Genomic DNA, 115,343 nt, shown 5'->3' with positions numbered 1-115,343 from the left:
TGACGTACAACACCAACCATTCATCGCCCTCCAAGTGCCCTTCTCCGTGAATGGCAAAAAAGCGTTTGGCAAATTCAGCGTTGGTACAATTTATCGCTTCAATTTGAAGATTGAATGAGGAGTCGATACTCATGGTGCTCATGCCATCCGATTCATCAGATGCATCACAAACAGCCTTAACTCTGGCACGATATACGAAATTTCTCGTTGAAAACAGCATAGTATTATTCATCATTACTCATAATGGGCGATAAATAAGTCAGTTGCAAATCCGACCTATATGCATCTCGCGATGCGCTAAAACTCGAACTGGAAATAAATAGTATTGTAGTTGCTCCCACCTTTAATTCGCCCAAACTGGGAAGCGCTTTCAAAAATCGCCGAGCGGTGATGCAATGAATAGCCCACCCACATATTGTTCCAGCTCTTTTGGTTGAAGAGATCGCCTACATTGACATCAAACGAGAAATCTAGGTAGTTGAGCAACTTGCTTGGTGTATAACCCTTGTCTTCCATTTCTGTGCCTTCAATATAGGTAATGCTATCAATGTATGACATACCTTCCGCTACACCAAATCGCCAAGTCGTAGGCCAATTAACCGTATAATAAGCCTTAATCGCCATGACGTATTCTGTGCTCGCAGACTGAACACTGGACGACCAGTGATGAACCAACCCTGGCGTTAAATAAATATCAAGAGGAAAACCAAACAGCTCATCCGTTAATGGATGCCCATAAAACAATGAAGTAAGTTGATTGTCGTATGGGTCTCTTTCTCTCTCAAAGCTAAATATTTCACCGATGTTCGAAGGCGTCGCCCAACCATGCGCAATACGTAGATATGCTTTATTGCTCAGTGTTGGTTTCGGAGCTTTGCTTTTATCGTTGAAAAAGCCAAAACCAACAAACACTTCTCCCTGATACCGATCTTCTACAAGCTGACTGTTGTAGGCGTTATCATCTAAGCGAGTAACACTCGTCTCACCCAATAAATACAAATTTGAAGTTACATGGTAACGCGCTTTAATACCAAGATTGGTGTCAAGTCCAGATCCAATTCTCTCGCCAGTAATATCCTTAAAGGAATAATATTCACTGTTGAAATCAGCGTCTTTGTATCGAATCGTAATCGATGGCTCTAATTCCCAATCCCCAAATACATAATTGGCAGCAAGGCGGTAATTAGAGTGAAACTGGAGTTCGTCGTCCGTCATCAACTCTACTTCTGCGCGCCAATTGTCGTTAATGCTATAACGCACTTGCCCACCGAAATCGACTCTGTCCCCTTCATTAGCATTTTGTAGCGACATGGGAATATCGACAAATCTCAATCGCATGAGTGCGCTCGCACGCCAGTCGGAATCACTCTCGTTATACAAAAAAGCGCCACCTTCAATGCCATTGATATACACATGTTCGTTTTCAAAGAACATCATTGGTACAAATGTACTCACCGTAGAGTCATTATCGGCGGTATAAAACGGAATCGATGCTGTGCGATACATCGCAGCAATCCCCCACGTTTGTTCTTCTGCACCATGCGCAGAAGAAACTGCCGCAGCTAAAGGTAAAGCGAGTGTTGTTAGAATTAATCTCTTCATGAGTTCGAAAAATGTTGGTTGAGAAGCAGGCAAACATCAATGATTTGCCATTAAAAGCTTATGTTCTGCTGATGATAGCCGTTACAATGGCAAATGTTGTCATCCTCGTGACAGTTTGAGTCCCAAGATCATATTAATATTGCACGACTAGGTGAGCTTGTTTGCGAATATTTTACCATTACAACAAGCGCTTAAACTCTAGCTTAGTTCTAAATCAAACATAATGAAGTAAAAAGTGAAAGCATCAGAACTCATCTCTACCTTGAATCATTTACCCGCAGACACAGACATTGTGATGGGAGAAGCATGGCTGCCAGAGAGGTTGATAGGGACTCAACTCGATGGTGACATGTTGTTTTTGCACTTTGATAATGCACCAGAAGATGGTCAAGGTGACGAAGAAGGGCGTGGCTTCGTCGAACACGAAATCGACCTAATTAGAACTCGGCTTCAGCAAATTTTGGATGAAGACAGTGATAACGCGTCAAAAGCCGATGCGATGCTTGGTTTGTTCCTTATGGGACATGAACTTAGTAGCTCGCAAGTTATCGAAATATTAGAAGAAGAAGCTGACACATAAGGAGCCGTTTTGCCAGCATTGATGAACACGACTGAAATTTCTTCACTTCCTCTTGTCGTTGCAGGTCCGATCCTACGTAAAGTGACCGCAACTGAAATCAATATTTGGCTAGTCACCACCCAACGCTTGGAGGGTATGGTGCAAATTACGGATGAAAATGCCTCCATCCTTTATCAAGCCCCTTTAAGTGAACAAAAAGAACAGCTTCAAATCGGCCTCAATGCGTGGTGTTGCTTACTTAAATTAGAAGGCGAGTTTCCAACCCATCAAGCGTTACGCTATCAAATAAAAACGCAATATGGCTTAGTGACGGAACTGCTCCCTCACCTGACTTATGAGCGAGATAATACGCCAAACTTGGGTATTGAGTTCCTCGTTAGTGAAAAAGCGGATTATCTCTTACATGGCTCTTGCCGTAATCCCCATCACTTCAGTGATGATACATTGGTCGCTGCGGATCATAAAATCGCGTCTCAATCCATTGAAGAGAGACCAGATATGCTCATCATGAGTGGTGATCAAATCTATGCAGACCATGTTGCAGGCCCCACTCTCGATGCCATTGAGCAAGTCATAGCTTTATTGGGTTTGCCAGGCGAAGAATTCGATCAAGCTCCGATAAAAAATACCAATGACCTCTACCAACACCCTGCTTGCTATTATGGTCGAGATAAATTGTTGCCTCATTATGTGAGTGATGACAGTTTACTAAGTAAGTTTTTTCCACACCGAGGGACACCAATATTCAGCGCCAAAGAGTGTGAGAATCACCTAATAAGCTTTGCTGAGTGCTTTGCAATGTACTTATTGGTTTGGTCTCCGACCTTGTGGAAGTTTGTTCGAACGGATCGTTTATTAGAAAACGAATTTACTGTCGGCGGAGAAGTTCTTGAACCGAAATGGCAGCAGCAATGGCGCGAAGAAAAAAAACAAATTGATAAATTCGTCGCAGGTCTGGACAAGGTTCAACGCTTACTCGCTCACATTCCAACCTATATGATCTTTGATGATCACGATGTCACCGACGATTGGAATCTCACCATAGGCTGGGAACAAGCCGCATACAGCAACACGTTTGCAAAACGCATTATCGGTAATAGCTTGATTGCTTACTGGCTTTGCCAAGGTTGGGGAAATGCGCCAGAAAAATTCAATGATGAATTTATGAGCCTCGCTCAACGCTTTATCGATGAGCGAACCTCGCAAACCCAAGATGCATTTATTCAATATTTGTATCGCTTTGAGAATTGGCACTACACCATTCCTACGACACCAAAAGTTGTCGTGCTAGATACACGAACCAGACGCTGGCGTTCTGAGTCTAAAATGAACAAACCTTCTGGCTTAATGGACTGGGAAGCGATGATTGAGTTCCATCAGGAGCTCGTGCATCAAGACAAGGTTGTTATTGTTTCTGCCGCGCCAATGTTTGGTGTGAAATTTATCGAAGCACTACAACGTGTGGTGACCATACTTGGTAAACCATTGATGGTTGATGCTGAAAACTGGATGGCTCACCCCGGAAGTGCGAATACTCTTATTAGTATTTTCACACACACAAAGACACCAACTAACTTTGTTATTCTCTCTGGCGACGTGCACTACTCTTTTGCATACGATATTAAGCTCCGCTATCGAAAAAACAGTCCGAATATCTATCAAATCACCTGTAGTGGAATTAAAAATCAGTTCCCTACACAACTGCTCAATATTTGTGATGGCCTAGATAGACTGCTATACAGCCCTCGCTCACCTTTAAACTGGTTCACAAAACGTAAACGACTCAAGATTTACAAACGCGCACCAAGTACGCACAACTTTTATCGCTTGGTTAACCATAGTGCCATTGGTGAGCTACGCCTTGATGATGAAGGCAAACCAAGTCAAATTAGTATTCTGACGAGTGATGGTGACGAAGTTCATTTTCCACCGACACGTGCTGAAAGCTGAGTATCAATCCCAAAATGACTTGCCCTTTGTAAGAGGCAAGTCACCTTGAACTAACTCAGGAGTTTAGTTTTTTTGGGGAGAAAGTGGCCGTTCTTAAATGTCAACGGCGTGCTAAATTTGGTATCGCACCTTGAGATCTTCCGTATTTATTACCATGTTAACCAAATAAACAATAGCTCGGTGTTCATTATGTTTAATTCTCTCACATCATTATTTAAACAACTCATTGATGGCTCTGATTTAAGCCAAACCAACACACTTTCCCCTAACATGGCTATCGCGTGTTTGCTTTGTGAAGTTTCTGGCGCAGACCATAGTGTCGATGATAGAGAACAAGAAACAAAGCGCTCTTTATTGATGAAACTGCTTTCGTTAAATGAAGAAGAATCAAATACTTTGTTAGAGCAAGCGCAACAGAAAATAAAAGATTCCGCTTCGCTGTACGACTTTACCTCTCAACTAAGAGAACTGACTCAAGAAACTCGTTACAACTTAATCAAAAGCATGTGGGAAGTCGCTTACGCAGACGGCGAAATTGACCCGCTAGAAGACGCGGTGATCCGTAAAACAGCAGAGCTACTCTATGTTGATCACAGCGAGTTCATTCGAGCGAAGTTACAGTCTCAGTAAAGTGACGAGATGAGTATATAAGTCGCTGGCTAACTCTAAGCTACCCCTAGAATGACAACAGATATCGCTTCTGTAGCCATAAAAAAACGCGCACTCTGCGCGTTTTTCAATAAGCCAACGACATTGTTATTAAAATACTGGTCAAGGTATGTGTTTAGCTCTTTCCACACTAAACAGACTGCATGACAAAACAACAATGGTTGGATGATTATTTAATTACAAGCTAGCTAGGTTCGAATAACTAAAACATGGTCAAAGCAAGCTTAGCTAAGTTGTATGCATCTACATAGCCAGAGTGTTGACGCCCTTCCCAGTCTATTCCTTTTGCTTCTTGAGCGGCTCGATGGCCTATACGTTTATCTTTTAGACGATTTTGAATACGGTAGAGCGTTGCTAAGTTGATGAACTCTGTGAACGGTGCTTCAATACCTTTTTGCTTACACTCTTCTAGCAGAATGAGGTCATCTCGCCCCCAAGATGCAAAGATTTTGTTGCGACCACCGAAGTTCTTAACCATGGATTTAAGCACTTCTTCTAGTGGGCGTCCTTGTTTTTCAATCTTACGTGGTGTGATGCCCGTTAACTCAGCGCAAAACAGAGACACTTCATCGTGTTCTGGTTTCACGTAGTATTGAGCACGCTTGACTATCTCACCTTTAGACAAATCTATTTCAGCTAACCCTACTTCGATAATTTCACCCGTGCTGCCGACGCCATTTTCGTTCCAGCAACACATTTCTAAATCGAAGCATACAATACGGTTATGGTTCATAGTTTGCCTTGGTTCCTAACATAAAAATTTAAAGCGTGCGATTCTATCGTAACACGGCGTAAAACTCGAATTTGTGCGCCCATTTAATCGCCGATCGACACATTATTACGGCCGTTTTTTTTACTCAAATAGAGTTGACTGTCCATTTTGTGATACAAGCTCTCAGGATCTTCTTCTTTATGGATAACCGCACCGATACTCAACGTACAGATGATTGACGCATCACCATAATCAAAAGCCGTACTTGCCACAACACTCCGTAACTTTTCTAGGTAAGCTTCTAGCACCGCTCTATCAATGACTTTAGAAATAATACAAAACTCGTCACCACCAGCGCGGTAAAACTTATCTCCCGGTTTTAAATTAGCACTGACCAGCTTAGTGACATGTTGCAACGCTTCATCTCCACCTAAATGGCCGTGTTTGTCATTAATCACTTTGAAGTGGTCGATATCAAAACCAACCAAGGCGAAGTTAACACCTTTGTTTATCTGATTGAGCAAATGATCGTTGAATGCTCGGCGATTAAGTAGTTGAGTTAGAGGGTCTCGCTCTGCCATTCTTTTTAATTCAACGGTTTTGAGCTCCAACATGACCGCTAAGCGCTCTTTTTCTCGAGACTGTAAATTCACAATCCAACTGATCAAAAAGGCGATTACCAATCCGGCTAGCGTCGTGCCCGCTAAAATAGAACGCTCCCAAGCTGAGACTGCGTCAGAAAGCTTAAAGTCAATACGCCATTCACGGTTAGGCAGTTGAATGGTTCGGCTTATAACGGTTCCTCGAATGTTATCCCAGCTAGCACTTTGAAAGAGAACAGGGTCATCTGCTGCGTCGAATCCCAAGTCTTCTACGCGCACCGACATATCGAGCTCCGTCGCGGTTTTCGTAATCAAATCCTCAAAGTAAACCGTACTTCGGATAACGCCGGTCACTACTCCTAATAAATATTTGTTCTCGAAGTCGAACACTGGATGGAACACCAGCAACCCAGTCTTAGGTATGGACTTGTCATAACCATCTTGCAGTAAGCGAACTTTATCCGAGACATTCGCTCGCCCATTTTCGGAAATATCATCCAAGATTAAATCGAAGCGTTTGCGCGAAAAATAGAAACCCAATAGAGAAAGGTTTTCCGGTGTTCTTGGGTAGATATCCGACGCGATGAAAATTGGCTCATTGTGTTCAAAAATGTACCCGTAGGTTTTTGGACCATCTTTAGGAACGGTAAACGGTTGGAAGTTTGGAAATTTTTGACGGGTCTTTAAAATATGTTCATCAAGATCTTCGAATTCGACCTTTTGCATCCATTGAAGTCCAATGAGACTTCGCGAGCTGTTAATCACTTGTTCCGCATACATCGGAAACGATGGCCAATAGCTTCGCTCAATCGAATGGAAAAAGTTTGCGCCCGCACCAATGAACTTTAGATCATTCTCGACGTTTGCTTTAAGTGATTCTGCTTGTCGGTCGGCTAAAGTATCAAACGTAGTCTGTGTATACCGTTGCTGCATTGTATAAGCAGCACCAACTACACCAGCAGTGACACATAAAGTCGCCAAAAAAGCTAAAATAGAGTCTGAATGTCGTTTTATAAAGCTCTTATGAGCGGTGCTTTGTGTCATATCGTAATTTTTGATACTTCCGTAAGTTAAACTTCGGGATCTATTGAAATACTGCGTTAGCAATGCACAAACATCAAGCAACAACCTATATTGGGGAGTCTGATCGTCGATTTTTCACGCTGTTCGTACGGTATAGTCACGAATTATTACAGCCTTAAGCCTTGAATATGCTACCATCCGTCATCATTTTAATGTCTAAACTTGGTGCAAGATCGCAAAGACGATCGTTTTAGTGAACAAATATGAGCCAATACTGAGCACCAATAAATCAATAGAAAGAGAAAAAACGTCATGAACATTGATTTGAACCTAATTCCTCAAACGTTCGATATGCTTCACGCTGGCCTAACCGCATCGAGCGTTTTGCTTCTTCTAGTTGCAGTGTCGCGCAAATCAAAAGTGGTCGAGAAAGTGGTAGAAAAACCAGTCGAGAAAATCGTCGAGGTTGAGAAACCAGTTGAGAAGATCGTTGAAGTAGAAAAAGTAGTGGAAGTAGAGAAAGTCGTTGAAAAAGTGGTGGAAGTTGAATCAAAACTTGCAACCGCGTCAACGGACTCTGCAATGCAGCTGCTTTCTATCATGCAACAAGAAGCTCGCCTGATTGACTTCCTAAAAGAAGACCTAACGTCATTCTCTGATGAAGAAGTAGGCGCAGCCGCTCGCGTAATCCACACTGGCGGTCAGAAAGTACTGAACGACTACGTGACGCTAGTGCATGTTCGTAACGAAGACGAAGAAACTCGCATTACGGTTGAAGAAGGCTTCAACCCACAAGAAATCCGCCTAACTGGCAACGTAACAGGCAGCGCGCCATTTAACGGCACGCTAGTTCACAAAGGTTGGAAGGCAACATCAATGACGTTGCCTAAACTGGCTGAGAACTACGACGCATCTGTGATCGCTCCAGCTGAGGTTGAGCTGTAATGGAACACATGAACCAAGAAAACCATTCTCAAGAAGCGTCTGTTGAAACTCAACAGACGCCTAAATTCAGTGTTGGTATCGACTTAGGTACAACACACTGTGTGATGTCTTTTGTTGATACTCACGACGAAGACGCGCGCGTTGAAGTGATGCCAATCCCGCAGTTGACTGCGCCGGGTACGGTAGAGACTCGTAGCCAATTAGGCTCTTTCCTTTACCAGCCGCACGAGCACGAAATGAACCCGCAATCACGCGTTCTTCCGTGGTCGAGCGAGCCAAAAGCTCTGGTTGGTGCAATTGCACGTAACCTAGGTTCGAAAACGCCAATTCGTCTTGTTGCAAGTGCGAAATCTTGGCTTTGCCACGCTGGTGTAAACCGTCGTGATGCTTTCCTGCCAGCAGGTAGCCCAGAAGAAGTGGAAAAAGTCTCCCCTCTTCGTGCGACAGAGCTTTACCTAGAGCATCTAAAAGACGCTTGGAATCACGCGAACCCAAATCACAACCTTGCCGATCAAGACGTGACTATTACGGTTCCTGCTTCTTTTGATCCTGCTGCTCGCGATCTAACTGCAGAAGCAGCACGTAACGTTGGCTTTGTGCACCTAACGCTTCTAGAAGAGCCACAAGCTGCGCTTTACAACTGGATCGATAACAGCAACGACAAATGGCGCGACGAAGTTGAAGTTGGCGACATCGTGCTTGTGGTCGATATCGGTGGTGGTACAACCGACCTTTCTTTGGTTGAAGTAACTGAAGACGGCGGCAACCTAACTCTGAACCGTATCGCGGTAGGTGAACACATCCTACTTGGCGGTGACAACATGGATCTTGCACTTGCGTACCGCTTGAAGATGAAGCTAGCGCAAGAAGGCAAAGAGCTACAGCCATGGCAAGTTCAGGCAATGACACACGCATGTCGTGACGCGAAAGAAGCGTTATTGAACGACAGCGAACTTCAGTCAGTGCCAATCGTAGTACCAAGCCGTGGTTCTAAACTGCTTGGCGCAACGCTGAAAACAGAACTGACTCAAGAAGAAGTACAACAAACACTGGTTGATGGCTTCTTCCCTCAAGTTGCAATTACTGACCACCCTGTTCAACGTAACCGTGGTGCACTAACGCAAATGGGTCTGCCTTACGCACAAGATGCAGGCATTACTCGTCACATTGCAGCGTTCTTGTCTAAGCAAGCCAATGCTCTTTCTGCTTCAGGAAATGGCGCAGAAGCAGCAGCTCAAGATTTCAACCCATTCGCTAACATGCCTGGTATGCCAGGTTCGGATGCAGCGCAATCGGCTGACTTCATCAAGCCAACGGCAATCCTATTCAACGGTGGTGTTCTGAAATCGAAACTTCTAGCAACTCGTCTAGAAGACACGATCAACGAATGGTTAATTGAAGCAGATGCAGAAATGGCGAAGCGCCTAACAGGTGTGGATCTAGACCTTGCGGTTGCTAGCGGTGCGGCTTACTACGGCTCTGTACGTCGTGGTCAAGGCGTTCGTATCCGTGGTGGTATTGCTTCGGCGTACTACGTGGGTATCGAAAGTGCGATGCCAGCTATTCCGGGCATGGCGCCGCCAATGGAAGCACTTTGTGTTGCACCATTTGGTATGGAAGAAGGCTCAAGCGTTGACGTACCAAGCCAAGAGTTTGGTTTGATCATCGGCCAGCCAGTTAACTTCCAATTCTTCGGCTCAACGGTTCGTCGTGATGACCTAGCAGGTACTCACCTAGACTACTGGGCACCAGAAGAGCTTGAAGAGCTTCCAGAAATCCAAGTAACGCTGCCTGTATCTGAAGGTCGTCGTGAAGGTGAAGTGGTTCCGGTAACCCTAGCCTCTCGCGTCACAGAGCTTGGTACGCTTTACTTAGAAGCCATTGCCGCTGATAACGGTCAAAAATGGCATGTTGAGTTCGATGTGCGCGAAGACGCGAAAAGCAACTCAAACGAAGAAGAATAAATAGAAATCAAACGGCATCCAATCGGGTGCCGTTTTTAAATACACGAAGGTTTGTATGGCATCTCCTCGTTTTCTTGTTGGTATTGACCTTGGCACCACAAACACTGTGGTGGCGTACTGTGAAATCACCGACAACCTTGAACAATCCGAAGTATCCCTATTCGACATCGACCAATTGATTGGTCCGGGTGAAGTGGTTCGTAAACCATTGCTGCCCTCTTTCCGCTATCACCCTGCGGTTGGTCAAATCTCTCCCTCTGACCTAACACTCCCTTGGGAAAACGAACCTGTCTCTGGCGACATTAGTAATGTGATCGTGGGTGAATGGGCTCGTGAATTAGGCGCTAAGGTGGAAGGACGTCAGGTATCCAGCGCTAAAAGCTGGCTATCGCACCAAGCAGTGGATCGTAGTTCAGACATTCTTCCTTGGGCTGGTGCGCAAGACGTAGATAAAGTCTCACCCGTTATTGCCAGCGCAAGCTACCTCAACCACATTCGTCAAGCATGGAACTACCGTCACCCTAGCAATAAGCTAGAAGACCAAGATGTGGTTGTGACCGTTCCAGCGTCGTTCGATGAAACCGCTCGTAAGCTCACGCTTGAAGCGGCTGAGCTGGCAGGCTTAAAGAAAATCGTCCTGCTCGAAGAGCCACAAGCAGTATGTTACGACTGGTACGCACGCCACCAGCAAACCGCAGCTGATGAGCTCAAAGAGTTACCGCTGATTCTGGTGTGCGATGTGGGCGGTGGTACCACCGACTTAAGCTTGATTGAAGCCAGTTTCTCTTCTCAAGATGAGCTAGCCCTTGATCGTATTGGCGTTGGCGAACACTTGATGCTGGGTGGTGATAACCTCGACTTAGCATTAGCACACCTTGCAGAGAGCCGCTTCAATCAAAGTAAGAAACTCACTGCAGCAAGCCTGACTAAGCTGATTCAGCAAACGCGTAAAGCGAAAGAGAACCTGCTTTCAGCGAGCGCACCTGACGAAGTGAAGATCACCATGTTAGGTAGCGGCTCTAAGCTACTTGGGGGCACAAAGAGTATTGCTCTAAGCAAACAAGAAGTGCACCAAATCGCATTAGATGGCTTCTTCCCGCTTTCTGATTTCAGTGACGTACCAGACAAACGTCGTAGCGCGGTTGTCGAGTTTGGCCTTCCATACGTTGCTGACCCAGCGGTGAGCAAGCACGTTGCCGAGTTCTTAACTCAGCATCAGCAAGTCGCTCGTGCCGCTCTTGGCCTTGAAGACGACAAACAAAATGCCATTCCAATCGGTTTGCTACTTAACGGTGGTGTGTTCAATAGTGAACTTGTGACTGAGCGAGTCACTACCCTACTGTCCGATTGGCGTGGTGCTCCGGTTACGGTATTAGATAACCCACATCCAGATTGGTCTGTTGCATTAGGTGCTGTAGCATTTGGTAAAGCGCGTCGTGGCGCACAACTGAAAATTGGTGGTGGTGCAGCGCGTTCTTACTTCTTGCATCTTCAAGAAAAAAACAAAATGGGTAAAGCCCTCTGTTTACTTGCAAAAGGAACAGAAGAAGGCCATGAGATCCGTTTAAGCGGTCGTCGTTTCTCGCTCACTCTTGGAGAGCCAGTCCGCTTTAACCTGCTGACTTCTACCCACGATACCTTAACCAATAACACCGCCATTCAAAATGGCGTGATGGTTGATGTTGACCCCGACTTGTTTGCTCCGCTACCGCCTTACATCACGACACTTGAAGGTGAAGGCGCAGAGTTACAAGCTAACCAGAAAGAACGTGTCGAAGTGCAATTGGCTTGTCAACTAACAGAAGTTGGCACTCTTAAGATGGAGTGTGTCAGTGCAGAAGACGACAACAAACGTTGGGAGCTGGAATTCGAAGTTCGTAACAAGCAAACCGACGACAGTGAACAAGTTAAACTTCACCCTAAGTTGAACGAATGTAAGGAGCTGATCGCTCGCCTTTACAGCGGTAACAAGAAAAGCGCAGAAAGCAAAGAGATCAAAACCTTGGCCAAAGATCTTGAGAAGAAACTTGGCAAACGGGACGAGTGGGATTTCACTACCCTACGTCAACTGTTTGATACCTTTGTACAAGGTCGTAAGCGTCGCCGCCGCTCTGAACAGCACGAGAAAAACTGGCTTCGTTTGGCAGGTTTTGCACTGCGTCCGGGCTTTGGCGATCCAACCGACTCATGGCGCATTGAGCAAGTTTGGGGTCTCTACCAGCAAAACATTCAGTTTAAGAACCATCAAGGTTGGACTGACTGGTGGGTATTCTGGCGTCGCATTGCCGGTGGTTTAAGCCAAGAGCAGCAAGAAACTATCTTGGCGGACATCGCGAAATACCTACACCCTGGCGCGATGAAAAACCCACAATCCGCCAAAGCAGCGCAAGACATGGGTTACGAGTCGATGGTTCGCTTGTCGGCCTCTCTAGAGCATCTAGAAGTCGAAGACAAAGTTCTATTGGCTACGTGGTTCTTGAGCAAAGCCATCAACCATAACCAGTTCGAACAAGCGCACTGGTGGGCAATGGGTCGCTTGGCATCACGTACGCCTTTGTATGGCAGTCAGCATAACGTCGTTCCTCGTGAACAAGCGGAACAGTGGTTGCCTAAACTGTTAGAGCAGAACTGGCAGAAAGAACCAATGATCGCTTTCGCAGCCGTAATGATTTGTCGTAAGACGGGCGACCGCCTATTTGATATCTCAGACGACTACCGTGAACAAGTTCTCACCAAGCTGAAGCAAAGCAAGGTGCCTGAATCTTGGGTATCACTGGTTGAAGAAGTCAAAGAGCTATCTGAGAGCGAATCGAAGCGTATCTTTGGTGATGCACTCCCAAGCGGTCTGACGCTGGTAAACAACTAAGCTCCCACGCTTATAAACGCAACTAAGCCCTTCTCGTGAAGGGCTTTGTTTTATCTGATTCTACTTGCTGACCAAAGACGACTCGTTAGTTCATTTCCGTATTGATCACCACGTCACGCGTTTCATTATCCATATCACTGATGCCAACAACTGAGATTTCACGGTCAGATAAATTCTCAATCATGCTGTCTTCTAACCCACCGTCCGTCATCCACGCATAGAATTTTTCCGCAATACGATCCGAACCTTCCCCGACAAACGTTAATGTGACCTTCTTCATTTGTGACACTCCATCAATTTACGATTCAGCCACTTAAGCGTAGTATGTTTCGCAAATATCGACATAAACTAGGACTAACTTCTTTTATGAGTATCGAAAAATTTAACGCGATTTATCAGCGCGCTGCCGAGCGTAAAGGTGGTGAAGATCAACTTGAAGCACTTTTGTCTCATCCACTAAGCAAAGAGGAACTGGCTGCGATTCCAGATGACCGTTGGCTGGCCGCTTTTTCGATGAAGGTATTCCAAAGTGGGATTTCGTGGAGCGTGGTTCGCAATAAGTGGCCGAACTTCGAAGAAGTGTTCTTTGGGTTTAAGATTGAGCCGCTATTGATGCTGTCAGATGAGCAATGGGAAACCAAAGCAACAGATAAACGCATTATTCGCCACCTCACTAAAGTCATGTCGATCCCTGCCAACGCACGTATGATCCACGAAGCAAAAATCGAATACGGCTCGTTTGGCAAAATGGTTGCCGATTGGCCGCAAGAGAAAATCACCGACCTATGGGCGTATTTGAAGAAACGCGGTAATCGCCTAGGTGGCAATACCGGTCCTTACACACTTCGCCAAATGGGCGTTGATACCTTCATCTTGTCTAGCGACGTCGAGGCTTACCTGCGCAATTGCAAGATCATTGAAGGTGGCAAAGATACGAAGAAATCGCTCGATGCCACCAACAAAGCGTTTGTTCAATGGCAGCAAGAAAGTGGTAGAAGCCTGTCTGAGATCAGCCAAATCATTGCGTTCAGCACTGGCGATAATCGCATTTAATCCAGACTGAACCCAAAATACAAACGGCGCACTGATCATTGGTTTTAGTGCGCCGTTTTTATGTTCATTGGTTCAAGTACAGACTTACTTTGAAGCCAGTGATTCCCACTCAGTCAGTAGCTGCATAATACGGTGAGAGTCTTCCCATGTTGCACAAGGGTTTTCTAACGAGGTACGCCCTTGTTCAACCGCTTGGCGAATATTACGCACTTGATAGAAGAAAGCGTCCCCGGCTGCCGGCACACACACTTCACGCTTCGACGTCTCGTAAATTTCCACACTAAACTGGTTTTCTTGCGTTGGTAGCCATGGGTTTGAATCTAACATAATACAGCCTTTACTACCCAGAATGGTGAATTGGTGTTTCAATCCGTGATCTTCGGCAGTGTGTACGCTCACCGTTTGTTGCTCACCGAATTGCATCATCAAACTCGATTCACAGATATTCCCATCGTTACCTCGTCGACCAATCGCTGTCATAGAGCGGTTTCCAAAGGTTTGTTCACCCAACATGGTTTTCACCACCAAATGCACCAATGACATTGGGTAACAACCTAAGTTATACAAAGCACCTTTACTCTCTGGATTCACAAACTGCGCAATCGATGCAATATAAGACGTGTGGATGGAGCGAAGTTCACCAATCTCTCCCGATTTAAGCACCGAAACCAACTCGCTGATCAACGGGTGATGCAAGTACATTAAGCCTTCAGCAAAGAATACCTTGTGCGTTTCGACTGCTTTTAGTGCCAACTCGGTTCTTTTCATATCTACCGACAGTGACTTTTCACACAGGATCGCTTTGCCCTGCTCTGCCGCTTTAACGATAAAGTCATGATGAAGGTGATTTGGCAATGCGATGTAAATAATGTCGACTTGCTCATCGGCAATCAACGCATCGTAATCGGTGAACGTATTCTCGATGCCATATTGCTCAGCGAATGTCTTTAAGTTCTGCACCGAACGCCCAGCAACCGCGTACAGTTCACTCTTGTCATCGCCTTGGATTGCCTCAGCCATGACACCTGAGATAAAGCTTGTGCCTAAAATACCCCATTTCATGTTCGCCTCTCCTATTAAGCTTGGGTTTCGAATGCTTGGACTAACTCTGCCACTTCAGCAGCAATAAACGCTCGTGTATGCGGCATAGCAAAATGCGCTTCAATCGCGGCGCGGTTTTCATATCGCTCCCAAAGAATCACACGTTGTGGGTCTTTCGAATCGTAGGTCGCATTCGCTTGCAAGCACCCCGCTTCGCTTTGCATATCAAGGCAAAATTGTTCAATGGCTTCAACCACTTGTTGTCTTGGCTTATCGGCATTCATTTTCAGTTCGGCGGTAACAAAAATCGTCTCGCTCATGATGGCTCTCTTTCTCCATTCTTAATCATACGCCCACTGTAATTAACCTCATTTGATTGATAAACTCTGCTTTAGTTATTTCTTTATCAACTCTGGGTGTGTAATGGATAAATTAACAAGCATGAAAGTTTTCGCTTACGTGGTCGAACACGGCAGCTTTCGTAATGCAGCACACCACTTTGATATTTCACCGACCATGGTTGGCAAGCACGTGAGCTTTCTTGAGCAAAGCTTAGGTACACAGCTAATTCATCGCACCACGCGCAAACAGTCCTTAACCGAAGCCGGTAAACTCTACTATCAAGAGTGCCACCGCATTATTGAAGACATCACCAACGCAGAGAACCTGATCCAGACGCTGATCAACCGTCCAACCGGAACTGTAAAAGTTAACTGCCCTGTCACGTATGGCAAAAAGGTCATTGCTCCTATCGTGGCTGACTTCTTAGCTGAATTTCCCGATTTGAACGTTGAGCTAATGTTGGACAACAATTTGATTGACCCATATCGAAGCGAAGCTGACGTGATTATTCGAATCGGTGAGTTGGTCGATTCGTCGTTAGTCGCGAGAAAATTGGGTGAATACCACATGACTTACTGCGCCTCACCCTCTTACCTTGAGCAACATGCCCCTATCCAATCACTTGATGACTTAGCACACCATCATTGTTTGGGGTTTCAGTATCACCAAGGAGAAAGCCAACAAGTGGTGAACATGCCATCTAATACCTTTGGAAACAGCAACACCCGATTAACGTCTAACAATGGCGATGTACTTAAGTTCGCCGCGTTAAAAAGCTCTGGTGTTCTTATGCAACCAAAGATCTTAGTTGAGCAGGAAATCCAATCTGGTGCCTTGGTAGAAATTCTCCAGCAACATGCTCCCAAGCCAAAACCGATCCACCTGCTTTACCGTTCAAAACAGCTTTCCCTTAAAAACCGTACCTTGGTCGATTTTATTCTTTCTCATGTGAATCCATAACGTCACCCCATAAAGCGGCGACAATTTAACCATTTAATTAACTTTTATTGTCGATATGACAAATATTATTGCTTGTTAATTGTCTTTATTTTTCATGTTGTTAGTCAGAGACACCCATTAACTAGGCATAATTTATTGATTCACACCAATTGCATTGCTCTGACAAAGTGACTAGGATTGCCGCCTTTCCTGAGTGAACTATCAAAAAAATATCGAGAAATTTAATCTAACTTCTCTTCCTGTTCGTGTGCAATCACAACATTTACACTCATTTCAAATTGCATAAGCACATTCCTTTGCTTATGAAAACGACATTGATTTCTCAACGCTTTTAGTCACGTATGTGACTTTTTGGCTTGAGAGAGATTTTTATTCAAGGTAGGTCACAAGGACGCTACCCCTTGACTGCATTTACTGGAGGATAAGATGCCTAAAGGTCTAATGCTGACTGACTTAGCCATCGCTGGCTTACTATTGATTTTGGCAAAAGTCATTCGCGTTCACGCGCCATTACTACAGCGTATGTACATTCCATCGGCGGTTCTCGCAGGATTATTCGGTCTAATTTTTGGACCAGCCCTGTTAGACGTACTGCCTTGGACCGATACGTTTACCGCTAACGCAAGCCTATTAACAGCTGCACTTTTTTCTGCGTTAGGTCTGGCAACGGATGTTCCATCACCTAAAACCGTCGCACAGCGTGCTGGCTCATTGTGGGCGTTTAACCAAATCGCTTCTGTTTCTCAGTGGTTGTTTGCGGCAATGTTTGGTCTAGTTCTCACAACCTTCTTCTGGCCAGAGATTAATCCCGGCTTTGGTGTGACAATGTCTGCGGGCTTTATGGGCGGACATGGCTCTGCATCTGTTGTTGGTGAAATCTTCACGGGGCTTGGTTGGGAAGATGGCTTCACACTTGGCTTAACGTTCGCAACCGTGGGTATTTTCATTTCAATTTCTGTCGGCATGCTCATGCTGCAATTCGCATTGAAGATGGGTTGGATTCGTAGCTTTACGACCTTCGACAGCATGGATGAACACGAACGCAAAGGCCTTGTTAAGCCTGTTGATCAAGAACCGGTAATGAAAGACACCATGTCTTCCCTGTCAGTCGATTCTTTCGCGATTCACGCGGCGTTGGTTGTAGTGGTAACGGCTTTCTCGTATGTAGCGGCTAACTACTTATCTTCTTTCCACGATAAGGTACAAATTCCTACGTTCGTAACTGGCTTCCTTGGCGGCATGCTCGTGCGAATCGTCGCGAAACAAACGAAAGCTTCACGCTATCTTTGTGACGGTGCATTCAAACATGCTGCGGGCATCAGTACCGATTATTTGATTATCTTTGGTATCTCAGCCATCAAGATTACCGTCTTAGCCCAGTATTTAATGCCGATGGTAGTGCTTGCAATCGGCGGTATCGCCTTCACACTATGGCTAATCTTCTGGGTTGCCCCACGTATCATGGGAGAAGATTGGTTCGAGAAAGGCATTTTCTCTTGGGGTTGGTTAACCGGTACAGTTGCCATGGGTATTGCGTTGCTTCGCATTGTTGATCCAAAAATGCGTAGCAAGGTGCTTGATGATTACGCCATCGCTTATGTCCCTGGCTCAATCACTGACATCTTCATCATCTCTTTGATGCCAATCGCGATGTATAACGGCATGCACTGGCAAGCGCTTGGTGTAGGATTAGGTTACATCGCAATTGTCTTATTTATTTGGCGATTCATTTTTAAACGTAACAGCAGTGCTCTGACACACGAATCTTAGTCGCTTTACTCGGGAGGATTTTATCCTCTCGAGTTCATTCCTTGGTTTTTATCAAAATCACTCCTCATCTCGAAAATAAGCAACTTGTTTTATATTTGAGATTTGCAATCCCGATCTCTTACTATCATCCTTTTTTAATACTTGACCTGAAAGTTTCTATATCAGAATAGCCGCCTATTCGTTTCTAAAACATGGAGAAAGGCTGTGCGTCGCTCTCAAGGATTTACTCTTATTGAACTCATTGTGTGCATCATCATTCTTGGTATTGTAAGCGTCGTTGCATTTCCTAAATTTCTTGGCTTACAAAAAGATGCCAGAGTGGCGGTTCTATATGGAGCCAGAGAAGCACTCATGACCGCCAACAACTTTGTCTACACCAAAGCAGTGATTCAATCTCAAGAGACAGTAGATGGCGGCATACAATATAACATTGATCTAGATAATGACGGCCATAACGACCTAATTGGTTACTTTGGATTTATCAAAAATGTTATTCCAGCAAAAGAGCTAGCAGGCTTTGATCCGCAACTCACTATCAACACTTGGTATGGGGTAGATAGCCCAGACGAGCCCTACTTCCTTATTGGTTTTGCAAACAAGCCTGTTGGTCCAGAACATATGTGTTATGTCGAAGTTTACTACCCAGAAACTCCTGGTGGCCAAGTGAAATACAAAATACAAACTGACGATTGCTAATTCCCATAGAGAGTGGCAGTAACACTTTTACTTTTGGTGTCTTCATCGTTATTGCAAGGTCATGGCTCCAAAACCAACATTAACAACTATTTCACATAATGTCGTCGCACAGTTAGCTCATAGAGATAAAACCAGTAATTTGCGCCGACACATGGTTATAATTGAAACAATCTATCGTTTTTAAACCCGCCTATAACTTGTGCTTGTAAACTCATCATTTCGCTCAATAATAGTTCTATAACAAATTCAATAATTTAAAGCGGGAGGCGTAATGAGAATATTCTGGCAGCTACGTTGGTATTTCCAACAAAAGTGGAGGCACTATGTCGGATCCATTCTGCTTTTCGCTGTGATATCAGCACTACAGCTTGTTCCGCCCAAAGCAGTTGGCATCATAGTTGATGGCGTCGTAGACAACACTTTAGATACAAATACGCTGATTCTATGGCTCTCAGGGTTAACTGTACTGATCTTTACTATTTATGGGTGTCGCATCTTATGGCGAATTTGGCTTTTCGGCGCAAGCTGGGAGCTCGGGACCATTCTACGTAACCGTCTATATAGGCATTTATCGACACAGCCACCTCGTTTTTTTGAACGTTACAAGACGGGGGATCTGATGGCTCGTGGCACTAATGATGTGCGTAATATCGTTATGACAGCCGGCGAAGGGGTTTTAACCGCCGCAGACTCTTTGATCACTGGTATTGCGGTTTTAATCATTATGGTAACGCAAGTAAGCTGGAAGCTCACCGTAATGGCGCTTCTTCCAATGCCATTTCTTGCCATCATCATCTTCTTTATTGTGCGTATCCTACATCAACGCTTTCGTGTCGCTCAGGAAGCCTTTTCTACCATGTCAGACATGACACAAGAGTCACTTAATGGCGTGCGAATGCTGCGTGCTTTCGGATTAGAAAACCAAGAGCAGCAACGTTTTGAAGAGGTTGTGGATGATACTGGCGAAAAGAACATCGCTGTCGCAAGAGTCGATGCTAGATTTGACCCGGCAATTCAGTTAACCATCGGTCTTTCTTTTCTTCTTAGTGTCGCTGCTGGTGCTTACCTTGTTGATAAAGGTGAGATCACGCTTGGTGATCTGACCGCATTTACGATGTATTTAGGGTTGATGATATGGCCGATGCTGGCATTCGCATTCCTATTTAACATTTTAGAAAGAGGCTCTGCTGCGTGGAACCGATTACAAGAGATCTTTGATGAAAAGCCAGAAATTATCAGTGGCAATAAGCCAATAGAAAATAAACCACTTCCGTTAAAAATTGATATCGACGATTTCCATTGGTCTAGTGATTTACCGCCCGCTTTGACGGAAGTAAACATCGAACTGGAACCCGGAAAAATGTTGGGAGTTGCAGGGCCGGTAGGAAGCGGAAAATCGACCCTGTTAACACTACTTTTGCGTCAACATGATTTAGAAAACGGCTCAATTAAATTCGGGGATGTCGAGATCAAGGATGCCCTACTACCGCAGTGGCGCAACCGTTTTGCTGTCGTTAACCAAAGTCCGTTTCTATTCTCCAAATCTATCTTCGAAAATATTGCCTTAGGCAACCCTAATGCAGAGAAAGAAGAAGTCTATAGAGCAGCAAAGTTAGCCTGTATACATGACGATATTGAAAAGTTTCCTGAAGGCTACCAAACAGAAGTTGGTGAAAAAGGCATTACACTCTCCGGCGGGCAAAAACAACGTATTGCGATAGCACGCGCTATGCTGCTGAATGCCCAAGTGTTGGTTTTGGACGATGCACTTTCCGCTGTTGATGGACGGACCGAACATCAAATCCTTAAGAATTTGGAAACACACTACCGTGATCAAGCCCTAATCGTTATTGCGCACCGCCTCACCGCTTTGGAAGCAGCAGACGAGATCATTGTATTGAATCACGGACACATTACTGAACGTGGGCAACATAGCGCTTTATTAGCGCATCAAGGCTGGTACGCCGAGATGTTCGAGTATCAGAAACTAGAGCAGGCGATGGAGGAATAATGAATGAACCAGACCAGCACGTTTAAACGGTTAATGTCTTACCCATTATCTCAACCAAAGCCAATGATTAAAGGACTCGCCTTACTGTTTATTGCAGCGTTAGCCAGCGCCGGCGGCCCTTGGTTGATTCAATATTTCATTGATGAGCACATCGCTAAAGGTGACTATTCACAAAATGTTCTGATTTCGCTAGCAGTAGGTTATATCGCTCTTCAGATCGTATCGGCAACATTCCAGTATTTTCAGTCATTGCAATTTAGCATTGTCGCGGCTAACACGATCAAAGCGATTCGTAAGCAAGTATTTTCTGGCGTGATTAAGCAGCCGTTATCTGCGTTTGATTACACTCCTGCTGGAAAATTGGTGTCGCGAATCACCAACGATACGGAATCTTTACAGCAATTTTATGAGCTTTTGATCGCGACCGTGGTGAAAAACGTGGTCATGATTGTCGTAATGCTTGGCGTTATGTTTTTCATGAGCTGGAAGCTCACACTCGTTGTGCTTGTATTGCTGCCGATCGTCATCGGCTTTATGTACTTGTTTAAGCAGCTAAGTACAGAAAGCTACCGAAAGATGCGTGACCTATTGACCGATATAAATGCGAATCTGAGTGAATCCATTCAAGGGATGAGTGTCATTCAATTAATGCAACAAGAAGAGCGTTTTAATAAACAGTTCAACGAGCTAACCGCAGAGCATCTGGTGGCATCTAAACGAGTGATTCGGCTAAACGGCTATCTGCTAAGACCATTAATGGACTTACTCGCTGGTCTTGCGTTGCTTTGCTTGGTTGCGATCTTTGGTTTTAATGGTATTGAGTTGATTGGTGTGGGGGTACTGTATGCATTTATCAGTTATCTTGCGCGAGTTACTGAACCACTAATTGAGATGACTCAGCAACTTGCTCTACTTCAGCAGGCGTTAGTATCAAGCGAACGTGTTTTTGAATTGATTGATGCGAAAGAACAAACTTACGGGGGCGATCATCAACCATTAAGGTCAGGTGCTATCGAACTTAAAGACCTCACATTTAGCTACGATGGTAAACAGGACGTCCTAAAAGACATTTCGTTGAAGGCCACCCACCAAGACTTTATCGCGCTTGTCGGGCATACAGGAAGCGGTAAAAGCACCTTAGCGTCACTGTTAATGGGCTTTTATCCAACTCAATGTGGTGAACTGCTCATAGATGGTCGTCCACTTAAAACATTAGGGAAAGACGTACTTCGCAAAGATGTGGCAATGGTTCAACAAGATCCACATATTCTCCCTGCTTCAGTCAGAGAAAACATCTCTCTCAGTCGGGCGGTTGATGACAATCAAATATGGGATGCGTTAGACAAGGTAGGTTTGGCAGAACAAATTCATCGTTACCCTAACGGGCTAGACACGCAGTTAGGTCAAGGCGAAACTAATTTATCTGCAGGTCAGAAACAGCTTTTGGCGTTAGCACGTGTGCTTGTGGTAAAACCTAAGATATTGATATTAGATGAAGCAACCGCAAATATTGACTCAGGAACAGAGGCTTTAATCCAAAAGAGCTTGGCGGTCCTCAGACAAGACATGACGCTCGTTGTTATTGCTCATCGGCTTTCAACTATCTTAGATGCAGACCAAATCATTGTTCTTCATCATGGGGAGTTAGTCGAGAAAGGCACACACAAAGCACTCTTAACGCAAAATGGTCGTTATGCTCAAATGTATCAGTTACAGCAAGCAAACCGACACCTACAACAGATTGAAGAAGACACCAAGCAACTCGAAGAAGCGGTGTGATTTTATGCCCGTGCCTTCTTTTATTTAGTCGGCATGGGCATAATTGGTGTAACTTCAAAATTTAGCCTTGTAAGCTTCCAATTTCTTCATAATGTGAACTAATTTTCTATTTCTTACCTATTATTGACATAACCCCTCGCTATATCACGCAAGGTCGTTGTAAAATCGTACGGTACTTAAGTCTACTGCCTGTGGCATTGGGCTGAATTCCGCTTTCTAATTATGCACATTAATCTCATGACACAAGTCCATGGACAAAGATAAGTTTACTAACATCTATCGCTTGCCTGGTTCGATTCAAATTCGTATCGGTAAATGGCAAAAGACGTTCCGCGGCACCTCTGATTTAGTTTTACATCAGGCGCTAATGGAGCGTAATAAGCAATTTAAGAAGCCAGACTTTTTACCTAAAGGCTGGTGTGTCACTCCTGTTGATGAAAACGACATTACCATTACGCATCACGGTAAATATATCCAAACCGTTATGCGCACAATGCTGGACAGAAAGGTCTCATACAAGCGACTGTTCCTATCTCGAATGAGTCTCGAAGATGGTGAAAAAGTGCTCCACAATTACAAGCTGGAGTGGGTAAGAAAACATAACCAGATCGCCAAAAAGTACAATCAAATTAAAAAGAAACAATATATGAACTTTGCAAGAGAAGAAGAGGAAACCCTCTACCCTTCGATTCCAAAGGGTGAGTTTGACAAAACATTATGGAACAAACTTGTCGTATCATCGTTTGGCCCGCAGAAAAAGTACAAAAACCCGCACTTTGTCCGTAAAGCCGATTTCTAAATAAACCCCCCTAAAGTGAGGGGTGTTTATTTATACGTTAACTCACCAGTCGTAAGTTAAACTTGCAATAACATTTTGTCGGTCGCCATACCAACAAAAGCCATCACATGTCGCTATGTACTTTTTATCCGCGATGTTTTTAGCTGCGACTTGTAGCTTGTAATCGCCGATTCGATAACTGACCGTCGCATCCATTAAGAAATAACTTGGTACTTTTAGTCTCTCTTCATTGTCTCCGTATGACTCACCTGTATAGCGCGCGCCTAAGCCAACAGCAAAGCCATCAAGAGGTCCATCAAAGAAACGATAATGTGCCCAAGCTGATGATACGGTATTCGCCACTTGGGAAGGTGTTTTGCCAACCCATGCCTTATTGATGTCTTCTTTTATCTCTGCATCAACGTACGCAATGTTCCCGATCAATGTTAAGGATGGTGTCACATTAGCTACAGCTTCAAACTCAACGCCGTTATTTTCTATTTTTCCTATTTGCGTTAATTCACTCAAGTAGATACGAGCCAAGTTTTCTTTTGTTGCCCGATACGTTGCAATATTGAAATAACCATCAAATGAATCCGGTTGGTATTTCATACCGATTTCAAATTGATCACCGCTTTCAGGCTTCGCTGGCTTACCATTGCTGTCTTCTTGAATAATTGGATCAAAGTACTGAGAGTAACTAAAGTATGGCGTGAAGCCAGAATCAGAAATATAAGCCGTTCCCACGCTAAACGTCCACTCTCCATTATCGACTTTCGTGCGAGCACCCGTGGTAACATTATGTACTTCATTACTTGTATCGTCGTAACGTGCGCCCAATAACATCGCCCATTTATCGTTGATCAGCATATGATCTTGAAAGTAGACGCCGAGCTGCTGATTATCGATTTTCGTTCTTTGCTTATCGGTTTCGCTCAATGGTTGTAGCGTATTCGGATCGAGTAACATTATGTTATCCGAATAAGTAGGATTAAATACATTAAACCTAGGGTCAGGCAAAGCTCCCATTGGTGTGTTTAAGAGCGCATTACCATCAGCAACGATAGGATCATTCGCAAAATCTTTACCATCGATACTGATCATTTGAAAATCTATGCCCAACATCAAGTTATGCTCAACACTTCCCCAATTTACTTGGTGCATCAAACGATTATCGATATTAAAAGCATCAGATGACCCATCTTCTGTTGAAGCACCCCGAAGTATGGTTTTGCGTTCATTTGATGGGTCCAAAGCCGGCCCCAACGCAGGCACGTCAGCCGAGTAAACGTACGAATACATTTGTCTTAGCTTAACATCCATTTCGCTGTAACGAGCTGCTTGAACAAATGAAGTGGTATCATTAAATGCATGAGAAAACTCATAGCCTAAAGACATCTGCTCACGCTCAAACGTCTCCCAGTTAGGATTGCCTATCGCTAAACTATCACTGATCTTTCCATTTTTGTTTGGCGTTAACGTTCCTTCAACTGGCAAAAATTGCAGATAAGGATCTGAGTCGTCTTTTTGATAGCTCGTTAGAAAGGTAATTTCAGACGTCTCATTAAATTTGTACGTCATCGATGGAGAGAGAAGAATGCGCTCTGCTTCTACCCTACTAATTCTCGTCCCATTTTTTCTCGCTAACCCTTGAAAGCGGAAAGCTAGCTGCTCACTCACCTCAGAGTTTACGTCAAGAGAAAGTTGTTTACGGTCTTCAGAACCGTACTCCAAAGATACAAGTCCTGACCCCCCATCAAATTGAGGTCGCTTACTGACAACATTGATAACCCCACCTGGAGGGTTTTGCCCATAAAGAACAGACGCTGCACCACGTAAAACTTCAACCCTCTCTAACGCAAACGGATCTATTTGCCAACTATAGAAGCCAGAAGAATATAAACGGGTACCATCTTGATACAACCCACTGTTCGCCTGTTTAAAACCACGAATAATAAACCAATCTTGCTTGTTATCTTCGCCGAAATAATTAGTTTGAATGCTTGGTGTGTACTGTAGTGCGTCAGAAATGCTAATAGAGGCACGATCATCCATTTGCTCTCGCGTAACAACAGACACCGCTCTTGGAGTCTCATTGATAGCAATATCAGTTTTCGTCGCTGCCCGACTCTTCGCTCCGAGATAACTAAAATCTGGACCAACTGCACTGTCTTGCTGCTGTCCAATCACAACTATATTTTCATCTTCCTGAGCCAAGACATTTGGCGTTGATACAGCTAATACAACCGCCATCGACGTTGGTGTCAGCATAAACTGCCGAGTCATATTCTCTCCTTTTTGTCGGCAGCCAAACCAACCCTTCATGACTTCAGCGACCGCTGAAAGAAAAGCGAGTTACGGCATCGCCAGTTGTTTCCGTAAAAGACAAACCAGAGGTTTTGCATAAAGCACTCGCATAGGTTACGAATGCCACTACGAGTGCTTATTTGTATAAGTACTTTCTTGGTTGAGGCTTAGCTCATTTCTATAAGCGGCGTAAACCCCACATTAAATACAAACCGCCAATGAGAGACGCCATAAGCCCTGTTGGTATTTCTTGCGGGTAAAGGACCTGTCGTCCCAACCAATCAGCCAACAACATCACCCCTGCCCCCAGTATCGCGGCGCATAACATGTGTTGTGACGCTTTGTTAAAACCAAATAAGCGAGCTAAATGCGGAGCCAACAACCCAACAAAGCTAATCGGACCAACAACCAATGTCGCACTGACCGTGAGACAAGCAACTAAAAGAAGCAGTGTTGCGCGTGAACGATCAACTCGAATTCCAAGCGCTTTAGAGGAAGCGGCACCGACAGGAAGAATATCTAGCCATCTTACGCAGAGAAAACTCAACCCTATAAAGACAAGCGCAGATAAAGACAACGGGAGTAACGTTTCAACCGAGACATAGTAGGTAGACCCTGACAACCAAGCCAATGCTTGATAACTTCTTGGGTCACCAGTGGCTAGAATAAAGCTCTGTATTGCATTCATCAGTGCGGTTATCGCAATACCAGTCAACAAAATACGCTCCGGCTGAAAGCCTGATTTACGGTTTAGCAGCACAATGACTAATACCGTCGCTAATGCACCTACGAACCCGCCTAGAGAAAGAGTGAAAATTGACGAACCAAACCCAGTAAACATCGCGATGATCAATCCCATCGCTGTCCCTGAACTGATACCGATCACTTCAGGACTTGCCATTGGGTTTCCACTTAGGCGTTGAATCATGGTTCCAGCAATCGCTAACATTGCCCCCGCAATTGCTGCTGCAAATAATCTAGGTGCGCGCCACTCCAAAAAAATCCAATTTTGGCTAGCAAATAAGTTTGTCCACCCTTCATTTTGCACAGCAACCGTGGCAAAAAGAACAACAGAAATTAACGTGCCGATCAACGCCAATGAGATCGCTTTAGGGTTTAGCTTGTAAACATGTTGACGGTGTCGAGTTAACACTGTTTGAGTATGGCTCTGCGTCTTTTGTGATAAACGAGGTAACAGCCATAACAGTAACGGAGCGCCCAGTGCAGCGGTTGCTGCTCCCGTTGGTATAAAACTCGCCATTAGCCCTGGCAGTTGCTGAATAACCAAATCGGTTAAAGTCAATAACATGGCACCAATCAGCATTGATACCCAAAGCTTATGCTGGATTTTATTGATACCTATCAATCGAGTAATCGCTGGCGCCGCTAACCCGATGAAACCGATGATTCCTACGGCAGAAACCACCCAAGAAGTGATTAACACCGCAAGCCCAAGACAGACAAAACGCAACTTAGCCAGCGAGACACCTAAACTCTTGGCACCTTGCTCGGAGAGTTCCAACAGACTTAACGGCTTTGCAATCACAAATGCAATGATCGTAGCAAGTGCGATTCGAGGGGCAAGATACGAGAAATCTCCCCATCCACTCTGAACAAGCGAACCGGCTCCCCATATCATTAAGCCATTCAGCTTTTCGGTATTCATCATCAGAATAACCGTACTTAATGATGCAAAGTACAGGTTTATCACTAACCCAGAAACAACGACAACCGTTGGAGATAACGCTCGTCGCCATGACAACAGCATCACCAACCCCATCGATATCACACCGCCGATGAGAGCAACCAAATTAGGCGCGATATCCAACATCCAAGGTGCGAATAGCGTAGCTAACATCAAAGCAAAACTTGAACCGCTCGCCACACCAAGTGTCGTGGGTGAAGCGAGAGGGTTACGCAGCACTTGCTGCATCAATACCCCAGCAACCGCCAATCCAGCACCAGATATAATCGTGGTGAAGACTCGAGGCCACCAGCTAAAGTGAAGTAAAACCGAATCTATAAATTGAAAGTTAGGCTCCCATAAACTGCTTAGAGCTAACGAAAATGAGCTTACTTGGTACAATTGGAAAGCACCAATAGAAAAGGTAAATGCCGAAAGTAACACCACAAAGCTTAAAGGCATCGTTTTCATTGTGTTAACTCCTCGACCTTACTCGCCGTAACTAACTCTGCGAAACGGAGGGCTGAAGGCATAGAACCAAAACTCCAAACGGGCGCGACTTGCATGACCTTTTCACCAGATTGTTGAACAACATATTGCCAAAATGGGTCTTGAGAGAGCTGCTCCGCTCCACCGTAAGGTAATGGCTCTACGATAACAATTTGAGCTTTTATGCCAGCTAACTTGTCGATGCCAACTAGGCTAAAGCCCCAGCTATTCGTCTTTTCATTCCATGCATTACTCAGCCCAATCTTTTCGATAGCCTGAGAGTAAAGACTATTTTGACCAAAAACACGTACGTGCTTTGTATCCATAAACTGAATCATTAGTAGTGGCGGCTGGCCTTTATTTATACGCTGTTTTAATAAAGTAAAACGTTTTTCATATTGTTGGATAAGCGCCTCTGCTTCCGCCTCTCTTCCCAGCTCTTCACCAAACCTCCGAGTGAAACTGGTAAGTACCGACCAATCTGTAATCCCGCTTTCATATAAGTCAATGGTGGTAACCGGGGCGATATCAACTAAGTGATGCTTCATTGAGGAGAAGTACGGGGCAATAAAAATACGATCAGGTCTGAGCTCGTAAATGCGCTCTATATTGGGTTGAGTCCTTAACCCTACATCCTTTGTTTGAGGCGGTAACGGTGGTGACTTTACCCAAGCATCGTAATCTTGCCCTTGAGCAACGCCTACAGGTACGACCCCTAAAGCCAACATCGTTTCAGTTTGTGTCCAATCAACCGACATCACCCGAGGTGATGCGTCAGCTAGTGCTTGAAAAGAACTGACCAAAAGCGCACTAAGTGAGAGAGCGAAAGAGAAATGTTTAAGTCGAGTGTTTGTACTGCTCATTATTCCAACCTTTAGCTTGGCATCGCCACCGGATAACCCGCAGGGTGGTCAGAGATCATCATCTCTATCCCATATATGTCCCTCAACTTAGGTTCAGTAAACACCTGTTCAACATTGCCTTGTGCAATCAAATCACCTTGATGTAATGCAACGATGTAGTCGCAAAATCGTGCAGCCAAGTTGATGTCGTGCAATACGATAATAACGCCCAAACCCAGTTCTTGACTGAGTTTAGAGATAAGCTTCAACATATCGACTTGATGGCTGATATCTAGCGCAGACAAAGGCTCATCAAGAAGCAAATACTCGGTTTTTTGGGCTAACAGCATAGCTAGCCACACACGTTGACGCTCTCCTCCAGATAACGTGTCCACTAAGCGATCTGCGTATTTTAGTGTGCCTGTCATCGCCATTGCTTCTTCAACAATGTCGTGATCTTTCTTACTTAAACGTCCAAGTAAACCATGCCATGGATAACGACCAAAACCGACTAAATCTCGACCTAAAATACTGTCGGTCACCGGAAGATGCTGAGGCAAGTAGGCAATATGTTGGGCGAATTTTTTCGCTGAGAGATCGTTAATGCTCGTTCCATGCAGAACCACGTCACCAGCTGTGTATTGCTGTTGCTGTGCCAGCAACTTTAACAATGTGGATTTTCCTGAACCATTGTGTCCAACAAGGGCGTATGTTTTTCCGGGTTCAAATGTCACATCAAACGCTTTTAGCAATGACTTGCCTTCAATCTCAAACTGGAGTGCTTTAGCTTCCAACATCCCTACTTCACCTAATAGCCATTTACGAATAACAGTTATTCAAAGCTCTCATTCGTTGATCACGTTTGCCGTTCTTATTCAACAGAACGATTAATAAGGGAGGTTTTATATAACAACAAAGATACAAATGCAAACCGTTGTCATTATCATTACATCAACAAGATCATTGAGAGAATTGCTAAGTGTTGGTGATAATTTGCTCTGCTGAACTTCATTAGTAAATTATAGGCAGGTCAACGAGAGCAGCGGTCTCCCACTGCTCTCGCATAAATTTGAACGAATACTGCAGCGTATGAAGAAATGAAAAATGCCGCAGTGAATACATTAATGACGAGCGTCAGCGCCAAACTCTACTTCTTTATAGATATCGGCCAGCGACTTTTTACCTTGTTTGTCTTTGGCTGAACGCTTTTTCTTAGTTTGATAATGGTATTCTTGCTCCTGAAGTGCTTGTTCGTGCTCTTTTGCTGACTCAACAAACTCAGGATTTGCAAGTGCTTGTTGGCGTAAGCGGTTTACTCTTTCAAGGGTTTCCCACAACATACTTCACCTCCAAACTTATTACTGTATATAAAAACAGTATTGTTTAAATGTTCCTCCTCGTCAACATTTCAACTCCGTTACTGATCTTTACATTAATCCCAAGCCTGTATAGTGCTCGGGATATTTGTGGATGATTTGCTTTATATAACCTTGATGCTCTCGCAGAGCATTAACACATTCTCGAGATAACCATCCCTGATACACCCATTTTTCAAGTTCTAACAATGCGTATGGTATGGACCACGCTTGTCTATACGGATGGTGCGTTGTCATAAAATCAAAGGCATTTGCGGCAGCCGTAATTTGGGCGGCTATTGGTATATCATCACTGGTTAAACCATACGGATAACCAGTGCCATTTAAATTTTCGTACTGATAAATAATCATCTGCAAAAACAAAGTCACACTCGGGTGAACCGGATTTCCGATACGGGCAACTATGTCATCCGCTGAATCGATACAACGCTCAATATGTTGAATCAATATCGCCTCTTGTTCTTGAGAGTAAGTTGTTCGGCGGCTAGCAATTTCAACTGGCAGCTGACTATCACCGAGCGCATGGAACTGAGCAAAAATACCAATATCTTCGACCATTTCGTCATTCAGGTGATAACGATCCGCTAACTGCGTTGCGATAATTTGACTGTAGTACTTCATGCGTTTGGTATGCGCGTAATACTCAGGTGAATAGCCTGGCATCATACATTGCATTCGGTTCGCTAGCGTTTCTATCGCATTGACTACTTGAGTTTCTGATTCAACCGCAAATCGAATCATTTCGAAATAAGGTTTAAGACCATTCAGCGCTTCTAAACTAAACGCATCACGTTGAGTGGAGTTCAAAAATACAAAACCAGTAAAAGCTTTATTGTCATAACAAGGAATAGCAGCCGACGACTGATATCCGTGTTTGAGTAAAATTTGAACCCGAGGACAGTGCTTAATATCATGAAGGTCTTCGACGATACGAGGAACCGCGTTTTTAGAGGCAATATTGAGGTGGTGGAGTTTACGGAATGCTGATTCGTGATGGGCTAAACACCAAGTGTCGAACTCACTTTCTGCAAATGATTTGAGCACATCTTGGTCTGGGTGATATTTTGCAAATGACACCCTATCAATACATGGCAAGTGCGCCTGCATCCTGCCTTTTAGCGTTTGCAGTTGCTCGTTAAGCGGTTTTGCAAACGGGTAAAAACTCCGGTGCGCCATGCTTCACCTCCACACCAAAGCAGAGAAACAAGAAAAGCTCATTGTGTTGCAAATTCAATGGTATTTTGAGCGGTTTTCTCCACTTAAATTATCGATATACCACAACTTAAGTGTACGAAATAAAAGCACATTTCTACCAATTTTTTCACCGGATATCTTACGGTAATTTGATCCAGATTAAAAAAGCCAACGAGCGAAACTCGTTGGCCTAACAATACTGATTGATTACGATGGATTCAGTAACTAGAAGTTATTCAAAGAACGTTCTAAACAACTAGCCTAGAGCAGGAAGCACACCCAGCGTAATTAACACCTGAGCGAATACGATGCCAGTGCCAGCGATGCCCGTTATCACTAGCGCACCTTGACCACCTGCGACGCGGTACTCCCCAGTAAAATCATCCGATTTACGAACCTTGATCACCATAACCAAAGGCAAAAAGATGGCTAAAATCGCTAAGGCAATCGCTGCATAGCCCAAAGCCATAATAAAGCCTTGAGGATAGAAAAGTGCGAAGCCTAGCGGTGGAGTAAACGTCACTAGTGCCGCAATCAAACGATTAGGCTTATCGTTACTTCCTTTGATGGTATCACCCAAAAATTCGAATAGACCCAAACTCACGCCAAGGAACGATGTCAACAATGCCAAGTCAGCAAACACACCAACAATGCTACCCAAATTTGATTGGTGTACTGTCTGAGATAGTTGACCAATCAGTGCGCTCAACCCTCCGTTCTCAACAAGCGTACTTTGGCTAACCACACCCAACGTCACGATTTGCCAAAAGATATAAATAACGAGTGGAATCGTCGAACCAATAATAACGGCTTTGCGTAAAGAAGAAGTGTCACCGTCTAAGTAATTCACAATTGCAGGTATACTTCCGTGGAAACCAAACGAAGTAAAGATCACCGGAATCGCCGCTACAACAAGGCCTTGTTCGATTGGCATACTTAACAAGTAAGATTCCGTAACGTTTGGAGCAAGAAAAGAAAGCACCGCAACCATCGCAATGAGCTTCATCGCGAACAGAACTCGGTTTACTTTATCGACCGTACCGGTACCCACTGTCACAACTAAAGTCACAATCAAGGTAAAGATTATCGTTGATGTAGGCCCTGAAATATCGAGGTCAAACCATTGTGCAAGGCGGTCTCCGAACTGAGCACCACCGCCAGCGATATACGCTGCACATAATGAGTAGAAAAGAAACAACATCGCAAAACTTGCCACCCACTTGCCTTTTTGACCTAGGATCTGTTTCGCCAAAGTATGAAGTGTAGCACTACTCTCCGCATGTTGATGAAGCTCAAGCATTAGCAAGGCAGTGAAAGCCATCAGAGCCCATAAGCCTAGCATGATGATAATAGAAGTTGAAAAACCAATGCCGGCAGAGGCAAGTGGAAGCGCTAGCATACCAGCGCCTATTGTAGTGCCCGCAATAATTAGCGTACTACCGAATACTTTAGAACGACTCATTGTATATTAATCTTTACACTTTATTAGAAATTATCAGTATTAGATCGGGCAACGGCGGACCGAAACCAACACCATATTTGTATTGCCGTCGATATTGTAGGATCTTTAGCAGAAGATCAAGCAAAGTGTAAGGATAAAAAACCACACATGTAAACTATAATTTACACCTTACTGATATTTAACAATAATTGTGTGCATTCTTCCCTGTTCATGAACTTGGGAACAGGGTAATTCCAGTGCGCCTCTTTCAGAATTAAATCAACAAGCGCATCAGCATCTTCACGTTGAATGAGCGCACTGGTTTGCTCAATATCAATAGTTGAAAACAAGGACTCCAGATTCGCCAAAAAATGCTGAGCACTTGCGTTACCTAACTGCCCCTCGGCCGTCAACTCATCGAGCTTTCTTAGTTGAGGCTCAATCTCTGATAATGAAAAGCGCAGCACAGGCAACAAGGCTAATCCGTTTGCCATACCATGAGGTATTCCATATCTCGCACCGAATGTGTGAGCAAAGGCATGAACATAACCCAAACTCGCTTTGGTAAATGCTAAACCCGCGTAATAGGATGCCATAGCCATTTTATGACGAGCTTCGACATCATCCCCTTGCATCACAGCCCTAGGAAGATATTTAAAAATGAGTTTAATAGCGGCAACCGAATAAGCCATCGTTTCTTGAGTAGCGTTTTTCGATACATAGGCCTCAATAGCGTGGGTTAATGCATCAACGCCAGTATCAGCCGTGATCTTAGGAGGTAAACCAATCATTAAATTCGCATCTAAAGCTGCCATTAGTGGCACCAACTTTGGATCCATTAAAGGGGTTTTAATGTGTGAGGAGGGATCTGACACGACCGCAGCAATAGTAACTTCACTTCCGGTTCCAGCCGTTGTTGGAATAGCAAAAAGCGGCGCTGGCATTCGCCATACCTTCAATAGTCCAGCTAATTTTTTTATTGGCCGTTTATTGGTAACTTTCGCAGCGATAACTTTTGCACAATCCATTGCAGAGCCGCCACCCAAAGCTAATATGCCCTCACAATGAAAACGATGATAAGCCTCTAGACCGCTCTCTACCTGATCATAGGTAGGATCGGGCTTAACTTGCGAGAAAACATCTAACTGTAAATCGAGTTGTGCTGCTGCCTCAAGCACCTTATCAACAATACCGACTTGGACTAACCCTTCGTCGGTAACTAACAAAACGCGTTTAAATCCCAGCTCGGTCATCGATTCTAATAGCTCATTCATCGAACCAGGGCCGGAAAACAAGGTTGGTCTCGGCATAGGAAGGATATGGGCTGCTATTTTTAACCCTGCGGTGTAAGTCCGATATAAACGATGCTTCAACATACGAAATCCTTTTCATTTAGAGCTATCATTCTAGCTACTTTTACTACCTATGCTTACTTTGCAATCACACATTTTCAATAAACTTATCTCACTAAAAGGGCTAGCATCGCTGGGAAACCGTACCATTTTATTATCTTTCCTCAACGACATGAGCTACAGAGTAAATGTTTTCAACGACGCTCTATTGTCATGTAGTTAGCAAGCTGCTTTCCCTATTACTCTGTTAGTTACAGAGCAAGCCTCGAAGAAGTCTTCTTATTTTTTGCCTTCAAAAGCAACAATATGAATTCTGTTAATCAGACATCAATACCGTGTGTCTCTGGTTGAGCCCGAACACGATCTACAAAAATAAAAATAAGAATGCGTTACATCATGATTTATTGTCGTTTTCAAATAAGTCAACAAGAGCAACAATAATCTTTCAAAACTTATACTTAGTTCAAATATCTGACTCTTAACCATGAGCTTCAGGTGATATTATTATGCAACTAGGATTATTATCCCGCCCATAATCAAAACTATGTCTAAACGCCCACCTTTTTGGGGTCTATTCGCTGTCGTACCCAATTTTTCCTATCACCTTCTGATTTGGGTTTAGCGTGGGCTAATTAGCAATGTCGGTATAAACCATGAATCATTCTTGCCATTCCCATACGGACATGGGCTTTGAAGTCGATCTGAAACAAGCACTTATCTGGGTTGCTCGAGCACTCGACTATGTCGGTGTTGATGATACGCACCATAGCCATCGTGTCGCTTACATCGCTTACCAATGTGCTCGGGTCATGAACTGGGAACCAGAAAAAGCGGAGTTTTGCTACTTCGCAGGGATGATCCACGATTGTGGGGTCTCCGAAACACAAGAACATAAAATGTTACTTGAGGAGTTGGTGCCACAAGATGTAAAAACACATTGCTTAAGAGGATACCGAAGCCTCAAGCAGTGTCGTTTGTTGCGTCAGTTTGCTACACCTGTTCTTTACCACCATACACATTGGAGTGAACTAAAATATCTTGATTTACCGCCTTTTGAAAAAGAGGTCGCTGCCCTACTCTATTTAGCCGATCGTCTCGATTTTATGCGTTCCAAATACGTCATGAACTGCCACTGTGACATTGTCACTCTTCATGAAGAACTAATTGCAGAATGCATCATGGCAAACGCTGGAACTTTGTTTAATCCAGACATGGCTAAGGCAATGGTTAGGCTCGTTATGACCGACGCATTTTGGTTCGCGATGGAGTCTGAAAATATAGAAACCATCGGATTAAACTTTAAAAGCATTGATTGGCTTCAAAAACAGCTCACCATCCAAGATATGAATAGTTTGGGCATGTTTATCGCTCGAATTGTTGACGCAAAAAGCCCATTTACTTATCAACATTCGCAAAAAGTGGCGGAGTTATCTCGGTATCTAGCCATCAAGCTTGGGTTCTGTGAGCACGACCAAGAGATGTTATTTATTGCTGGGTTGGTGCATGATATCGGAAAGTTAAAAACACCAGATGAGATTCTTCATAAAGAAGGCTCTCTTAATAAACAAGAGTATACGCGTATTAAACGCCATACAATTGATACTCAGCTCGCATTACACAAAGTGTTTCCCAACGCTAAAATAGCGGAGTGGGCCTCTAATCATCACGAGCGTTTGGACGGTTCTGGCTATCCTTATCATAAAACAGGAGACGAACTCGATGTACCATCGCGTATTGTCGCGGTTGCCGATGTTTTTCAAGCTCTGTCTCAGGACCGTCCCTACCGCGGACGAATGGCTCAAGCACAAATCGCCGCGATTATGGGTGAGCAAGTCGCTAAACAAGAACTTTGTTCTGACGTCTATGCAGTGCTAGAGCGAAACATGACCGAGTGTTACGAGCTATCAACTAATGTTTAATCGATAAAGGGCGTATCTACGCCCTTTGCTGATTTTATGCTGGTTGCAAACCAATCATTTTGCAATATCAAGTACATTGTCTCGCACACCATTGATTCTGAACCAACCTGCAATACTGAAACGCTCAGCATTGGTCGGTAAAACCTCATGCGGGAATTGCTCAGATAAGAATAAAAGTAAGCGTCCCGATTGAGGAGGGATGGTTGCTATCTTATTATCATTTAGATCGTAAACCACCAATTCACCTGCATCCTTTTCCGTCCAAGATTCGTTCATGTAAAAAACGGTTGTCAATCGACGGTTTTCATTACCTTTAAAACAATCTAGATGCTTTTGGTAGAAATCCCCTTCCTCGTACTTGGCAAAGTGAGCTTCATACTCAAAAAGTCCCAGAAACAAGTGACGGTTCACTTCTTGGCGTATTTCTTCCATCTTATCTAAGTAAGAAGTAACCGCGTGCCCCATATTGGGCGATAACCATTGAATTTTGTCACTTCGAATTGACTCAATACGAGTCACATCGTCATTACGACCAATACGCGCTTTTTTCCAGTTACTTGGAATGCAGTCTCGCAATTGATCCACTTCTTGTTCAGAAAGAAAATCATCCCAGATGTAGTAACCATGGGTTGCTAACGCATCGATCATTTTATCCATTATTGTCGTTCACTCATATTAGTTGGGCGGTCTATATAAAAAATCTTCAACCCCACAACAAATGCGATTTTTTGTCGAAACGACAACAAAATAAAAAGAGAGTAAAAATAGGTGATGACGAATATAAAAATGCCGCTCATATGAGCGGCAATATCTTTTATTATTGACGAGCTTCTAATCTGGTTGGATGAACTCGCAACGGACTAAGACGTTTAATAGTCGGGCGTTGTTTGTTTTTTAACTGGATATGACAAAGTTCCAGAATTAAGCCGAATGCCATCGCAAAGTACACATAACCTTTGTTGATATGAATTTCGAAGCCTTCTGCCATCAATAAACCACCTAACAAAACGAGGAATAACAAAGCAAGTGTCTTAAAACCAGGGTAACACGACACCAGGTTATTGATTTTTTCGGCTGTCATGACCATCACGATAGCAGACGAAACAATCGCTGCGACCATAAGTGGGACATCACTTGTCAAACCAACGGCGGTTATCACCGAGTCCATCGAGAATACAGCATCCACGGCAACAATCTGCAACAGAACTACCGCTAAACCAGTACGGGCGTGAGTTGAGTGAGCCGACTCGTTGTGATTTAACCAACTCCACAACTCTTTCAGGCTTTTAGCCAAGAGGAATGCACCACCCGCAATCATGATGACGTCTCTTCCGGTAAACGCTTGGTTCGCCAAAGAAAATAGCGGTTGAGTCAGTTGCATGATCCAAGAGATTGAAAACACTAAACCAATACGAGCAATAACAGCAAGACCAATACCAAGGTTTCTTGCCAGCTTGCGTTGGTGCAGCGGCAGTCTTTCACATAAGACAGAGATAAAAACGACGTTATCAACGCCTAAGACAACTTCAAGCGCAAACAAAGTGGCGAAAATAGCCCAAGCTTCTGGTTGCATAAAAAGTTCTAGCATGAGCATGTCTCCAATAATAAGAAGACATATGGTGAAGGGTTTTGCCGACTAAAGGGGTCGTCCATTAATTATTTATACCTTTGTTACTGAGGGATCATGAGTAAATCACCAAACAATCAACAAAACAATATCTATTTTAATTAACAAGGAACAAGTTTAATTCGTGTACAAATCAATCAACTCCTCCAAATTGATTAAAATTACATAGAAGCTTTAGAATTGAATAAATGAAAGCATTAAAGTCCAACAAAACTAAGATAAATTTCTAGACTTATAAGCACCATCAATCCTTATGCAACCCATTAAATGCATTGAGCTCAAAGAGAAACAGGCGTATTTCCGAGATAAACAATAGTAAAAATTTGTTTCATGCTGATATACTGCCAAAAATCATAAGAAACCATGCTATTTATGGACTACATTGCTCTTTCGCGTATAAGCCTTAAACATCTAACTGTTTTACATATGTTGTTAACCACTCACAGCGTCACACTTGCGGCAGAACGCTTGTGTGTAACACCATCGAGCGTCAGTAAAACGCTCGGACAGTTGCGCGAAACGCTAAAGGATGACCTTTTTTACCGTGATGGCACTCGCTTAGTGCCGACAGCATTTGCGCTGCATATAGGCCCGTCAATCCATGGCATACTCTCCAGTATGAATGGGTTATTACATCAAGGCTCTTTTAATCCGGCTTACTATCAAGGTAGTTTTTCATTAGCAATGCGTGAAAGTTCGTTTGAGCTCTTTGCGCCAGTTCTACAGCACTTGTCCCAACAACTGAGCAATCACGCGCACTTGAATGTCCATGCGAAAGAGGAAATGAGCTTCGATGCATTAGCAAGAGGTCAAGTAGATTTTTTGTTGCTTCCTCACGATCTCAGCCAACCACCCACACAAAATAAAGACTTGGTCTGGAAAACCATTTTGAAAGACGAAATGGTTTGCTTAATGAGAGCATCGAACCCACTCGCTGAGCAACCCTTATCTGTTGAAAGTTACCTTTGTGCAAGACACATCGGTATTCATGATAAAGATCTGTCACAACCTTATTTTGAGCAAAATCTCACCCAAAGGCATTCAAAACGAAACTTGGCCATGCGTGTAGCCGACTTTGGTTCAGCTGCGGTGATGTGTCAGCACTCGGATTACTTGTTCACATGCTCCAAGCTTTGGGCAAGAGCGGCAATGCAAGCAAAAGGTTTGGTTGAGCAAGCTCTTCCATTCGATTACGGGCAAGTAGCCTACAGCCTCGTTTGGAACAAAGCGAGCTTAAACGATCCCGCTTTAAAATGGTTACAGCAACAATTACTCGACGCTTGCGCCATGTTAGATGCCTGTGATGCGTAAGCATAGATAAACAACAGTACTACGTGAGTACTGTCGGCACGGTGATAGGGTTACTCACGTAGCATCGAAGCTCTGATTTTAAGCGTTCGATATCATGATGAGAGCACATATCCCAAGTTAACGCCTCCCCCACTACTCCTTGATGCTGAAAGGCATTTAAACGGATAAGCACCGATTCAGGAAGAGTACTCAAGTAACGTCCAATTGCTACGATTTCTATATCTAAATCACTTTTTTGGGGAATATGCAGTAAGCGGACCTCGTACAATTTTTCGTGTTCAACTAGGTATTGAAGGGTTTTAAATACACGATGATTATCACGCCCAGTTAGCCACTGATGCGTCTCCGTCTGCCACGCTTTCAAATCGATCATTGCGCCATCCAGAAAAGGTAGAATACGCTGCCAACCAGCAACCGCTAAAGAGCCGTTACTGTCGATGAAACAAGAGAGGTGCCGTAATTCAGGATCTTGTTTTATCCCTTTAAACAGCTCAATAATGAAAGGAAGTTGTAAGGTAGATTCCCCACCGGATACTGTAACACCACTGATGAAAAAGCGATGTTTGCGTATCAAATCGAGCATTGTTACTACAGAGTAGTCAGTAATTTTTGGATTAGATTGGTTCTGACATATCTCTATACAATGATCGCAGTGGGTGCACTCCTCTTTAAGCCAAACAACGTTGTTGTTTTCGTCGAACTTCAATGCGCCTGCTGAACATTCACTCACACACTCACCACAATGATTACAATGGTTTATCGTGTGAGGATTGTGGCAGTTCAAACACTGATAGTTACAACCCTGTAGAAAGATGACTAGACGATTTCCTGGCCCATCAACACAAGAGAAAGGAAGGGTACGAGTGACTTTTGCCAAAAGGCTTCCACTTCGTCTAGACATCTTGTTCTTTCCTAAACCGAACTTATGCCTGCGTGTAAGTCGGTGTTACTTCATGACTCACCACACGTGGCGAGCGTTCTAAAATTCTGGTATTTTTTGCTGCTTCTGCACCTAGAAACGTCGTGTTGGTTCTCGAACCTTCTTCATCATATTTCGCGACGTCTGAAAGTTTGATCATGTAGCCTGTCACGCGAATTAAGTCATTTGAAGTGACATTCGCGGTAAACTCACGATAACCAGCATTTAGTGCCCCTTTACATAAATTGAACATCGCTTCTGGGTTAGATTTCACCGTTTCATCAATCGTCAAAATATCGCTGATACCCGCACGATAATACTGATGATGCTTCGCCGTTGCTTGTACATAAGTGACAGGATCTGGCTCTGCACCATAAGGCAGACGTACACCTGGCGTAACATCATGATCTAAGCTAATGCCGCCTTGTGCATGTAAGAGCGCTTTGCCATCTAAACCATATTTCACCGGGGTTGAGTCCACCAGTTTAGCCAGTGTTGCTGAAACATCATGAGCAAAAGTATTTGCTCGATCATTTTTTCCGTATCGCCCTATTTGCCCTTCTTTTTCAAATAGAAGGTTTACCGCTTCGGCCATGCCGTACACGCCATACATTGGCGCGAAATAGGACTCTTTTATCAACCCTTCTTGCGTCAAAAAGCCTTGAAAGAAGTTCGATTTTTCATGCAAGTGCGTGCTTCTTGCGTTTATGAGCTCGACCATTAATCGATGGTAAGAAGGCAACGCACTGTTTAAGAAGTCGTTACAGTCTGATGCTCGTTTTGCAACTTCTTTTAAATTCATTCGCACCAATGTGTTCGATCCACCTGCTAATGGAAGCGAGTTGTAGCAACTTACAATACCAAAGCGTGAGCCGTTGTAGGCTTTCGCGTGCATTGGGTAATTGGCGATATGCGGTTTACTGCATTCACAAATGTTCTGTGTCGCTTGACGAAGTAAATCATCAGGTGTAACTGTCTCGTCGTACATAAAGGTGAGATTCGGTGCGATCTGCTTGAGCTCCGCATCTACTTTTAAAACAGTGCGACAAATAATGTTGTCTGTCGGTCCGACATTCACATGCATAAACGCATCTGGCAATGTGCGATCCAGCATGATCCAAAAATGTTTTAACTTTTTGTAAATCTGGCTCTCTGTTAGGTCGCCTATGTAAGGCAACAAGACATCATCTAACTGACCTAAGTAAACCGGAATGTTCGTTACCGAAGGAACATGATGGTAAATGATGGTAAGCATATTCAGCGCATCATCGAAATCATCAGCCGGAGACAACTCTAAATAGTCCGAGCCTTGCGATAGAAATTTAGCGTAATCAGGCAACACATAGCGAGGTTTAAACGGTGCATGACCTTCAAACATATCGCAGATGATGCCTTCATCCATTGCTTGTCTCAGTGATGGAGATACGGTCATGTAAGGAATGCACGCTTCGGCCTCTAAAGCTAAAAAGCTCGACTTCTGTTTTGGAGAAAGACGGACGTCGGTCGCGATATCTAGAAAACGTTGTTGTAGTTTAGAAAGGCTTGTCATCTAAGATATTCCTACAAAGTAACCACAAGCCCACAAGACAAAATACGAGCTCTACCCCTAAAGAGTAACGTGATTTTACTCCTGCTTGGCTGTTGCCACTAATGAAAATAAACAAAACGTCTATTTCCATTCTGGAAATAAGACAAAGCTAAATTAGCGCATTCCAACTTACTATATGGGAAAACCTAACTGCGTACCGAAGTCTGTCTTATTTATCGGTTTGCCGTCGACAACATCACGCCAGCACCAATAAATACTCCACCAGTCAAACGATTGAACAACTTCGCTCTTCCAGCGACAAACAACCAATCAGAGGCTTTTACCCCTAACAATGCATAAAATGTTAGCCAGCTAAGCTCAAAAACCACAAATGTAGACGCGAAAATCGCGTATTGAGCCAGTAGCGGTGCGGAAGGTTCAATGAATTGAGGAAACAAAGCGGTGAAAAAGACTATCGCTTTGGGGTTACTAGCGCCAACAATGAAACCACTAGTGAACGCGCTGAACGCTGTCGCGGAACTTTGAGTCGTTGCCGTTTTATTAAAATCTGTCTGAGATGAGCGCAACGCTTGAATACCTAACCAGATTAAATAAGCGGCACCACACCATTTGATAATATTAAAAACTAACTCAGATGAAGCAATGACAACTCCCAGCCCGGTAAATGAGAGCGTAAGGATGATCGTAATCGCAGACAAACTGCCAAGTGCAGTCATGAAAGCAATACGAAACCCACTACTCACTCCTTTACTCAAACACAACAGTGAGCTTGGTCCTGGTGAAGCAGTGAGCACGAGAATGGCAAGAGTGTAAAAAATCCATGTATCTATTTGCATTGGCATCCCTTCCAGAAAAATGAGGTTTATAGCCCATTGTGTATAGAACTATTTTATCGCCCGGTTTCTATCCATGAAGCCGAGGTCTTAATCACCATCTTGCATCTAAATAACTTAGAAAAAATTAATAGATAGTTATGCAAATAAAATACGACCTACATGCAAGGATGTAAAGCCTGTTGTATAAGCTTATCTATTTCTCTTAATCATAAAAAGGCTTAGGATCGATCTCTAACGATGAAGGCGCTATCGCTCTTTCAATTTTGTACGCACTCGTTTTTAAATCCACCATCGTGACATCAATGTATCGTTTATACTTGCGGGAGTAGAAACATTTCACTTCTGGCTTTAATGCTTGAGATTCATTTGAAGACCAAACAATACCAACACGCCCATCGTTCAACTCGACAATAGAGCCTACGGGGTACATCCCAATGCAATTAATGAATTTGTAAACTAAGTCGGCGTCTAAATGAAATGGCGTTAGACTCAACAAGATTTTAAACGCTTCGGCAGAACTCATGCCTTTTTTGTAACAGCGATCAGCCGTTAGCGCATCGTAGATATCTACAATACAGCTCATACGGCCGTGAATTGGAATCTCCTCCCCCTTCAAGCCTCTAGGATAACCATTGCCATCTAACTTCTCGTGGTGCATCAAACAAACATCACGGCTTACGTCACTAAGTCCTTTTACGTGAAGGATAATCTCACCTGCGAACACTTGATGTAGCTTCATATGTTCAAATTCTTCAGGCGTTAGCTTCGCTGGCTTGTGCAAGATCTTATCATCGACTTTAATTTTACCTACATCATGAATAATGCCACCTACAGCAAGCTGTTTTAGCGTTGGCTTATCCAAGCCCAAGTACTTACCGAATGACACTAAAAGACAAGCGACATTGACGGAGTGTTCCAATAAGTAAGAGTCTTTTTTTCGGAGTGCAGAGACACACTGCAACGCATCTGAGTCAATCAAAACACTTTCAATGACATCGTCAGCCCAAGCTTCTACTTCATCAACTTCAATGATTTTTCCTTCAAAAGTTTGATTCAATAGTTTCTGCGCCAAATCTTTTGCTTCGGCGATCAGCTTTTTGGCTCGCTTGTGTTGGATGTCTCTCGAACGATAAGTTCGTTGACCCCTCTTAAAATCTGAGTGTTTCTGCTCTCTCGTCTCTTTAGTGGCATCAGTTGATTCATCTACAGGCTTGAAGACACACTGCTGCGAAGATAATGTTTGATCTACCCAAACATACTTTACGCCACTTGTAGCAAGCTTCTTAATGCCTTCAGGGCTAGATATCCGCCCTGCATTGGCTAAATTGACGCGCTTGTTGTGCTCTATCGCGGTAACAAACATACCAACGCCGATATCAGCGAGCGCAATTTTGATTGAATTTTTCGGATCGTACTGCATATAAAGAAGGCTTACTCGATATTAACGTCCGCATTATAAGAGATTTGATTACTTGGCGTGATAATAAATTTGAATTGATTACAATTAATGAGCATCCTGTCAATTAATAATCGGTCGCGCTCATTAAGTCCTTTTTGTTATTATGGTTTTATCCAAGATAACATATATACAAATGACGTTAGAAAACAACACATTGATACCGACACAACTGAAAATAACTTTAGGATAATTATTCATAAATATTTATAGATTGCGGACGGCATCAATAACTGTATTTTATAAATGATTTTTACTGTTGACTATTTTTTATAAATGTCGATGATTAGCCGCCTAATCTTAGTATGTTATTAACCTAGTAGCGCATAAAATGATAGCCAAACAATTTGAACTGACACTTTTGTGATTGTAATGTACGCCAGCAGATCAACTCTATGTTATCAACCCCAACACTCATCTCTGATGCTAAAAGGCTCGAGGAGGAAATATCTTGACCACCATATTTGACCAACAAGTCTCAGATAGTGACCGAGAGTTCCTAAAAATCGTCGAAGAACGATTCATTCATATCTTCGATGTATTTAACGAAGGCCTCTTTTACATGGATGAGTTTGGCACCATGGTATTTTATAACAAGGGCTTTTATGAGCAGCTTGGTATCAACGCTGGTCGAATCAGCTTAGAGCAATGGTTAGACCTTGTTCACCCTCTCGATCGAGAAAGACTCTCCACTCGGGTCGATGCTCACATCATTACCAACAACACGAGGGTCACAACGACCTACCGCGTGCGTAAACCCAATGGACAGTACGTCTGGATTGAAGGCGTAGCCATGACCAAAGAAACAGAACATGGTCATTATATGGTTGGTAGCCACCGTGATATTTCTGAACGCAAGCTGATGGAAAGCTATATTCATCAAGTCGCATTTCATGACAATGCGTCAGGTATGGCTAATCGCGCCCATCTCTTGCTGGATATTGAAGATAGTGTGCGAGCCACTGATTCTTGTGCATCTATCTGTTACATTCAGATAGAAGAGATTAAATCTTACTTAAATCAATATGGCAGCGAGTTGGTCGATGGGTTAGTGGAAAAATTGCTACAAACTCTCAGTCACCTACCTTCTCCAAATAGTTCTGTATATCGCGTACATGATGATGACTTTGCGATTTTGATTCACGATGAATGCTCGGTAGAAACGCTGCAAAGTTATGCCGAAAGTTTAAAGGAAACCTACCACGAGGCAGTGATTGAAGAGGGCCAATACTTAGGAAGTAACATTAGTATTGGTTTGTATCCTTGCATAGATCCAAGTCACTCAGCAGAGGAAATATTACGTAAAGCAGCACGAACTTGTCAGTACGCAAGCGAGCAGAATAAAGACCGTGTTGCGGTTTACAGTGAGAAAACTCAGCATGCCGTAGACCGTTATTTCTTTATTGAGCAAGGTCTAAAAAGTGCACTAGAAAAACAGACATTAAGCGTTAAGTTTCAGCCAATTATTGACGCCAAAAGCTCAAAAGTGGTGAGCTTCGAATCTCTGGTTCGCTGGCGTAGCAAAGAGTTTGGCGAAATTTATCCAGACGAATTCATCCCCGTGGCAGAGAACAAAGGTTTGATTGTCGAACTCGGATATCAAGTCTTTGCCAAAGCGTGTGAATTTATCAAAAACTACCGTGAGCGTTACCAAAACCAAGTTCGTGTCAACGTGAATGTTTCAGTACTTCAGTTAATGAACAGTGAATTCCCTGCGCGAATTAAAGCCATGGCGGATGAGGTTGGTGTCGATCCTGAGTCTATTGTTTTGGAACTAACAGAAACGTTTATTTTGGATAATAATCAGACAGCCATTGCCCCTCTGAATACCCTCAGGGAACTAGGATTTGCACTCTCTCTGGATGACTTTGGATCGGGTTACAGTTCATTAAATAGCTTCTTCGACCTCCCGATGACACAAATCAAAATTGATAGGTCGATGGCGTGGAAAACACTAACCAACCGCTCTTCACAAGAATATCTGAAGTTTCTTATCACTATGTGCCAGGAAAATAATATTGAAGTAGTGATTGAGGGAATTGAAGACGCCAAAATGTGTGAATTTTTTACCGAAATGGGCGTCGATTATCTGCAAGGTTATTGGTTCTCTAAGCCACTTTCTGTTGCCAGTGCAAGCCGCTATTCGTTGAGTTAAGCATACTATAGCAATATTCCGCACGGCCACGTTAAACATGCTGAACTATTCACTATAGATTTCAGACACTAACTGGCCGTGACGAAAACAAGCTTAATGTCCCCCGATTAACGTAGACGTTCAAACACCACACTCTGATCTAAATGCTCGTGATACTGAGTGTAATCTAAGCCCACATCAAAGATATATTGGGTCACCAAGTTTCTAACGCACTCTATTAATTGGCTTGCTTGCCATGGTTTTTCAAAGTAGCGGTCAATGCCTGCGGAGTTGATCGCATTAATCGTATCGGTGTGCGTCGCTTGCCCGGTAAGAAGCACTTTCCTCGTAAAGCCAAAACGACCGTCTTTTGATACATCGGTCAGCAGTTCTACTCCCGTTTTACCTGGCATCACATGATCGGAAATAATCAATGCGATCATCTCGCCTTCTGCATCAAATTCATCCATCAGTTCTAGAGCCTCACCTGCTGATTCGCAGTCTTCGACATTCAACCATTGATTTAACGGCTCTAAATCTTGTAGAACCGCGCTTAGTACCTCTCGTTGGTCATCAACGCAAATTACATTAAGCTTCTCCATGTTCACCCTCTACTGGTAACTTGATTCTAAAAATCGTTTTTTCACTGTCGCTCTTTACCACAATAGAGCCGTTATATCCGGCGATAATGCGCTTCACAATCGACAGACCTAACCCTAAACCAAACGACAATCCCCCCTTTTTAGTGGTGAAGTTTGGCCGGAAAATTTTTCTACGTGTCGCTTCATCAATTTCTGGTCCGTTGTTAGCAATCGTGACCAAAATTTTACCCTTACTCTCCCGAGTATGTATTTCGATACCGGGTTTCTCCGTTTCACCAAGTGCATCGCACGCATTCTTTAATATATTTACCCAAACTTGGACGAGTTCGGTTTGAGAACCAATAAAAGCAGGTAAATCCGCAGGGCTAAAACGAACACTCACTCGTCTTAAGTCACTTTGCAATAGAGCCAAGGCGCGATTGATTGAATCATTGATGTTAATCGCTTCATCCAAGTCGATATCCGTGCGCCCCAATTGTTTTACGGATCGCACAATGCCAACGGTATGTTTAGAGGCGATGCGTAAGTCATGCAGATCTCGCCCCATTTGCCAGAAACGTATCGCTTCTTCTGGTCTTTTTAGCCAATGTTCTGAAAGGAAGTTGTTTGGAACGGCACGTGCAAGATCACGAGCAACCTCCTTGGTTAAACCGTAGTATTTTTCGAAGTGGCGCCCCCGCTTTCTCGCTTCGCTAGAAGAGACTTTCTGCCCTTGCATTAAACCAAAATCAAAAAATTGACTCGCTTCCGGATGAACTTCTTCAAGCAGTTCCATGATAACTGTCTCTAGCCGTTCTGATTTACTGCTTACAACGCCTATCGCATTGTTCAACTCATGACCAATACCCGCTGCAAGCTGCCCCAACGTTGTCATTTGCTCTGCGGTATGAAGCTTTTGTAGTGCTTTTTCTTTAGCCAATGCCTCTTGCATTGCGCGCCGTTGACGACGAGATAATTCGTTAACCATCACAGGCATAAATTGTGTCGTCAATGGTCCGTATGTCGCCTCTTCCACGGCGGGCGTATCGCGCTGTATCCAAGCCAATTCAACATCGGTTTGAGCAATCACTGTCGAAGAGGCAGTCCACGTACCAGAAAAGAAACTGTGTACGCCAATAAACGCACCTTGAGACGCAGAAAATACCTGAATCGGTTTCTTGTCATCTTCCGCGTAATACCCCGCCAGTTCTCCCGACAGCACATAGTACAAGCGATCGTTGTAGCCAGCTTGCTCAATAAGCACCGACCCGGATAAAACCGTTAATCGGCGTTCAAGGTGATTAAAGTAGCGTTGTACTAACGCGTCTAACTTCGTTTCGTACATGGGTTATCCAATATGCCCAACAGTATGTAAAATCCACACCATCACAAAACTGAGTAATACGCCAATCACGCCTAGCACGGCACCGATACGAGCCATTTGGCCACTCTCGACATGCCCTGTTGCATGAGCTAACGCGTTTGGTGGCGTACTGATTGGTAACGACATACCGAGTGAAGCAGCAAATGTCACGACTAAGATCAGAGTAACTTCACCGCCGAGAGGCGTTAGCGAAGCCATAGAAGTACCCAGCGCAGCCATAATCGGCATCAGCAAGTTTGCGGTGGCTGTATGCGACATAAAGTTTGCCATTAACAAGCACAAGAAAGCCGCACCAAACAAGACAACATATGGCGAGAACTGATCAAACGGAATGCTGTGTACCACCAGCTTCGCAAGCCCGGTTTTATCTAGAGCAAGGCCCAGAGCAATACCGCCTGACACCAACCAAAGCACATCCCAAGAGATTTTCTTCAAGTCTTCTTTGTTAATGATGCCCGTCAATGAGAACACTGCGACCGGAATTAATGCTACTGTGTAAGAATTCATTCCATGTGCAGACCCCATCAACCAAAGAATAATCGTGCCGGCAAAGGTGACGTAAACCATTATTGCTTTGGGTGTTTTCAAAAACTTGCTTTTAATGTTCAGATCGATGGTGGTTTGTTCGGCTTTATATAAAAAGCCAATCAGAAACCAGGCTAACGCCATCATCACAATAACGAATGGCACACCAAATACCATCCATTCACCAAACGTAATTAAGTTGTCACCAACCAAATATTTTAGGGCGATGGCATTCGGTGGCGTGCCGATTGGAGTACCAATGCCACCAATGTTGGCTGCAACAGGAATACACAAGGCGAATGCAATTCGACCTGGGTCTTTAGGCCCGAAAACCGCTATCACAGGGGTTAAAATGGACAACATCATCGCTGTTGTTGCGGTGTTTGACATAAACATGGAAAAAACAGCGGTGATCAGCATCAACCCCAGCATAACGAACTTTGGTTTTTGTCCAAATGGTTTGAGTAACACTCGGGCTAAGTTGACATCTAACCTGTACTTTGTCGCCGCCATAGCCAAAAAGAAACCGCCGAGGAAGAGCATAATAATCGGACTAGCGAAGGTCGCCATTATCTCGTTGTATTGTAATAGTTCACCAAAATGTGGCTGCCCCTCTTGCAAACGAAAGAGCACAATACCTTTATTTGATACAAGCAATAGCTCTAGGACAATGATCACAACCGAAGTGGCGTAGATTGGAATTGGCTCGAATACCCAGCAAAGTGCGGCAAGCAAGAAGATTGCAATCACTCTTTGCTGGACGATAGTAATGCCATCAAATGGGAACGCAGAGAGAGGCATTAACCAAACAAGCAATGGTATCAATGTTGGAACAACGTATTTGAGATAAGGGCGCATAGTACTACTTCTCTTCCTGAGATGGTTAGCCAGACACATTTGGCGTTTGGAACGCTATTACCCGCCGCAAAACCAAAACTTTCAGACTGTTTTTTAAGCCTTCAGAGACGAAATGCGGTAATGGCGTTCCAGAGAAGATTATGTACACTGTTTTCAAACAAAACGTTGGTGCGAGATCAATGAACTCGCTTTCACATTGGAAAACATTTTATATCTGTGTTCAAGCTCACTAAATGCTCACTATTTAAGTTAAATATACTTTTCCATCATAAAGTTAGTTAAGGTTTCTCCCCTAACCTCAACACGTTGTCGAGACTTAACTGTGAAACCCATTTTCTCGTAAAAAGGTCGGGCGGTAATACTCACTTCAGAATACAGTCGTTTTATCCCCTGTACTTTCGCCTGTGAAAAAAGAAAAGACATCAAATCACGACCAACACCTTGTCCTTGGTATTCATGATGGCAAAAGAAATGATCAATCAAGCCGTCACCTTGCAAATCACAATAGCCAACGACCTGCCCTTCTATCTCCGCGACGTACGGTTGAATATCGTCCATTTTTCGTTGCCACACATCGAGGTCAAAATCTGATGGTGCCCAAGCGGAAACTTGTGATTCCGTATAATCGCGACGATTAATGATTCGCACAGTATGGTAAAAGAGTGCCCACAGTGTTGGGGCATCCTCGGTGCGATAGCAGCGTATTGAGAGCATCAATTTCCTCATTCCTATTCAATAAATACTAAGCATTAACGCAAAGTGATACTAGTGAACTCATCATTTTCAATGCCAATCACTAAAGGCTTCCCAATCTGATCACTGTTCATCAATACGGTTGTATTCAGCTCTCGGCTTGATCTGCGTATATTGCTTTTTCTTATGATATGAATATTCACAATATAATCGGAATACTCCTTTGTGATTCCGCCGGAAAATTCTACGTGCTCACTTTCATTGTCTCGGACAACATGAAATTTTCGATTGGCTTGAATATCAGTACTGATGGAGGAGTCACCATAGTTCAGCACAACGGACGTTGGTTCGCTATCTTGATTGGCAAAACAGCCAAATGCGAACATGCTTAATGCGAGTATACTTTTTGATTTAAACATTAATTATTCTATTTCTAGTTATTTTTCTGCTATTTGCATGACCAAACAGCACTTGTTCTGTGAGCGCCTATTGTGCCATAGCTGAACGCTGACTCTAAACGCGCAAAAAGATGAGCGATGAAAATTCCGTCCAAAACAAGCAAATGTGAGACAATGTGAGGGTCCCAAACTCACTCAATCAGTCAAAATCCACTGTAAATATCTGTTTTTTAATGCTTTTAATTCATGTAGTCGTGTAAGGAATACATACAACCTCTTACTTTTTCATACGCAACTAGACGAATCGTTCGAGAAATACGGCATCGTCTATGCCACATGTTACAAATCGGCTTACCTTATTATTACGTATGAACTGGAATTATGGCACTAACTTCCCTCTCTCTTTTAATAAGGAGAGGATTTCAACAATCAGGCTTGCCACGTTTTTATAGCTAAAATCAGTAGAGCGTTACCAACATCGGTTGGTCTAGGAGCAATAAATGAAAGACCTTCTCAACTTTACTCACCTTGTAAAAATTGGGTTAATGTCAATCGCGGTTATGCTGGGTGGATGCACTCAAGGAGATTGGCGTACTGCTAGCAGAGAACCTGCGGGTATCGCACCCGACCCTTCTAATGTTAAGCATGCTGTGATTGAGTTTTACGCCGCAGATGCGTTTGGTTGGCGAGGCTGGTTTGCTGTTCATACATGGTTTGCAATAAAGCCTGAAAATGCGAACGAATATACAGTGTATGAAGTAGTCGGCTGGAGAGTGAATCGCGGACAACCCGCTCTATATCAGTACCAAACTGGGACGCCAGATCGATATTGGTATGGTGCAAAACCAGAAAAGATCCTCTCCATACAAGGTGAAAAGGCCCGCCAGCTTATCCCTAAAATACAAAGTGTGATTAACCAATACCCTTGGGCTGAAGAATATACGCTGTTTCCAGGGCCAAATAGCAATACATTTCCGGCTTGGGTGGGTAAACAAATTCCAGAGTTAGAGCTAAACTTGCCGTTTCGCGCAATTGGTAGCGGTTACGCCAGCGATTAACAGCAAAGGTTAGTCACTGGCTCGTTTTATGTTCAGCATAAAGCGCAATATCTATTGTGCGTCGTCACCCAACTCCGTTCTATTTCTTCCATTATGTTTCGCTTTATACAGTGCATTATCGGCGTCTTTCATTACCGCTTCAATTGGTGTGTCATTGCCTTTCCAGTGAGAAACGCCCAACGAAACCGTGACCTTACCAACCACCTGAAAGTCATGTTGTTCCACGTTGTGTCTAATACGCTCTGCAACATCCATAGCGTGGTTTACGTCTGTTTTTTCCAAAAACATCATAAACTCTTCACCGCCAGAACGACACAGGTGATCATTAGAGCGAGCTTGGTCTTTCATTAACTGCGCAAACTCTCTAAGTAAGTTGTCACCCACGTCATGGCCATAGTTATCGTTTACGCTCTTAAAGTGGTCAATATCTAGCGCCAAAACAGAGAACGCGGTATTTTCCTGCTTAAACAAACCAAGAACTTTATCTAATCCACGTCGATTCAATAATCCAGTCATCGAATCTGTTAATGTATCCAGTTGCAGCTTATCAATGGTTTTTGACACGATACCAAATGCTTTAAGAAAACTAAGCTTCAAATGTGAGACCTCAAAATACCAAGACTTAACCAGTTTGAGATCATCGATAGATGATGAATGTTCTTCGACACCTCGCACAGCACCCGCTAACTGCCAAAGTGGTCTAGAAATAAGAAGGGACAAGAACCAAATTAGCAACAAAGTTAATAAACCAATTGGAATCGACTTAAGGAAAACATTCCACATCTGTTCATCTAGCACAGATAACGTCATCGATTTCGGGCGCTGAGCAACAATTCCCCATCCTGATGACTTTACTGGCGCATAACCAGCAAGCATTTCGACGCCGCGAGAGTTAACAATTTCTTTGTTGCCGCTCTGCCCCATCGTCACCGCTTTGATTGCTTCATTATCGTCGATTACTTCACCAACCCTCGATTGATCTGGGTGATAAATCAGAGTGTTACTCTCATCGACAACGTAAAGGAAAGAACCATCTTTGTATGCGTGCTGGCTGAGTAACTCTGCGAGAATATTTTCTTTTTCTAGATAAATAGTGCCGCCGATATAACCTAAATATTCATTAGATTGAGAAAATATAGGGTATGAGATGGTTAACAAGTAATTTCCAGCGGGCGATATAAATGGTTCAGTAACAACTGGTGCTTGAGCGTTTAAAGATTGGCGTTTTCTTTCACCCACTAACCTTACACCTTTCACCTGAAGTGTTTCAGGTGATACGGAAATAATAACCCCTTTTGCATTAACGACAACCACAGAGTTAAATGATTTGGTTTGCGTTCTTAATCTCTCAGCCTCTTTATCAAGAAGCTGAGCGTCATGCATCTTGTCTTTTAGCACGTTCGCACTGTATTTTAGCTGCGACATTGAGCTTTCTATGAAAGAGTCTGTCATTTCAGACATTTTTTGGGCGTAAACACGGTTTGATTCTAACGTGTTATTGATGATGAGATCCCTTTGAACACGATAAATCGAGTAGAATGCGTTGATCAAAGTGACAAGCACACTGAACACACATAGGGTGACAATAAGATTTCTAAGATTGAGTTTTTCTTTTCTTCTAAAAGACATTGCCAATGGCCAACTTTGAAGGCTTTCTATATGAATGAGCGTATAGGTTATATGAAATTGATTTGATTTTCAGGTAGTAAGTTGGGATCAATGTTAATATTTGCTCACATTAAAGAACACTTTATGAGCTAAAAAGAGAATTCAGTAGCACGATAAAGAACCGTGCTACTTTCATATTTGGCGTTTAAGAGGGTTTTGTCTCTATCATCGTTTTTAATATATCCACAACTAGCTGATGATCATCTAACTGCGGTAAACCCGATACCGTCACAACCCCAACCAAACCAGACCCAGAAAGCCGAATTGGGAACGCGCCACCATGAGCACAGTACTCACGAGCATCGAGATGAGGCTGATTTTCGAAATCACGTTGCTTTTGCTTGTTGTACAGAGAAAGATAGTAAGAGCTGTGGCCATACCTTAATACTGAGTTTCGCTTCCTACGGACCCAATCTAAATGATCAGCGCAGGTTCCTGCCATCGCGTATTGAAATAGCGTTTGTCCAAAGCCGTAAACCTCAATAGCAACAGCCGCGCCGCGAGCTTCAGCCTCTTCTTTTAGAGCGAGGCCGATAGACCACGCAATATGGTGATTAAATTCCGCCAACTGAAGTTCATGCTCTTGCAGGGCCACGAGTTCAAGCGTCAAACTCATGGTTTCACCTGAATCGTTTTACCCGTTTTACTGCTTTCCAATGCCATCTCAATCAGAGCGATATTCTGTACTGCTTGAGCGGCAGGAACCGGGTTATCAGTGCCCAAACGAATGGCGTCTGCCACACCAACAAAGTAAGCTTGGTACTCGCCTCTCTCCGTTTTGATAGTTTGCGCACCGTCTTCGTCGTAACGGACGCCGTATAACACCTCATCTTCTTCCGACCAAGCATCGTTTTCCGGCAAACGGCCTTCTTTTAAGTAGCCCTCTTGAGGATCTAATCCGAACTTTTCATATTTAGCTTCCGTACCCAATACTTTGTAGCGGAGATTCGGCTCTGGGCTATACAAGTTTGAATGCAAGTGCACAATATGCTCAGGGTAATGAAGTATCAAGTTGTAATAATCAATCGTCGTCGCGCCCGGACGCATCATTCGACATTGTGCGTCTATCGCATCTGGCAAGCCAAACAACACCAATGCTTGATCGAGAAGATGAGGAGCAAGGTCGAATAGAATACCACCGCCATCTTGAGCCTGCTCTCGCCATCGTTGACGAACTTCAGGGCGGTAACGGTCAAAGTGTGACTCAAACAGCTTTATATCACCTAACTTACCTTGTTCGATAAGAGATTTAACCGTGAGAAAATCTCCATCCCAACGTCTATTGTGAAAAACGCTCAGCACTAGACCTTTCTCTTCCGCCAAGGCGATAAGTTCATTACCGTCTTCTATACGAGTAACAAACGGTTTCTCGACGATGACGTGTTTCCCATTGTTCAACGCACGCTTTGCAAGTTCGTAATGTACGTCATTTGGCGCAGTAATGATTACGAGCTCTGCATCACTATCATCGAGTAAAGTATTCGCATCAGAAAACCACTTAGCATCTGGCCAATCATTTTGAACCGCCTCCTGTTGACGAGAGCTTATCGCGCTCAGCGTTAAATTTGGTAGCGCTTTAATGAAGGGTAAATGAAACGTTTTTGCTGAATATCCGTAACCAATCACAGCGGTTTTTACGGGATCGTAAGCCATTCTAAGATTCCTTATTTCGGTGACACAACAATACATTCAATATCATTGTGATCGAGGAGTTGTTGAAAATCTGATTGAGGGGGATGATCGGTAATAATGATGTCGATCTTTGACAAATCACATACGTGGTGGAAATTGTCGCTACCAATTTTTCGGGATTCACAAACGACGATGACCTGCTGAGCTTGAGCAATCATCGCTTGTTTCATTGTTGCTTCTAACAAACTATTTGTTGTCAGCCCTCGGGATGTCAATGCACACACGCCAATGAACGCTTTGTTCACGTGATAATGCTGCATTTGCTGCTCTGCTTGCGCCCCTAAAACTGCTCTGGCATAAGGGTCAAAGTGTCCGCCTAAGAAATAAACGTCCATTGTGTCGTTTGTCTCAGCAGCGGTCAGCACATCAATGCTGTTAGTAACGACGTTGAGCTTGTTTTCTCCACAACGCGCTTTTCCTGCATAGAGTGGGAGCAGAGATAAAATGGTGCTGGTATCAATAACAAGATGGTCGCGCTCATCCAACAACGCTGCGGCAGATTGAGCCAGTCGATGTTTAACGTCACTCACGGGTCGACTCGTGTATGCCTCGGTATGGGAAGAGATCGGCGCAAGCATGACACCACCTCGTATTCTTTGTAACCCAGGTTGCTGACTCAACTTAACTAAGTCTCGGCGAGCTGAATCTCGCGAGATACCAAAGTACTCACAAACTTCAGACAACGTTACTTTGTTTTGCTGCTCCAGCTTCGCTCTGAGCGCTACGAGTCTTTCTTCTTGTGTCATAACTTAAATTCACTTAAGTATTTTTAAGTAAACTTGCCACAATGATAGAAAAATTACCAACAAAACCACTTACAACCAACTCAATTGACCAAAGGTTAACCAAAGATAAATGAGCAGCAAGGCAAACTTCCTAGAGCGGTACGTTCACTCAAGCCCACATAGTTAGGCGTATGAAGTTTATTTATACCCGTTTAAAACAACTGGCTCATCTAGCCCTAACTTCACCCTATTTATTTTAATAAGCGCTTTTGGTAGTGGAATAAACCCAGCATTTCGTACCTGTTGTGTATTGTTGTCGGTTGTAAGGAGTTCAAATAGCTTTGATTTTTTGATCTTCTGATTAGTGTCGAATTGTTTATTTATATAAACGTAATAGACCACGGAAAATGGATAGCGAAGAGAATAGATGCAATCTGTGCTCAAAGAGCATGAGTCATCGTTATGATGAACAGAGAGAGCCTTGTAGCTCGACCACTGTTCTGAGTATTTAAAATCGGAGTATCGCATATAAGCTTTGGCTAAAAAGTCGTCACTTAAAGCGCGTTTCAATCGGTCTTCATCAAGCTTTTGAATCGATGATTGACAACCATTAGAGCTCACATCTGGGTTACTTAAACGCATCTCCCCGAAAGCATACGTATTTGCATCACAGCGTTTCAATTCACTAACGGAAACACTATCTACCGTACTCTTTTGACTATTGATTACGACAATAGCGTTTGCCATTAAAAACAAACGTATAGGCCTGTGGCCTCTTTCTCGTTGAAATCGAGAGATGTTTTCATCTGACCATTTCTTAGATGTGATCGCAATAGAGGTCCCGTCATTTAGCATGTCGTTAAAACCACCAGACTGAGATGCAAGCGCTACATTTACACTTGGCTCATCTATCAATGTTTCTATCGTTTCTAGTATCTCTGGTTCGACAAAAATCGATGTTCGAGCCTCAGAGTCAGCAAATGCCAGCGGTGAAATCAAACATGAAGCTAGAGCAAAGAAAGGCAAGACTTTAATTTTCATAATTCAACTCCAACTTCGAATTAGGTGTCAACTCGCTGTCCGAACTAAATATAGTCCACGCTTGTTCAGTACTTTCAGCTTTCGTGTTTACAACAGCAATTGTGCGCCTTTCCCGTTTTTTTAGTTGTACCGTCAATGCCGTATTCTGATAAAACTCTTGCTCTTCAATTCGATTATCTTGAATGCCGTTTCTCACTAGCAATTCTCGTATAGCTGCCGTCCTTTTCTTTGCCAACGCTTTGTTGTATTCGAGTGACGCTTCAGGGCTTGTGTCTCCTATCAGTATGACTTGCGCATTTGGGTTACTCTGAAGCAGTGCTTTCAACTCGCTTAGCGGCATATCATGAGATGGCGTTACCTGATGCTCATCCATCGCAAAGAAAAAACTGATCAGGTGTGTCTGCGAGTCGTTGACCCAATTCGCACAACCTTCACTGTCAACAACGACACCTTTTGGCGTATCTGCGCAGTTATCTCGTTGGTTTATCACGCCATCACTATCATTGTCTTTAAGGTCGTTGTACTGGTAAGTGGTCAACGTCGTATCCGGTGATTCAGCACAGCCCGCTAACATGAAAACTAGAAGACTCGTCACTGCGAATTTATCCATTATTGTTCTCCTTCCAGTTCTCTGGATACTCAACTCGCAACGCATAAGTCAGAATCCCCATCGAGTTGAATAAACGGTAAGTGGCAACCAAATGATCGTACTTTGTTCGGGTGTAGTTCCGTCTCGCAACAAACGTTTCAACTTTGGCATCTAATACATCTAACAAACTGCGTCGCCCTACATTGAACTGCTGGATGTACCCTAATTCAGTTACTTTCGCCGCATCAACGTTGACTTTTAAAAACTCCATTTGCTGTTGAAGCAATGTATGTGCGTCCCATGCCAGCCTTACACCTTCATTCGCATCTAGTTCTGCATTTGCTCGAATAGCCCTCGCCTCCTCTACTCGCCAGGCAGATGACTCCACTCGGGAGTCTGTAGAAAAGCCGTTAAAAAGATCGTAGTTGACCGTCAGCATAACCTTTGCATCTTCGTTAATGCCTTCAATATTATCCACGTTGTCTGTTTTGTTGGCTGACAGCTCAAGCTTGAGCTCTGGGTAGTAATCCCCCTTTTCTCTTTTTACTTCATGTCGAGCCGCCTCTAAATCTTTCATCGCTGACTGTATGGATGGGTGCAACCTAACCGCTTGTTTGAGTGCTTCGTCAAGCTTATTCGGAAGCAACTCCTGCGGGTAAACAGGTTCAACTAAGTTTTGCGGCGCTCGACCAACCAAACGTACAAATCTTGTTCTAGCATCGGAAAGATTGTTTTGGGCGGCAATCAATGAGGACTGTGTTGTCGCGACACGCGAAGAAACCTGCGCTAAGTCGGAGTTGCTGGTTAAACCTTTTTCTTTTTTATCTAGAATGAAACGGTAGATCTCTTGGTGTTCATTTAGGTTTCTTTCTGTCAGTTTCATCAACTCTCGGGCATGTAAAACATCCACATACGCTCTGACAGTATCTAATGCAACATTTTCCGCAGATGCCAATAAGTCCAAGCGTTCAGCTTCAGCCTCGTAAGATAGGCGATCAACATCAGCACTTGTTTTAAATCCATCAAATAACAGTTGGGAGATTCTTACGCCCATCTCCGTTCTTTCTAATGTTCTATCTTCACTGTCGATGTAGTTTCCGTTGTTATATCGAGTACCTTCGTACCCTGCTGCTGCATACAAATTAACCTGAGGAAGAAATGAACCATTTATGGCATTTCGGTCTCGTACCATCGACTCATAGCGAGAATAGCGAGCAAGCAAACTGGGGGAGCTATCGAGAGATAACGTAACTGACTCCTCTAAAGTCAAAGCGTTTGGCGACGATGATACTGCAAACAAGACCAATAACGTTGATTTAAGCCGCATCTTATATCCTTATGTCTATCTTTCTCTGAGCGAATTCTCTTTCGCACGTAATATAGGTTTTAACCAATAATTCAGTACTGTTTTTTCTCCTGTAAGAATGTCTACCACAACCTGCATTCCCGGGATGATCGTAAACTTATCATCAACCTTGAAAGTAACGTTGGCACGGTAGTAGGCATTGCCCTCTTCATTTTGAAGTGCATCGGCGCTTACGTAGGTCACTTCTCCTTCTAGGCCTCCGTAAATGACAAAGTCATAGGCAGACAACTTTACCGTTGCCGGCAGGCCAGGCCTTATAAAGGCGATATTCTGAGGAGAAATTCTCGCTTCAACGATTAACGTGCTATTACGAGGGACTATTTCTAAAATAGGCTCACCCGGCTTAACCACACCTCCGATGGTTCTGACAAAAACATCTTTGATGGTTCCATCGACCGGAGAAAGTAACTGCGTTCGATTCAACTGATCCGCAATCGCCTGACGACTTTCATTGAGCTGCGCTAGTTGCGTCACAACTTCATTGAGCTGCCCTTGTGCCTCTGCCCTAAAAGCAAGCGCAGTACCACGATAATCTGCGATGGATTCAGAATACACAGCCCTTTGCTTTTGGGCAGCAGCTTGTGAACTCGCGATGTCTCCTTTGAGCTTTATAACGTCTCTATTCAGTTTTAATAATTCCACTTCAGCCACCGCGCCACTAGAAACCACCTCTCTCAACATATCTCGCTCTTTCGAGACAATAACCAGACTGCTTTTTAGTGTTTGAATGGTATTCAAGGTATCTAGATAAGCTTGCGATTGTTGCTCAATTCGCAATTTAGCCTCCTCCAGCTCAGACTCCAGTTGGCTCAACCGCTCAAGATAGTTTGCTTTGGCATTCAGATAGGCAGAGTGGCCGGTCATCGAAATATCAAATGGCTGAGGCTCGATACTCACTTGTTGTTTCCAATCCAGTTGGAGGCTATTCACTTTTACCGTTTCTAATTCAATTTGAAGCCTCTGCTTTCTGGCGAGCAAAGATTCAACTTGTTCAGAGGTCTCCGAATAGGTCGACTTAAACCTTGTATCATCCAGAATGGCGATGGTTTGCCCCTTAGTGACGCTTTCACCAGGCATGACAAGTAACTCCTTTAGAATGCCTCCCTCTAAGCTCTGAATCGTCTGAACAGACAAAGTAGGAACAACTTTTCCTTCGCCGACAACCACTTCGTCTAACCTCGCCCACGAGGCCCAAATAATCACACTCAGCACTAACGCGGCAGACAACCAAATCAACGTTCTCGAACGGTTTGCTAAATGAGCATTACTCCAACGAACTGTGCTCATCATTGACCTCCTTCGCGTACAATTGATACTGCGCGTACTCTGTTCGTCTTCGCGTTAGACTGTTGTTTAGCAAAAATTTCTTGGGGCACTCCTTCCCTCAAAATTGTGCCTTTATCAAGCACAACAATTCGATCACAAAGCGATAATAAGGAATGTTTATGAGAGCTAATAATCATCGTCGTCAAGTGCGGCAACGATTTGAGAGCATTAAACAACGCATTCTCAGCTGGCTGGTCTAAGGAACTGGTTGGCTCGTCTAAAATTAATGCTGCTGGGTTTCGATAAAAAGCTCTTGAAATCGCTACAGCTTGCCTTTGCCCCCCCGACAAATAACGCCCTCCTTCTCCGACTTGCGTTTCTAGACCATGAGGAAGGCGACTCATGTACTGGTTCAAACCCGATAATTCTATCGCACGGCGTAAACGTTCTTGATCAATAACATGATGTCCTAATACTATATTTTCCATAATGCTGCCGTATATAAGATGCGAATCTTGGCCAACCCAACCCGTTTTCTCTCTTATCAATTCGGCGGGCCAAAGCTGACTGTCAATGTCATCAAAATAAACGCTACCCTGTAAGGCACTGAGTTGATTGGTAATAATAGAAAGGAGTGTAGACTTTCCTGCTCCTGCACTACCAATAACGCCAACGCGTTCGCCTTGCTTGATAGTAAGATTAATATCTCTCAAACATGGCATATCAACATCTGGGTATTGGAAGCTCACGTTTTCTAAACGTATATTCCCTGTAAATTCGGCAGACGTAATGACCTGACTGCGTTGCGCCTCCTGAGGTAAAGACATGATAGAATTTAAGCCTTCAACCGCTGTTTTTGTCTGTTGATAGCGAAGTAACAGCATAGCTAACTGGTTAATCGCCCCTGCAGCACGACCGCTAAGCATGACAATAGCAATGAGCCCCCCCATGCTGAGCAATCCCTCAGAAATTCTGTACACGCCTGTTACAAGTAACATTACGGTAATTATCTGCTGGCTAGATTGAATGGAGTAAGCAACGATATTCGAATAGTTTCGCGATTGATTTTGCCAATCAGAAAGCATGGATACCGTTTGCTCCCAACGCTTTTGTGCTTCTCCCGTAGCGTTATTTTGCTTAATCTCTTTTAAAGAGGACAATGAATCAAACAAGTGAGCTTGTCGCTTCATGGATAGTGCAGCACTTTCCGTATGTGATTGTTCTATTTTTGCTTTTACCGCAAAGCCAAGGATCAGCAGGGTAAACATGACGGCAATAGGTATGAACATCATTGCCCCACCTAGCCAACCTATTAAGACTAAAAATAACAACGTAAATGGGAGATCAACTAAGGTCACAAGAGATGCAGAAGTAAAAAAATCGCGAACACTATCAAAATCTTGTAGTTGTCGAGCGAATGCACCGACTGATGCAGGACGGTGTTCAAGTTTCATCCCCATAACTTTAGAAAAAAGTATCGAAGAAAGCTTGTTATCGATGTACTTACCCGCGGTATCAGTGACAACTCCCCTTGCTTTACGCAATAGCCAATCAAAAATAATGATGACGGAGACACCAGCGACCAAAACCCATAATGTACTGAAAGCTTGATTAGGCACTACACGATCGTAAACGTTCATAGTGAAAAGCGGAATAACTAGCGCTAGCGTATTGATAAGGAAAGAGGCAATCAAAAGATCTCGATACCACGGAGACATTTCTTTCACTACGGCGAAAAGCCAATGTTCATTATAATCCGCTTGAATAGAACTTATCCGTTTGTCCAGCTCTGGACGCATAGAAACTTGCCATGCTTGAGGCTGGAATCGATTATGCAGTTCCTCGCTCGTGACGTATTGCGTTTCACCTTGATCTTCACTAAATAACGTGACTTGATAATCGCTGTTATGTCGCTCAGATATAATAGCGGGTTGTAACGTCTTCCTATTGATTACCACCAATGGAAAGCTCAACATTGCGGTGGATTTTAAATCGATTAATGTGAGTTCAAGATCGGCTCGCTCAGCGGCTCTGATGAATAAGTCAACATCCAATCTACCCTCAACAAGAGGTAATCCAGAAAGCACCTTTTTTGTATGGTGTCTAACCTCAAAATAACGCATCAACCAAGTTAACGAATGCCCCCAAGGATCGTTAGTCAGCTCACTTGATGAGGATGAGTGATGCTTCATGACATACCACCTACTAGCAAGTTGTTGTCATCAATCATCTTCTGTAAGACATTTTCTTCGGCTACGCCAGTCGAGTCACCTTTGTAAAGCTGATCGAGAGTGACGCCCTGCATAAGAATCTGTTGTTTTGTCCCCGTCTCTTCTGGTTTTATGTGAAGCGTTACGCCATCATCATTCTCTGTTAAATCGAGCTTATTATCGACTTCTGTTATCGAGGTAGCGGTGATTATCGAGGCGATATCAATTGTGTCATTATCATCACCAATAACGGATATTTGGAAGTCGTTGATCACATCGTACGAGGGCTTTAACTCGTTACCGAGCCCTGAACTGTCAAACTGGAATACATCGCTGCCACTTCCTCCAATAAGCAAATCATTAGCATCTGTCGCAAGTAATGTTTGGCCCCCTTCTTCCACTAAGGTAACATTGACTGTCTGAGCAGCACCTTCTGCGACTGTAGCACCCAGTGTTGCAATCGGTTTTATCGACAACGTAAAATCACTTGCACCGCTAAACCCGCCAACGATGGAAAGATCAGCGACATCCTCTTGATCAACAGTATAAATGCCGTTCAATCTTTCACCATGACTCAACTCTAGATCTGTTGGTAATCCGCGAATCTCCACACTTCCAAACTCTTCGGGTGCAGGATTGACTAAATTCATGCTCAACCCCAAAGGAATACTCCCAGACGCTTCAGACACAATAGACTGATAATCGGCCGTTAGTGTTGGCTCATCAGCTTCAGGGGTAACAACAATGGTTAGATCGGTAGTTTGCACATCTCCAAAATCGGTTTCGAGTGTCTCTGACACTATCGCTTGATCAAACGTTCTAACATTGAGAGCAACATCCATCGTTCCAAATGCATCCTTCGGAATGAACTCCAAACCTGACACTTCATTTGCTCGCACTAATACCGTCGCCACGGCATTGCCCGCGTCATCGAAGGTAAAGGATGAGAATTGAGTTCCAATACGAATCCTACCTAAGCCTTCCAATGCAGAGGGTTCAGAGCTTGCTTTGATCAACATCGACACTTCTATATATTCGTTGCTATTTGTTTCAAAACCGCTCGCTAAAAAGTCAATCGAAATGGAATCACCTTCATCTCCAGTGAACGTGTTAGAGGTTGTATTCAACGATACATCATCGCCAATCGGTTTTACGCCGACGTTGAACTGAGAAGTGGTATAGTTATAGTCGTTTGATCCAGACTCTTGGGTAATAGCTTGCAGTGTTAATGAAATATCCCCACTAAAATCTAGTGGCGGTAGAAAGTAAACCTTATCAAGTTGTGCTTGAGTTAGCTGCCACTCCTTGCTCTCACCATCCGTTGAACCGTTATCAGGGAGTAATTCGAACGTCCCATTATTGTCCCAAACCAACACGGCTCCGTCTGGCACTCCTGTCATGACCAAAGACATCGACTCAGAACCATCTTGATCGATTAATGATGCAGATAAGTTTCCTAAATAAATATAATTATCTTCATTACCAACTACGTCTTCTGTTTCCAGAACCGCTTTATCAACCACTGGGGCAATGGTAACGGTAACTTCTGTTGATTTAGTTTGAGTATCTTTCGCACTGTCAGTACTTAAACAACTTCCCGTGACTTCATCAGTAATGTTTGCGTCAACGGAAATAACAAGCTCTCCACTGTAGTTTTCAGGTGGGATTAACTGAATTTCGTTTAGACGCGTAACATCTGTCACTACCCATGTTCCATCACCGTTGTCAATGAGTAGGCTCGGGTCCACGGCAGTAAACCGCGCATTCTCGTCAGACACCGATAAAGAAACCCAATTGACACTTTCAAGGCCAGTCGCTGCGTCACCTTCTCCAATAATGGACTGCATTGGCCCTTCACTATCGCCCAATACAAGAGCAAGATTCAGGTTGGTTATAGTATCTTCTTGAACCGTAACTTGGCTTGGTGCTATCGCGATATCATCGACAACAGGAGAGATTTGTACCGTAATGGTCTGAGAGGTTGTTTTCGAGTCACCATCGCATGGGGCCGTTTCTGTCACTTCTAAATTGAAAGTAATGCAACCAGCAAAGTCCTCATCCACGCCAGTAAGCGTCAAAGAAGACAATCCAGCGCTAGAAATTGAATAACCCAACAGATTGCCCGCATTATCATAAGCAGGTATCACACCTTCGCCAGTAAGCTCGACTCCTTCAGGTAAAGAATCTGCGGCGACAAAGAAGGAAACTAAGTTACCATCACTACTCGCTACATCAGGGTTTAAAAACGCCCCAATTGAGACATCTTCACCTTCTTTACCTACAATATCCCCACTTTGAACGCTTCCTGGTTCACCAGGATCAGCACACTGGTCTCCATCTCCTTCATGGCCAGTAATTTGAATTTGGAACTGACCTGTGATGTATTGAGCATCCGTTCCATCTCGAACATACGCTAACACATTCACATCAAGTATCTCTGTATTAGATGGGCTATAAATCGATGCGCTAGCAAGCAAATCTTGAGCGGTTTCCAACACGCTATCACTTGTGATTCCTTCCATTGGAATCAGCCAGTTCCCATCGGCATCTTGAGAAGCACCATTCGGATGAGTAACAATGAGGTCTTGACCCTGCGGTATCTGTAAAACGATGTAATCGAGATACTCTGAACCATCAATATCCGCTTCTGTAAATGTAATGCCTCCACTCACGTCGACAGCAGACCCATCCGTACTTGTGAATACTTCAGTCGCGCCTTCTAAACGTGTTTTGTCAATATCTTCATTACCAATATCCACTTTGCCAGAAACCACGACGCTCAAAGAGCCATTGATTGCCTTTACATCAGTCTCCATCGTCGGAGACGTGTCTGTCACTTCGTACTGAACTTCCAGGCTAAATGTCCCACTTAGGTCTTCATTAGCTTTTACAGTGATTCGTCCACTGTTTAACAACTCAGATAATGTTGCCGAGCTACCATCAAGTAGTTCATTGAGTTCTAACGGTAAGTTACTTTCCTCTACTGCATTACCATCAAAGTAAAGCGTTAAGCCATCTGGAATGGATACAATGGTGTATCCTGTCAAGGACTCACTAGAATCTATATCTTGATTAACGACAGGCTCAAGATTTAGTGTGATGAAATTGTCCTCAATACCATTGCTTTGTAATTCTTGACCGTCAGTTTGATCAACAATAGGTGAGATTTCCATTTCCACTTTAAGAGGGGTTTCAGCAGAATCACCATCCGGCTCAGTTGAAACGACGATAACATCCATGCTCAGTGTTCCACTAAAATCTTGCTCTGTTTTGAGGTAAGTGTTTTCAAGAACAGCATTCGAGACCTGATAAACTGGCCCCGTTATTGGGTCCACGTAAGCAATTGGAAGAACAATAGGGTCACCATTTACATCTGTCAGTTGTGTTCCCAAAGGGATGTTCTGAAGCAAAATATTAATTTCTTCTGATAGATCGTCGTCTGATGTCTGGATGATAAAATCCAGTTGTATCAGGTTATCTTCGTCTAACGTAGAGAGATTACTAATTACTTTAGTCGCTTGATCATATTGCCAATTCCCCTGTCCACCATCTAGGACAATTGGTTCATCGACCACGCCTTTTAGCTTAATGTCAATGGTTGCAGATTGGCTCTCGGCGGTTTCATTAATAGGTGCTAAGCCATCAATAGTCGACTCTGTTGAAATGGCGGTTACTTGAAGGGATAGAGATTCAGTAAATGAGCTGATATCCGATTTTGGTTGAAGTAACGCCTCCGAATTGGCTAGAGCATTGGAGGTCACTAGGTAGGTATTAATACCGATAAGCGTAATCCCAGCTCCGACAGGCAATGTCCAACCATCTTGAACTTCTATGCGATAAGACAGAGACTCCGAGCCATCTGTGTCAGTGAGCCGCCCTAGGATGTACTCTTTTAAGTCAATCGCTTGGTCTTCAAGCCCCTGAATGTTTTTAACGGTCAGCGTAGGCACATCGGCATCTGGAGATATATCGATAACAACTTGCTCAGTGATCCACGCTGTTTTATCTTGCTCATCGGCAAACACACTACCCGACTCAGTCGTTACTGCCGTTACATCAAAAGTAAATCTTCCGGCCAAGTTTTCGTTAGATGTGATTTCAATTTGATCTAACTCGGATTGGCTATACGCTTTCCCTTCCTCAATAGCACTTCCGTTAAGTGTTAATATAAGTCCATCTGGAATATTCGAAATTTGGTAGTGGAGCGTTTCAGAACCGTCTTGGTCAAACTTTTCAGCGACAATATTGAGTGAAAGTGATTCAGCGGAATCTTCAACACTTTGATAAGAAAAGTCCGAATCATTAGACCACTCTGGCAAATCTGCAACCGGTAAAACGTTAACATTTAACGTATTATTGCCTTGTAATACAAAACCATCTGGTTCGACATCAGATACGATTAATGCAGACACTGCTAACGAAACTTTGATAGTGTTGCCCGACAGGTTTAGTGCTGGTTGGTAAGTGAGATCACCATTTGGAACAGTGAATATACCCACCCCCATTAGCTCTGTACCAGAAAGACTAATAAATCCGTCATTATCATCATCTTCAAGGCGCGCTCCGTCTAAAAACAGAGCCCCTCCTTGTAGAGATTCAACAGAGATCCTTATCGCTTCAACACGCTCATTATTCTCCGTATCCCCAGGAGAAACTCTAATCGGTAACGCGACTGGCGTGGGGTCTCCACTATTATTCGCGCCATTATCTTCTAACGTATCTACATTAACGGTTCGAATAAAGCCCCTAGCATCATCAAGAATTAATTGAGCTTCACTGCTTGCTTGGTCACCGTCTGCATCCGTCACAGTTATCGTTAGATCATCAAGCAAACCACCTACAGGCGTATTAACAATAAGCTCGGTAGTTAGCGTAAATGTCCCATCTTGAGCAATAGTCAGCGTTCCATATTTTAAGTTACCATCACTACTATTGATTAAATCGATGGTCCAAGCATCATTGCTAAATACCGAACTCGCCGTATCGTATGTTTCACCTGCATAGGTCAAACTTGATATCAACGTGCCATCTGAACTGATTAAGTCGGCATTATTGCTAAACCAGTTTCCCGAAAACTCATCCCCCTCGGTAAGTTCAATTTCTATTGGTGAGCTTGTGTCTTCAGGGATATCATCTACTACACTAACGGTATATGTCTCAGCTTCAGACTGGTCGCCATCCTTATCAACGGCATAAATTGAAAAACTGAGTTCTAATGTGTTCTCGTCCGCTGGAACACCGTCAGGTTCATCGTGTTCAAGTGCACGGTATAGATCAAACTCGACAGTCCCATCGGTATTAAATCTAATTCTAAAGACGTCTTGCTCGCTTTCATCTCTTGCATATAACCAACCATTCGAGTCCGGTGAATCAAGCGAAACCAGGCTACCACTACTTGTTTTATAGCCGAGCGCATTGAACATATCGATATTCACGCTCACACTGGCGATAGAGTCTGAACCTTGTAATAGCGTAATGGATGGTGACGAGCCCTCGATGCCAGAATCAACCGAATCATCATTCAACCCGCTTTCATTGACTGTGATTCCCTCTGTAATTACTAGTTCCGGAAACAAGCCATCATAGACCAGTATGTTGGACTCCGTAGAGATCTCGCTTCCATCAGAATCTCTCGCCACGATGGGCATAGAGATCGACAATTGCGTCCCATCACCTAAAACATGGTCAAGCGAGTGATAAAGCTCTACAGTTACATTAACGGTAGACGTATCATTTGATGGCAAAGAGAAGTCACTAGGTAACGTGACCCTAAATACAACGTCTCCAGTGTCTGAAATTGCGTCAAAGCTTCCATCATTGTTATCGTACCAAGTGACAGCCTCTCCGTTATAAGTAACAGCATCACCAAGCGTAGTTTTGACAGTATCTCCATCATTTATGTCAACACCCAGATACACAATCGGATCGAATGATGACGTAACTATCACATCCGTATTCGCTATGGCTGAAACCCCATCAGGAGCAATGTTTGTATCGACAGGTGTTTCGGTCAACTCGACATTGCCACTATTGATTAGCGCTTGTCCATTGTCGTTATCTATCACATTAATGTCTAAAACGACCGACGTGTTATCTTGGTCTGAGTCCATTGCAGTAACAACGAGAGGTACGTTTGGATCAGTATTTTCTTGTTGATCGAGAGCCTGAAAAAGCTCAAAGGAGTAGGTAATGTCGCTATTTGCATCAATAGGTAATGAAGCACTGAGGGTAGCTTGAAAGATGGGAATCTGAGTTTGCCCATCTTCGTCAAGAATATAACCATCAAGTGTTTTGCCATCCGCAGAGACTTGATAAAGCACAACTTGTTCACCACTCGTCAACAAGGGTTGTTCAGAGACGATGAACGACAAAGATTCGAGGTAATCACTGCCAACCTCAACTTGAAAATTCCCTGAGCTCAACACACTTCCATTTGCGAGATCAGATTCTTTTACTTCTACCCCATTCAAATTATTTAAAGTTGGGTCTGCGCCATCCTTTAGAACATAGTCAATTTCATTCTCTACAAGCGGTGTGGCATCTAAATCTACGCCACCAATGGTCAACGGGAAAGTGACCGTATCACTGCTATTGAATTGATCGATAGGGTGCTCAAGAGTAAGCGAAATTGAAGCTAATACATCGTTACCCGACTCAACGCTACTCAACGTTAACGTAAATACAGTGACACCATTCGCAAATGCTGTAATTTGCTTTCCACTGGAACTTAACGTGTAGCTAAGCTCATTATCAGAGACTGAGCTTGTAAGCCCTAATGCTTCTAACTTAGTAATAGATGACCCACCGAAATACAAACTACTCGGATCAGGGTTGTCAGATCCCGCGACAATATTGACAGTTCCTTCAAAGTTCAATATCGGGGCATCCAAAGGGACTTCTGTTACGTCTATAGTCGCATTGCCTACGTAACCTGCTTGTCCATCAGTAATGTCAATGGTCGCGTTAGCCAAGCCATAGTCTTGGGAGTCATCTGCAGCTAAATAGCTGAAAGAAACACTTTGCTCGACCGAATGATCTAGGTTTCGACCTGCATCAAACTGCCAAGAGCCATCAGAAAATACGGTTAATTCGCCTTTTTCTAAACTAAAACTTACGGATCCCCCCTCTAGAATTGACTTCTGCTCCCCGCCAGCCTCTACAAATTTCACATAAAGTGTTCCATCAAGATCAATATCATTTTCAAGTAGATTGCCCGTAATTGTTTGATCTTCTACGACTGAGTATGTGTCATCTCTAATCACCGAATCAGAGTCATAAATAGTAATCGTTAACGGTGCCACAACCGTCTCTTGTGTACCATCAGCATCACTTTGAGTGCTTTCAACCAATACGTTAGTCACCAGCTCATCTTGACCTACACCATGATCAATCGCTTCATAAAAAGTAATTTGAACCGTACCATCATCATTGACTTCTGCTGAGAAAACTAATCGGTCGTCAGTCGATGTTCCTTGTAAGCTCAACCCATCTTCTGCAACAACAACGTTAATAGATTGACCGACCGATGTAAGCGCGCTCAAACTTGGCTGCTCTGCATGCAGTGCTGGCACACCATTTTCTATGTTGATGGCTGCCGAGCTGCTTTGCTCACCAAAAAATCCAACGATATTTTCAGAAAATACCGTTGAACCGGGTAGCACTATTGTCGGCATGGTATCGACCGCGTGGTTGCCGGCGGCATCCAACACTTCTGCTTCAATGGTCCACGTGTTGTTTAGATTGAGAGTGTTTACGTCAATTCCGGTTACTGTCCACGAACCTGATGCATCAACAAGGCCAATAAAATTCAGCGTGCTGTCTCCGTCACTTACCCGAATCGTCACTGCCAGACCTTGCTCTACACCACTGGTTGTCCCTCTCATTTCCGTGACTATACCCTCACGGAAATTATCAATGGCAAGACCACCGCTAATATAAAAATCCGTATCGATATCAATGGTGGGAGCTGTGGCATCTATGGTCGTAGCCTCATCCATCGCTTTCGCTTGGTTGCCCGCTACATCATTCACGGAGGCAGATACGGTTAACGCCCCATCGGCTAACGTGGATAAGTTCACCCCTTCGACTTGCCACATACCATCAACGACAACGGCATTGAACGAGAGCATCCCCCCTGAGCTGTCTTGAACCGTGACAGAAACCGTCTGACCATTTTCAACATCACTGACTTGCCCTGACAAAGTGACAGATTGGCGCTCTTCAATGCTTAAATAGCCGTCTCCGCCATCGTCAACGTCCACCGTCACACTTGCGAGCGTATCTTTAATGATGGTGTTTTCACTGGTTGCAGGGTTGCCCGCTATATCTATACTCTCAGCAACAACTGTCAGCGTACCTTCAGACAACCCAGAAAGGTCAACGTCGTCCAGAGACCAACTTCCACCAGTCACCACCGTTTCTAAGTTTATGACCGCTCCTAACGAGTCGGTTACCGTAACTTGGATACGCTGGCCATCTTCAATGTTTTCAATCGTCCCTTCGAGGCGAGTAGTCGCGATTTCGTACTGATTTAAATACTCATCCCCTCCACCATCAAAATTGACGTTCACCGTTGCAAGTGTATCTTTAATGGTCGTATCGACAGCGTTCAGGTTATTGCCATAAATGTCAGAAACCACAGAAGTCACCGTAAGCGGCCCTTCGGCAAGAGAAGACAGATCAACGCATGATAGGGTATAGGCCTCATTCTCTACGGTCGTTGTAACAGTAATGGAATTATTGAGGCTGTCGGTAATGGTGATAGTAACAAGCCACTCATCGCTTATCTTGAGTGCGTCACCTTGAATCGTGACACTAGGAACTTCAAACTGGTTTTCGTATCCATCGCCGCCATCAAGAATATCCACCGTTAAAGAGGCATCATCGTTCAAACCTTCAATTGCCTCTAAGGTAATATCCAATGTTACGGAGGTGGTGTCACCGTCTGAATCTGTTGCATTAACTAACAATGGTATATCCAGGATTTGATCTTTTGACAGATCGAAAGAGCGATATAATTCAAAGGAATACTCTATTTCACTACTCGACTCTAAAGGTAATGTGGATAATAGTTTCGATTGAAAAATATTTACTTCCACCCCACCTTCTAAGATATAGCCAGTAATTGTCGTACCGTCATCAGACAGACGGTAAAGCAACTCACTTTCACTACTCACTAATGTGGGCTGGTTTAATTCGCTAAATCGAAGAGAGTCAACATAATCACTCCCGATATCGAGTTGAAGGCTCCCAGTCTTAAAGATTGCCCCACTTTCTAGATTAATCTCCTCCATTGCAACAACAGTCAAGTTGCTCAACGTAGGATCAACACCATCTTTCAACACGAAATCAATTTCATTCTCTACAAGCGGTGTGGAGTCTAGATCTGTCCCTCCAATGGTCAGCGGGAAAGTGACCGTATCACTACTGTTGAATTGATCGATAGGATGATCAAGAGTAAGCGAGATTGAAGCTAGTACATCGTTACCCGACTCAATGCCACTCAATGTTAACGTAAATACAGTGACACCATTGGCAAATGCTGTGATTTGCTTTCCACTGGGACTTAACGTGTAGCTAAGCTCATTATCAGAGACTGAGCTTGTAAGCCCTAATGCCTCTAACTTAGTAATGGATGCCCCACCAAAATACAAACTAGTCGGATCAGGGTTATCAGAGCCAGCAATCACATTAACACTGCCTTCGGTGGTTAATAATGCCGCTCCCAGAGGTACTTCTTCTGCGTTTATAGTAGCACTGCCTACATAACCCGCTTGGCCATCTATAATGTCGATGGTCGCGGTTGCTACACCGTAATCTTTTGAATCATCGGCTGCGAGATAATCAAATACGATACTTTGCTCAACCGTGTGATCTAAGTTGCGACTGGCATTCAACTGCCAAGAGCCATCTGAAAATACGGTTAATTCACCCTTCTCTAGACTAAAACTTACTGAGCCACCATCAGGGACAGACTGGATCTCTCCTCCAGCTCTGACATATCGAATGTACAAGTCACCATCAATATCAATGTCATTCTCCAGTACATTGCCAGAAATGACTTGGCCTTCGGTTACACTATATGACTCATTTGCGATCACTGGGTCGGCATCACTGATGACGATTTCTAGGGGAGCCACAACAGCCTCTTGTGTACCGTCAGCATCACTTTGAGTGCTTTCAACCAATACGTTAGTCACCAGCTCATCTTGACCTACACCATGATCAATCGCTTCATAAAAAGTAATTTGAACCGTACCATCATCATTGACTTCTGCTGAGAAAACTAATCGGTCGTCAGTCGATGTTCCTTGTAAGCTCAACCCATCTTCTGCAACAACAACGTTAATAGATTGACCGACCGATGTAAGCGCGCTCAAACTTGGCTGCTCTGCATGCAGTGCTGGCACACCATTTTCTATGTTGATGGCTGCCGAGCTGCTTTGCTCACCAAAAAATCCAACGATATTTTCAGAAAATACCGTTGAACCGGGTAGCACTATTGTCGGCATGGTATCGACCGCGTGGTTGCCGGCGGCATCCAACACTTCTGCTTCAATGGTCCACGTGTTGTTTAGATTGAGAGTGTTTACGTCAATTCCGGTTACTGTCCACGAACCTGATGCATCAACAAGGCCAATAAAATTCAGCGTGCTGTCTCCGTCACTTACCCGAATCGTCACTGCCAGACCTTGCTCTACACCACTGGTTGTCCCTCTCATTTCCGTGACTATACCCTCACGGAAATTATCAATGGCAAGACCACCGCTAATATAAAAATCCGTATCGATATCAATGGTGGGAGCTGTGGCATCTATGGTCGTAGCCTCATCCATCGCTTTCGCTTGGTTGCCCGCTACATCATTCACGGAGGCAGATACGGTTAACGCCCCATCGGCTAACGTGGATAAGTTCACCCCTTCGACTTGCCACATACCATCAACGACAACGGCATTGAACGAGAGCATCCCCCCTGAGCTGTCTTGAACCGTGACAGAAACCGTCTGACCATTTTCAACATCACTGACTTGCCCTGACAAAGTGACAGATTGGCGCTCTTCAATGCTTAAATAGCCGTCTCCGCCATCGTCAACGTCCACCGTCACACTTGCGAGCGTATCTTTAATGATGGTGTTTTCACTGGTTGCAGGGTTGCCCGCTATATCTATACTCTCAGCAACAACTGTCAGCGTACCTTCAGACAACCCAGAAAGGTCAACGTCGTCCAGAGACCAACTTCCACCAGTCACCACCGTTTCTAAGTTTATGACCGCTCCTAACGAGTCGGTTACCGTAACTTGGATACGCTGGCCATCTTCAATGTTTTCAATCGTCCCTTCGAGGCGAGTAGTCGCGATTTCGTACTGATTTAAATACTCATCCCCTCCACCATCAAAATTGACGTTCACCGTTGCAAGTGTATCTTTAATGGTCGTATCGACAGCGTTCAGGTTATTGCCATAAATGTCAGAAACCACAGAAGTCACCGTAAGCGGCCCTTCGGCAAGAGAAGACAGATCAACGCATGATAGGGTATAGGCCTCATTCTCTACGGTCGTTGTAACAGTAATGGAATTATTGAGGCTGTCGGTAATGGTGATAGTAACAAGCCACTCATCGCTTATCTTGAGTGCGTCACCTTGAATCGTGACACTAGGAACTTCAAACTGGTTTTCGTATCCATCGCCGCCATCAAGAATATCCACCGTTAATATAGCATCGGGATTCAACCGCTCAGGAGCCTGAGTCTCAGAAGTTGGGTTCTCTCTTTCTTGCACTGCTGGCCTAGTAACATAGCCATTAGAAACGAGTTGCTCAGGTAAAACAGCGCGAATATAGGCAACAAAACTTAACCCACCAGAAGACTCACTAAAATCTCGAACGCTCTGATTAAAAGTGGATTCAATACCGTTTTGAGATGCAATTAAAAGATCATTCGAACTCGATTCATCCTCACTTGTTGAATCTTCATTAAATGCAATATCGAGAATGTCAGTATTAAGAACAACCACCTCTACTTCTGGAACTAATTGTTCGTTAGGCAACATTTGGATCCAAGAACCGTCACTTAAAACCGCCCAAAGAACATTACCGACTTGAATGTAGAGTATTGGCTGCATAATTCGCCCCATATGAAACAACGAACTTTAAGTATGGTCGACGAATGTGACTGTTCAAATGAAACTAGAAAAAACATGGCCCTAAATGGCTCTAATGAGATATTGAACCAAAAACATACCTCATGCATGCGAGAAAGAGCCATTGGGGTAAACTACTTCTGGCGTAACCCATCCACTGGAAATTGATTGAAATTCCCCTTGCTACAATCGGGCTTATATCCAAATGGAGCAGGGAAAGGAATCGTATCGCAGCTTGTTGCAACGGAAGATTCAAACTTTACTCTCTTTCCTATCATGATAGGAAATAACCATGTGGCATTATTTCTTAAATCAAACTCCTCTTTAGGGTCATCAATCAAATTGTATATTTCAGGGATCTGTAATGGGCGCCCTTTCTCCGGCATGATATCTTGATCAATAAAGTGCATCTTGTAATTTTCCCACTTATAAGCATAGGTTTCAGAGCCATTGTTAATGATAAAACCATCTCGATTAGACTTTTCACTATCTCCCTTTAAAAAGGCCCACTGATCAATACTATCTATTGTTCTATCGCTTGGTAATTTGTATCCACCGACATGAGAAAGTGAGGCAAATAGATCCACAACATGGATAATTTCATCACTCACTCTGCCCGGTTTGATGTGGTTAGGCCAAGAGGCAATAAATGGTGTTCGGAGAGAGCCTTCAAGAGCCGTAAAGTATGCACCACGCCATGGCCCGCTAGAGCCTTGGTATGGCATATGCCACTCTGGACCGTTGTCAGAAAACCAAATCACTAGTGTATTGTCTTTAATTCCTGCTTTTTCTATTGCACCAATAACTTGCCCAGCTCGAAAATCTATCTCAGCTAACACATCTGAGTAATTTCCTTTGCCTGTTTTACCAATAAAATCAGGATGAGGTAGCGTCGGTAAATGTGGTTGAGTAAAAGTAATTACAGAGAAAAATGGCTTATTCTCTTTCACATTTCGATTTATAAAATCTGTGGCATGTTCAACTAGCTCACTGTCAATCGTTCTACGTGAGTCCAAATTATATTCTTTGACCCCTTTAGGATCCTGCCCTGCTCTAGCTGAAAGGATTTGAGGTTTAGGTAATATAGCTTTATAACCGGGTTGAGAGCTATATTCTGACTCATCCGTCGTATTTGCAATGCCATACCATTCATCAAAGCCTTGATCCGTTGGAAAGCGCCCTTTTTGGTCTCCCAAATGCCATTTCCCGTAAAGGCTCGTGTTATATCCTTGTTCCTTAAACTTCTCTGCAATGGTTATCTCCCAGTTCACCATACCGTAAGGCACTCCCCAAACAACCTTATCTGTCCCAGATCTAAGCGCTCGCCTCCCCGTCATGAATGAGGAGCGAGTTGGCGTGCATTGCGGTTCCACATTAAAATTAGTAAGGCGTACACCTTCTCTAGCAAGTTGATCTAAGTTTTTAGTTTCAACACCTCTGGTACTCCCATAGGAACTTAGTTCCCCCCACCCAAGGTTATCAACCAACATTACCACGACATTTGGTGTCTCTTCCGCAACCACTTCTAACGGGATACATAGAAACAGGATAGTTGCTAGTTTATTTTTCATAGTGTCGCCTTTCATTGAAATTCAATCCTGTAAGTGCGTCTTATCACACTTAAAACACACTAAAGTCTAGTCCATGTTAGTTAACATTTTTGAAAAACAGGGATTACTTGGAAGCAACAAAAAACCTCTACTATATTCAACTGACTACATTGTCTCATTTGGTGTCATCTCACTCGACTTCGCCATGATGAACACAATTAGTAACGTTATATAACGATAATGGATTCATTTATCGCGGAGGATTTTCATGCGAAACTCGATTAAAAAGGTAATGGCATTGGTCGGTACATTAGCTGCGTCCACAGCCTTTGCTGCCGATAAGCCCAACATCCTTGTGTTCTGGGGTGACGATGTAGGTGTATACAACATTAGTGCGTATCACAATGGTATGATGGGAGGGAAGACTCCTAACATTGATAAAATCGCCAATGAAGGTGCCATTTTCACAGACGCTTACGCACAACAGAGTTGTACTGCCGGACGAGCCTCATTTATTCTGGGTCAACATCCGTTTCGTACCGGTCTATTGACTATTGGTATGCCCGGCGCAAAAGAGGGTATTCAATCGAAAGATCCTACTATCGCAGAGTTACTTAAAAATCACGGCTATGTGTCTGGTCAGTTTGGTAAAAACCACCTTGGTGATCAAGATGAGCACCTACCAACTAACCATGGGTTTGATGAGTTCTTTGGTAACCTATACCATTTAAACGCGGAAGAAGAGCCTGAGTCTGAGTTTTATCCAAAAGATCCAGAGTTTCGTAAAAAATTCGGACCTCGAGGCGTGTTGAAGGCGACTGCGGATGGCAAAATCGAGGACACAGGTCCCCTTACTCGTAAGCGTATGGAAAACGTAGACCGAGAATTCATGGATGCTAGCTTGGCCTTTATGGAAAAAGCAGTAAAAGAAGACAAACCATTCTTTATTTGGCATAACTCAACCCGTATGCACGTCTGGACACATTTGAGTGAAGAATATCAAGGGAAGTCAGGTTACGGCTTATACGCCGATGGCATGATGGACCTAGATGATCAAGTAGGTGTCATGCTTGATAAACTTGAAGAGCTAGGCGTAGCAGATAACACCATTGTTGTTTTTAGTACCGATAATGGCGCTGAGAAATTTACCTGGCCAGATGGTGGTACTACACCGTTCAAGGGCGAAAAAGGTACGACTTGGGAAGGCGGATTCCGCGTTCCGATGATGGTACGCTGGCCTGGAAACATTAAACCAGGAACGGTTATCAACGATATCTTTTCACAAGAAGACTGGATGCCAACTCTACTCGCAGCTGTGGGCGAACCAGATGTGAAAGAAAAACTATTGAAGGGTCATAAAGCAGCGGGCAAAACCTTTAAAGCACATTTAGATGGCTACAACCAACTTGATCTGCTGACTGGTAAAGCTGATGAAGGCGCACGCAAAGAAATCTTTTACTTCGATGCTGGTGGTAATTTAAACGCCGTTCGTTATAAAGACTGGAAGATCCACTTCAGTATTATGGAGGGTGCCATTAATGAGGCATACCGCAAAACACCTAGTTGGCCTTTGATTGTAAACCTTCGTATGGACCCATTCGAGGTCGGTCCAGATGCAGCACTTTACGTCAGACATTTTTACGCTGATCAAATGTGGATGTTCGTTCCTGCTCAAGCTATCGTGCGTAAGTTCCTAGAGACATTTAAGGAGTTCCCTGCAACGAAAGGTAGCTCGTTAAGTATTGAAAAAGTGGTAGAAACAATGACACAGCAACCTAGAAACTAGACCCTAGGTATCGAAGCTACTGTGGAATTAACTAAGGCCTCAATTGTGAGGCCTTTTATTTCGTTGCAATTGTTTGGTTGCAGCAATTTATGGTCAAACAAAGATTATCATTTAGTGCTCTCTTTAAACACTTGATTCCAATCTTGTTTCATATCGACAAATAGCCAACCTTGCTCTTCACCTACTTTAAACGATTTATCTAACTTGCCAACATGAGAATCTTTATCATACGCCCATTCACGCTTGTCATCCGTGTGATGGATAATCGCAGAAAATCTTGGACCTGAACCTGCTTTCGTCCACTCTAACATCTGTAAATCACCATCAGAATTACCAAACGCCATTACCGGACGTTTGCCAATGAAGTTTTGAATCGTCACAGGCTTTACTGCTTTGTCATTGACAAAGTCTATTTCCGGCATGCGTTGGATGGTAGGTTTTCCATCAACACTTTGATATTCCGCCTTTAACGTCGTTCCCACGATGTTTTGCGTTGGAATGCCGTATACTTCCGGCGCCCAAACGCGCATAAATTCAATTCCGCCTCCAGAAACGATGTAGGTCTGATAGTCGTTCGCTCTTAAATAGTCGAGCAGTTCGAGCATAGGTTGATATACCATTTCAGTGTATGGTCTACCCGTTGTTGGATGGACAGCCGTTTTCAACCATTCCTTAACTTCTTGATGAAACTGTTCAGTAGACATTCCAGAATGGGTTGCCATAACAAGCTTCATTACACCTTCGAGTCCTTGTTTACCAATCCCCTCCATGTCACCTTTTAATGCGGAAGCAAAGGGTTCGGTTGTCTTCCAATCAGGATGCTCAGAGGCCATTTCTTTTACTCTATCGATCGCAAAAAACAACTGTAGATAAACAGGCTTTTCTGCCCAAAGTGTTCCATCATTATCAAACGTCGCGATTCGTTGGCTTTCAGGAACATAGGAATCCGAACCTTGGGTCGTTGTTTTCGTAACAAACGCCATAATAGCTTGCTTAGCGTCAGTGTTGTTCCATGACGGAAGTGGATCTTGCATATCAGCAGCAACAGCGTAACTAGACAGAGCAAAACCTGTTGCTAAGACAATCGTCTTTAACTTTATAGCCATCTTAATTCCTTATATTGAGGTGCTAGGTGCGAATCCAATCAAAAGTATAGTTCAATTGAAACAGGCGCATATTGAACTGACATATCCAACGGCCACCAAAGAGTGACGCCGTCACTAAATTGGTTCACTATTTTATTGAAATAGGAACATGGAATTTACCGATTAGAGTTTAAATTCATTGGCTTCAACTGATGTAGAGGCACTTTTACGTCCCTTTTTCTGATTGAGCTCTTCAATAACATAGTCGGGAGCGACCTTCGTTAGCTCTGTTAAACAGTCATCCGTTTTAGGGTTGCCGTATCTGACATAGATGTCACACACGGCATACAATTGTTCTGGAGCACCGGATATCAAATACGCTTGCTCAAAAGCGTTGACAGACTTCTTCAAGTCTAACTCTTCTTGCAGAACACCACTTAAATACCAAAAGTAACTGTTCGTCTTTGCCATCGTCGCAGCTTTGTCTATTTCAAACGCCGCTTCTTTCTTTTTGTCTAATCTAACCAAAGCGAGAGATTTAGAATAATGCAGCGAGGCATCTTCTGAATTTAGCTTGATACCCTCGTCAAGCACGTTGATAGCTTTTTGGTCTAGCTGTTGCGCTCGGAAGTTGTCTGCATAGCTTAACCAAACTTGAGGGTTGTTTGGCTCAAGCTTAGTTAACTCTGGGTATATCAGTGCCGCTTTATCCCAATCACGATGCCAACGGTAAACGTCTGCAAGTAATAACTTGGAAACATTATCGTTCTTACTGGACAAGTGTGCTGTCAGCTCTGAAACAGGCCCCTCAAGTGACTGCTGTTGCTCCGAACTCAAATTGGCGTAATCTCGAACGAGGTTAATCGCTGCTGTAATTCGCACCATGGCGGCGTCATCACTCAATAATGGTGAAATCAAACGCCAACGGTGCTCAATCATATATGGCTGTGCTCCCACGATCGCAGCTTCGCGAATACCTGCATCTTCATCCTGCAACCCACGCGCAACTGCAACCAACGCATTTTGGCTTGGATAGTTGGCTAACTCACGTAAAGCATCAATACGTTTTTCTGAAGACAACTTTTTATTTTGCGCATCATAAGACAGCTTTTCGACTCGTTGCGCCGGTGTCATTTGAGCTTCTTGTGGAGTGACAACCGTTGTCGGCGATACCTGGTCTGGGTCTAGCAATGTTGTTTCTTGTGCCACTGCTGTTTGACTCGCAGCAATGCCGATCGAGATCACGAGTAATGATTTAGAGAGCAGCTTAATTTTTTGCATTCAATAACCTATATTCTTTCATTTCCGGGCCTGTAGCAGGCGTAGTGACTATCTTAAAACTTCGTTTCAAACACAGTCTGTGTTTGAGTAGCTTGCTGGCGTAGAATCTGGTCACTGTATTTACCGTGAACCACTGGGTTACCTGTCGCTCGTAAGATGTACGCCATCGACTGATCAACATAGGTAAAAAACTTCTTCCAACCCGCGCAGAGATAATTAAGACCAGGCTCACCTTGCCTAGTACGGATAAAACGGTTTTTGGGACATTCTCCAAAACATGCAAATTGATAATCACATTGAAGGCACTGTTGGGGCAGCGTACGACTTTTAGCAAACCCAAATTTCTGCTGCTCAGAGCTATAAGCGAGCGTATCGAGCTTTTCGTGATGAATGTTTCCAACCTTATATTCTGGGTACACGTAATGATCACACGCAAACACATCACCATTAGGCTCCATTGCTAAGCCCTTCCCGCAGATTTCACCTAACGTACACAGTGGGTTTTTTCTGCCCATCCAGGTTTCGATACTGGCTTCAAAGTACTGCACAAACACGTTGCCGATATCGTGTAAAACCCATTCATTGAAAATCGCGATCAGAAAATTTCCCCATGCTTCATCCGCAACGCAAAAAGGCTCAACAACGGCATCTTTATGACCTGGGATCAACCGTTTATCTCCTTGCTTTAGTTGCTCGTTTGGCTCCCAAGTTTGAGGGGCGGTTGTTCTGAATGTTTTCTGCTCAACTATTGGAATAAACTGCATTTGAGGGGAGCGTACTTCATCTCGCAAGAATCGGTACACTTCAAGTGGGTTACGGCTGGTCAAGTTGTTAACACAAGTGAGCGTAGCAAACTTTACTTCGTGCTTATGTAATAGTTCAACCGCATTCATAACTTGCCGGAGTGTGCCTCTACCAGCTCGGTTTGTTCGATAAGCGTTGTGCATCATTTCTGGACCATCAATGCTTAAACCGACGAGAAAGTTGTTCGCCTTTAAAAACTCACACCATTCATCGTTAAGCAGTGTGCCATTAGTCTGGAGATCATTGGAGATCGTAATACCATCGGGACGGTATTTATTCTGTAGCTCAACAATTGTCTTGAAATAATCCAAACCTAGCATTGTCGGCTCACCACCCTGCCAAGAGAAAATAATTTCAGGTGTATTTTGTCCCGCTATATATTGACGGATATAGGTCTCTAGCGTTTCCTCATCCATGACTGGTGAGCAGCCTGGCTTGTACTCAAGTAAATCTTGTTTGCTTAGGTAGTAACAATAGGTGCAATCGATATTGCACACTGCACCGATAGGTTTCGCCATGACATGTAATCGCTTGGAAGCTTTTCCATTGAACTGCGGACCTTGAGTTATGTGCATTCATCACCTTCTTAGTTGCTAGCCTGCGCCCAACGGCGTTAAGACTAATCATTAAGTTAATCGCCTAGTGTGATGATAATGTTCAATTATTCGTGGCGCTTGTTATAGTGTGTATAACTGTTTTTCATAGACTTGCCTGATAAAATTTTTTGATCATAAATGTTGATGGAGCTCCCCTATGAAGCATTCCAAAAGTAATACTCTTTACCTTGGTGCCACTATTTCGATTTCGCTAATTATGACTGGATGTGCAACAACACAACCTAGCCCTCTTGCTCAAAAAATCGATCAAGATATGGTTCTTATTGAAGGCGGACAATTTACGATGGGCTCGGATAATCCATCAGCAAATAAATCCGAGCGCCCGGCCCGCACCGTTCGCGTGGAAGATTTCTATTTGGCAAAATTTGAGGTAACCCAAGAGTTATTCGAATCGGTTACAGGCTCTTCTCTGAGTTATTTTAGAAACCCAAATACGCCCGTGAATAACATTAGCTGGCAACAAGCCAATTATTTTATAAAGAAATTGAATGAAAAAACGGGAGAGCACTATCGTTTACCCACCGAAGCAGAATGGGAGTTTGCAGCGAAAGGGGGGAATCTAAGTCAAGGATTCACTTACGCGGGGTCTGATGATATTAACGACGTTGCCTGGTATGCCAGTAACTCAAACAATAAGGCACACAAGGTAGGTCAGAAAAAACCGAATGAGCTTGGCTTATACGATATGACGGGTAATGTTGGTGAGTTTGTTATTGATGCGTTTGATGAAGGTTATTACAAATCAGCACCAAGTGATAATCCGGTAAACGCAAAAGATGAAAAAGAAAGCCTTGCACACAAGTCTGTACGAGGTGGTAGCTTTGCCTATGATGCTGACGAATCCGAAAACTATCGTCGCGATTTTGCTAGCCAGTCAGTCATCATGTCCGATATGGGGCTGAGATTAGCGAAAGACGCTGATTAAACCAAGTAAGAAAAAGTGGAGCGATAAAAGCTCCACTTTTGGTAATTAGCTTCTATTGACCCCGACAATAGAGGCTTTAAGCTGATTAATAGCTTGTTTAGGCGCATAGTGACTAAGCTCTTGTATGCACCTGTCGAAAGCAAAAGCGACAGCGCCTTTTTTATGATTTCTCGCTAGAACCTCGCATTGAGCATACAAGTGTTGTGGATTGCCACCGACTTCAAATGCTGTATGCAACGCTTTACTGGCTTCTAGAACATCGCTTTTTTCTAAAGCTAGACCGTACACGTACCAATAATGAGCATTAGTTTCACCAATTTCTGCGGCGCGTCTAAGTAGCTTTTTCGCTTCATCAGCTTTGCCTTGACGCAACAAAGAAAGACCTGCGCTGTATGGTAATGTGCTGGATTTAGGTTGAGCTTTCATCCCTTGTTGTAGCACCGTGAGCGCCGCTTCTTCTTTACCTAGGTGGCGATACAAATCTGCTAGGTTAACGTAGCTATTTTCGAAATAGGGTTCGATGCTGATCGCTTGTTTATACAGCTCGGCCGCTTTGTCGATTTCACCTAAGCTGCGGTACACATTCGCCAAATTGGTTCTTCCGAAACCACGATCGGCATTAAACTCTTGAATTTCCATATACTCTTCTAAGGGCGATTTAATGACATCTTTTTGTAAAGGGGTCATTTGTGCGTAGTTCGTTACCAGCACCGAGGCAGCTTCCGCTCTCACTGAAAGCACCGGGTCACCAAGCAATGGCTCTAGAATCCGCCACCGATCATGAAATTCATAACCAGACGAGCCTGAAATTGCCCCTAATCGAACCATTTCATTCTCATTCTTAACGGCCCTAGCCAAAGATACTGTTGTATTTTGGTCAGTATTGCCCCCCATTCTCTCCAGGGCTGAAGCACGAATAATGTCTTTTAACGACGAATCCTGAGCAGAGTATGCCAACGCATTTGCTGCTCCTTGATGACCAATTGAATCCGCATAAAATGCGACAGCAAAATGTTGCTGATTACGATACTTCGAATTCGGGTACCATTCTGCTATCTGTTCATCGGCCCATTGATTGCTTTTATCTTCATGGCATGACATGCAAACATTGGGCGTTCCAATATGTTTGCTCAAATCCGGTCGTGGAATATGCCAACTGTGGTCTCTACGAGGATCGACTTGCATGTAAGTCGTTTCTGGCATGTGACAAGTCGTACATTGCGATGCTTCAGATCCAGCCTTATGAAAGGTATGCTTTTCAGGTGTATATTCCGATGCAATATGGCATTGCGAACATACTGCCTCTTCTGGGATCGTTAACTCTGCCGTGTGTGGATCATGACAATTAGTGCACGTGACCCCCTTCTCCGCCATTTCAGATTGAAGAAACGAACCATAAACATAATCTTCGTCGTAAATCTGTCCATCATGATAGTAGAGTTCAGGTGTTATAAGACTTAAGCGATATTTATCAAAAAAGGAACCTTTAACATGATCACCTGTTTCATTTAACTGGGTTCGGCGACTATGGCATTGAGCGCATGTTTGCACTTGATTGGTTGCTTCAATTGATTTCGGCTGTAACGTACTATGGCCTTCCTCAAACACCCAATCCGACACTGCTTTAGACAAATTTCGATCAAAGCCATAATGGCTGTCATGCTCAAAAGAAGTGCCAGCATTTTTGTATTTCTTGGCCAGTTCTATGTGCTGACTAGCGGGACCATGGCATGCTTCGCATCCCACATTAATCTCTGACCATGAGCTGTTGTAAGTGTTTTTGTCAGCGTCGTAATTCTTCTTTAGGTTCGTTGAATGGCAATCAGCACACATAAAGTTCCAATTTTGCCCGGTATTGGTCCAATAGAATTCATCCGTTGTTGTCGTTTCTGGATAAAGATGAAACCAACGCTGTCCCCCTTCAACTTTAGCTCTTGTGTCCCAAGCAAAAGGAATAAGCTGCACGCGGCCATCTTCAAACTCGACCATGTACTGCTGTAATGGCTCCCAGCCAAATGTATAGCTGATCTTATAGTCATGCCATTGCCCGTCAGCACCTTGAATATTGACCCAAAATTCGTCGCCTTTTTTAAAAAAACGATTAGGCATTCCTTTGTGCGTTACAACATGGTTATCAAAATCACCACGTACAGAGGTTGTACTTGCATGCTTCATGGCCATATCGTGATGTGACCCTTTCCAGGCCTCCACTTCGTTTTGGTGGCAATCTATACAAGCTTGTGTGCCAGCATATTCTGGATTTAAGCCTGAAGGAATATTTGGTTTCTCTGTTAATAACTCTTGAGAAAAAGCCATAAAACTGACAACAACGTTGACCAGCAATAAAATGCGAAACCGGCCTGCCCACTGACTCATAGATATCCTTATATTTATAATGTACAACCTAAATCAATATAGACACTAAATCACTGGTTATACAAATAATTACAAGCAATACATAACGACTTTAGTATTGCTTTAGGACCGTAAAACAAGCGAGCATCCTATTGTTTTTCATTTCCATCCCCTCTTCTACTACGCAATAAAAATAAGGCTCTTAAGTGATCTAAATCTACTTTACGAATCTCTACAAACTAATAGAACAATCCTATTTCTTCTTAATTAACAAATGGTTACAACCTAGCAATAACTTATGGTTATATCGAGTATAAGAGGATTTTTCTATATACATCATTAACTTATGCAGCAACTAAGCATAAGGCTCACTTGTGCTTATCTTTACTCTCAACAATCTGGAGTTTTTATGGCAAATCAATTGAGCAAAATCGCTGTGGGCGCAGGACTGTTAGCGGCGTCCAGTGCTGCTATGGCAGCCGACAAACCGAATATTCTGGCAATTTTTGGTGACGATATCGGCTACTGGAATATCAGCGCATACAACCAAGGTATGATGAGTTACAAAACGCCAAACATCGACCGTATCGCGAATGAAGGTGCGTTGTTCACAGATCACTACGGACAACAGTCTTGTACTGCTGGTCGCGCGGCCTTTATTACGGGTGAAGAGCCATTTCGTACGGGTTTGTTAACAATTGGTATGCCAGGCTCTGACCACGGCATACCTGATTGGGCGCCAACCATTGCAGATCTGTTAAAAGAACAAGGTTACATGACGGGTCAATTTGGTAAAAACCACTTAGGTGACCAAGATAAGCACTTACCGACAAAACACGGCTTTGACGAATTCTTCGGTAACTTATATCACCTAAACGCAGAAGAAGAACCTGAAACTTATTACTACCCTAAAGACCCAGAGTTTCGTAAAAACTATGGCCCTCGTGGTGTCATTAAGTCTTATGCCGACGGTAAGATTGAAGACACTGGCCCGATGACACGAAAACGTATGGAGCACGCAGATGAAGAGTTCCTAGAGAGCTCTTTGGCATTTATGGAAAAAGCAGTTAAGGCGGATAAACCCTTCTTTATTTGGCATAACGCCACTCGTATGCACGTTTGGACTCGCTTGCAGGAAAAATACCAAGGTAAATCAGGCGTAAGCATTTATGCCGATGGTATGCTGGAACACGATGATCATGTAGGTGTTTTACTCGACAAGCTGGATGAGCTAGGTGTTGCAGACAACACTATCGTTATCTACTCAACGGACAACGGCGCAGAAACCATGACTTGGCCAGATGGTGGCGCAACACCATTCCATGGTGAAAAAGGTACAACTTGGGAAGGCGGTATGCGTGTTCCTCAACTGGTTCGTTGGCCAGGCGTCATTAAGCCAGGAACCAAGATCAATGAAATGATGGCACACCAAGACTGGTTGCCTACATTATTGGCAGCTGCTGGCGTACCTGATGTAAAAGAAAAACTGGCAGAAGGCTACAAAGCAAATGGCAAAGAGTGGCGTGTACATTTAGATGGTTATAACTTCATGCCATACTTTGAAGGGAAGGAAGAAAAAGGCCCTCGTGAGTCGCTGCTTTACTTTACGTCTAATGGTGAATTAAACGCTGTCCGCTGGAATGACTGGAAACTTCACTTTGCAACGCTTGAAGGGAACCTAAGTAACGCAGTTCGTTTTGCTCCGAACTGGCCTAAAATCATCCACCTACGTGCTGACCCATTCGAAAAAGGCCCAAGTGAATCACAAATGTACTTGCGTTGGATGGCTGACAACATGTGGCTATTTGTACCTGTACAAGACGTTGTGGGAGAGTTCTTTAAAACACTTCCAGAATACCCAATGCAACGTGGCACAGCGATGAACCCTGCTTCACTAAACTACGACTCTCTAAAAATGCAAGAGAAGCTGCAGCAACTAGACAAAGTTGAACAAGAAATCAGCAAGTTTAAGTAAACTAAGTTAACGTTAGTTAATCAGTAACATTAAGCCAGCAGACCTTTCTGCTGGCTTATATGTATCGCCACACAGGAACTTACTTAAATCGCCTGTTTAGCCTATAAAAAGCGGGCATTGTGAGTACAAACTGAAAAACAAAAAAGGAGAGCTAACCTGCTCTCCTTTGTATTTTAACCGTGGATAAACTAAGCCACATTAACCGATTTAGCTAAACTGCTACTTTGGAAAAACTCATCATGCAATGCGCAAATCGCGTGCTGGTATTCCTTATCACCGACAACAAATTGAACATTTACATTTCTCAACGATGAGTGCAGTGCAACTGGCGTAACGCCATTATTCATCAATGCAAGTACACCTTTTGCCAACGTCTTGTTGGTATCAATTTGAGAACCAATGGCTGAGATAAGCGCGACCATACGGCCTTTAATCGAGGCATTCGGATAACGTTTCTCTGCTTTGTACAATACTTTGTTTAAGCTATCAGTACTGCCACCTAGATAGTAAGTAATAGAGTTCGCGTTCATCTCTTTACCAACCAAACTTACACGAGCATCGGAGATGATTTCCATCAATTCGTAACTAACGTTATCGGCTTTTCCTACCATTGCTTGGTCAAACAAATGCAGTGCAAATACTTTTTCTTTACCTGCGATGATCTCGACTTTGTCTTCTTCCGGACGATAGCTTGAAGAGATCAAAGTACCTTCGTGTTCAGGTTCGAATGTATTTTTAATCTGTAGCTCAATACCACTTTCACGCAAACCCGCAGCGGCATTTGGGTGAATCGCTTCCATGCCAAGGTTGGCAAGTTGGTCTGCTACGTCATAGTTTGTACTACCAATTGGTAATACTTTTTCAGGGCCAACAACGCGTGGGTCCGCTGAGCTCAAGTGGTACTCTTTGTGAATTACTGCTAAATCCGCTTTTGTTATTGCTGCAATTCGGCTAAATGTCATCTCACTATAACCTCGGTCATAAGTGTGCATTAGGCCCTCTTTACAGTAAGCATAACCTGTCACGATTGGCAGTTCTTTTGATACATCGATATCAGCAAACGCGTCACTGATCGACTCATCAAGGCTTCTTGGCGCTTGATTATCCCAACCAGACAGGTCAACGAACTTAGCGTTAATACCCATATTTTTTAGTTTTAGTGCTGTGTTGTAAGCACTATGTGCCTCACCGATAGACGAGAGAAACTCTCGAATTTGAGGCAAGTACTGGCGCAACGAAAATTGACCGTACTGACAGGTTTCTAAAATATTCGCGATACAGTTTTTCGCTTCAGCAATGCGGGAGCGAATGAATTTATCCGCACGGATACGATTCATTGGGTCCGCAAAAATATTTTCATTGGTCAGCAACATACGGCTTTCAACGTACGCTAACGCTTCTTCCCATTTGTCGTCGCGTTTCGCGATAAGCTGATAAACGCCTGGTTTACTGGTTTTTTTACACTCAAGCAGCGCATCGGTCATACCACCGTATGCAGATACGACAAAAATACGATTGTATGGTGTTTTGGGACGAAGAATAATATTGTCGAGAACAGCATCAAATGCTGTCATTGATGTACCGCCGATTTTTTCTACGGTAAATGTCATGATAAGCCTTTTTTTGATTGGTAACTTTAAAAAGAAAAAAGAAGAGATAGTTAAGTGTGGGGTGGCAAAGCACCCCACCATCATCTTTTAGTCAACGAGAGGATAAACACCGTTTTCATCGTGCACTTCAGCGCCAGTAATCGGTGGGTTAAACACACACGCCATTACCATTTCTTTATTCTTATAAGCTCTCAAGTAGTGCTCATCGTGTTTATCAAGGATGTATAATGTACCTGGTTTAATTGGGTACGTTTCTCCACCTACAACTTCAATCTCACCTTCACCACTCATACAAAACACCGATTCAAGGTGGTTTTGATAGTGAATATGAGTTTCTGTATCTTCATAAATCGTTGTGATGTGGAAAGAGAAACCCATGTTGTCGTCTTTCAACAACATGCGGACACTTTCCCAGTTATCTGAAACAACACGTCGTTCGCTGTTGCGGCATTCATCTAGAGTTCTGACGATCATAATTAAAATCCTTATTAAGATGCTTGTTTGAAATGTTTCGCAGCGATAGTCTCTACTGCATTTTCAAAGATGCTTAGTCCTTGATCTAGCTCTGATTCGCTGATAGTTAGTGGACAGAAGAACTTCACAACTTCATCGTCTGGACCCGCTGTCTCTATCACCATTCCATTCTCGAAACAGTTTTTCGCAATTTCAGATGCCATGTCACCATTGATACATTCAATACCAACCATCATGCCGCGGCCTTTTTTCTGCACAAACATTTGTGGAAAGCGACGAACACAACGGTCAATAACAGCACTTACCTTGTCTGAACACTGCTTGATGTGTGTTTCAAAATCATCGTTTGCCCAGTAAATTTCTAGTGCTTTTGCAGCAGTAATAAAGGCGTGATTATTGCCACGGAACGTACCGTTATGCTCGCCTGGCTTCCACTGGTCAAGCTCAGGCTTAAGTAATACGACAGCCATCGGCAAACCGTAACCACCGATCGACTTCGATAGCGTCACGATATCCGGTTGGATACCAGACGGCTCGAAACTAAAGAAAGTACCGGTACGTCCACAACCTGCTTGAATGTCATCGACAATCACAAGAATGTCATTGGCTTTACAGATTTTGCTCAAACGTTGTAACCACTCGTTTGAAGCAGCATTTAAACCACCTTCACCCTGCACAGTTTCAAGAAGTACAGCGGCTGGTTTATCCATACCTGCAGAGTTATCATTTAGCATGGTTTCGAACAGCGCAAGACCATCTACGCCAGCGTAACCTTCAAATGGAATACGAGTGACGTTACTTAGACTAGAACCGTTACCTTGTCTGTGATGCTGGTTACCCGTTGCAGCCAGTGCGCCAGCAGTACAACCATGGAAACCGTTAGTAAACGCAACGACGCTGTCGCGGCCTTTTACTTTTTTAGCCAGCTTCAATGCCGCCTCAACAGCGTTAGTACCTGTTGGGCCCGTAAACTGAACCTTGTAATCCAAGTTTCTTGGTTTAAGGATGTAAGTATCCAACGCTTCCAGAAACGATGCTTTCGCTTCTGAGTGCATATCCAAACCGTGAGTAATACCGTCCATTTCAATGTACTCAAGCAACGCTTGTTTTAGTACTGGATTGTTATGGCCGTAATTTAGAGATCCCGCTCCAGCAAGGAAGTCTAAGTATCGTTCACCTTGTTCTGTTTCTAGCCAGCAGCCTTTCGCTTTACGAAAAACGACCGGGAAATTGTTTGAATATGAGCGTACGTTGGATTCCTGCTTTTTGAAAATATCCATGATGAGACCGTTTTTAATTCCTATTGTTTGAGGATTATTTGAGAGGAATGCGATACAAATATTCTGTATCGTGTTTGCCTTTAAAGTGGGCTTCTTCATCCAAAAATGTGCTTACTTGGCCAGAATTGCCGTTCATCGCATCTAACTTTTTGAACAGTGCCCAAGAGGCTTTATTATCTTCCGTGATGGTAGTTTCTACCGATTTAACACCGCCTAATTCCTCTCGGGTGAGAAGTTCTTTCAACATGCGGAATGCTAAACCATGACCTCTAAAGCGAGGTGAGACTGCAACTTGCCAGACAAATAAAACGTCTTGCTCGTCTGGTTTCTGATAACCGGAAATGAAACCTGCGATTTCGCCTTTTTGCTCAACCAAAATACTGGTTTTGCTGAAATGCGTAGACTGTAGGAAATTGCAATAAGATGAGTTCATGTCCAATGGAGGACAGTCTGCAATCAAGCTGTAAATGTCGTCACCATCAGAGATTTTAGGCTCACGAAAAATCCATTTTTTACTTGAGTCTTCTCCAATCTCTGGATAAAGGACCCAAGGTGCTGATGTGATCATGTGAAAATACATATCCTTTGAGGTCTAATTAAATTTCCTTTTTATTATGGGCATCCCTCGCGACTAAAAATCAAATAATCCGCCTTTTTATCGGTATTTTTGTGGCACATATCACAAAAATAAACCTATTAACCAAAAGTTAAAATAGTTCGAGGTCTAATTTATTAAATAGTCACCCAAATGCGCAGTACAAAAAACAACCAGAATAAGACCATTTTCCATGCTGTTCATTTCTCAGAGAAAAATAGAAATCCAAAAAAAAGCGGCATGCTTTCGCATACCGCTTTTATCAATAATTTAACTGCTGATACTAGTTATTTTGATTTCTTAGAAACCACCTTTGGACGAGGTTCATCCATCAAACCTTTTATCAAAGATACCGTTGCAACAAGCAAGACAATAGTAAATGGTAAACCAGTCGTCACCGCCATTGCTTGAGCAGCAGCTAGACCACCACCCAACATCAATGCAATCGCAACCAAACCTTCAAACGTACACCAGAACACGCGTTGTGGCGTTGGTGCATCGACCTTACCGCCCGCAGCAATAGTATCAATAACCAGTGATCCTGAGTCAGAAGAGGTAATGAAGAACACCACGACTAAGATAATGCCGACAAAAGATGTTATCTCAGCCAATGGCATAACATCTAACATGGCAAAAAGTTTTAAAGGTAGTTCTGCGTTAAACACCGCCTCGTAGCCATCATTAACATATTGGCTAATTGCGTTACCGCCAAAAGCCGTCATCCATAACACACAAACTGAAGATGGGATAAGAATAACGCAAATAATAAACTCACGAACTGAACGACCGCGAGACACACGTGCGATGAACATACCCACAAATGGTGACCAAGAAATCCACCACGCCCAGTAAAACGCCGTCCAGCCTTGAGAGTAATTCACATCCTCTCGTCCAAATGGCATAGATAAGGCAGGGATATTAGCCACATAGGAAACGATGTTCTCGAAGAAACCAGTTAAAATCGCAATCGTCGGGCCAACAACAATAACAAATAGCAATAGCAGTGCTGCAAGCCCCATATTGATTTCAGATAAGATTTTCACGCCCTTATCGAGTCCAGCCACAACAGAGATTAAAGCGAGCGCAGTAATACCAATAATCAATATAACCTGCGTCGTATTGGTCATTGGGACATCAAACAGGAAGTTCAAACCCGTTGCGGCTTGAGATGCACCGTAGCCTAGCGATGTTGCTAAACCAAAAACCGTCGCTACCACTGCAAGAATATCGATAATATGACCAGTCCAACCCCATACACGCTCACCAAACAGAGGGTAAAAAATTGAGCGCATGGTGAGTGGCAAACCTTTGTTAAATGAAAAGATAGCCAGCCCAAGAGCCAAGAGCGCGTATATTGACCACGGATGAAGTGCCCAGTGGTAAATCGTCGCAGCCATCCCTAATGCCGAAGCTGCAGTTGCATCGCCCTCTGCACCACCTAGCGGTGCCCAGTCAGTACGTACACCATTCTCAACGCTCACGCCACCAATCGCAGAACTAAAATGGGACATCGGTTCTGATACACCGAAGAATACGAGACCAATGCCCATACCTGCAGCAAATAGCATTGCCAACCATCCGGCATAGGAGTAATCCGGTGTTGCTTCAGTACCACCGATTCGCACACGGCCCAATGGTGTGAAGATCAATCCGACACAGACAATGACAAAAATATTACCTGAAGCGAGAAAAAACCAGTCTAAATTGTGTAACAAACCCGCTCGTAGGTCTGCAAAAAACGGCTCTACCTGTTCTCGGAATAATAGTGTTATCACAACAAACATGACGATTGCTAAGCCAGAAATTGCAAAAACACGGTTGTGAATATCAAGGCCAAATGGGCCTACCTTTAGCGCAACGTTATCCTGACCAATTTGATAGTCAGTATCTATTGCGTTTACTTTTCCATCGGGGCGTTGAATGCCACCGTTATTATCGGTGCTCACGGATAATCTCCTTAAAAATACGTGACCAAGTTTAAATTACTTTCGTCGGAGTTCGAGTAATGAAACGTCTTCATCACTACCAAGCACATGTTCATAAAACATTGTTCTTATAAGCGGTTACTCAATCCGCCATCATAATCTTAAAGCCCCCTATCTCTCATTGCATTTTATTGTTTTCACCATAAATAACGCCTATTGCCAAACCGAAGATATTGGCATGTTTCGATTAAAGTGATACTGCAGTTGTGCTTGAAACAGCTCCGCAGTTGCTAACGCATCCGTCAGGGCATGGTGAGGTTGATAAGCAGGGAGGCCATATCTTTCACGAGCGTGCCCTAATCGTACAGAACCGGGTTTCTTGCCTTTCAACTTATTGATAAAACCTCTGCATTCACGGCGTTGTATCGCATACTCAATATCTAACGTATCAACAACAGGAAACTGTATCCCCTCTCCGATGCTATTTAGCAAGGCGTTATTAAAGAACTGCCTTTCAATGTTCTTGTAGTGAACAAGTACCACTTTGCCTGACAACGCGTCCAATATTTCACCCAAGATCTGAGACAGCTGCGGCGCGTTTTTAACCTCAGAGTCAGTGATACCGTGAATAATGACAGACTCGTGGTTTAACTCTCTGTTTGGGTTAACGACCCAATGAGCAGAACCATTACATTGAACACGATCAATAGTGAACGGCACAAGTCCGATCGTGAGAATGACATCCTCTTCCGAGTTCAATCCTGTTGTCTCAAAGTCTACCGAGACAAATGGCACTTGTTCAATTGGTGTTTCCCCATTAACCATCGGTGTCGAATAGTAGCGTTTGAGCCTCTCGTCTTTCGCTTCTTTAGCTAGTTGTTTGAACAACATTGACCACTCTGGCGTCTGGGATGTATCCAACAACGGCTGTTCTTTTTCTACTTTTTTTGAGAACCACATTATTTGCTACTTCTCTGGTATCGAAACTTAATGAAGTTCTGAGCGTTACTTAGAATTTGAAATGCTGCTTTTAAGTTTCGACGTTCAAATTCAGACATGTTCTCCGGCTCAATATTGTTGTCTGGCTCTTCTCCATTTTCTATATCAAGGGCTTGGTGACGAATTCGAACCATGTAGATTAGCTCCATCGCATCCCTTAAATCCAAACCTCGACCTTTCGGTAAAATGCCAGCATCATTAATGTCATCTAAACGGTCGAAAGAGTTTTGCGATCGCGAACCGATTGCCAGAGAATGCACCCGTATTAAATCGGCCAACGGAGCCGTCCCCCTTCGCTTCAAGTTAATCGAGTTGCGATGACGACCATCTTTCTCCATCACAAAGTCTTTGAAAAAGCCCAGTGGGGGCGTCCTACGTATTGCGTTATACGCCATACAAGCAAGAAAGCGGTTATTTCTTTTCGCTCGTCTCACAATAAAGCTGCTTAATTGCTCCGCCCATTTCACTCGCCCATGCACACCGAGGAGATCAAAAAAGATATTACTATTTAACAATCTCTCAGGGGTTGGATTGTCTATCCAGTTTCCAAAGCATTCTTCCCATTCTGCACGAGTTTTTCGCCATTCTGGGTTGGTAGCCATAATGTCTCCAGTACAATAAGCATAGCCGCATGCCGCTAAACCATCACAAACAAATTTAGCAAACTTTTCAAAGTACTCTCCGTGAATCTCAACGTCATAACTGTTATCGAGAATAAGGGCGTTATCTTGATCCGTTACAATTAGCTGCTCATCCCTCGCCATTGAACCCATTGCGACTAAACAATAAGGAATGGGCGCTGGGCCGAACTCTTGCTCAGCTAATTCAGCGAGGCGTTGTTTGAAACTACTGCCTATAACCGACATGGCTCGACCAATCATGTGCGCGTTGGCATCTTCATTGACCATTCTTACGAAACAGTCTTTTACTTGTTCAGAAACCTGCTTGAGATCCTCGACACTGGTTTGCTGAAAAATAGAGCTCACTAGCAATAGGCTGTTCTGAGATTCGTAACGAACGATGTCCGTCATGCCAATAATTCCTATCGGCTTTTTATCTTTTAAAATTGGTAAATGATGCACGTTGTAACGCAACATGGTTAACATGGCCTCAAACACATAGGCGTTATAATCCAATGAAACCACGTCATAACTCATGACCTCACTCACTGAAATATTGGTATCAATACCTTGAGCTAGTACGCGAATGCAAAGATCGCGATCAGTCAATATTCCAAGCAGCTGTTCATCATCTTCTTCTGTGAGCTCCTCTGTCGGGCGAATAATGAGCAGAGAGGTGACATTTTCCTCTGCCATTAGTATCGCAGCTTCCTGAATTGAAGCCGTTGCCTCCAGAGTTACTGGATCTCTTGCTAAGATTTTACGTGCCTTAGCGGTGGTAAAGTCATTGCTTTCGGAGCGGCTAGATATTGCGCTTCGCAAACGCGCGCTATCTTCCAGTTCCATGTAGTCCGCAAAGTTTTCAAACTCATCACAAAGTTCATTGAAGATGTTTTCCGGAATACAGTAAACGAGAGTGTCTTCTATCGCTTTGGCTGGCATACGTACGCGGTTGTTCATCAACAACCCCATCTGACCAAACAGTCCACCAGCATCAATCCTGTTGTAAAGTTCACCTTTACGTCGATAAATCTCTACCGCCCCACTTCTCACCATATACAAGTCGCGGATCGTATCTCCGAAGTTAAGAATTTTTGTTCCTTGCCGAAAGTATGCAACCTCGGCATTGAGAGCAATTTTTCTAAGCTGCTCTTCAGGTAGGTCATCAAAAGGTGGGTACTGGCTAATGAAATTGAGCACTTCTAACTGTTCGGCTTCCATTTTTTATTCCATACGTTGCCTAAACTACAGCGATAAATATCACCCTGAGTGAAATCAAGCAATAAATAAATCTAAGGATAACAGTACCTAACCGATTTCACAGGACCAAGCCTTAACCAAAAATTAGAGCTCTAACCTTTTTATATGTAGAGTTCTAAGCTATCACAGCTTATATCTATGCAAGCGAGTTGAGTTGAAATGTACAAAAAAATTCAAAATAAATTCAACCCTACGTCAGGGCAACGTTATGGCGGATAAAAACACATCACAAGCAATTGTTTTAAATATAAAAAATAAGAATTGAACATACCTTGCTCAACGAATTCTCTATGCACGGCAGAACTAGTTAACCAACCCCCTTTCGTTGAAAGTTGAACTAAAATTAATTAGAGTACAAATCGTTAAACAGTTATAAACACACGAAAAAGGACAGATAACATGGATCCCATACTGGAAGTTAAGGGACTGTATAAAGTGTTTGGAGAAGACCCAGATAGAGCCTTCTCGCTTATCGACAAAGGCGTCGATAAAGACGGTATTTTTGAACAGACAGGTTTAACAGTCGGCGTAAACGATGTATCTCTCACCATAAATGAAGGGGAAATTTTCGTAATCATGGGCCTTTCTGGCTCCGGGAAATCCACCCTTGTTCGACTTCTTAACCGGCTCATTGAGCCGACTAAAGGTAGTGTTTATCTCAAAGGAAGAGATATCGCCCACATCTCCGAGAATGAACTTCGAGAAGTTCGTCGTAATAATATCTCAATGGTGTTTCAAAGTTTCGCACTCATGCCACACATGACGGTGATTGAAAATGCCGCCTTTGGTTTAGAACTTGCCGGCATCGATGTTAATGAGCGTCAGAAAAGTGCCCTTTCCGCCTTAGAAAGAGTGGGTTTAGACCCTTATGCAGAATCTTTCCCTGACGAATTATCCGGTGGTATGAAACAGCGCGTTGGTTTAGCGAGAGCGTTAGCCTGTGATCCTGACATCCTATTAATGGACGAGGCGTTTTCCGCTTTAGACCCATTGATCCGTTCTGAGATGCAAGATGAGCTTATTCGTCTACAGAACGATGACAAACGCACAATTGTCTTCATTTCTCATGATTTGGATGAAGCAATGCGCATTGGCGACCGTATCGCCATCATGCAAAACGGTGAGGTTGTTCAGGTTGGTACACCTGATGAAATATTACACAGTCCAGCAAATGATTATGTCGAAGCGTTTTTCCGCGGCGTAAACATCGCAAGTGTCTTGACAGCAAAAGATATCGCGCGCAAGAAGCCAGCGGCTGTTTTTAAGAAATCGGAAAATGACGGTCCAGGCTCTGCGATGCAGATTCTGATGGATCACGACCGTGATTACGGTATTGTCGTCGATAAATCTAGCCGATATTCCGGCATCGTATCTCTTGATTCACTACGTTTGGCTCATAAAGAAAACCGTTCGTTAGCCAGTGCTCAATTACCGGATGAAGTTACTCTTCAGCCTGATCAGTCAATTAATGACATTTTGGGTCTGGTTGCTGGTGTTCCTTATGCCGTGCCTGTCGTAGATGAGAAAGGAACTTACTTTGGTGTCGTGACTAAATCACGTCTTCTACAAACACTAGATAAGGATTAACACGATGTCTTCAGAGCAAACTAACAATGATCCCTGGTCAAATACTGCTCCTGCGCAAGATGATCCTTGGTCGCAAGGTACAGAGGCCGCGCCAAGTAATGATTGGCTCAACTCAGAAACTGTAGAGCAAGCATCATTCGATATTATGAACCCATTCCAAGATGCGGTTTTACCCCTCGATAGCTGGGTAGAGTCCGGTTTGAACTGGCTGGTGGAACATGGTCGACCTGTTTTCCAAGCAATACGAGTTCCAATCGACTTTATTCTAACGTCGTTTGAAACTGCTTTGGTGTCTACACCTGCGCCTATAATGGTACTCATTTTATTTTTGCTAGCGTGGCAGTTTTCCAATGTAAAACTTGGTTTTTCTACTCTTGTATCCCTTGTTTTCATCGGCCTAATTGGTGCGTGGTCACAAGCGATGACAACGCTAGCACTGGTGTTAACCGCCGTTTTCTTCTGTTTGCTTATAGGGCTACCAATGGGGATATGGTTGGCAAGGAGCCAAACCGCTGCCAAATTTGTTAGGCCAATATTAGATGCAATGCAAACGACTCCCGCGTTCGTTTACCTTGTGCCAATTGTTATGTTGTTTGGTATTGGTAACGTTCCTGGCGTAGTAGTAACGATCATTTTCGCCCTGCCTCCCGTTGTGCGCCTGACTATTTTGGGTATTCAGCAAGTACCTGAAGAGCTTATCGAAGCTGGCCACTCTTTCGGGGCAAACAAAAAACAGATGCTTTATCGCATCCAGTTACCGTTGGCGTTACCAACCATCATGGCAGGTGTAAACCAAACCTTAATGCTGTCACTTTCTATGGTAGTGATTGCTTCAATGATTGCTGTTGGCGGCTTAGGCCAAATGGTACTTCGTGGTATTGGCCGACTTGATATGGGTCTTGCTGCCGTTGGTGGCTTAGGCATCGTTATTCTTGCGATTTTGTTAGACCGTATCACCCAGGTGTTAGGGGTTAATGCGGGCAACACTAAACTTCGCTGGTATCACACAGGTCCTGTTTCATACCTATTAAAACTGAAAACAAAGACGAACCAAGACGATCTAAAACTTAGGAGAAACATCAATGAATAATTCATGGAAGAAAGCGCTCTCTGTTGGAGCTCTAAGTACTATCGCATTTTCAACTTATGGTGTGGCAAGTGAACTACCGGGTGAAGGTGTCACTGTTCAGCCTGTTCAATCAACCGTTGCAGAAGAAACATTTCAAACGTTGATCGTAAACCGCGCACTTGAAGAGCTTGGTTACGATGTTAAACCGACCAAAGAAGTGGACTACAACGTAGGCTACACCTCTATTGCTAAAGGTGATGCTACTTTCTTAGCGGTTGGTTGGTTCCCTCTTCACGCCGATAAGTACACGATGTCTGGCGGTGATGATAAGTTCTTCCGTAAAGGCCAATACGTAAGTGGTGCTGCGCAAGGTTATTTGATCGATAAGAAAACCGCGGAAAAATATAACATCACGAACATTGGTCAGTTAAAAGATCCAAAATTGGCGAAGCTATTCGATGCAAACGGCGATGGCAAAGCGGACTTAACTGGCTGCAACCCAGGTTGGGGTTGTGAAATGGTTGTTGAACATCAGTTGGATGCTTTCAAACTTCGTGACACAGTAACACACAACCAAGGTAACTACGCGGCGATTATCGCTGATACAATCTCACGTTACAAAAAAGGCGATCCGATTCTTTACTACACTTGGACACCGTACTGGGTAAGTGGCGTTTTAGTTCCAGGGAAAGATGTTGTGTGGTTAGAAGTGCCATTCTCTTCACTTCCTGGTGAGCGTAAGGACATTGATACGACACTAGAGAACGGTAAGAACTACGGCTTCGAGATGAACTCTATGCGCATCGTTGCAAATAAAGAGTTTACAGAAAACAACCCTGCTGCTGCAAAGCTGTTTGAAATCATCAAACTAAATATCAATGATGTTAGTGCTCAGAATATGATGATGAGCCAAGGTAAGAACAGCTCAGCGGACATCGAGTCTCATGTAAATGGCTGGATCAAAGCGAACCAGAAAAAGTTCGACGCATGGGTCGAAGAAGCGAAGAAAGCCGCAATGTAATCATGCCTTTATCAACCTCTAGAGCCAGTTGGTGTTATCAACTGGCTCTTTTTTTACACAAACGCCCCTCCCCCTTACATAGACATACCAACACTTACACTACTCGACCATAAACCCACATTATAATTCACGTTTATTTCACGCTTGCTTTGCTAAAAACAACACAACATAACAATTAAACTATTCGAATAAATATGAAAAACTTATCAAGGAGCTCTGTGTGGGGGCCTTTGCAGCCAATTGCTGCCTTTTCTTTGTTTTCGCTTCTATTTCTGTCTATCTCAAGAGTTTTGCTAGCTTTTTGGCAGATTGACCGTATTGACTCTCTAAACGACTTAATTTACATCCTAGGTCAAGGTTTGCGCGTAGATATTGCAACGCTTTGCTGGTTATTTATTCTTCCAGCACTGTTTTCAACCTTCATGCCATTAACCGGTAAGATGGGAGAGTGTTGGAAGCGAATATTACGCATATGGATGGTTTTAGGGCTTTGGGTGCTTGTATACATGGAGCTCGCAACAGCGCCATTCATTCAGGAATACGACCTACGTCCAAACCGCCTGTTTGTGGAATACTTAATCTACCCAAAAGAAGTCTTGAGTATGCTCTGGACTGGCTACAAATTAGAACTGTTTATTGGTGCGTTAGGTACAGTTTTAACCATCACTTTAGGTTGGAAGTGGAGTAAGAAACTGACCGATAAGGCGCAGCAGGTCAACTGGAAATGGCGACCACTATTGGCACTTTTCGTTGTTCTTTTTGGGGTTGCAGGTGCTCGCTCATCTTTAGGTCACCGCCCGCTAAATCCTGCTATGGTCGCCTTTTCTAACGATCCACTGCTTAACGACTTAGCACTGAACTCATCTTACTCATTGTTGTTTGCGGTTAATAGCATGAAGTCAGAAAAGAGTGCTGAGCAGTTCTACGGAAAAATGGACACTCAAAAGATGTTGGAATTAGTTCGCACTTCATCAACAAAGTCCGACTTCACCCCTTCATTACTCCCAACCATGAACAGTAACCCCGCGACTTACCAGGGTAAACATAAAAACTTAGTGATTTTGCTACAAGAAAGCTTAGGCGCCCAATTTGTCGGTGATTTGGGCGGTTTGCCTCTAACACCAAACCTTGATGAACTCATGAAGGAAGGTTGGCAGTTCACACAAATGTACGCCACTGGTACTCGTTCTGTTCGTGGAATTGAAGCCGTAACCACGGGCTTTCCTCCATCTCCCTCTCGCGCTGTAGTGAAGCTGAGTAAAAGCCAAACGGGTTTCTTTACTATCGCGGACTTACTGAAAGCTCAAGGCTATCACACGCAATTTATTTACGGCGGTGAAGCCAACTTTGACAACATGAAAACTTTCTTCTTTGGTAACGGTTTTGATCAAATAGTAGAAGAAGACGATTATAACAACCCAAGCTTTGTTGGCTCTTGGGGTGTTAGTGATGAAGATCTATATAACAAAGCAAACGAAGAGTTTGAACGCCTTTCAAAAAGCGACAAACCTTTTTTTAGCTTAGTTTTTACGTCAAGTAATCATAGCCCTTATGAGTATCCAAAAGGCAAAATTGAGCCATACGATTCAGAATATATGACGCGTAACAACGCCGTTAAATATTCCGATTACGCTTTGGGCACTTTCTTTGAAAAGGCGAAAAAGTCATCTTATTGGGATGATACCATTTTCATTGTAATTGCAGATCATGATGCACGTGTTTCTGGCGCTAACCTTGTTCCAGTTAAGCACTTTCACATTCCAGCATTGATCCTTGGTAAAGGCATTCAACCACGTAAAGATGACCGCATAGCAAACAACATAGACATGCCGCCTACACTGTTATCTCTGATTGGGGTAGATGCTAAAACACCGATGATTGGTCGTGATTTAACGAAGCCACTGGCTCGCGAAGATGAACGCGCAATGATGCAATACGACAAAAACTTTGGTTATTTAACGCGCGACAATCTCGTTGTGCTTTCCCCTGGTGAAAAGATATCGACCCTGGCGTACGACTTTAAAGACCAAACCATGAAGCCGCTAGAGGTGGACGAATCTATTATCGAGCGTGCAAAAGCAAACGCATTATTTGCATCTAAAGCGTATCAAAACAACTGGTATTCTTCCAAACACACTCATTAATACCAATGATTCCGCTGATAAAAAGGAGCTAAACGGCTCCTTTTTCTTATTCTGTCACTTACCTTCGAGAATGTTCTACTGACAACTCCTGTCGTTCCTTTCCGTTAGATTGCCCCTACTATTTCTAATTGATTAAGGAACAAACCATGCTGACTATCAATTCATTCGTTCTCTACGTTGAGGACATCCACATAAGCCAAGTTTTTTATTCGAAACTGTTCGAACGCAAAGTCACGCAGTTGTCTCCAACCTTCGCCGCTATTCCACTGACCGAAGGCTTAACGTTGACACTCAAGCAAAGAGATAATCTTTCACCCTACAGCGGAATTAGAGGTGGTGGCACCGAGTTGTCTTTATCGGTGCCCAATAGTCATATGCTAGAGCGCATTTACAAGCGCTGGAAAGACCTAGGTGTTGAGTTTGTTCAACCACCAGCGACATCAGTGTATGGGTTAAATTTTATGGCTATCGATCCAGATAAGCATCGCATTCGTGTTTTCATAAATGAATAAAAATGCGTTAAAAATGCTTTTTACCCATTCCCAATGTGACTTCAATAAATTAGACTCAAGGAAACATCAAAAGCGGCGTAGTAATAAGAAGGAATGCCCATGAGCTCAAGTATGATCCTTAGCGAATCCCTAATCGAGAGCGGAAGAGATATCCCCCTCAAAGAACTGCTTTATGCAAAGCGCGTGCTGGATAACTACATGGCAGTAGCCAAAGAAAGTAGCCCGCTTGAGCTATTAACTGAGATGAAATCGGCAGCAAAGCAAGTAGAATACTTTACAACGACGAGTAACCCGTGTGAGGCTCGTAATGTCATCAGTCAGATGATTGGTAAAATCGACACCGCGGAATCTTTTGATTCGTTCAAAGCATTAGCAGGTAAGCCATCTCAAGCACTCAATGAACTAATTGAAGATCGAGCTCAGCTGATTAAACACGAACGAGAGCTCCTGCTCGCCTCAGGCTATGACGCCTCACGAATCTAATATACGAGCAGCCTTAAAGTCATAGCTAACAACGAAAAAGGAGCTCTTAAAGAGCTCCTTTTGCTTTTCAAAAATCGGATACAAAAGACTTAAAGGCCGATATCTTCCGTTATTGCTTTGATTTGTTTGAGGTCCATTTTATAGACTTCAATCATTTGATCGACCTGACTTAGTCGTGAATTAGCTTCGTCATGTTTATCACACGCGTCCGACTTCACGTCCCAAGATTTGCCTTCTAAAAATACGTCACACTCTTTCTTGAGTTTCTCAATCTTAGGTAATAATTTCGACCGTTCTTTCTCGAGAGACTCTAATTCTTGCGAAATTTTTAGCTCTTTCTGGAATACTTCGCGGGACCGCTCAAACATAGTCGCTTGCATATCCGCTTGACGACTCAACTTCTCATTTTCTGACTTCGTCGTGTTGATCTTATCTGCCTGCTGCTTCAATTGAGACTCTAGTGACAAGTTAACCTTCTCGACCTCAGTCAATTGCTTTTGCAACTTCTTAAGTGCTTTCTGATGAGCTTCATCTTTCGCGGCGAGTAACTCACTAACTTGGTTTTGTATCTCTTGGTCAAGCGCCTCTTCACGCACTTTTACTTGAGATGCCAACTGGGTTTTATCTTGCGTTAGTGCTTGATACTTTTCTTCTAATACGTGGTAAGTCGATTCCCACTTGTTCGCAGTGACAACCGATCCAACAAGGCCACCAAATGCCAAGCCTAACACCGCAGCGATTGCGATATAGATATGCGTACGTTTGTCACGCTCTTCAATGACAACTACGTCGTCTTGCTCTTCCATTTTGTTCTGAGAACTCACCGTATACTACTCCAAGGACTCTTTTACTTTGCTAGCGGATCAATTCCGCAAACATAATTGATGCTGTATAAATCAGAAATGCGCCAATTAATGTTATAACGGTCGCTTTTTGGACTTTTTCATTGGTTCGATAACGAAACAGCACAAATGCTACTGCAATCAACACCGCAATGGCTAATAATCTGGTCATACCGCCTCCTTGTCCACTCATGAAAAACTGCCTAGGTCCGTAGACTGTTTCACAAAGATTCATTGTAACCCATTTATACGTACCATAAGGTCAACTTAGCGTAGATTTTAAAATAAGTGCTCCGATTTTAATCAATTTTGTGTCCTTAATTGAATAACTTATGTCGTAACGGTCGAAACACATTTATCGTTCTGAAGTGTTTTTGGGTTCCATTCCCTAACCCAATAAATTTTATTTATGCCGTGACTCGCACAAAAAGATTGGCAAACATACCTTCATGAAAATTGATGAGGTTATTTCATTGAAAATAAATTGACATAGGGTGTTGAAATGGACCAAAAACATGATAGAGTTCACACGTTAATGATGACCAGCATCATTAACTAACCTTTACTCATTTAATTGAGTAATTGTTCCGATGAAGACTGCAGGAGAGTGGTTATTAATCAAATTTTAACATTTGATTAGCATAACTCGCCGAAGAATTAACTATTTCAGGTGCTACCTAGGTAGCGGGGACTGTAGTTGGAGGAACCTCTGGAGATTTAAATTTCTAGAGTTACCTATCTGATATTATTAACTTTCTTAGATGTTACCCACATTTTGGGGTACATTTAAATGAGACATATCACCAAACGAAACAACACCTTTTACTATCAGAGACGAATCCCCTCCCACCTTCAACATCACTATCAAAATGCTAAAGTTGTACGTTTTTCTCTTCATACAACCAACCCTCGTGAGGCTGTAATACTAGCAACGAAACATACTGCAAATTACGATAGAGAATTCTTTCAACTCCAATACATAACATTGTCACAGACTCCTGTTGTAACTAATCAATTTATAGCAGAGCGACCCCAAGTAAATGCTAAGCAGCAAGTAAAAAAGAAAGAGCCGAAACTCTCCGAATGTATAGAGTTTTTTCTGACCGCTAAAACAGTGGATAGGGTGTCTCCAAAAGCCCTAGCTCGGTATCGATCTAGGCTTGAACTACTACTACGCATTGTTAAAGACAAAGGGATTAACTCATTCACCCGTGATGATGCCTTATCATTTAAACACCAACTTGTGCAGCTACCGCCCAATATCAACAACAACCCACGTTACAAAGGGAAACCGATTAAACAAATTATTGCTTTTGGTGATAAACCTATCGGTATTCATACGATTAACGACACGTTGAAGGTGGTTAGCGGTTTCTTTGACTGGTTGGTTTTGAATGAAAAATCAGATAAAAACCCGTTTACTAAGTTGCAAGTACGTAAAGAAATCAAAGCAAGTGAAGAAAGGAAAGTTTTCACACGTTCTGACATTAAAAAGTTATTCACTATAGAACCATACAAAACGACCCCCAAAGAAGCTTGGCACTATTGGATACCACTACTAGGTTTGTACACGGGAGCTAGAATTAATGAGTTGTGTCAATTATATACCGACAACATCAAGCAAATAGATGGAGTTTGGTGTATCTCCATCAATGCAGATAGACCGGATCAAAAGCTCAAAACCAAAGCTGCATTTAGGAATATCCCGATACACAGTAAACTAATTAAGTTAGGGTTTATCGACTACGTTAAAAGCTTACCTTTAGGGCTAGTGTTCCCTACTCTCAAATACTTACCAGAAGATGGTTACGGTAAGTACCCTTCTAAGTGGTTCAGTATTCAGCGTGATAAAGTTCTAAACAAGAATGAACGTTACAAAAAGACATTCCACTCTTTCCGACACACTGTAGCAAATGAGTTCAAACAGTTGGGTGTTGAATATAGTCCAGCTTCTTACCTGTTGGGTCATACAGATGAAACAATGACATATGGTCGATATGGTAAGGACTACAAGCCTAGGTTGTTACAGGAAGTAATAGAGAGGTTAGATTTTGATATAGGGAAACCATAACTGAAAGCGTTTAACCTCACGCCCTTATAAACGCTTTAAATGAGTAAGTGACATACCCAACACTTTGTAAAGATGGAATATTTACGTTAGTTCGCATTGATACTAAGGTTAAGTGCGAACACTACTAGGTTATCAATAAATGCGTAAATACTATTTAATATCACTTATGGTAGCTTCCGCCAGCTTGGAAGCGGCTAATTCATACTTACCATACGAGTTCAATTCTGGAGGAGAAGTAATTGTTTCGCTCAATGCACAGGGAAGAATGATTAAGTCAAGTGTAGATAACTTCTGTTCGGTGTTTAGCGGAAATGAACCTCATATAATGAAAGAATATCAAGATAGTTTTGGACAAGTTAGATCAGGTAATCTTCAGATTGAGTGTAGAACTGCATTAAAAGATACAATCAATAACTTAAAGTCTATAGGTTCTACTCGTTGCATCGAGAATCCATTCAATAACGATCAAATTGCAGAACTTTGTAAAGAATTTAAAGGGGAAATCAGCAAATACAGACCGCAATTGAACTTTTTTAGTGATGAGTATGCTCGAATAAAACTCGAACAACATCAACAGGAATTGGAGTCAATAGAACAAAGTAACGCTGCTCTATTGGCTTCAATAGAAAAACAACAGAGTGAACGTCTATCTTTCTGTGACCAAAATTACCAAAAAGTTAAAGATAATGATTTGAAGGGCGTAACGCTAACTAAATCACTGTTAGACCTAGATTCTGAACTTGATCAATTAAAAGAAGTTTCAAAATTTAAATATCTATCTCCGAGTATGGACACATTTTGCCTGAAGCAAGATAGGTATAAAAACGTTCTGAGTCAGGTTAGTAGCTCTAAAACCCTACTACAAAGTAGAATTAATCAATTCGAGAAAAAGCAAAGAGAAATAGTGATTGTTCAGCAAGCAGAGACCGAGCGCAAACCAGCAAGGACGACATATAATAACTCAATGAACCTGCTTGAATCTGGAGTGAACCTACCAAAAGGAGTTGAAGAGCACCCAGAAGTAATCCCACAAATGGTGCGTATGATTCAACTTACTGGTTACAAATGTGACTCAATTTCAGCAATTAGAGAAATGATATTATCTAGAGGGTTTACGGTGGTGTGTAACAACTTTTACTATGAATATGAAATTGAAGATAAAGGTGGTAACTGGGTTGTGACTCTTCAGTAGCAAGAGCAAGGATATTACACTGCACCAAACGTAATAACACATTTATCATCACCCAAAGAGGGGATCACATGCTGTTCCACATGTTCCCAAGCGGCTTGTAACGTCCCTTCTTCTACATCATCATATAAACACCCTACTTTATCGCTACAAGCTGTACAGAACTCTTGAAGGACGTATAAAAGGTATTTAACACCGTAATCTTCATTGTTGATTAGAACGACTTGTAATACCTCTTGATGCTGCAGAATCGACCGCCATAACGTAGCTTTCGTTTCTGGTGAGGATAACGTAATCAGTGGTAGGTAGATATGATGCTGATTAAGGGTTTCTTCATCATATCCCCATACAGATAGTAAGCTGTGACAAAGTTCTGCATGAACACCGAAGTAATTAACGTGCATTATTTTTCGCCTCCGTACATTGGTGTATCTAGTGGAATTTTAGGGAGTGAAATTTTTTGTTTTGAAGCAGATTTACTTGGAGTGTGTTTAGCCTCTTCATCTTGGTAGATACGAACCTTTTTAATCAACTCCTCAATATCCGCTACCACTTTGTTAAGGTGCTTATGTTCGGCTAGTAAGATCTTGATGCAATCTAACTGTGATTTATTGATTTCTTCTTTTCCTTGGGCGGCGGAAATAAGAGATTTGATTAATCCGCTATAAGCTTTATTAATGGCTTGCAGGTTCTTATCCTGTGCCGATGCTACATCAAGAAGTGTATCGAGGTGGTTTTGTAAAGAGTGACGGTTTCCGATGTTTGTTACAACGGGTAAAGGCTTACTATTCATTATTATTATCCTTATTAGTTAATGCCGTTAATACTGTAAAGATTGGCTGTTTCTTCTTGTAAGCAATCAACAACCTGTTTGTGTACAGATTTTATTTTTCTTAGGTAGGATTGTTTAAATCCAGTTGTTTCTTCAATGTATGAATAAGGTAGATTTAAACCTAATAGGTATATTACATGCTTAATTTCTGGTGAAATTTTTGTATTGCTTAATAGACTGGAATTTAGGCTTAAGATCTCCCCTTGAACATACAAAATCTTTTGATTTCGGTTCATGAGTAAGAGTCCTGAATGTTGTAATAAAGGTGTACTGCTTATCTATAAATCAATAACTTACCATAATATGGTTGAATTAAATTTAGTAAAAACTGAATAAAATAAGCGTAAATTTATGATGATTTTTAAAATGAAATATCGAGGTGATTTTGTGCTGCTTAAAAGTGTGGAATATCTATAAAAATATCTAACACCTTACATGATAGCATGTAACAATTATATCATGATTAGCGAAATATTTATAATATATAAAAATTTTTGTTACACATAAACATATAAATGAATGGGTGTTTCATTTATATCTAAAATATCCTTTGTTACAGGAAAGTATTATAAACTAAGGGTTGGAAGTATGAAATTGAGAGATCGACTCACTGAGCACGGCACACACCCACAGATTTGAAAATCGTAGAAATGTAGAAATATTTATGCACCTATTCCGCATACAAACAACGCTCTATTTACCCCACCAATCACTGCCCTTTTCTGTGGACATTTTAAGAATCATTTAAGCAACAAATGATTGTCGTGATACTTGAGAACCAATCACTATCTTTTAGGTTTGGTCTTATGACTTACTGATAACAATCTATCATTTAGAGCATTGACAACTTATAAGATAGAATTTATCATAATTTTATCATTGAGAACCCTTATGATAGACAGGAGATAGTAAGATGATTTACGGTTACGTTAGAGTTAGTACCAATACCCAACAATCAGATCCACAGACAATTGAAATTAAGAATAAGTACCCTGATGCTACGATATACGCAGACATAGCTAGTGGTAAGAGTTTAGACCGTCCAGAACTAACCACACTGTTAAGTAAAGTTAAGAAAGGGGATAAGATAGTTATTCGAGAATTAAGCCGTCTAGGACGCTCTCAGGGCGAATTAATGACACTGATAGAGGAATATCAGAGTAAAGGTGTAGAGTTCGAAATCCTTAATATTGGTGTTGATACATCTAGTGTTAGTGGGAAAATGATATTAGGAATCTTAGCCAGTGTTGCCCAAATGGAACGTGAGTTAATGTTAGAGCGTCAAGCTCTAGGTATCGCCAAAGCTAAAGCCGATGGTAAGTACAAGGGCAAACAACAATCTCAGAAGACGCTAGACAAGTGTAAAGAAGCTCTCAAGTATGTTGATACCGGAATGAGCAAAGAGAAAGCTGCAAAAGCTGCAGGAGTCGGAATCGCAACACTTTATCGTTACATCAAAGAGAATAACTAACCGTTCAATCTATCCCCTGTCCTATCACCAAGCCGCCTATCATGGCGGTTTTTTTTATTGCCTTTTAAAACGCCTCAAAGCCTCTCACAACGTCCTAATCCATATTAATACAATCACACCGATTCACAGCTAAAACGCTTGTCAGAGCCGCATAGAAGCATTTGCACACCAATTACCCCACACTCACACATCCAGTGCACAAATAGACTTAATATCTGAGTATTTACATTTATATTGCACAAATGGGTTATATGCATTTATTGAATTATTATTCATCATCAAATGTTGCATTTTTGGTAAATTGATTACCATTTATGAAAAGTTTTAATCTGTGGGGTAAGAATGGATAGAGAGGTTTGTTTAGCAAGTAATAAGAAACCTATCGTTAATAGGTGTACTACTTAATTTCACTAGTAATGACCTCTTTATCATCCACTATCGACTACTTTACAGAACCAACAACGGGTCAAGAATACGCCTAGTTACTGCACTTACATCGGCACAATCTCGGATAGATTTTACTTTTAAGGCTTCTTGATAATGTGGAAATACATGATCGTAAAAGTCATTCAAAGATGGTGCATTATTCAAATCTGTAATAACCCCATTATAAACTACGGTTTTCATCTGCTTATAAGTTTCATCCCAGTTTTTACTTCTATCACTTAAATTAGAATTAGCGATAATACTAAAAGCAGTTTCTGCGTTTTCTAGATAACTCCGATCTTCAATCGGTGAACCGATATCATTTGAATATCTGCTGATAGCAGCACATGTCAGGTTAGACGCTGTTACTCCCAAGAGCACTTGGTTTTGTTCTTCCGTTAATTCTAAACTAGGGATGGATACCGATTCGTAATCACCACAGCCTGACATTGCTATTACCAACAACGTAGTAACGTATTTTATTTTTATCATATAAGCCTCGTTCTTAATCCTTACACCTAACCGTACCCTGTAAATCCTTCTTACATATCGTGCCGTTGCTCCCCCTAAGAGATCCATCAGAGCTACGCTTCCATGTGTTGCCTTTATTGTCTCGAATGATCCCATTGGAATCCTTGGAGATGATCGTTCCTGTCTTATCATTACGCCATTTACCATGGGGGTCTTGTCGCCAAACATTGCCTTGGTCATCTCGAATTTTTCCATGGGGATCGACTCGATACCTTGCCTCTGTACCTGTGGAGGAGTCCTTACAACGTGTTATTCCTATCGCATCGGTTTTACAGGTGGTTTCTGCCTGTCCAGTAGCCGTAAGTAAGCACATAGCAGCTAATAATAATCGTTTCATGGTGATGTCTCAGCGTTGAACAGAGTTAACGATATTGAGTATAGCAATTAGTAGGTAAAGTAAACGCTTCAAAAAAAACGTGGGGGCTTATTTCTCAAGAAGGTAGATATATCAATAGTTATAGATTAACAGTTAGACTCTATATAAGTGTGTTAGTAATTGGAAGTATTAGTATTGAATGAGAAAGAGAGAGATTAATAATAACATTAGAGTTAATAATCAATTAGCTGTAAGTAATAGTACGAAATCATAACCTCACAAAAAAACGGGGGACTTCTGAGACTCAAAGCTAGGTATATCAATACATATGAGACTATGACTAGACTCTATATAAGTGTCTTAGTTAAGTTAAGTTAAGTTAAGTTAAGTAATAATATATATAAGTCTTAACTATAGATTCATTCGTATCGTCCCTAACAAACAATTGTGAAATTATTGAAATTAAGTAGGAGAAATAATACATGAACAAAGAAATGCAGATTTTTGATTACGATGGTATGAACATTGAAACTATCATGTGGGAGAATCATAAGGGTAAGGTTGTTCCTTACTTTAAGGCTGAAACTGTGGCTACGGTATTAGGTTACACAGAAAAGAGTAAAGCTTATAACCTATGTAAACACACTGTTAAAATCTCTAAGTTGGATATTGAGAAATTAGAAACGTCCAATTTGGACGTTTCTAATGAAAACAATAACTTACCAACCCCGTATCAATCCTTAGTTAAACAGGGGTTAAGTCATAACGAAATTATTGTTAAAAATATCTGGATTAATGAATTCGATATTTACCGACTGGTTATGCGTTCTAAGAAACCTGATGCAGAAAAATTCCAAGATTGGGTATGTGAAGAAGTGTTACCAAAGATTCGTCAAGATGGGATGTATATTGCTGGTGAAGAGAAAGTTGAATCTGGTGAGATGTCTATTGAAGAAATGACATTGAAAGTACATGAGTATTTGCAGAATAAAGTGAACCGACTTACTCTTAACGATTACTTTGAAATCAATAGCTTACCCACCCTCGCTTGACAAACTATTTTTAGATGGTAGATTGGTAAGTATAGATGGAGACAAAAGTCAACTTGAATAACTTAAAAAGCGACATTAGTCACAAATAGTTGTTGACAATCATTCTCATTTAGTGTTATTATATAAGAATAGTAATTCAGTTTACTACTCTAACATCCAGATCGTCCCCGATCACCTTACCACCTCACAATCTAATTTATACACTACGTGCTGAACTTGTTCAGAACCACACGTTGGTGGTTTTCTCGTATCTGCAATATAAGGATTTTTAATATGACATACAAACTACCAGATGAAATTAAGTTAAACACGCTCCCACTCATCACACAATTGCAACTACGACGCTTAATGAATGGAGAGACAACACCAGCTAATGTGAGTCAACGAAAGGCTGTTCGAAATAAAGAAGGTAAATTCAGTGAGGCTATTCATTATGGGTTGGCTGTGTATATGTTTAGGTTGATTGAAGAATTTAATAATAATATTGGAGAGGGGGAATAATGCAATGTACTAAAACCGATATTCAACGGATTGTTGAGTCTTACTCAGCCCACAAAAACAAAGACATGTTCCTAGAGCAATTGATGCTCACAGGTGGCAACCCTAAGCAGATTAATAAGTTTCTGCCTGATACCTATAAACAACAGTTCACCAAGCATTTCAACCACTGCCAACACATGGCTTATGTATTGAGTGACGGATTTTGTTTATAAAATTTCTGGGGGCTTTTTCAGTCACAACCCAGATAGAACCTACATTCCAACGACAAAACAAAGGAAACATCAAATGTATATAAAGCACGACTTTAATGCAGACCAGTTTGCTTTCTTACTCCAGTTAGCGGAGCAGAACAATACGAGCATTAAGCGATTTGTCGAGAACCATTACAAAACTATCTTATCCGATCTCATGGAGCACAATAATAATGATACACAGCCAATTTCAGGAGATTGTCACTAAGTACGATCCTGATTTACCAATACCCTACTTTAAGTTTAAAGACCAAAGCTTTATTCGAGCCAACAGCTATCAAGCGAACTTGCAACCGTACACCAACAAAGCAACACAACCCGTTTATAACCAACTGATTCAATCTCTCTCCCCTGAATTTTCTACAGTTCGAAGAGATAAGAATAAAAACCCTCTACCTCTTTATGATCTGCAAGCTCAGATAATTACTTACATTGGTGCGTTAGCTGTTAAGAATGGATACACAGCAATCAAGTTCCCGTTCAATAAAAACTATTACAACACACTGAACAGTATTCAAAACCGAATGGATACTAACGTGATCAGTTACGAACATACGATTGAGTTTGTAAATCGACTAGTGACCAATGGATACATGGTAAAGATTAAAGGGGCAAAGTATCAGAAAGACCATGATAGAAGCCATTCAAGTGTACTGGTATTCACTGAGAAGTTTTTAAAACTGTTCGATGGTGTTTATCTCAAAGCGGTGAAACCTCAACACAACTGGTTTGAACTACGTCTACGCAAACAAAATAAGATAGATGTTAAGACCGTTGTCGCCGTAAATGATGAGATCAGCTTTACCAATTCTAAGATTTATAAACGTGCTATCACCAATCTAAACAAGTTGTGTATGGAACAGCCGATCACAATGAATGGGTTTGCTTGGCAACCTCAATTTCAAGCCGTTGGTTTGATTGATATTGAAGAAGATATCAACTCTTGGGATCGAGATATGGGAATGCGTATTTATGGTGGGTCATTCCAGTGTGAACCAAGCGGTAAGCTTAACAAGCACAAAGAGCTAAACTTAGGTCGTCAGACACTACGCATTAAATACAATGACACGGTAGAGGCGGATTATTCAGGAATCCATATTTCGGCGGCCTATATAAAATCTGGTGAATACTACAACCCAGAACTAGACATGTACGCCCTTCAGTTTACTGATTTTATCAATGATGGTTATGACGCTGACCAACTTCGTCAACTTACCAAAATGTCAGTAAACATGATGTTCAACGCTAAAAATGATGGTGATGCAAGAGCAGCTATCCAAGCAAACTACAACAAGCTGAAAAAAACCGAATATAACAGTATTCATAATCTTAACATTCTTGGTCTGATGGATGAGATCAAGCGTATGCACTCTCCTATTGCACACTTATTTTGTAGTGATCTTGGTGTCAAGTTACAAACCATCGATTCAGAAATTGCTATCCGTGTGATCGACCACTTCACAAAGAAAGGTGTGATTTGCTTACCTTACCATGATTCATTTTGTGTTGAGGCTCAATACAGAGAAGAACTGATCGAAGTAATGGAAAAAGCTTGGAAGAAAGTTTTAACCAAAACAGACTTGTGCAAAATCAAAGTGTCCTTACACGATCAAGGGATTACGTATCAAGCGAAGGTTTTTGAAACTGTAGACCGATATGTGTTCAAACCTACGGAGCAATTACAACCGGAATTCGAAACTATACCGGATATAGCCTACCGTGATGATTTGAGTCGAGCACATGAGGAAGAACTCGAAGAGCGTGAAGATTATGATCTATGGATGGAAACAACTACAGAGCAAGAACGCCGACTATTTGTAAACGGTGCGGTTCAAAATCTGTTTGATTGGACAGAGTTAGCGGATAAATGGCAACGGTCAAAACGTGATTTAACTCCATTAATGCTAACAAACAGAGATAATCTACCCATCCCCTTTTAGCGCAACGCTAACACCAAAACTTACCTAGCTACCATAGACTACACTGAAATAAATCTGATACATGCTTTGAGCACAACGTAGGGCTACTTGTATGTATCACTCCAAATAAGAGGAAACAATCATATGAAAACTAATGACACTTTTATTCTTTTAAAACCAGTATGTGAAGCGGAAACACTGTTCATAACTCAAGATCGAGATATTGCCCTTGATATCTTAAAAAGCTCAACACCTAAATCATTAAGCTGGTGTGAACTCGAACTTAATGATGAAGCTGAGGCGGTAATAGCCTTCGACCTTGATGGGTGGTTAGATTTAAGCCAGTGGAAATTCCCATATAAAAGGAAAGCTGATGGTTTCGAATATGACAATCTTACACCTGACGAATTTGTTTTAATCCTCCGCGATTACCCAAACGCAATTAGCAAACTTATCGAACTGGCAGAATTGAAAGGTGCTCCCATGTTGATGAAAGAATTTCCGCTTGCAACTTCTGAACTTGAGCGTGAAGTTTATGAAATCTTTCAGCAATTCCCATCACAGGAAGACGAGTAAAAACTTCTCTTAATACTCTCTGCACCACCTTAACACCCATCTAAATAAAACTAATACATCGCCCTCTATACGTGCTTAATCGCTTGTAGGCACGTTCTCGCACGTTATATAGGGCGATGTAACAATAAGGAAATCATAACGTGAAGAAATACCGAATTAGAAAGCTGAAGCAATTTCGCCGCCGTTTTAACTATGCAAGGTTGGTGTGAAATGGAAGACTTACACAAAAAGTACGAAATGCTCCTTTCAAAACTAGAGCCAAAGAAACAGGAAAAGCTTAATAAACTGGTTGATGAATGGCTACCAATCTACAAACAAGATCTAGATGATATCTTATTTAACACTGATTATGTCATCGAGCAAAGCCCTCAATTGATACCTATGGGTGGTGGATTATCAGTTTCTAAAATAAGGTTTCAGGCTTACATAAAACACTCACAGACATACAAAACCATTCTTCTAGATGTAGGTTTCAACGCTTATAGAAACAAACCTGAAAAGGCACGAATGCCTTATTTAAATAACTGGTTAGAACATTCTTTATCACCTCCTAAGAGACAAAAACCCGTTAAGACGCTGAGTGCAAGGTTCATTAAGATGCTCAAAGACTTCGACGCTGGCGCAGGTGTAGATAAACACATGACAACTTTAACCGAAGTCAACCGATTAATTCCACATATGAAGAATGTTATAAACTGTAAAAGACAGCCTACCGTTTACGATTGGTTTTATAATACTAAGATACCCCATGCTGAACTATGTATTTTAATTCAAGAAACTCATGATCAGTTAACACAAAAATAAGTAATAGTCTATATTATTTTAATGTATTTACTATACAAATAAATATATTTTTGATATAATAGTTGTATAGAGTGATTTAAAAGACTTCTCTAGTTTTATTCGACATCCTTCCTATGTTTTCGATAAAATTTTCCTTTGTTATCTCTAGTGTTGCAATGCTAAAAACGTTACTCCAAGCGTTTTACTCAACTTATTTTATTAGTGATGAGGCTCCTCCTTTCCTCTATCTAATATAAAGTTGAGGTTTTGCACCATTTAATTGTAGTCAAAAAGTTTACAATTACTCTATACCTTCTAATCACTTCCACAGTGAATTAACAATCTTATACTCTCACTTAATTTAAACCTAATCCAATTTAACAATGGAGGTCAACCCATGCCTAGAAAACGGATTTTATATAGTTCACCCGAAGAACTATTAAATGAATTGATAACTGGAAGTCGTAACATTAAAAATGTATATATCATGCGATTGAGAGCTAGAAATCTATATGAGGATGAAGAGCAATTTGAAATTATCGATGCCGCTTTAAAAATGTATCAAGCTTCTAGAAAAATAAAATCAATAGATCTTTAACCCCCAGTTCAATAGCAGCAACATAGAATAATAATAGAGAAACAATATGAAGAAAAGG

At 42.8% G+C, this 115,343-nt stretch carries 92 protein-coding genes (2 of these 92 only partly in view); 38 read left to right on the top strand and 54 right to left on the bottom strand.

The window, feature by feature from the left end; translation table 11 throughout:
• Both R7P80_RS06290 and R7P80_RS06285 read right to left on the bottom strand, forming a co-directional pair.
• A protein-coding gene (locus R7P80_RS06290) for a hypothetical protein (protein WP_225491406.1) crosses the window boundary here: on the bottom strand, positions 1–235 show its 5' portion. Its footprint begins 155 nt before the window's first position; only the first 235 of its 390 coding nucleotides appear in the window; the start codon lies at positions 233–235; the stop codon falls past the left edge of the window.
• Between the two features lie 62 nt (positions 236–297).
• Positions 298–1,602: a MipA/OmpV family protein gene (locus R7P80_RS06285; RefSeq protein WP_225491407.1), complete on the bottom strand. Its 1,305-nt coding sequence runs from the start codon at positions 1,600–1,602 to the stop codon at positions 298–300.
• A 235-nt stretch (positions 1,603–1,837) separates the two neighbouring features.
• On the opposite strand from R7P80_RS06285, the gene R7P80_RS06280 reads away from it, so the two are divergent.
• The 3 genes from R7P80_RS06280 to R7P80_RS06270 all read left to right on the top strand — a co-directional run bounded on the left by R7P80_RS06280 (position 1,838) and on the right by R7P80_RS06270 (position 4,762).
• Complete coding sequence (locus R7P80_RS06280; protein ID WP_017820645.1) at positions 1,838–2,182, top strand: hypothetical protein; 345 nt, start codon at positions 1,838–1,840, stop codon at positions 2,180–2,182.
• A gap of 9 nt (positions 2,183–2,191) precedes the next feature.
• Complete coding sequence (locus R7P80_RS06275) at positions 2,192–4,132, top strand: alkaline phosphatase D family protein (RefSeq protein ID WP_225491408.1); 1,941 nt, start codon at positions 2,192–2,194, stop codon at positions 4,130–4,132.
• A 189-nt stretch (positions 4,133–4,321) separates the two neighbouring features.
• Positions 4,322–4,762, top strand: a complete 441-nt coding sequence (locus tag R7P80_RS06270; RefSeq protein WP_017820644.1) for a TerB family tellurite resistance protein — start codon at positions 4,322–4,324, stop codon at positions 4,760–4,762.
• Positions 4,763–5,003: 241 nt separating this feature from the next.
• Here R7P80_RS06270 and R7P80_RS06265 read toward each other — a convergent pair whose 3' ends face one another.
• Both R7P80_RS06265 and R7P80_RS06260 read right to left on the bottom strand, forming a co-directional pair.
• Complete coding sequence (locus R7P80_RS06265) at positions 5,004–5,534, bottom strand: 3'-5' exonuclease (RefSeq protein ID WP_005377684.1); 531 nt, start codon at positions 5,532–5,534, stop codon at positions 5,004–5,006.
• Between the two features lie 83 nt (positions 5,535–5,617).
• The gene (locus R7P80_RS06260; RefSeq protein ID WP_005377686.1) at positions 5,618–7,159 is read right to left on the bottom strand and encodes a sensor domain-containing diguanylate cyclase; all 1,542 of its coding nucleotides are present in this window, start codon (positions 7,157–7,159) and stop codon (positions 5,618–5,620) included.
• Between the two features lie 291 nt (positions 7,160–7,450).
• On the opposite strand from R7P80_RS06260, the gene R7P80_RS06255 reads away from it, so the two are divergent.
• Genes R7P80_RS06255 through R7P80_RS06245 form a run of 3 tightly spaced genes read left to right on the top strand, consistent with a single transcriptional unit; the run spans position 7,451 to position 12,913 of the window.
• A complete protein-coding gene (locus R7P80_RS06255; protein ID WP_225491409.1) occupies positions 7,451–8,083 on the top strand; it encodes a DUF2760 domain-containing protein in 633 nt (210 codons plus the stop codon).
• Positions 8,083–10,047 carry an Hsp70 family protein gene (locus R7P80_RS06250; protein ID WP_225491410.1) on the top strand — a complete coding sequence of 655 codons (1,965 nt, stop codon included), beginning with the start codon at positions 8,083–8,085 and terminating at the stop codon, positions 10,045–10,047. Before R7P80_RS06255 ends, R7P80_RS06250 begins: the two co-directional genes overlap by 1 nt.
• Positions 10,048–10,102: 55 nt before the next feature.
• Complete coding sequence (locus tag R7P80_RS06245; RefSeq protein ID WP_225491411.1) at positions 10,103–12,913, top strand: Hsp70 family protein; 2,811 nt, start codon at positions 10,103–10,105, stop codon at positions 12,911–12,913.
• An 85-nt stretch (positions 12,914–12,998) separates the two neighbouring features.
• On the opposite strand, the gene R7P80_RS06240 is transcribed toward R7P80_RS06245, so the two are convergent.
• Positions 12,999–13,193: a hypothetical protein gene (locus tag R7P80_RS06240; protein WP_005377692.1), complete on the bottom strand. Its 195-nt coding sequence runs from the start codon at positions 13,191–13,193 to the stop codon at positions 12,999–13,001.
• Between the two features lie 86 nt (positions 13,194–13,279).
• Between R7P80_RS06240 and R7P80_RS06235 the strand changes: the two genes are divergently transcribed.
• The gene (locus R7P80_RS06235) at positions 13,280–13,966 is read left to right on the top strand and encodes a DNA-3-methyladenine glycosylase I (protein ID WP_170893802.1); all 687 of its coding nucleotides are present in this window, start codon (positions 13,280–13,282) and stop codon (positions 13,964–13,966) included.
• 84 nt (positions 13,967–14,050) lie between these two features.
• Here the strand turns inward: R7P80_RS06235 and R7P80_RS06230 are convergent, their stop codons facing one another.
• Both R7P80_RS06230 and R7P80_RS06225 read right to left on the bottom strand, forming a co-directional pair.
• Entirely contained in the window at positions 14,051–15,028 is a 978-nt protein-coding gene (locus tag R7P80_RS06230; RefSeq protein WP_170893803.1) for a Gfo/Idh/MocA family protein, read from the bottom strand.
• Positions 15,029–15,042: 14 nt separating this feature from the next.
• Positions 15,043–15,327, bottom strand: coding sequence for a putative quinol monooxygenase (locus R7P80_RS06225; protein ID WP_170893804.1), 285 nt, complete (start codon positions 15,325–15,327; stop codon positions 15,043–15,045).
• Positions 15,328–15,430: 103 nt separating this feature from the next.
• Here R7P80_RS06225 and R7P80_RS06220 point away from each other — a divergent pair, with 103 nt between their 5' ends.
• The 6 genes from R7P80_RS06220 to R7P80_RS06195 all read left to right on the top strand — a co-directional run bounded on the left by R7P80_RS06220 (position 15,431) and on the right by R7P80_RS06195 (position 23,364).
• Positions 15,431–16,309, top strand: a complete 879-nt coding sequence (locus R7P80_RS06220) for a LysR family transcriptional regulator (RefSeq protein ID WP_170893805.1) — start codon at positions 15,431–15,433, stop codon at positions 16,307–16,309.
• Between the two features lie 426 nt (positions 16,310–16,735).
• The gene (locus R7P80_RS06215) at positions 16,736–18,079 is read left to right on the top strand and encodes a sodium/glutamate symporter (protein ID WP_136977073.1); all 1,344 of its coding nucleotides are present in this window, start codon (positions 16,736–16,738) and stop codon (positions 18,077–18,079) included.
• Between the two features lie 204 nt (positions 18,080–18,283).
• Positions 18,284–18,775 carry a type II secretion system protein gene (locus R7P80_RS06210; RefSeq protein WP_005377704.1) on the top strand — a complete coding sequence of 164 codons (492 nt, stop codon included), beginning with the start codon at positions 18,284–18,286 and terminating at the stop codon, positions 18,773–18,775.
• Between the two features lie 271 nt (positions 18,776–19,046).
• Positions 19,047–20,786, top strand: coding sequence for an ABC transporter transmembrane domain-containing protein (locus R7P80_RS06205; protein ID WP_025766694.1), 1,740 nt, complete (start codon positions 19,047–19,049; stop codon positions 20,784–20,786).
• A gap of 3 nt (positions 20,787–20,789) precedes the next feature.
• On the top strand, positions 20,790–22,565 hold the full coding sequence (locus R7P80_RS06200; protein ID WP_213866545.1) for an ABC transporter transmembrane domain-containing protein: 1,776 nt from the start codon (positions 20,790–20,792) through the stop codon (positions 22,563–22,565).
• Positions 22,566–22,815: 250 nt separating this feature from the next.
• Complete coding sequence (locus R7P80_RS06195) at positions 22,816–23,364, top strand: hypothetical protein (RefSeq protein WP_017820633.1); 549 nt, start codon at positions 22,816–22,818, stop codon at positions 23,362–23,364.
• Positions 23,365–23,406: 42 nt separating this feature from the next.
• On the opposite strand, the gene R7P80_RS06190 is transcribed toward R7P80_RS06195, so the two are convergent.
• From R7P80_RS06190 to R7P80_RS06155, 8 genes are all read right to left on the bottom strand, one after another.
• Entirely contained in the window at positions 23,407–25,629 is a 2,223-nt protein-coding gene (locus R7P80_RS06190; protein WP_213893824.1) for a TonB-dependent siderophore receptor, read from the bottom strand.
• Between the two features lie 199 nt (positions 25,630–25,828).
• A complete protein-coding gene (gene fhuB, locus R7P80_RS06185; protein WP_225491412.1) occupies positions 25,829–27,805 on the bottom strand; it encodes a Fe(3+)-hydroxamate ABC transporter permease FhuB in 1,977 nt (658 codons plus the stop codon).
• The gene (locus R7P80_RS06180) at positions 27,802–28,686 is read right to left on the bottom strand and encodes an iron-siderophore ABC transporter substrate-binding protein (protein WP_047102208.1); all 885 of its coding nucleotides are present in this window, start codon (positions 28,684–28,686) and stop codon (positions 27,802–27,804) included. Before R7P80_RS06180 ends, fhuB begins: the two co-directional genes overlap by 4 nt.
• An 11-nt stretch (positions 28,687–28,697) precedes the next feature.
• Positions 28,698–29,462: an ABC transporter ATP-binding protein gene (locus tag R7P80_RS06175; protein WP_005389081.1), complete on the bottom strand. Its 765-nt coding sequence runs from the start codon at positions 29,460–29,462 to the stop codon at positions 28,698–28,700.
• A 324-nt stretch (positions 29,463–29,786) separates the two neighbouring features.
• Entirely contained in the window at positions 29,787–30,005 is a 219-nt protein-coding gene (locus tag R7P80_RS06170) for a hypothetical protein (protein ID WP_005377723.1), read from the bottom strand.
• An 87-nt stretch (positions 30,006–30,092) separates the two neighbouring features.
• Entirely contained in the window at positions 30,093–31,217 is a 1,125-nt protein-coding gene (locus R7P80_RS06165; RefSeq protein ID WP_225491413.1) for an HD-GYP domain-containing protein, read from the bottom strand.
• Between the two features lie 274 nt (positions 31,218–31,491).
• Complete coding sequence (locus R7P80_RS06160; protein ID WP_033905238.1) at positions 31,492–32,697, bottom strand: aromatic amino acid transport family protein; 1,206 nt, start codon at positions 32,695–32,697, stop codon at positions 31,492–31,494.
• A 161-nt stretch (positions 32,698–32,858) separates the two neighbouring features.
• Positions 32,859–34,052: an iron-containing alcohol dehydrogenase gene (locus R7P80_RS06155; protein WP_136977065.1), complete on the bottom strand. Its 1,194-nt coding sequence runs from the start codon at positions 34,050–34,052 to the stop codon at positions 32,859–32,861.
• Positions 34,053–34,681: 629 nt separating this feature from the next.
• Here R7P80_RS06155 and R7P80_RS06150 point away from each other — a divergent pair.
• Positions 34,682–35,947: an HD domain-containing phosphohydrolase gene (locus tag R7P80_RS06150; RefSeq protein WP_136977064.1), complete on the top strand. Its 1,266-nt coding sequence runs from the start codon at positions 34,682–34,684 to the stop codon at positions 35,945–35,947.
• Positions 35,948–36,001: 54 nt separating this feature from the next.
• On the opposite strand, the gene R7P80_RS06145 is transcribed toward R7P80_RS06150, so the two are convergent.
• Positions 36,002–36,604, bottom strand: coding sequence for a 2OG-Fe(II) oxygenase (locus R7P80_RS06145; RefSeq protein ID WP_154204619.1), 603 nt, complete (start codon positions 36,602–36,604; stop codon positions 36,002–36,004).
• A gap of 160 nt (positions 36,605–36,764) precedes the next feature.
• The gene (locus R7P80_RS06140) at positions 36,765–37,535 is read right to left on the bottom strand and encodes a TerC family protein (RefSeq protein WP_005377734.1); all 771 of its coding nucleotides are present in this window, start codon (positions 37,533–37,535) and stop codon (positions 36,765–36,767) included.
• 411 nt (positions 37,536–37,946) lie between these two features.
• On the opposite strand from R7P80_RS06140, the gene R7P80_RS06135 reads away from it, so the two are divergent.
• Positions 37,947–38,885 (top strand): LysR family transcriptional regulator, encoded by a 939-nt coding sequence (locus tag R7P80_RS06135; protein WP_005377737.1) that lies wholly within the window; start codon positions 37,947–37,949, stop codon positions 38,883–38,885.
• 19 nt (positions 38,886–38,904) lie between these two features.
• Here the strand turns inward: R7P80_RS06135 and R7P80_RS06130 are convergent, their stop codons facing one another.
• From R7P80_RS06130 to R7P80_RS06115, 4 genes are all read right to left on the bottom strand, one after another.
• On the bottom strand, positions 38,905–39,786 hold the full coding sequence (locus R7P80_RS06130; RefSeq protein ID WP_225491414.1) for a YjjW family glycine radical enzyme activase: 882 nt from the start codon (positions 39,784–39,786) through the stop codon (positions 38,905–38,907).
• A 22-nt stretch (positions 39,787–39,808) separates the two neighbouring features.
• Positions 39,809–41,353, bottom strand: coding sequence for a YjjI family glycine radical enzyme (locus R7P80_RS06125; protein ID WP_225491415.1), 1,545 nt, complete (start codon positions 41,351–41,353; stop codon positions 39,809–39,811).
• Between the two features lie 212 nt (positions 41,354–41,565).
• Complete coding sequence (locus tag R7P80_RS06120; RefSeq protein ID WP_005377741.1) at positions 41,566–42,189, bottom strand: LysE family translocator; 624 nt, start codon at positions 42,187–42,189, stop codon at positions 41,566–41,568.
• A gap of 202 nt (positions 42,190–42,391) precedes the next feature.
• Positions 42,392–43,609 (bottom strand): HD-GYP domain-containing protein, encoded by a 1,218-nt coding sequence (locus R7P80_RS06115; RefSeq protein WP_025766705.1) that lies wholly within the window; start codon positions 43,607–43,609, stop codon positions 42,392–42,394.
• Positions 43,610–44,096: 487 nt separating this feature from the next.
• On the opposite strand from R7P80_RS06115, the gene R7P80_RS06110 reads away from it, so the two are divergent.
• Complete coding sequence (locus R7P80_RS06110; protein WP_005377743.1) at positions 44,097–45,800, top strand: putative bifunctional diguanylate cyclase/phosphodiesterase; 1,704 nt, start codon at positions 44,097–44,099, stop codon at positions 45,798–45,800.
• A gap of 107 nt (positions 45,801–45,907) precedes the next feature.
• Here R7P80_RS06110 and R7P80_RS06105 read toward each other — a convergent pair whose 3' ends face one another.
• The 5 genes from R7P80_RS06105 to R7P80_RS06085 form a co-directional block, all read right to left on the bottom strand.
• On the bottom strand, positions 45,908–46,381 hold the full coding sequence (locus R7P80_RS06105; protein WP_005377744.1) for a response regulator: 474 nt from the start codon (positions 46,379–46,381) through the stop codon (positions 45,908–45,910).
• Complete coding sequence (locus R7P80_RS06100) at positions 46,368–47,705, bottom strand: sensor histidine kinase (RefSeq protein WP_170893811.1); 1,338 nt, start codon at positions 47,703–47,705, stop codon at positions 46,368–46,370. The genes R7P80_RS06105 and R7P80_RS06100 overlap by 14 nt, the downstream gene beginning before the upstream one ends.
• 3 nt (positions 47,706–47,708) lie before the next feature.
• A complete protein-coding gene (locus R7P80_RS06095) occupies positions 47,709–49,127 on the bottom strand; it encodes an SLC13 family permease (RefSeq protein ID WP_017634015.1) in 1,419 nt (472 codons plus the stop codon).
• A gap of 249 nt (positions 49,128–49,376) precedes the next feature.
• Positions 49,377–49,841, bottom strand: coding sequence for a GNAT family N-acetyltransferase (locus R7P80_RS06090; RefSeq protein WP_017820619.1), 465 nt, complete (start codon positions 49,839–49,841; stop codon positions 49,377–49,379).
• 35 nt (positions 49,842–49,876) lie between these two features.
• Positions 49,877–50,239: a hypothetical protein gene (locus R7P80_RS06085; protein ID WP_017634013.1), complete on the bottom strand. Its 363-nt coding sequence runs from the start codon at positions 50,237–50,239 to the stop codon at positions 49,877–49,879.
• A gap of 479 nt (positions 50,240–50,718) precedes the next feature.
• Here R7P80_RS06085 and R7P80_RS06080 point away from each other — a divergent pair, with 479 nt between their 5' ends.
• Complete coding sequence (locus R7P80_RS06080) at positions 50,719–51,276, top strand: DUF3750 domain-containing protein (RefSeq protein WP_225491416.1); 558 nt, start codon at positions 50,719–50,721, stop codon at positions 51,274–51,276.
• Between the two features lie 51 nt (positions 51,277–51,327).
• Here the strand turns inward: R7P80_RS06080 and R7P80_RS06075 are convergent, their stop codons facing one another.
• The 11 genes from R7P80_RS06075 to R7P80_RS06025 all read right to left on the bottom strand — a co-directional run bounded on the left by R7P80_RS06075 (position 51,328) and on the right by R7P80_RS06025 (position 75,541).
• On the bottom strand, positions 51,328–52,905 hold the full coding sequence (locus R7P80_RS06075; RefSeq protein ID WP_005389121.1) for a sensor domain-containing diguanylate cyclase: 1,578 nt from the start codon (positions 52,903–52,905) through the stop codon (positions 51,328–51,330).
• A gap of 184 nt (positions 52,906–53,089) precedes the next feature.
• Positions 53,090–53,560 carry a heme-degrading domain-containing protein gene (locus tag R7P80_RS06070; RefSeq protein ID WP_053350586.1) on the bottom strand — a complete coding sequence of 157 codons (471 nt, stop codon included), beginning with the start codon at positions 53,558–53,560 and terminating at the stop codon, positions 53,090–53,092.
• Positions 53,557–54,597: an oxidoreductase gene (locus R7P80_RS06065; protein WP_042522861.1), complete on the bottom strand. Its 1,041-nt coding sequence runs from the start codon at positions 54,595–54,597 to the stop codon at positions 53,557–53,559. Before R7P80_RS06065 ends, R7P80_RS06070 begins: the two co-directional genes overlap by 4 nt.
• An 11-nt stretch (positions 54,598–54,608) precedes the next feature.
• Positions 54,609–55,382 carry a DeoR/GlpR family DNA-binding transcription regulator gene (locus tag R7P80_RS06060; protein WP_225491417.1) on the bottom strand — a complete coding sequence of 258 codons (774 nt, stop codon included), beginning with the start codon at positions 55,380–55,382 and terminating at the stop codon, positions 54,609–54,611.
• Positions 55,383–55,559: 177 nt separating this feature from the next.
• Complete coding sequence (locus R7P80_RS06055) at positions 55,560–56,402, bottom strand: hypothetical protein (protein ID WP_005377754.1); 843 nt, start codon at positions 56,400–56,402, stop codon at positions 55,560–55,562.
• Positions 56,392–57,012 carry an OmpA family protein gene (locus tag R7P80_RS06050; protein ID WP_005377755.1) on the bottom strand — a complete coding sequence of 207 codons (621 nt, stop codon included), beginning with the start codon at positions 57,010–57,012 and terminating at the stop codon, positions 56,392–56,394. The genes R7P80_RS06055 and R7P80_RS06050 overlap by 11 nt, the downstream gene beginning before the upstream one ends.
• Positions 57,005–58,318 (bottom strand): TolC family outer membrane protein, encoded by a 1,314-nt coding sequence (locus R7P80_RS06045; RefSeq protein ID WP_005377756.1) that lies wholly within the window; start codon positions 58,316–58,318, stop codon positions 57,005–57,007. Before R7P80_RS06045 ends, R7P80_RS06050 begins: the two co-directional genes overlap by 8 nt.
• Before the next feature lie 15 nt (positions 58,319–58,333).
• Entirely contained in the window at positions 58,334–59,647 is a 1,314-nt protein-coding gene (locus tag R7P80_RS06040) for an HlyD family type I secretion periplasmic adaptor subunit (RefSeq protein WP_021033865.1), read from the bottom strand.
• Entirely contained in the window at positions 59,644–61,815 is a 2,172-nt protein-coding gene (locus R7P80_RS06035) for a type I secretion system permease/ATPase (protein WP_225491418.1), read from the bottom strand. The genes R7P80_RS06040 and R7P80_RS06035 overlap by 4 nt, the downstream gene beginning before the upstream one ends.
• The gene (locus R7P80_RS06030) at positions 61,812–73,952 is read right to left on the bottom strand and encodes an Ig-like domain-containing protein (protein WP_318096698.1); all 12,141 of its coding nucleotides are present in this window, start codon (positions 73,950–73,952) and stop codon (positions 61,812–61,814) included. The genes R7P80_RS06035 and R7P80_RS06030 overlap by 4 nt, the downstream gene beginning before the upstream one ends.
• A gap of 152 nt (positions 73,953–74,104) precedes the next feature.
• The gene (locus R7P80_RS06025; RefSeq protein WP_225491420.1) at positions 74,105–75,541 is read right to left on the bottom strand and encodes an arylsulfatase; all 1,437 of its coding nucleotides are present in this window, start codon (positions 75,539–75,541) and stop codon (positions 74,105–74,107) included.
• A 247-nt stretch (positions 75,542–75,788) separates the two neighbouring features.
• Between R7P80_RS06025 and R7P80_RS06020 the strand changes: the two genes are divergently transcribed.
• Positions 75,789–77,306, top strand: a complete 1,518-nt coding sequence (locus tag R7P80_RS06020) for an arylsulfatase (RefSeq protein ID WP_005377761.1) — start codon at positions 75,789–75,791, stop codon at positions 77,304–77,306.
• A gap of 107 nt (positions 77,307–77,413) precedes the next feature.
• Here the strand turns inward: R7P80_RS06020 and R7P80_RS06015 are convergent, their stop codons facing one another.
• From R7P80_RS06015 to R7P80_RS06005, 3 genes are all read right to left on the bottom strand, one after another.
• Entirely contained in the window at positions 77,414–78,412 is a 999-nt protein-coding gene (locus R7P80_RS06015) for an HAD family hydrolase (RefSeq protein WP_005385672.1), read from the bottom strand.
• A gap of 162 nt (positions 78,413–78,574) precedes the next feature.
• Positions 78,575–79,672 (bottom strand): hypothetical protein, encoded by a 1,098-nt coding sequence (locus tag R7P80_RS06010; protein ID WP_132936628.1) that lies wholly within the window; start codon positions 79,670–79,672, stop codon positions 78,575–78,577.
• 53 nt (positions 79,673–79,725) lie between these two features.
• A complete protein-coding gene (locus R7P80_RS06005) occupies positions 79,726–81,051 on the bottom strand; it encodes an anaerobic sulfatase maturase (protein WP_172563292.1) in 1,326 nt (441 codons plus the stop codon).
• A 238-nt stretch (positions 81,052–81,289) separates the two neighbouring features.
• On the opposite strand from R7P80_RS06005, the gene R7P80_RS06000 reads away from it, so the two are divergent.
• Complete coding sequence (locus R7P80_RS06000; RefSeq protein WP_372034459.1) at positions 81,290–82,018, top strand: formylglycine-generating enzyme family protein; 729 nt, start codon at positions 81,290–81,292, stop codon at positions 82,016–82,018.
• A 45-nt stretch (positions 82,019–82,063) separates the two neighbouring features.
• Here R7P80_RS06000 and R7P80_RS05995 read toward each other — a convergent pair whose 3' ends face one another.
• Positions 82,064–84,394, bottom strand: coding sequence for a tetratricopeptide repeat protein (locus R7P80_RS05995; protein ID WP_149191827.1), 2,331 nt, complete (start codon positions 84,392–84,394; stop codon positions 82,064–82,066).
• Between the two features lie 388 nt (positions 84,395–84,782).
• Between R7P80_RS05995 and R7P80_RS05990 the strand changes: the two genes are divergently transcribed.
• Entirely contained in the window at positions 84,783–86,348 is a 1,566-nt protein-coding gene (locus tag R7P80_RS05990; RefSeq protein ID WP_005377767.1) for an arylsulfatase, read from the top strand.
• A 188-nt stretch (positions 86,349–86,536) separates the two neighbouring features.
• Here R7P80_RS05990 and R7P80_RS05985 read toward each other — a convergent pair whose 3' ends face one another.
• The 7 genes from R7P80_RS05985 to R7P80_RS05955 all read right to left on the bottom strand — a co-directional run bounded on the left by R7P80_RS05985 (position 86,537) and on the right by R7P80_RS05955 (position 95,072).
• Positions 86,537–87,958, bottom strand: coding sequence for an aspartate kinase (locus R7P80_RS05985; RefSeq protein WP_005377768.1), 1,422 nt, complete (start codon positions 87,956–87,958; stop codon positions 86,537–86,539).
• Between the two features lie 87 nt (positions 87,959–88,045).
• A complete protein-coding gene (locus R7P80_RS05980) occupies positions 88,046–88,432 on the bottom strand; it encodes an ectoine synthase (RefSeq protein WP_005377769.1) in 387 nt (128 codons plus the stop codon).
• 14 nt (positions 88,433–88,446) lie between these two features.
• Entirely contained in the window at positions 88,447–89,712 is a 1,266-nt protein-coding gene (ectB, locus tag R7P80_RS05975) for a diaminobutyrate--2-oxoglutarate transaminase (protein ID WP_017820939.1), read from the bottom strand.
• Positions 89,713–89,746: 34 nt separating this feature from the next.
• Positions 89,747–90,280 (bottom strand): diaminobutyrate acetyltransferase, encoded by a 534-nt coding sequence (ectA, locus tag R7P80_RS05970; protein ID WP_005393379.1) that lies wholly within the window; start codon positions 90,278–90,280, stop codon positions 89,747–89,749.
• A gap of 314 nt (positions 90,281–90,594) precedes the next feature.
• Positions 90,595–92,253, bottom strand: a complete 1,659-nt coding sequence (locus R7P80_RS05965) for a BCCT family transporter (protein WP_053306901.1) — start codon at positions 92,251–92,253, stop codon at positions 90,595–90,597.
• A gap of 192 nt (positions 92,254–92,445) precedes the next feature.
• A complete protein-coding gene (locus R7P80_RS05960) occupies positions 92,446–93,192 on the bottom strand; it encodes a 3'-5' exonuclease (RefSeq protein ID WP_017820938.1) in 747 nt (248 codons plus the stop codon).
• Entirely contained in the window at positions 93,192–95,072 is a 1,881-nt protein-coding gene (locus R7P80_RS05955) for a DUF294 nucleotidyltransferase-like domain-containing protein (RefSeq protein ID WP_132936624.1), read from the bottom strand. Before R7P80_RS05955 ends, R7P80_RS05960 begins: the two co-directional genes overlap by 1 nt.
• A 438-nt stretch (positions 95,073–95,510) precedes the next feature.
• Here R7P80_RS05955 and proV point away from each other — a divergent pair, with 438 nt between their 5' ends.
• The 6 genes from proV (at position 95,511) to R7P80_RS05925 (ending at position 101,927) form a co-directional block, all read left to right on the top strand.
• Positions 95,511–96,698, top strand: coding sequence for a glycine betaine/L-proline ABC transporter ATP-binding protein ProV (gene proV, locus R7P80_RS05950; protein ID WP_054577881.1), 1,188 nt, complete (start codon positions 95,511–95,513; stop codon positions 96,696–96,698).
• A 4-nt stretch (positions 96,699–96,702) separates the two neighbouring features.
• Positions 96,703–97,788 (top strand): glycine betaine/L-proline ABC transporter permease ProW, encoded by a 1,086-nt coding sequence (proW, locus tag R7P80_RS05945; protein ID WP_225491421.1) that lies wholly within the window; start codon positions 96,703–96,705, stop codon positions 97,786–97,788.
• Positions 97,781–98,788 (top strand): glycine betaine/L-proline ABC transporter substrate-binding protein ProX, encoded by a 1,008-nt coding sequence (gene proX, locus R7P80_RS05940; RefSeq protein WP_005385703.1) that lies wholly within the window; start codon positions 97,781–97,783, stop codon positions 98,786–98,788. Before proW ends, proX begins: the two co-directional genes overlap by 8 nt.
• A gap of 194 nt (positions 98,789–98,982) precedes the next feature.
• Positions 98,983–100,932, top strand: coding sequence for an LTA synthase family protein (locus R7P80_RS05935; protein ID WP_054577882.1), 1,950 nt, complete (start codon positions 98,983–98,985; stop codon positions 100,930–100,932).
• Between the two features lie 146 nt (positions 100,933–101,078).
• Positions 101,079–101,444, top strand: a complete 366-nt coding sequence (locus R7P80_RS05930; protein WP_005377781.1) for a VOC family protein — start codon at positions 101,079–101,081, stop codon at positions 101,442–101,444.
• A gap of 99 nt (positions 101,445–101,543) precedes the next feature.
• Entirely contained in the window at positions 101,544–101,927 is a 384-nt protein-coding gene (locus R7P80_RS05925; protein ID WP_225491422.1) for a hypothetical protein, read from the top strand.
• 89 nt (positions 101,928–102,016) lie between these two features.
• On the opposite strand, the gene R7P80_RS05920 is transcribed toward R7P80_RS05925, so the two are convergent.
• Positions 102,017–102,751 (bottom strand): chromosome segregation ATPase, encoded by a 735-nt coding sequence (locus tag R7P80_RS05920; RefSeq protein WP_017820934.1) that lies wholly within the window; start codon positions 102,749–102,751, stop codon positions 102,017–102,019.
• Positions 102,752–102,782: 31 nt separating this feature from the next.
• A complete protein-coding gene (locus R7P80_RS05915; RefSeq protein ID WP_005377784.1) occupies positions 102,783–102,941 on the bottom strand; it encodes a hypothetical protein in 159 nt (52 codons plus the stop codon).
• 618 nt (positions 102,942–103,559) lie between these two features.
• Here R7P80_RS05915 and R7P80_RS05910 point away from each other — a divergent pair.
• The gene (locus R7P80_RS05910; protein ID WP_225491423.1) at positions 103,560–104,840 is read left to right on the top strand and encodes a site-specific integrase; all 1,281 of its coding nucleotides are present in this window, start codon (positions 103,560–103,562) and stop codon (positions 104,838–104,840) included.
• A gap of 139 nt (positions 104,841–104,979) precedes the next feature.
• A complete protein-coding gene (locus tag R7P80_RS05905) occupies positions 104,980–106,032 on the top strand; it encodes a hypothetical protein (RefSeq protein WP_225491424.1) in 1,053 nt (350 codons plus the stop codon).
• Between the two features lie 14 nt (positions 106,033–106,046).
• On the opposite strand, the gene R7P80_RS05900 is transcribed toward R7P80_RS05905, so the two are convergent.
• Genes R7P80_RS05900 through R7P80_RS05890 form a run of 3 tightly spaced genes read right to left on the bottom strand, consistent with a single transcriptional unit; the run spans position 106,047 to position 107,097 of the window.
• Positions 106,047–106,433: a hypothetical protein gene (locus R7P80_RS05900; protein ID WP_225491425.1), complete on the bottom strand. Its 387-nt coding sequence runs from the start codon at positions 106,431–106,433 to the stop codon at positions 106,047–106,049.
• Positions 106,433–106,822 carry a hypothetical protein gene (locus R7P80_RS05895; protein ID WP_151515583.1) on the bottom strand — a complete coding sequence of 130 codons (390 nt, stop codon included), beginning with the start codon at positions 106,820–106,822 and terminating at the stop codon, positions 106,433–106,435. The genes R7P80_RS05900 and R7P80_RS05895 overlap by 1 nt, the downstream gene beginning before the upstream one ends.
• A gap of 14 nt (positions 106,823–106,836) precedes the next feature.
• Positions 106,837–107,097 (bottom strand): hypothetical protein, encoded by a 261-nt coding sequence (locus tag R7P80_RS05890; protein ID WP_029849079.1) that lies wholly within the window; start codon positions 107,095–107,097, stop codon positions 106,837–106,839.
• Between the two features lie 677 nt (positions 107,098–107,774).
• Here R7P80_RS05890 and R7P80_RS05885 point away from each other — a divergent pair.
• Positions 107,775–108,332 carry a recombinase family protein gene (locus R7P80_RS05885; protein WP_025626785.1) on the top strand — a complete coding sequence of 186 codons (558 nt, stop codon included), beginning with the start codon at positions 107,775–107,777 and terminating at the stop codon, positions 108,330–108,332.
• 447 nt (positions 108,333–108,779) lie between these two features.
• On the opposite strand, the gene R7P80_RS05880 is transcribed toward R7P80_RS05885, so the two are convergent.
• Positions 108,780–109,484 (bottom strand): hypothetical protein, encoded by a 705-nt coding sequence (locus tag R7P80_RS05880; RefSeq protein ID WP_225491426.1) that lies wholly within the window; start codon positions 109,482–109,484, stop codon positions 108,780–108,782.
• A 603-nt stretch (positions 109,485–110,087) separates the two neighbouring features.
• Here R7P80_RS05880 and R7P80_RS05875 point away from each other — a divergent pair.
• The 9 genes from R7P80_RS05875 to R7P80_RS05835 all read left to right on the top strand — a co-directional run.
• Positions 110,088–110,657 (top strand): Bro-N domain-containing protein, encoded by a 570-nt coding sequence (locus R7P80_RS05875; protein ID WP_225491427.1) that lies wholly within the window; start codon positions 110,088–110,090, stop codon positions 110,655–110,657.
• 273 nt (positions 110,658–110,930) lie between these two features.
• On the top strand, positions 110,931–111,158 hold the full coding sequence (locus tag R7P80_RS05870; RefSeq protein WP_064376823.1) for a hypothetical protein: 228 nt from the start codon (positions 110,931–110,933) through the stop codon (positions 111,156–111,158).
• Positions 111,158–111,370, top strand: a complete 213-nt coding sequence (locus R7P80_RS05865; protein ID WP_064376822.1) for a hypothetical protein — start codon at positions 111,158–111,160, stop codon at positions 111,368–111,370. The genes R7P80_RS05870 and R7P80_RS05865 overlap by 1 nt, the downstream gene beginning before the upstream one ends.
• A gap of 73 nt (positions 111,371–111,443) precedes the next feature.
• A complete protein-coding gene (locus tag R7P80_RS05860) occupies positions 111,444–111,617 on the top strand; it encodes a hypothetical protein (RefSeq protein ID WP_161939210.1) in 174 nt (57 codons plus the stop codon).
• Positions 111,583–113,349 carry a hypothetical protein gene (locus R7P80_RS05855; RefSeq protein ID WP_225491428.1) on the top strand — a complete coding sequence of 589 codons (1,767 nt, stop codon included), beginning with the start codon at positions 111,583–111,585 and terminating at the stop codon, positions 113,347–113,349. Before R7P80_RS05860 ends, R7P80_RS05855 begins: the two co-directional genes overlap by 35 nt.
• Positions 113,350–113,472: 123 nt before the next feature.
• Positions 113,473–113,904 (top strand): hypothetical protein, encoded by a 432-nt coding sequence (locus R7P80_RS05850; RefSeq protein WP_225491429.1) that lies wholly within the window; start codon positions 113,473–113,475, stop codon positions 113,902–113,904.
• A 210-nt stretch (positions 113,905–114,114) separates the two neighbouring features.
• Positions 114,115–114,708 (top strand): hypothetical protein, encoded by a 594-nt coding sequence (locus tag R7P80_RS05845; protein ID WP_225491430.1) that lies wholly within the window; start codon positions 114,115–114,117, stop codon positions 114,706–114,708.
• A 376-nt stretch (positions 114,709–115,084) separates the two neighbouring features.
• On the top strand, positions 115,085–115,285 hold the full coding sequence (locus R7P80_RS05840; protein WP_225491431.1) for a hypothetical protein: 201 nt from the start codon (positions 115,085–115,087) through the stop codon (positions 115,283–115,285).
• A gap of 46 nt (positions 115,286–115,331) precedes the next feature.
• A protein-coding gene (locus R7P80_RS05835; RefSeq protein WP_069547983.1) for a hypothetical protein crosses the window boundary here: on the top strand, positions 115,332–115,343 show its 5' end (the start). 468 nt of this gene lie beyond the right edge of the window; only the first 12 of its 480 coding nucleotides appear in the window; it begins with the start codon at positions 115,332–115,334; the stop codon falls past the right edge of the window.

The sequence above is a fragment of the Vibrio sp. 2092 genome, assembly GCF_033339635.1.
GTDB lineage: Bacteria > Pseudomonadota > Gammaproteobacteria > Enterobacterales > Vibrionaceae > Vibrio > Vibrio alginolyticus.
This window is presented reverse-complemented; position numbering and strand designations above follow the sequence as displayed.

What these genes read in the sequence shown, in the direction of transcription:
- R7P80_RS06285 (WP_225491407.1), bottom strand. Translation starts at nt 1,602, where the DNA reads ATGAAGAGATTAATTCTAACAACACTCGCTTTACCTTTAGCTGCGGCA.
- R7P80_RS06270 (WP_017820644.1), top strand. Translation starts at nt 4,322, where the DNA reads ATGTTTAATTCTCTCACATCATTATTTAAACAACTCATTGATGGCTCT.
- R7P80_RS06265 (WP_005377684.1), bottom strand. Translation starts at nt 5,534, where the DNA reads ATGAACCATAACCGTATTGTATGCTTCGATTTAGAAATGTGTTGCTGG.
- R7P80_RS06260 (WP_005377686.1), bottom strand. Translation starts at nt 7,159, where the DNA reads ATGACACAAAGCACCGCTCATAAGAGCTTTATAAAACGACATTCAGAC.
- R7P80_RS06255 (WP_225491409.1), top strand. Translation starts at nt 7,451, where the DNA reads ATGAACATTGATTTGAACCTAATTCCTCAAACGTTCGATATGCTTCAC.
- R7P80_RS06250 (WP_225491410.1), top strand. Translation starts at nt 8,083, where the DNA reads ATGGAACACATGAACCAAGAAAACCATTCTCAAGAAGCGTCTGTTGAA.
- R7P80_RS06245 (WP_225491411.1), top strand. Translation starts at nt 10,103, where the DNA reads ATGGCATCTCCTCGTTTTCTTGTTGGTATTGACCTTGGCACCACAAAC.
- R7P80_RS06240 (WP_005377692.1), bottom strand. Translation starts at nt 13,193, where the DNA reads ATGAAGAAGGTCACATTAACGTTTGTCGGGGAAGGTTCGGATCGTATT.
- R7P80_RS06235 (WP_170893802.1), top strand. Translation starts at nt 13,280, where the DNA reads ATGAGTATCGAAAAATTTAACGCGATTTATCAGCGCGCTGCCGAGCGT.
- R7P80_RS06230 (WP_170893803.1), bottom strand. Translation starts at nt 15,028, where the DNA reads ATGAAATGGGGTATTTTAGGCACAAGCTTTATCTCAGGTGTCATGGCT.
- R7P80_RS06225 (WP_170893804.1), bottom strand. Translation starts at nt 15,327, where the DNA reads ATGAGCGAGACGATTTTTGTTACCGCCGAACTGAAAATGAATGCCGAT.
- R7P80_RS06220 (WP_170893805.1), top strand. Translation starts at nt 15,431, where the DNA reads ATGGATAAATTAACAAGCATGAAAGTTTTCGCTTACGTGGTCGAACAC.
- R7P80_RS06215 (WP_136977073.1), top strand. Translation starts at nt 16,736, where the DNA reads ATGCCTAAAGGTCTAATGCTGACTGACTTAGCCATCGCTGGCTTACTA.
- R7P80_RS06205 (WP_025766694.1), top strand. Translation starts at nt 19,047, where the DNA reads ATGAGAATATTCTGGCAGCTACGTTGGTATTTCCAACAAAAGTGGAGG.
- R7P80_RS06200 (WP_213866545.1), top strand. Translation starts at nt 20,790, where the DNA reads ATGAACCAGACCAGCACGTTTAAACGGTTAATGTCTTACCCATTATCT.
- R7P80_RS06195 (WP_017820633.1), top strand. Translation starts at nt 22,816, where the DNA reads ATGGACAAAGATAAGTTTACTAACATCTATCGCTTGCCTGGTTCGATT.
- R7P80_RS06190 (WP_213893824.1), bottom strand. Translation starts at nt 25,629, where the DNA reads ATGACTCGGCAGTTTATGCTGACACCAACGTCGATGGCGGTTGTATTA.
- fhuB (WP_225491412.1), bottom strand. Translation starts at nt 27,805, where the DNA reads ATGAAAACGATGCCTTTAAGCTTTGTGGTGTTACTTTCGGCATTTACC.
- R7P80_RS06180 (WP_047102208.1), bottom strand. Translation starts at nt 28,686, where the DNA reads ATGAGCAGTACAAACACTCGACTTAAACATTTCTCTTTCGCTCTCTCA.
- R7P80_RS06175 (WP_005389081.1), bottom strand. Translation starts at nt 29,462, where the DNA reads ATGTTGGAAGCTAAAGCACTCCAGTTTGAGATTGAAGGCAAGTCATTG.
- R7P80_RS06170 (WP_005377723.1), bottom strand. Translation starts at nt 30,005, where the DNA reads ATGTTGTGGGAAACCCTTGAAAGAGTAAACCGCTTACGCCAACAAGCA.
- R7P80_RS06165 (WP_225491413.1), bottom strand. Translation starts at nt 31,217, where the DNA reads ATGGCGCACCGGAGTTTTTACCCGTTTGCAAAACCGCTTAACGAGCAA.
- R7P80_RS06160 (WP_033905238.1), bottom strand. Translation starts at nt 32,697, where the DNA reads ATGAGTCGTTCTAAAGTATTCGGTAGTACGCTAATTATTGCGGGCACT.
- R7P80_RS06155 (WP_136977065.1), bottom strand. Translation starts at nt 34,052, where the DNA reads ATGTTGAAGCATCGTTTATATCGGACTTACACCGCAGGGTTAAAAATA.
- R7P80_RS06150 (WP_136977064.1), top strand. Translation starts at nt 34,682, where the DNA reads ATGAATCATTCTTGCCATTCCCATACGGACATGGGCTTTGAAGTCGAT.
- R7P80_RS06145 (WP_154204619.1), bottom strand. Translation starts at nt 36,604, where the DNA reads ATGGATAAAATGATCGATGCGTTAGCAACCCATGGTTACTACATCTGG.
- R7P80_RS06140 (WP_005377734.1), bottom strand. Translation starts at nt 37,535, where the DNA reads ATGCTAGAACTTTTTATGCAACCAGAAGCTTGGGCTATTTTCGCCACT.
- R7P80_RS06135 (WP_005377737.1), top strand. Translation starts at nt 37,947, where the DNA reads ATGGACTACATTGCTCTTTCGCGTATAAGCCTTAAACATCTAACTGTT.
- R7P80_RS06130 (WP_225491414.1), bottom strand. Translation starts at nt 39,786, where the DNA reads ATGTCTAGACGAAGTGGAAGCCTTTTGGCAAAAGTCACTCGTACCCTT.
- R7P80_RS06125 (WP_225491415.1), bottom strand. Translation starts at nt 41,353, where the DNA reads ATGACAAGCCTTTCTAAACTACAACAACGTTTTCTAGATATCGCGACC.
- R7P80_RS06120 (WP_005377741.1), bottom strand. Translation starts at nt 42,189, where the DNA reads ATGCAAATAGATACATGGATTTTTTACACTCTTGCCATTCTCGTGCTC.
- R7P80_RS06115 (WP_025766705.1), bottom strand. Translation starts at nt 43,609, where the DNA reads ATGCAGTACGATCCGAAAAATTCAATCAAAATTGCGCTCGCTGATATC.
- R7P80_RS06105 (WP_005377744.1), bottom strand. Translation starts at nt 46,381, where the DNA reads ATGGAGAAGCTTAATGTAATTTGCGTTGATGACCAACGAGAGGTACTA.
- R7P80_RS06100 (WP_170893811.1), bottom strand. Translation starts at nt 47,705, where the DNA reads ATGTACGAAACGAAGTTAGACGCGTTAGTACAACGCTACTTTAATCAC.
- R7P80_RS06095 (WP_017634015.1), bottom strand. Translation starts at nt 49,127, where the DNA reads ATGCGCCCTTATCTCAAATACGTTGTTCCAACATTGATACCATTGCTT.
- R7P80_RS06090 (WP_017820619.1), bottom strand. Translation starts at nt 49,841, where the DNA reads ATGCTCTCAATACGCTGCTATCGCACCGAGGATGCCCCAACACTGTGG.
- R7P80_RS06085 (WP_017634013.1), bottom strand. Translation starts at nt 50,239, where the DNA reads ATGTTTAAATCAAAAAGTATACTCGCATTAAGCATGTTCGCATTTGGC.
- R7P80_RS06080 (WP_225491416.1), top strand. Translation starts at nt 50,719, where the DNA reads ATGAAAGACCTTCTCAACTTTACTCACCTTGTAAAAATTGGGTTAATG.
- R7P80_RS06075 (WP_005389121.1), bottom strand. Translation starts at nt 52,905, where the DNA reads ATGTCTTTTAGAAGAAAAGAAAAACTCAATCTTAGAAATCTTATTGTC.
- R7P80_RS06070 (WP_053350586.1), bottom strand. Translation starts at nt 53,560, where the DNA reads ATGAGTTTGACGCTTGAACTCGTGGCCCTGCAAGAGCATGAACTTCAG.
- R7P80_RS06065 (WP_042522861.1), bottom strand. Translation starts at nt 54,597, where the DNA reads ATGGCTTACGATCCCGTAAAAACCGCTGTGATTGGTTACGGATATTCA.
- R7P80_RS06060 (WP_225491417.1), bottom strand. Translation starts at nt 55,382, where the DNA reads ATGACACAAGAAGAAAGACTCGTAGCGCTCAGAGCGAAGCTGGAGCAG.
- R7P80_RS06055 (WP_005377754.1), bottom strand. Translation starts at nt 56,402, where the DNA reads ATGAAAATTAAAGTCTTGCCTTTCTTTGCTCTAGCTTCATGTTTGATT.
- R7P80_RS06050 (WP_005377755.1), bottom strand. Translation starts at nt 57,012, where the DNA reads ATGGATAAATTCGCAGTGACGAGTCTTCTAGTTTTCATGTTAGCGGGC.
- R7P80_RS06045 (WP_005377756.1), bottom strand. Translation starts at nt 58,318, where the DNA reads ATGCGGCTTAAATCAACGTTATTGGTCTTGTTTGCAGTATCATCGTCG.
- R7P80_RS06040 (WP_021033865.1), bottom strand. Translation starts at nt 59,647, where the DNA reads ATGATGAGCACAGTTCGTTGGAGTAATGCTCATTTAGCAAACCGTTCG.
- R7P80_RS06035 (WP_225491418.1), bottom strand. Translation starts at nt 61,815, where the DNA reads ATGAAGCATCACTCATCCTCATCAAGTGAGCTGACTAACGATCCTTGG.
- R7P80_RS06030 (WP_318096698.1), bottom strand. Translation starts at nt 73,952, where the DNA reads ATGCAGCCAATACTCTACATTCAAGTCGGTAATGTTCTTTGGGCGGTT.
- R7P80_RS06025 (WP_225491420.1), bottom strand. Translation starts at nt 75,541, where the DNA reads ATGAAAAATAAACTAGCAACTATCCTGTTTCTATGTATCCCGTTAGAA.
- R7P80_RS06020 (WP_005377761.1), top strand. Translation starts at nt 75,789, where the DNA reads ATGCGAAACTCGATTAAAAAGGTAATGGCATTGGTCGGTACATTAGCT.
- R7P80_RS06015 (WP_005385672.1), bottom strand. Translation starts at nt 78,412, where the DNA reads ATGGCTATAAAGTTAAAGACGATTGTCTTAGCAACAGGTTTTGCTCTG.
- R7P80_RS06010 (WP_132936628.1), bottom strand. Translation starts at nt 79,672, where the DNA reads ATGCAAAAAATTAAGCTGCTCTCTAAATCATTACTCGTGATCTCGATC.
- R7P80_RS06005 (WP_172563292.1), bottom strand. Translation starts at nt 81,051, where the DNA reads ATGCACATAACTCAAGGTCCGCAGTTCAATGGAAAAGCTTCCAAGCGA.
- R7P80_RS06000 (WP_372034459.1), top strand. Translation starts at nt 81,290, where the DNA reads ATGACTGGATGTGCAACAACACAACCTAGCCCTCTTGCTCAAAAAATC.
- R7P80_RS05995 (WP_149191827.1), bottom strand. Translation starts at nt 84,394, where the DNA reads ATGAGTCAGTGGGCAGGCCGGTTTCGCATTTTATTGCTGGTCAACGTT.
- R7P80_RS05990 (WP_005377767.1), top strand. Translation starts at nt 84,783, where the DNA reads ATGGCAAATCAATTGAGCAAAATCGCTGTGGGCGCAGGACTGTTAGCG.
- R7P80_RS05985 (WP_005377768.1), bottom strand. Translation starts at nt 87,958, where the DNA reads ATGACATTTACCGTAGAAAAAATCGGCGGTACATCAATGACAGCATTT.
- R7P80_RS05980 (WP_005377769.1), bottom strand. Translation starts at nt 88,432, where the DNA reads ATGATCGTCAGAACTCTAGATGAATGCCGCAACAGCGAACGACGTGTT.
- ectB (WP_017820939.1), bottom strand. Translation starts at nt 89,712, where the DNA reads ATGGATATTTTCAAAAAGCAGGAATCCAACGTACGCTCATATTCAAAC.
- ectA (WP_005393379.1), bottom strand. Translation starts at nt 90,280, where the DNA reads ATGATCACATCAGCACCTTGGGTCCTTTATCCAGAGATTGGAGAAGAC.
- R7P80_RS05960 (WP_017820938.1), bottom strand. Translation starts at nt 93,192, where the DNA reads ATGTGGTTCTCAAAAAAAGTAGAAAAAGAACAGCCGTTGTTGGATACA.
- R7P80_RS05955 (WP_132936624.1), bottom strand. Translation starts at nt 95,072, where the DNA reads ATGGAAGCCGAACAGTTAGAAGTGCTCAATTTCATTAGCCAGTACCCA.
- proV (WP_054577881.1), top strand. Translation starts at nt 95,511, where the DNA reads ATGGATCCCATACTGGAAGTTAAGGGACTGTATAAAGTGTTTGGAGAA.
- proW (WP_225491421.1), top strand. Translation starts at nt 96,703, where the DNA reads ATGTCTTCAGAGCAAACTAACAATGATCCCTGGTCAAATACTGCTCCT.
- proX (WP_005385703.1), top strand. Translation starts at nt 97,781, where the DNA reads ATGAATAATTCATGGAAGAAAGCGCTCTCTGTTGGAGCTCTAAGTACT.
- R7P80_RS05935 (WP_054577882.1), top strand. Translation starts at nt 98,983, where the DNA reads ATGAAAAACTTATCAAGGAGCTCTGTGTGGGGGCCTTTGCAGCCAATT.
- R7P80_RS05930 (WP_005377781.1), top strand. Translation starts at nt 101,079, where the DNA reads ATGCTGACTATCAATTCATTCGTTCTCTACGTTGAGGACATCCACATA.
- R7P80_RS05925 (WP_225491422.1), top strand. Translation starts at nt 101,544, where the DNA reads ATGAGCTCAAGTATGATCCTTAGCGAATCCCTAATCGAGAGCGGAAGA.
- R7P80_RS05915 (WP_005377784.1), bottom strand. Translation starts at nt 102,941, where the DNA reads ATGACCAGATTATTAGCCATTGCGGTGTTGATTGCAGTAGCATTTGTG.
- R7P80_RS05910 (WP_225491423.1), top strand. Translation starts at nt 103,560, where the DNA reads ATGAGACATATCACCAAACGAAACAACACCTTTTACTATCAGAGACGA.
- R7P80_RS05905 (WP_225491424.1), top strand. Translation starts at nt 104,980, where the DNA reads ATGCGTAAATACTATTTAATATCACTTATGGTAGCTTCCGCCAGCTTG.
- R7P80_RS05900 (WP_225491425.1), bottom strand. Translation starts at nt 106,433, where the DNA reads ATGCACGTTAATTACTTCGGTGTTCATGCAGAACTTTGTCACAGCTTA.
- R7P80_RS05895 (WP_151515583.1), bottom strand. Translation starts at nt 106,822, where the DNA reads ATGAATAGTAAGCCTTTACCCGTTGTAACAAACATCGGAAACCGTCAC.
- R7P80_RS05890 (WP_029849079.1), bottom strand. Translation starts at nt 107,097, where the DNA reads ATGAACCGAAATCAAAAGATTTTGTATGTTCAAGGGGAGATCTTAAGC.
- R7P80_RS05885 (WP_025626785.1), top strand. Translation starts at nt 107,775, where the DNA reads ATGATTTACGGTTACGTTAGAGTTAGTACCAATACCCAACAATCAGAT.
- R7P80_RS05880 (WP_225491426.1), bottom strand. Translation starts at nt 109,484, where the DNA reads ATGGAAAAATTCGAGATGACCAAGGCAATGTTTGGCGACAAGACCCCC.
- R7P80_RS05875 (WP_225491427.1), top strand. Translation starts at nt 110,088, where the DNA reads ATGAACAAAGAAATGCAGATTTTTGATTACGATGGTATGAACATTGAA.
- R7P80_RS05870 (WP_064376823.1), top strand. Translation starts at nt 110,931, where the DNA reads ATGACATACAAACTACCAGATGAAATTAAGTTAAACACGCTCCCACTC.
- R7P80_RS05865 (WP_064376822.1), top strand. Translation starts at nt 111,158, where the DNA reads ATGCAATGTACTAAAACCGATATTCAACGGATTGTTGAGTCTTACTCA.
- R7P80_RS05860 (WP_161939210.1), top strand. Translation starts at nt 111,444, where the DNA reads ATGTATATAAAGCACGACTTTAATGCAGACCAGTTTGCTTTCTTACTC.
- R7P80_RS05855 (WP_225491428.1), top strand. Translation starts at nt 111,583, where the DNA reads ATGATACACAGCCAATTTCAGGAGATTGTCACTAAGTACGATCCTGAT.
- R7P80_RS05850 (WP_225491429.1), top strand. Translation starts at nt 113,473, where the DNA reads ATGAAAACTAATGACACTTTTATTCTTTTAAAACCAGTATGTGAAGCG.
- R7P80_RS05845 (WP_225491430.1), top strand. Translation starts at nt 114,115, where the DNA reads ATGGAAGACTTACACAAAAAGTACGAAATGCTCCTTTCAAAACTAGAG.
- R7P80_RS05840 (WP_225491431.1), top strand. Translation starts at nt 115,085, where the DNA reads ATGCCTAGAAAACGGATTTTATATAGTTCACCCGAAGAACTATTAAAT.